Genomic DNA, 114,216 nt, shown 5'->3' with positions numbered 1-114,216 from the left:
TCTCATTCCCGGTGCAGATGACTTCCTGGCTGCCGCCGCATGAAATTGCGGCCACCGTTCCGGGCTTCACCGACGCCCTGCAGGTTATTTTTAGCGGCCACACCGCCAGCGGCAACGATATGAACGCCCTGCGGCTGGGGATCGATGGCATCAGCCAGGCTACGCCGCTGGATACGTTTAAAACGTCACTGCATGCCGGTCATGCGGTGAAGGAGATCCTGCAGTACCCGATCTACGGCGGCACGCTGGCCGGTCTTGGCTGGCAGTGGGTCAATATCGCCTATCTGGTCGGCGGTCTGTTTTTACTCTGGCAGAAGACTATTCGCTGGCATATCCCGCTGAGCTTCCTGCTTAGCCTGACCCTCTGCGCCACCCTGGGCTGGCTGTTTTCACCGCAGAGCTTCGCGGCCCCGCAGATTCATCTGCTTTCCGGCGCGACCATGCTCGGCGCATTCTTTATTTTAACGGATCCGGTTACCGCCTCCACCACCAACCGCGGCCGCCTGATATTCGGCGCCCTCGCGGGTCTGCTGGTGTGGCTCATCCGCAGCTTTGGCGGTTATCCTGACGGAGTGGCTTTTGCCGTGCTGCTGGCGAACATTACCGTTCCGTTAATCGACTACTACACGCGCCCGCGCGTCTATGGCCACCGCTGAGGACCGATGATGTTAAAAAGCATGCGCAAACACGGCATTACGCTGGCGCTCTTTGCCGCCGGCTCTACCGGGTTAACCGCGGCCATCAATGAGCTGACAAAATCGACGATTGCTGAGCAGGCGGCGACCCAGCAAAAAGCGCTGTTCAATCAGGTTTTGCCTGCGGACCGCTATAATAACGATTTGCTGCAGAGCTGCTATCTGGTCACCGCGCCACCGCTCGGTAAAGGTCAGCATAAGATCTGGATTGCCAAAAATAACGATGCTCCGGTCGGAGTGGTGATGGAAGCGACCGCCCCCGATGGTTACTCCGGTGCGATTCAGCTGCTGGTTGCCGCCGACTTCAAAGGCACCGTTCTTGGCACCCGCGTAACGGAGCATCATGAGACGCCCGGCCTTGGCGACAAAATTGAACTCCGTCTGTCGGACTGGATAACCCACTTTGCGGGCAAAGTCATTCATGGTTCCGGCGACAGCCACTTTGCCGTGAAAAAAGACGGCGGTGATTTCGATCAGTTCACCGGCGCCACTATTACCCCACGCGCGGTAGTCAACGCCGTTAAGCGTGCCGGCCTGTACGCGCAAACGCTGCCCGCACAGATTCCCGAACTCACGTCCTGTGGAGAGTAAGCCATGAGCGAAGTCAAAGACGTTATTGTTCAGGGGTTGTGGAAAAACAACTCCGCGCTGGTCCAACTGTTAGGCATGTGCCCCCTGCTCGCCGTGACCTCTACCGCCACCAATGCGTTAGGGCTGGGACTGGCGACAACCCTGGTGCTGACGCTGACCAACCTGACAATCTCCAGCCTGCGCCGCTGGACACCGGCTGAAATTCGTATACCGATTTATGTCATGATCATCGCTTCGGTCGTGAGCGTCGTACAGATGCTGATTAACGCCTATGCATTTGGTCTGTATCAGTCTCTGGGAATTTTTATTCCGCTAATTGTAACCAACTGCATCGTGGTCGGTCGTGCCGAAGCGTTCGCTGCCAAAAAAGGGCCGGCACTGTCGGCGCTGGATGGTTTCTCCATTGGTATGGGGGCGACCTGCGCGATGTTTGTGCTCGGTTCGCTGCGAGAAATCCTCGGCAACGGGACGCTGTTTGATGGGGCCGATAGCCTGCTGGGTAGCTGGGCGAAAGTGCTGCGTATCGAAGTATTCCACACCGATACGCCGTTCCTGCTGGCGATGCTGCCGCCGGGCGCCTTTATCGGTTTAGGGATGATGCTGGCGGTGAAATACCTGATTGACGAACGAACTAAGCAACGTAAAGCGAAAGCAGCTGAAGCGAATCAAGCCACGCCAGTTGATGCGCACAGGGAAAGTCTGGGATGAATAAGAGCAAACGTCTGGAAATACTGACCCGACTGCGGGATAACGACCCGCACCCCACAACGGAACTGAATTTCAGCTCCCCGTTCGAATTACTGATAGCCGTACTACTCTCGGCGCAGGCGACCGACGTCAGCGTGAATAAAGCCACGGCAAAGCTCTATCCGGTGGCCAATACGCCGGCAGCCATGCTGGCGCTGGGTGTTGATGGCGTCAAAGCGTATATCAAAACTATCGGGTTATTTAACAGCAAAGCTGAAAATGTCATTAAAACCTGCCGGATTCTGCTTGAGCAGCACAATGGCGAGGTTCCCGAGGACAGGGCGGCGCTGGAAGCCCTTCCCGGCGTGGGACGTAAAACCGCCAACGTGGTACTGAATACCGCGTTCGGCTGGCCGACGATTGCCGTGGATACGCATATTTTTCGCGTTTGCAATCGGACACAATTTGCCCCAGGGAAGAACGTTGAACAGGTGGAGGAAAAGCTGCTAAAGGTCGTTCCCGCCGAATTTAAAGTCGACTGCCACCACTGGCTTATTCTCCACGGCCGCTATACCTGTATTGCGCGCAAACCTCGCTGCGGCTCCTGCCTGATTGAAGATCTGTGCGAGTTTAAAGAAAAAGTCTACGCATAACATTCTGGCAGAACCATTACCCTGCTTGTGGTAATGGTTCTGTTCTTCCCGCCATTCCCTTAGCTTTAACGCCACTATTTCTGCGCTCTACAGGACAATTAACCGTCTATATAACGTTCATCCAGGTTAATCATTTTTTGTGGTGAAAAAATTTCTATACATTTGTGATCCAGATCATCCACGCAACTTAATGTTAAATTATTGTTGTCGCAATGATAAAGAAAGCCAGTATTTCCAATACCAGAGCACCACTCACCAGGACAATACCCCATCATTTTTTAGGATTATGGGCTATATCACTATGTTCAAGGCTTATCAGCAGAATATATCGCCATTATCCGATTCCATTCCGGTCTCGACAGATAAAAATATCACCAATGTGTAAAAGGTGAAATTTAACTCTGTATAACATTTGAATGACTGGCGTATTATAACGCTTAAGATATATGTAACAGAGTATTACAAAACGCTTGCCTGAACGGCCAGGATAGTGAACATTACTTCCCGTTTTCCCTCCAGAATAACTATAAAGGCGGCGGTCTTATCAGATTGCGCCCCGAACACCCCCCGTTAATATGGGATGTAAAAAAAGAGGTATATGTGTCAACTGCAAACAATAAACCAGCAGAAAGCGTGAGTCTGAACGCTTTCAAACAACCGAAATCGTTCTATCTGATCTTCTCGATCGAATTATGGGAGCGTTTTGGTTATTACGGCCTGCAAGGGATCATGGCCGTTTACCTGGTCAAACAGCTGGGTATGTCAGAAGCGGATTCTATTACTCTCTTCTCCTCCTTCAGCGCGCTGGTTTATGGCCTCGTGGCTATCGGCGGCTGGCTGGGCGATAAAGTGCTCGGTACTAAGCGCGTGATTATGCTGGGGACTATCGTCCTCGCTATCGGCTACGCCCTGGTGGCGTATTCCGGACATGACGCGGCTATCGTTTATATGGGTATGGCGACCATCGCCGTCGGTAACGGCCTGTTTAAGGCTAACCCGTCTTCCCTGCTCTCGACCTGCTATGAGAAAGATGACCCGCGTCTTGATGGCGCATTTACGATGTACTACATGTCCATCAACATCGGTTCCTTCTTCTCGATGCTGGCTACCCCGTGGCTGGCGGCGAAATTCGGCTGGAGCATCGCCTTCTCTCTGAGCTTCGTCGGGATGCTGATTACCCTGGTGAACTTCATGTTCTGCAAAAAATGGGTAAAAAACTACGGTTCGAAGCCTGACTTTGCCCCGGTACACTTCGGTAAACTGCTGGCGACCATCGTCGGCGTGGTCGTGCTGGTGGTGATTGCGACCTGGCTGCTGCACAACCAGGGCATTGCCCGCATGGTGCTTGGCGTGGTGGCTCTGGGTATCGTGATTATTTTTGCTAAAGAAGCGATTGCGATGAAAGGTGCTGCGCGTCGTAAGATGATTGTGGCCTTCATTCTGATGGTTCAGGCGATCGTCTTCTTCGTCCTCTACAGCCAGATGCCGACGTCACTGAACTTCTTTGCTATCCGCAACGTTGAGCACGCCATTCTGGGCATTAGCTTCCAGCCTGAACAGTTCCAGGCGCTGAACCCGTTCTGGATTATGATCGGCAGCCCGATTCTGGCCGCTATCTATAACAAGATGGGCGACCGTCTGCCGATGCCGCACAAATTTGCGATTGGCATGGTGCTCTGCTCGCTGGCCTTCCTCGTCCTGCCGCTGGGCGCCAAATTTGCAACCGACGCCGGTATCGTCTCCGTTAACTGGCTGATTCTGAGCTACGCGCTGCAGAGTATCGGTGAGCTGATGATTTCCGGTCTGGGTCTGGCGATGGTGGCACAGCTGGTACCACAGCGCCTGATGGGCTTTATCATGGGCAGCTGGTTCCTGACTACCGCAGGTGCCGCTATCATCGCCGGTAAAGTCGCCAACCTGATGGCGGTACCGGAGAACGTGACCGACCCGCTGCAGTCTCTTGCCGTCTATGGCCATGTCTTCCTGCAGATTGGTATTGCTACCGCAGTTATCGCCGTGCTGATGTTTGCTATCGCGCCGAAACTGAACCGCATGACCCAGGATGACGACTCACTGAGCAAAGCTCGCGATACGGCAACCGCTTAAGCGCTTCGGGAAAACCAATAAATTTAGGCCGCTAACGTTTTGTTAGCGGCTTTTTTTTTACCCCTGGGCTAACATACAGAAAACTGCAGCCACGAGGAGTTACTGATGAAACTGTTCTACAAACCCGGCGCCTGTTCCCTTGCATCACATATCGCCCTGCGCGAAAGCGGACTGGACTTCACCTTACAAGGCGTCGACCTGCAGAAGAAGCGCCTGGAAAACGGGGAGGATTATCTGCGGATCAACCCGAAGGGACAGGTTCCGGCGCTGCTACTTGACGACGAGATCCTGCTTACAGAAGGCGTCGCCATCATGCAATACATTGCCGATCGGGTGCCGGATCGCCAGCTGCTGGCGCCGGTGGGCACCATTGCGCGCTATCAGACACTGGAGTGGCTAAACTACGTCGCGACGGAGCTGCATAAAGGCTTTACGCCGCTATTCCGCCCGGACACGCCGGAAGATTACAAACCGATCGCGCGCGCGCAGCTGGAGAAGAAGCTGCATTACATTGATGAGTCGCTGAAGGAGAAGCAGTGGCTGAGCGGGCATCGTTTCACCATCGCTGATGGCTACCTGTTTACCGTACTGCGCTGGGCGTGGGCCGTGAAGCTGGATATGACCGGTTACAGCAATATCGAGGCCTGGATGAAACACGTGGCCGCTCGTCCATCGGTAGCCGCGGCGCTGGCGGCGGAAGGAGTTTAATCCCCTGACATCCTCTGCCCGGCTGCGAGGCCGGGCAGTTCTTCGGTTACAGCTGCGTGGCGCTGAAGTAGTGCTCCGGCTGGGCAATACGATCCTGGGCGGCCACCACCTGCAGCTCGTACTCCTGCATATTTTTCGTGGCCAGCATAATTTCATACACCGCGGCGGTCACATGTTCCAGCGCATCGCGAAGCTGGGCCCCCTGCAGCAGTTTAACCAGCAGCAGTCCGCTGGTAACATCGCCGACGCCAACCGGCTGACGCAGACCAAAGTCCACCAGCGGGCGACTGATATGCCAGGCTTCATCAGCCGTCACCAGCAGCATTTCGAACCGGTCCATACTCAGCCCGGCGCGGGCAAGATGCTTAACCAGCACAATCTGCGGGCCCTGCGCAATCAGCTCGCGCGCGGCTAAGACGGCTTGCGCAACGTTCGTCACCGGATGACCGCAGAGGATTTCCAGCTCAATCAGGTTGGGGGCAATGATGTCGCTCGCCGGCAGCGCATGGCGGACGTGAAACTCCGCCACGCCGGGTGCGACGATGCAGCCTTTTTCAGGGTGTCCCATCACCGGGTCGCAGAAATATTTCGCCGCCGGATTGGCCGCTTTGACCTGACGCACGATACCGAGAATATGCTCTCCCTGTTCGGCGGAGCCCAGATAGCCACTCAGTACCGCATCACAGCGCTGCAGCTGATTAATATCAGCAATCCCCTGAACGATCTCGGTCAGATGCGCAGGCGGCATCACGCAACCGGTCCATTTCCCGTACTGCGTATGGTTGGAGAACTGAACGGTGTTAAGGGGCCAGACGTTTGCGCCAAGGCGGCGCATCGGAAACTCTGCGGCACTGTTGCCGGCGTGACCAAATACAACGTGGGACTGGATGGCGAGGATGTTCTTCATCTTGGATACCTGACAGCAAAAAATAAGGGGCGTGGTTTCCCACGCCCCTGCCTTTACGCAATTACTTCCAGCAGACCAGACAGTAATTTTTCTTACCGCGACGCAGTAAGGTGTAGCGACCAAACAGACGATCGCCGTCATTAAATACATATTCCGGGTCAGACTGTTTTTCACCGTTGATGGTGACGGCGTTGGAGGCGATTGTCTTACGCGCCTGGCCACGCGATGGCTGCAGCTCAGAATCCACCAGCGCCTGCATCAGGTCGGCGTCTTTTTCCAGTTCAATCATCGGCACGCCATCCTGCGCCAGCTGTTCGAAGTCGGCTTCGCTCAGGTCGCTCAGATTGCCGTTAAACAGGCTTTCGGTAATGCGTTTTGCCGCCACCAGCCCTTCTTCACCATGTACCAGACGAGTGACCTGTTCGGCCAGCACGTACTGCGCGCGCGGGGCCTTACCGCTGTTTTTATCTTCCTCTTCCAGCGCATTGATCTCGGCAATGTCCATAAAGGTGAAGAACTTCAGGAAGCGATAAACGTCAGCATCCGCGGTGTTGATCCAGAACTGGTAGAATTTGTACGGGCTGGTCTTTTTCGGATCCAGCCATACCGCGCCGCCTTCGGTCTTACCAAATTTGGTGCCATCGGCTTTGGTGATCAGCGGAACGGTCAGACCAAACACCTGGTTCTGGTGCAGACGACGGGTCAGGTCGATGCCGGAGGTGATATTGCCCCACTGATCGGAACCGCCAATCTGCAGCGCCACGCCATGCAGCTTGTTCAGACACGCGAAGTCGTAACCCTGCAGCAGGTTATAGGAGAACTCGGTAAATGAGATGCCCTGATCGTCGCGGTTCAGACGCTGCTTAACCGCTTCTTTGTTGATCATCTGGTTTACGGAGAAGTGCTTGCCGATATCACGCAGGAAGGTCAGCACGTTCATGCTGCCAAACCAGTCGTAGTTATTCGCGGCAATGGCCGAGTTGTCACCGCAATCAAAGTCGAGGAACGGCGCGACCTGTTTGCGAATTTTATCGACCCACTCCTGCACGGTATCTTCGGTGTTCAGTTTACGCTCGGCGGCTTTAAAGCTCGGGTCACCAATCAGACCGGTTGCTCCCCCCACCAGCGCCACAGGCTTATGGCCTGCCTGCTGAAAGCGTTTCAGGCATAACAATGGAACAAGATGCCCCAAATGCAAGCTGTCAGCGGTTGGATCGAAGCCGCAATAGAGCGCGATCGGGCCTTGCGCCAGTCGCTCTGCTAACGCTTCCTCGTCCGTCACCTGGGCTACCAGCCCCCGCTCTTGCAATTGTTTAATCAAGTTACTGCTTGCCATCAAATTCTCCATGTATAAACGACTGCACCTTTGCCGGTACACGACTTTTCGCCAGACGCGAAAAAAAAACATCTATGCAAAATCATTCAAGCTGCCTCAAGGCGGCAAGTACGGAGACTTACGCAAGCAAACGACCGGAATAAGCCGGCACAGCCAACAAAGACGCAGCTTGAAAAATGAAGTCTATAGAATAAAGCGCCAGCCCATCCAGCACCAGCGCTTAACACAACAAATTTCAGGGATTACGGGGCCAGACGATCGATTTTCCATGCGCTGTTGTCGCGCTGGTATAAAAAACGATCGTGCAGACGGTGTTCACCGCCCTGCCAGAACTCCATCTGCTCAATATTCACGCGGAATCCGCCCCAGAAGCTCGGCAGCGGTACTTCGCCTTGCTGGAATTTCTGTTTCAGCTCCAGGAACTTACTTTCCAGGATGCCGCGGGCTGAGATGCGGGTTGACTGTTGCGAGACCCACGCGCCGATCTGGCTGTCGCGCGGGCGGCTGTGGAAATACTTCACCACTTCCAGCGTTGACAGGCGCTCCGCCTTGCCAGTCACCATCACCTGACGCTCCAGCATGTGCCACGGAAAAAGCAGACTCACGCGAGGATTGTTTTCGATCTGGTGGGCTTTGCGGCTTCCGAGGTTGGTATAAAACACCAGCCCTTTTTCGTCATAGTGCTTGAGCAGAACAATTCGCTGGTAAGGCTGACCGTTTTCGTCAACGGTCGCGACGACCATTGCCGTCGGGTCGGCCAGCCGGGCGTCGCAGGCTTGTCTGAGCCAACGCTCAAATAAAGTCAGCGGTTCAGCGGGAAGATCGCGGCGGCGAAGGCCGCCACGGGTATACTCTCGGCGCAGATGCGCGATTTGCTGCAATTCGTCGTTATCAGACATGGCAATGGAGAAAATAGTCATCGGGTGGCGTCATTGTGCGCCCCCGGGACGGAAATCTCAACGTTTGGGCGTCTGCAGCTGACAGTTTTCCAGCACAACGCGATCGCGCTTGTAAACGGTGGCGCTGTCGCCTTTCGACCAGAAGACATACACGCCGTCGGTGTAGCGCGCCCCTGATGCCGAAAGCCCCTGCGCCAGATTCAACTGCTGATTGTCATAGATAAAGCTGGCAATCTGACGGGTATTGTTGATGTGCACGGTCAGCGGTTTCTGATCGCACTGATACTCCAGGGTATCCGTCTGCATCCGCTCCACAAACTGGTTATAGTAGCTACAGCCTGCGAGCATAAAGGGTACTACCGCGATAAGGATTTTTTTCATTCGTTTGCCTTCGACTTTCCCAGTCCAGGAGGGCAAATCGCCCCCCGTTAACTTCATCCAGTTTACCGGTTAATAAAAAATAGGTGTTTCAGTTAACTCTGATTCTGCGGTCGGTTTGCGGGGAAGATGGCCCCGAGCACAGTGGCTTCACAAGCGCCGGTGACCGACGGGAGATTACCGGGGAGGCCGGACATCGTCCGCCATGCCAGCCAGGCAAACGCCAGCGCTTCCATATCATCGCCGCTGATGCCAGCCGCATCGGTTGTGGAGACCTCCGTTCCTGGCAGCAGCGCTGCCAGCCGCGCCATCAGCAGCGGATTACGCGCGCCGCCGCCGCACACCAGCAGACGTTCACAGCCGCCGCTCAGCAGCACCTGTTCCGCGATGGTCACCGCCGTCAGTTCTGCCAGCGTCGCCTGCACATCCTGCGGACGCAGCCCCTGGAAACGAGCCAGATGGCGCTCCAGCCAGCCGTAGTTGAAATATTCACGTCCGGTGCTTTTCGGCGCCGGGAGCGCAAACCACGGGTCGCTGAGCATATTTTGTAGCAGAGGTAGCAGCACCTTGCCTTCGCTGGCCCACTGCGCGTCTTTATCGTAGGGTTTACCACACTGACGCCAGATCCACGCATCCATCAGCATATTACCCGGCCCGGTATCATAGCCGCGGACCGGCACGCCCGGTGCCAACAGCGACAGGTTGGCAATCCCGCCGATATTGAGCACCATCCGCCGTTCTACGGGATGCGCCAACAGCGCATGGTGGAATGCAGGAACCAGCGGTGCTCCCTGACCGCCTAGCGCCATATCACGACGCCGAAAATCCCCTACCACCGTCACGCCGGTATGGGCCGCTATCTGGTTGTTATCCCCGATTTGCAGCGTATTCGGCGCTTCGCCAGTGGGTTCATGCCATACCGTTTGCCCATGACAACCGATAGCGACAATATCCGTCGGCTGCACATTCTCCTGACGCATAAGGGCCAGCACGGCATCGGCAAATAAGCGCCCCAGACGCGTATCCAGCTGACCGAGCTGGGATAACGTCAGCGTTTGTCCCTGGCAGATAGCCAGAATATCCTCTTTTATTGCCACCGGAATGGGGTACGACAGACTGGCCTGCTGCGCCACTACGCTTTCGTTGATTGCCGCCAGAACCACATCAATGCCATCAAGGCTGGTTCCGGACATTACGCCGATAAAGTGACCTGATTTCATACGTCTTCCTTCATTCCATGACTCTCGTATACCTCACACTCCATCATAAAGAAGAGGGCAATGCTACGGCGCACTAACGTTTATTAACACTAAAGCGCGAAAGATTGCGCATTACGTAAAGAACTTATGTTTATGTTAAGTTGAAGAGGAACGGATTATTATTTTTTGTATAGTCCATGCCGGAGGTATGCCAGCCGACGATGAAATGCCATATAATTGAACGCATGGACGTTCAACAGAACACTATTCGGTGAAGGAGATTCATAAATGATTTTACGTGTTTTGGCTGTCTCGATGATTGGTTTATCGCTTGCAGGTTGCGTGAGCAGCAGCGGCCTCTCCGGAGACGTTTACTCCGCATCGGAAGCCAAACAGGTGCAAAGCGTCACCTACGGGACCATTGTTCATACCCGTGCAGTTCAGATCCAGAGCGGTGATGACAGCAATGCTATCGGTGCTATCGGTGGTGCGGTACTGGGGGGGTTCCTCGGTAATACCATCGGCGGCGGTACTGGCCGCTCTCTGGCAACCGCAGCAGGCGCAGTCGCCGGCGGCGTAGCCGGCCAGGGCGTACAGGGTGCAATGAACAAAACTCAGGGCGTTGAGCTGGAAATCCGTAAGGATGACGGCAATACCATCCTGGTCGTGCAGAAACAGGGTACCACGCCGTTCTCTGTCGGTCAGCGCGTGGCGATTGCCGGCAGCGGCAGCCAGGTTACCGTTTCCCCACGTTAAGTTTGAACCTCTCAGTGCGGTCTTTATGGCCGCCCTGCTTTTCCCTGTTGTTAATATCAAAACCTTGTCCGCCAGCGTCTGAAAACTGCAACTCAGCAGCGCCGTGGTTAACGATAAAAATAGCGTACTCAGGCAACCTCATCTTCCCGCTCACCGTTAACGAATAACGGCTTCGTCATATTGTCCTGTCACACCTATTGCGCTGCCCTAAAAGATGGAAATTATTGTCAACGGCAATGCGTATTATTCTTCCGTCCGGCGTGCAGAAATTCAGCGCTGTTTTGATGGAGGAGATACGTTGATTCCGGGCCTTATTATGAAGACTGACGGTGGCAGAAGGGTTCCGTCTGGCGATAAACCAGCCGATGCCGCCCTGTATCAGGCGAGGAACGGCGAGGTTATCAGGTGGCTAACTGAAGCAGCGCATAACCGGAGATAAAAAAAAGGGCCTTGAATGCTCAGGGCCCTGAATAAATTAATCTTTTGCCTGAAGATCGAGGATATTTTGTTCCAGTTTACGGATTAAATTGAGCAGCGTAGCGACCTCTTCTGCCGACACACCAGACAGAATCTCATCTCGCGTCTTGCCGATCACTTCTTCCATTTCGTTGATCAGCGGCTCAGCTTTTTCCGTTAACCTGATTCGTTTCGCGCGCCGGTCGTTTGCACAAGTCTGGCGAGAAATAAGCCCTTTCTCTTCCAGCTGATCCAGCGTACGCACCAGTGAGGGTTGCTCGATACCAATAGCTTTCGCCAGTTGAATCTGCGACTGCTCAGGAGGCAGCTGATGAATATTGTGCAACGTGACCCAATGGGTCTGCGTTAACTCCAGAGGTTTCAGGCGATGGTCGATCAGCGCGCGCCAGACGCGCACTAAACGTGCCAGATCAGAACCCAGTGGCGATTCCAATTTCATCTCCTTATAATTAGCTTGCTAAGTTATTATACTGATTTTAGAATAGTGTGCAGCATTTGAATAATCAAAACAAATGAATTACCTGATACACCAAATTCAAAACAATGATTTACAATGTGTAATAGTAGCATGCTCTGAACATTCTCCCTGCAATGGCAAAGGATTTTTGCTTGTGAAACTGAGTCTTAACACTTCCGGATTGGCGCTCCAGGACCTGGTATTCGGTGCGTCAATTTACTTTCCCCCCTTGTTTAAAGCCGTATTGCTGGGATTTTTTATCTGGCTGGTTATTCACCGCCAGCTGCGAGACTGGATGTATGCCGGCGATATCTGGCATCCCTTGCTGATGGATCTGTCCCTGTTTGCACTCTCTGTGTGTCTGGCTCTGGTTTTACTGACTGCCTGGTAATGTTCACGACATGAAAAAACTCAAATACCTCTCGACCTTATTGGTCGCCGCACTCGCCATCATTGCCGCCTGGCTGGTCTGGAACTATTACACGCAATCGCCGTGGACCCGGGATGGCAAAGTCCGCGCCGAACAGGTCAGCATTACGCCGCAGGTCTCTGGCAGCATCCTCCAGCTGAACGTGCGCGATAACCAGCTGGTCAAAGCCGGCGACGTTCTGTTCAGGATCGATGACACCCCCTATCGTATTGCCGCTCTCAACGCCGAAGCGCAGCTCGCGAAAGCGCAAGCGGAAATGGCTAAAGCCAAAGCGGAGCAAACGAAAGCGGCCAGTGATGCCCGTCGTCGTCGTCATCTTTCGCAAGAGGCCATCTCCGCCGAAGATCTGGAAAGCGCCAATACCGCGCTGGACACCGCCACCACCAACCTTGAGGCCGCCAAAGCGGTGGTCGGCGTGGCGCAGGCCAGTCTGGAGCACGCGCAATGGCAGCTTGGCCAGACGGCCGTGAAATCGCCGGTAGATGGCTGGGTGACAAACTTAACGACCCGCGTGGGCGACTACGCCTCGGCAGGCCACCCGGTTTTCGCCCTTGTCGATAGCAATTCGTTTTATGTCATTGGTTATTTTGAAGAAACTAAGCTGCGCCATATTCGCTCTGGCGATAATGCGCAGATAGTGTTGTACAGCAGCAAACAAACGTTACAGGGTCACGTATCCAGTATCGGTCGCGCCATCGTCGACCAAAGCGTCGAAGGCGGGAACAGCCTGGTTGCCAATATTAAACCGAATATCCCGTGGGTTCGTCTGGCCCAGCGCGTACCGGTGCGCATCGAACTCAACAGTTTGCCTGCGGATACGACGCTGGTTTCCGGGACCACCTGCACCGTCTCAATTGGCGAACCCTGATGAAACTGCAGGTCCCGTCATGGCGTGCTCTTCCCTGGGTTAAAGCCAGCCGTCCGCAATGGCGCTATGCCCTGCGTAACGGCATTGCGATGTGTCTCGCGCTGAGTATTGCCTACTGGCTGGATCTTGATGAGCCTTACTGGGCGATGACCTCTGCCGCCGTCGTCAGCTTCCCGACGGTGGGTGGCGTGATCAGTAAGAGCTTCGGGCGTATTGCCGGAAGCCTGCTCGGCGCCTGCGCCGCGCTACTGCTCGCCGGACATACGCTAAACGACCCCTGGCTATTTTTATTCAGCATTTCGGCGTGGATTGCGCTCTGCACCTGGGCCTGCGCGATGTATACCAACAACGTAGCCTACGCCTTCCAGCTCGCCGGCTATACCTGCGCCATTATCGCCTTTCCGGTTATCAACATTACCGACGCAAACGAGCTGTGGACTATCGCGCAGTCGCGAGTGTGCGAGGTTATCGTCGGTATCCTGTGCGGCGGGCTGATGATGATGATCATGCCCAGTACCTCGGATGGCACTGCGCTGCTGACGGCATTGAAAAATATGCATGCTCGTCTGCTTGAGCACGCCAGTCTGCTGTGGGTGCCGGAAACCACCGATGCCATTCGTACCGCCCACGAAAGCGTGATCGGGCAAATCCTGACCATGAACCTGCTGCGAATTCAGGCCTTCTGGAGTCATTACCGTTTTCGCCGTCAGAATCCGCTGCTGAACTATTTACTCCACCAGCAGCTGCGGCTGACCAGCGTAATCTCCAGCCTGCGCCGGATGTTAGTGAACTGGCCGGCCGCGCCGGCGCAGACCCGCGAAGTGCTGGAAACGCTGCTTACCGCGCTGGCTAATCCACGGGCCGATTTTTACGCTGTCGCACGGATAATCGCCCCGCTGGCGCCTCCCGCCGATGCCGACTATCGCCATCTCGCGTTCTGGAAGCGCCTGCGCTATTTCTGCCGCCTGTATCTGGACAGCAGTCGCTGGCTCCGCCGCGTGGAAAACGCCTCGGTAATCGCCGAATTTAATGTTCCTTCCGCCCCGGCGTTAGCGCGTCATACCGATCAGGCCGAAGCGTTGTGGAACGGTATCAGAACCTTCTGTGCGCTGGTTGCGGTGGGTGCCTGGGGTATCAGCACCCAATGGCAGTCCTGCGCCGCCGCGCTCACCCTGGCGGCGATTTGCTGCGTGCTTTATTCAGTCTCACCTTCGCCGTTCAAATCGCTGAGCCTGCTGATGCGTACGCTGATATTGCTGTCGCTATTCAGCTTCGGGGTGAAGTTCGGTCTGATGGTGCAGATAACCGACCTGTGGCAGTTCCTGCTGTTCCTTTTCCCGCTGCTCACCACCATGCAACTGCTCAAACTGCAGATGCCAAAGCTGGCGGGTCTCTGGGGACAATTGATTGTGTTCATGGGGTCGTTTATTTCGGTGACCAACCCGCCGGTCTACGACTTTGCCTCGTTTCTCAACGACAATCTTGGAAAAATCATTGGCGTTGGCTTTGCCTGGCTTGCTTTTGCGGTGATCAGTCCCGGTTCCGATGCGCGCAAGAGCCGCCGGCACATAAAGGCGTTACGCCGTCACTTTGTCGACCAGCTGAGCCGCCGCCCTCAGCATAGCGAGCACGAGTTTGAATCGCTGGTCTACCATCACATCAGTCAGTTAAGTAACAGCCAGGATGCTCTCGCGCGCCGCTGGCTGCTGCGCTGGGGCGTGGTGCTGCTTAACTGTTCGCACGTGGTCTGGCAGCTTCGCGAGTGGGAAACCCGCTCTGACCCGCTCTCGCAGGTGCGGGATTTATGCATCAGTCTGCTCCGGGATGTCATGAGCGAGCGCGGCGTCCAGCAGCGTCCTCTGGCCTCAACCTTGCAGGAGCTACAGCGAATTTGCGATACCCTGAACCACCATCACCAGCCGGCGGCAAAAGAGCTGGCCGCCGTGATCTGGCGGCTGTATTGCGCCCTGTCTCAACTTGAGCAGGCACCTGAGGTCGGGACGATAACCGAAAGAGCTACTTAATCACCCCGCAGGCAAAACGTTCGCCGCCTCCGCCAAGGGGCTGCGGACTGTCGGACATATTGTCGCCACCAATGTGGACCATCAGGGCTTTTCCCCGTACCTCATCCAGCGTTTTAAGCCGCGGCGCCACCACCGGCCGGGTGGCTTTCCCGTCGCTGTTGACTACCAGTACCGGCAGGTCGCCCAGATGCCCGCGCCCCTCGGGCCCCTCATGTTTCCCGGTCTGTTGCGGGTCGTAATGTCCGCCGGCGGCACCGGCAGCGACGGCCTTACCCTCTTTTATCGCCGGCTGGCAGCTACCGTTAGCATGAATGTGAAAACCATGTCGACCCGGCGGTAGCGCTTTGAGATCTGGGGTAAATTCCAGCCCCTTTGCGGTCTCGCTGATTTTAACGCTGCCAATGGCCTGGCCCACGCTTTGGCGGGTAACAAGATTGAGATCCACGTTTTCGCTGGCCGCCTGCGCGCCCGCTGAGATCGCTAAAGTCAATATGGCGAGGATACATCGTTGCATAACACCTCCAGAATGGCTCTGTCCCTGATAAGTGTAAACCAGAGACGGCCATTGCGGAGGCGGTGGGAGGATTATGGTACGTCGTAGCCCAACGCGGCTTTGCGGATGCGGAACCACTGCTGACGAGACATATTTAGTTTTTCGGCCACCACGGCAGAGCGCACACGCTCAATTTTACCGGAGCCGATAATCGGCAACGGCTGCGACGGCAGACGCAGGATCCACGCATAAACCACCTGCTCAATGCTCTCAGCATTCAGCTCCTGAGCCACTTGCGCCAGCTCATCACGCAGCGGCTGGAAGCTTTCATCATTAAACAAGCGCCCGCCGCCGAGACAAGACCAGGCCATTGGCCGGATACGCAGCTGCTGCAGCTGATCCAGCGTACCATCCAGCAGCAGCGGCTGGTGTACCGGGGAGATTTCAACCTGGTTGGTGGCCAGCGTAAACGGCAGACGCGATTGCAGCAGCGTAAACTGCGCCGGCGTAAAGTTGGAGACGCCAAAGTGGCAAACTTTGCCGCTGTGATGCAGTGCGAGAAAGGCCTCCGCCACCTCATCCGCATTCATTAACGGATCCGGGCGGTGAATCAGCAGCAAATCAAGATGGTCGGTCGCCAGATTGCGCAAGGACTGCTCGGCACTTAAGACGATATGATCGCGGTCGGTGATATAGTGGCCGATGGTGTTTTCGGCGCGGGCTTTAGTGGCAATCCCACACTTGCTGACGATTTCCATGCGGCTACGCAGATGCGGAGCCTGCTTCAGCGCCTCACCAAAGGCCGCTTCGCACTGATAATCACCGTAAATATCTGCGTGATCAACCGTAGTCACGCCCAGATCCAGGTGCTGCTCAATAAAGCTGACCCGCTCGTTCACGGACATATTCCAGTCCATCAAACGCCAGTAGCCCATCACAAAACGCGAGAATTCCGGCCCCTGTGGGGCCATAGCAATACGCTGAACCATAACAACGTCCTCAACAAAAAAGTGTGTTGAGTATACGCAATTTTGCCATTAAAACAGTGAAGGCTGCTGTGGTTCTTCCTCGGCCTGCGGTTTATTCGCGCGTAATTTGCGCAACAGACGCTGCCGGCACAGGCGCAGCACGTCTTGCTTCTGGACATCACTCATTGTTTGCCAGTGAAAACGCTCTTCGCGACTACGAAAGCAACCGCGACAAAATCCACGTTCGTCCGACTGACAAATTCCCCGGCATGGACTCTGTACCGGGAAAAACTCCAGCTGCTCTGCCACTCCACGCCTCCGGCGACTTCTCTGTGTCTTTTATTGAAGACGTTTCAACTCTGCTTCGCAACTTTTGTTGTTCAGCCTCTGCCCCAGGCGACATTTTTTTGCTTGCATTAGACCAATCGGTCTATTACAGTGAGCGCCATGAACAAACATTGTGAATACGATACCCGCGAACATATTCTGCTGACCGGTGAACAGCTGTGCATGCACCGCGGTTTTACCGGAATGGGCCTGAGCGAGCTGCTGAAAATAGCGGAAGTGCCGAAAGGCTCTTTCTACCACTATTTTCGCTCTAAAGAAGCTTACGGCGTCGCGCTGCTTGAATATCACTATGCTGGCTATATCCGCCGCCTGGTTGACCATTTTGCTCACGGCGAAGGAACCTATCGCGACCGCCTGCTGGCTTACTACCAGCACACCCTGACGCAGTTTTGCCAGCAGGGTATTATCAGCGGTTGCCTGACGGTCAAGCTCTCCGCTGAAGTGTGCGATTTGTCTGAATCCATGCGTGAAGAGATGAACAAAGGCGCCAGCCAGATTATTACTTTACTGGGCGAAGCGCTGGAAAAGGGTCGCCAGGAAGGGAGCCTGACATTTGACGGCGATGCCTTTACCCTCTCCCAGGTGCTTTACTCCCTGTGGCTGGGAGCCAATTTGCAGGCCAAGATTACCCGCAGCGCAATGCCGCTGGAAAGCGCCCTTGCCCATGCCAAACAGATTATTGCAGCGCCTGGCGTTTAACAGGCGTTTTTATTTAACGAATTACAAGACGACCGGTCTACTCAGGAGTCATTATGTCCGAATCAAAACTGTTTTCTCCACTGAAAGTCGGTGCAATAACTGTACCTAACCGCGTATTTATGGCTCCGCTGACGCGTCTGCGCAGTATCGAACCCGGCGATATCCCGACGCCGTTAATGGCAGAGTACTATCGTCAACGTGCCAGCTCCGGACTGATCATCTCCGAAGCCACGCAGATTTCCGCCCAGGCGAAAGGCTACGCCGGCGCGCCTGGTCTGCACAGCCCGGAACAGATCGCGGCATGGCAGAAAATTACCGCCGGGGTTCACGCTGAACATGGCCGTATCGCCGTGCAGCTGTGGCATACCGGTCGTATTTCCCACAACTCCCTGCAGCCCGGCGGCGAAGCGCCGGTTGCGCCTTCTGCTATCAGCGCGGGCACCCGAACCTCCCTGCGCGATGAGCATGGCCACGCTATTCGCGTCGACACCTCCATGCCGCGTGCGCTGGAGCTCGATGAAATCCCGGGGATCGTCGATGATTTCCGCCAGGCGGTCGGCAATGCCCGCGATGCCGGCTTTGACCTTGTAGAGCTGCACTCTGCGCATGGCTACCTGCTACATCAGTTCCTGTCTCCTTCTTCCAACCACCGTACCGATCAATATGGCGGCAGCGTTGAAAACCGCGCGCGTCTGGTACTGGAAGTTGTCGATGCCGTCAGCAAAGAGTGGAGCGCCGATCGTATCGGGATCCGCGTGTCGCCAATCGGCAGTTTCCAGAATGTCGATAATGGCCCGAACGAAGAAGCCGATGCGCTGTATCTGATTGAAGAACTCGCCAAACGCGGCATTGCCTATCTGCACATGTCCGAGCCGGACTGGGCCGGCGGCCAGCCGTACAGCGACGCATTCCGCCAAAAAGTGCGCGATCGCTTCCCGGGTGCGATTATCGGCGCCGGCGCCTATACGGTAGAAAAAGCCAACGATCTGATCGGCAAAGGCTTAATTGATGCGGTCGCCTTCGGTCGTGACTATATTGCCAACCCCGATCTGGTCGCACGTCTGCAGCACAAGGCCGCGCTGAACCCGCAGCGCCCTGAAAGCTTCTACGGCGGCGGTGCGGAAGGCTATACCGACTACCCGACGTTATAATCCAGCCGGGTATGGCGACGTTTAGCCGCTATACTCGTATTCTGTCGCATCTGACTGCACGTCCTGGACGCACTCACGCCGTCCGCGGATGCGATAAGAAAGATCGGCGTAAGGGCCGCCTGAAATGGCGGCCTTTTTACGATATAGTGCTCAGGGGTATGAAACGCCTTGTCCGTTTTGTTACGCTATTCAGACAATTGCACATACGGTCTCTGCTAAGGGGCTGTAAACAAGGAGTATAAAAACTATGCGCTTACTTCACACCATGCTGCGCGTTGGCGACCTGCAACGTTCTATCGAGTTTTACACCAACGTGCTGGGCATGAAGCTGCTGCGCACCAGCGAAAATACCGAGTACAAATACTCGCTGGCCTTCGTCGGCTACGGCGAGGAGAGCGATACGGCGGTTATCGAGCTGACTTACAACTGGGGCGTTGACAAATACGACCTCGGCAGCGCTTACGGTCATATCGCGCTGAGCGTGGATAACGCCGCCGAAGCCTGCGAGCGTATTCGCCAGAACGGCGGCAACGTCACCCGCGAAGCCGGTCCGGTGAAAGGCGGCACCACGGTGATCGCTTTCGTTGAAGATCCGGACGGTTACAAAATCGAGCTGATTGAAGAGAAAGATGCCGGCAAAGGTCTTGGCAACTAACCTGCTCCGGGCGCTTATCGGCGCCCGCTGTTTTTCCCCTTCCTGCTGCAAGGCGCGGCAAAATTTGCCATAATGCGCGCTACTTTTTTCCAGTTAAGAGAATCAGATGTCCGAGAACGTTCAACTTAATGGTCTGTGCGACCGTTTTCGTGGTTTCTACCCCGTGGTAATTGATGTAGAAACCGCCGGGTTTAATGCTAAAACCGACGCCCTGCTTGAGATCGCCGCCATTACGTTGAAAATGGATGAGCAAGGCTGGTTAATGCCGGACGAGACATTGCATTTTCATGTTGAACCTTTCGAAGGCGCCAATCTGCAGCCTGAAGCGCTGGCCTTTAACGGCATCAATCCGAACGACCCCGAGCGCGGCGCGGTGCGCGAATACGACGCCCTGCACGCCATTTTTAAAATGGTCCGCAAGGGCATTAAGGAGCACGATTGTAATCGTGCCATCATGGTGGCGCACAACGCGACCTTCGATCTCACCTTTACGATGGCCGCCGCCGAACGCGCCGGACTCAAACGTAATCCGTTTCACCCGTTCGTGACGTTTGATACCGCGGCGCTGAGTGGACTGGCCCTCGGTCAGACGGTGCTGTCCAAAGCCTGCCTGGCCGCAGGTATGGCGTTTGATGGCACCAAGGCGCACTCTGCGCTGTACGATACCGAGCAGACGGCGCAGCTGTTTTGCGAAATCGTCAACCGCTGGAAACGTCTTGGCGGCTGGCCGTTACCGCTTGCCGGACAAGAGTAAGAGACAAAAAAAAGCGACTTCACTGGAAGTCGCTTTTTTACTGGCAGCAGACTTATTCAGCTTTCGGCTCGTCGGTCTTGTACTTTGCCGCCGTTTCTTTGATCAGCTGCTGCAGTTCGCCGCGCTGATACATTTCAATCACGATGTCGCAACCGCCAACCAGCTCGCCATCAACCCACAGCTGCGGGAAGGTCGGCCAGTTCGCATATTTCGGCAGTTCCGCGCGGATATCCGGGTTCTGCAGGATGTCAACGTAGGCAAAACGCTCGCCGCATGCAGACAGCGCCTGCACAGCCTGAGCGGAAAAACCGCAGCTTGGCAGTTTCGGAGACCCTTTCATGTACAGCAGGATCGGGTTTTCAGCGATTTGACGTTGGATTTTTTCTACAGTCGTGCTCATTGTCATGCTTCCTTAACTTCTATACGGCAGTAATTTGTCATTGTAGCGTCCTGAACGCAGGACAGATAATAACATTTTTTTCACTCATTATATTTTATCTTCTGTGGTCAGAAGTTGCCTTAAAAATATTACTTCACCAGCCAGCGCACCGTCCTGCTGCGCACTTTCCGTACAAGGCGGTCGATAACTGGCCTATTTTTTTGCAATTGTTAATCAAACGACACTTTAGATAGAAAGTTGATTAAAAAACACACTGCAATTCACACCGTTACATCACAAATCCAGTTACTATTTATCTTTATCAATCATTTAAGACCATTTTGTGACCTGCCCACAGGCCCCTCTCCATGCCGTACCTCCTGGTTACGCCTAAAATCCACCATCATCAAACAGGAGTGTCGTCCCGATACAGAGCGTTAACGGAAAAATTCACCACGTGAACGTCTCGCTTCCATCCCTCCCGCTCCTCGTTCCGGTTCGTTAAGGTTATGCGCCGGGATGGTGCTCCCTTCCCAATATCGATGCCAGGTTAAATCAGAGATCCGGACCTTTTTACAGACTCCGGATAAATTCCTCCGTTGTCTGGTTATTCAGGGATTCATGAGGCTGTTCGCTGTTGGATTCCGTCAGCCAGCGCTCTGTGATTTCCCATCCGCATCTTCAGTGGATAGCCGCGGTTTGCCACGCTCCTGTCCAGGACCTTTATTTAGATAAAAAATAAACCTTAAGCACATAACTTCTGCTAATCGTATGAAAAATAACCTTGTCCAAAAATTAATCTTGTTATAGCTTTTGGTAAATTTAACCATAATTTTAAAAGGGATACAGATATGGCCTGGACTGGTTTTGGTGGAAGTTGGTCGAATGGCGTCCACAGTGGTGGAGATGACTCAGGTAGTATTGGTGGCAGTAGCGGAGGTATGCGTGCACCTTCACCGGCAGACATTGCTTCTCAATTCAATAGCTACGGTGGAACACAAATTACAGCTTCGCAGGTTTCTAATATACAAAGTGATGGTTCCGGGGGTTATACCGCCAGTATTCAGGGTGAAAATAACACCGTATCATCTGGAACTGGTAGTCGAACATCGAACACTGTTGGCGGATTCTCAGGTGTTTTAACTTCATCAGCAAAAGGAAACAATAGCAGTAGTTCAACCAGTCCTAATGATTCCATTGCCCCCCAAGGATGGAGTATTAAGCCAGGAGAGTGGAGCAAATTGCCTGATGTATTCGATACAACAATTGATCAATTCAAATATAAAGTGAATCTTGATCAATTTGGTAAAACAGTTGCGGTTACACAAACAGCCCCCCGCCCCTACACTAAAGCTGAAAACTTAAAAGTCGCAGTTGCGAAATCACAGAATAAAAAACCAGGTGATTTATATCCAGAGCTTGATTTTTCAAAAGGAGAGTCAGAGCGGCAGGCCAGGGCAAAAAAAGAAGCTGAAACATCCTGGAAAACCCTGCCGCCAAATATTAGGCTCTTCGATATTAATGTTGAGGGCTTTAGATATGCGGTAAAATTAAACGAGCAAGGAACGGTAACCTCAATCACTAAAACATCTGATCGTCCCTACACCAAAGCTGAAAATCTTAAGGTCGCGGTAGCAAAAGCAAATAATAAGACACCAGGCGAAATGTTCCCTGAGCTTAATTTTTCAAAAACAGATCCACAGAGAAAGCAAATAGCCTCACGAAGCGCACAAGATTTGTTCAGCTCTTTTCCAACGAATGCTATAAGCATAGCTTCTGATTTTTATAAAACATTAACGGAAAAATTTGGTGATAAATTATTAAATGAGGCTAAGGTATTAGAATCAGCAGCAAAGGGTAAAAAATTACGTAATGCATCAGAAGCGATGGCTGCATTCGAAAAATATAAAGATAACCTTAACAAGAAGTTTAACAAAGTTGACAGAATCGCTATAGCAAAAGCACTTGAGTCTATCGATAAAGCTGCTATGGCTGCACAGTTGCAGAAATTCAGTAAAATGTTTGGTGTTGTTGGCGAAGCAATAGCATGGGGGGCATTTATTAACGGAGTAGTGAAAGGTTTTCGTACGGGATCCTGGAACGACGCTATCATTGGTGGTGAAAAAATAGCCGCCACCAAATTGGCATCTCTCTTAGTTGTTACTGCATATGCTGCCATAGCCACAACACCAATCGGTATTATTGGCTTTTCTGCAATTCTGGCTATAACAGCTGCATTAATTACAGATAAAGCGCTTCAAGATTTAAATAAATTCATCCTTAGCATTTAATTCAACAAGCAAGAGGCTAACTATCTCTTGCTTGTTTTATAAATAAACAAAATAATCCCCAATGGCAGCGAGAGAATTAAACACAGTGTGAGAACCCCATTATTCCAATATTTGAGAGGGACATCCCCTTTCTTAATTTCACGAAAGAAATTCGCAACAAATGGAAAAAATACGCTACTTATTATGCAATATAGAGCTAAGAGTATAGCTTCATTTGTATTGAGTTCTGAACGAGAGAAGACAATTGCACAAACAAGCGTGTAGAAGCATAGGCATAAAAACAAATCAGAGAAGTACTTGTTCATCATTATCCTCCGTTAATAACAGCATTACATGTTATACCCCGAAAATATTAACATATGTACTTTACTTGTAGCCAGACTTATCAAAAGTTGCTTGCTCAAGAAATTCTGCCTTGCCATCGGTTTCACAAAAAGCTGTAAAACTCCGACAAGGCAGAGTTTCTATTTTTCATTTCGTGTCGACGCAAAATTGCATAATGCAAAGCATCAGGACGATGTTATGCAAAGTCAGCAACACAGCCCCAAAAGGTATCTCTGATTATTCCGATCATATCGCTAAGTCGTTGCCTTCCCGAATACTGTAGACGCATGCTGTTCACCTTTGGACAGCGTATCCACCAACGGTCCAGGAGCGGGCATGTTATACCGTAGCAGACGATACAGTAGAGATGCCACTGCCAGAGCAACGTTCACATGTTTTGAAAACTGCGGCGCCGCGGTCTTTGGTTGCTTACGCCCCGGCACTTCACCTTTACTGCCGCAGCGGCATCTTGCACTTGTCATTCCCTTACTTTCGCAAGCTGCACAGACTGCCGGCGCAATCTCTGTTACTTCTGTCCACTTCTCGCGGTCAGACGGGCGAACAGTGCGGGTGGTACGGTAATGTCCGCCATCCATCGTGCCTCCGGGCTTTTGCTTTGGCAGCCATGCAGGCTTGCCAGAATCAGGCAACCGGACGTACCGGTTAAATCAGCCGATTGTATGGCGTTCGTCATGCAGGCGATGCAATGGGTATGAATCCTTATGCAGGGGCGCAGTATACGTATCTGGTAAACGGTGTGCTGGGGAACGATGCGCCAGGACGCAGAAAATCACCAAGAAAAAAAGCGGAAAAAATGGTAAATACAGCAAAATATCGTGATGACAGGGGCGGGAGTGGAACAGGATTGAGGTCGGGTAATGAATTTGGTTTGAATGATTTTGAATTGACCTTTATAATGCATTGATTAAAAAAGGAAAATTTTCATATACACTTTAGATACAAAAGAGTATTAACTTTCCGGGTTTTTATGCTTTAGAATCGTTGGGTTTTGTCATTCACCGTCAGGTATGGGTACATATCTGTCATTAATCAGGGGATTGCTCAGTGGCGCGGCTAAACAAAATCGCGATTTCGCTCTGTGCATTACTGTTTACATCTATCTCATTTACACCACTGGCGCATGCTTCAGGGCATACGCACACCTCCGCCACGCCAAAAGCGCACGCGGCGAAAGGCACAACAGAACGTAAGAAAAAAGCCACCGCTCAGAAAACGAAGTCCACAACCAAAACCGCCAGCAAGAAAGCCTCAACGGCCACCCGCACCAGACACCCCACTCGCACCACCGCATCCAGCCAGACGGCGCTGAACCGTCAGGCCGCCGGCAGCAAAAAATGCGTTTTGCGTAAAGGGTATAAAAAGCAGTGTGCGAAAACGATCGCGCCGGCCGCCGAACCGGCTCCGGTCATGGCCAGCGTGCAGAGCAAATGCGTCGTCCGTAAAGGCTATAAAAAACGTTGTAAAACAATCGCGGAAGAACCGCCGCTGACGCTGGCGGATGCGCACAAAGCCCGCGTGCAGAGAGCGCAAAGCACCGCGATGTCGAAGTTAATGGATCAGATTGGCAAACCGTATCGCTGGGGCGGAACCTCGCCGCGTACCGGTTTTGACTGCAGTGGGCTGGTCTACTACGCCTATAAGGATCTGGTAAAAATCCGCATTCCGCGCACCGCCAATGAGATGTATCACCTGCGCGATGCCCGTCCGGTCGATCGCGGCGAGCTGCAGAGCGGCGATCTGGTCTTCTTCCGCACCCGTGGGCGCGGCACCGCCGATCACGTCGGCGTTTACGTTGGCAACGGCAAGTTTATTCAGTCGCCGCGTACCGGCCGCGATATTCAGATCACCTCATTAAGCGAAGATTACTGGATTCGCCACTATGTCGGCGCACGCCGGGTGATGACCCCCAAAACCATTCGCTGAACCTGACCTGCCGCACCTGCGGCAGGTCAATTCCCCGGCTATAACGCCATGCTCATCTCATGCCAGGACATCCCGCCATGATCCGAGGCCGAAGGCCGCTCGTAGCGAAAACCAAACCGCTCATACAGGGCCACGTGTCGGTCTTTGCACATCAGGTGAATGGCGCTCTTCTGCGCCTGTGCCATCTGCCGGATAAATCGCTCCATCAGGGCGGTCGAATACCCTTTTCCCTGGTGTTCAGGCGCAATGACTACAGACATAATCACTACATTCGGCGCGCGGGGATCGTGCCCGACCAGCTCCTTGAAGGCTTCATCCGACATAACGACTTCCCACGCGCACCCTGAGTTAATAAAGCCAATAACCTCTCCTTGCCGTTCCATGCAAAGAAATCCTTCCGGGTACTGCTGGATTCGGGTGGCAATCTTTTCACGGGTAGCCGCCTCATCCCCTTCATACGCGCTCGTTTCAATTTCAAAACAGCGTTCGACGTCGGCCAGGGTCGCCTGGCGATAGACTATGTTAGACAAAACAGACCTCTGCAAAATGGATTTTTCAGTAATCACTTTATATTTCAACAGCAACAGCGATCAACCGGCTCTGCTGAAATGCGCTGCCTTGCGCTCCGGCGAAGGCTTAACCAGGTACATTTGTTAAATATACCCTTTATCATTGCAAGGCTTTTAACTCCCTTCTGCAAGTGTTAGCATTCCGATCACAATAAAAACCTGTTGCACTCGCCCCGGCGAGGGACAGTACATGCTGTTGTGGATGGTCAAACATCCTTTGAATGTGAGCTAGAAAACAAGAAGTTATAAGGAGAGTAACAATGTCGTTTGAATTACCTGCATTACCGTATGCAAAAGACGCCCTGGCGCCGCACATTTCCGCAGAAACCCTGGAATACCACTACGGCAAACATCACCAGGCCTATGTCACCAACCTCAACAACCTGATCAAAGGCACCGCGTTTGAAGGTCAATCTTTAGAAGCGATCGTCCGCTCTTCTGAAGGCGGCATCTTTAACAATGCGGCCCAGGTCTGGAACCATACTTTCTACTGGAACTGCCTCGCGCCGAATGCGGGCGGCGAGCCGGAAGGTGAGCTGGCAGCCGCCATCAATCAATCCTTCGGCAGCTTCGCAGAGTTCAAAGCGAAGTTTACCGACGCGGCAGCGAAGAACTTTGGTGCAGGCTGGACATGGCTGGTTAAAAATAGCGATGGCAGCCTGAGCATTGTCTCCACCAGCAACGCTGGCACGCCGCTGACCGGCGACGCCAAACCGCTGCTGACCGTGGATGTCTGGGAACATGCCTATTACATCGACTACCGCAACGCCCGTCCTGACTATCTGGCGCACTTCTGGGCGCTGGTAAACTGGAAGTTTGTGGCGGCCAACCTGGCGGCCTAAAACGCTAACGCAGAAGGGGAAACCCTTCTGCGAATACACCGACTACTGTCCGACCAACGCCTCTTCCGGCTGCGAACGCCCGCCGAACAGCACCAGCAGCAGCGCCACACCGGCAATTATCGCCCCCATCACCGGCACAAAGGCATAGCCCAGTCCGCCGGAAATCACCGCGCCACCGGCTGCCGCCCCCAGCGCATTGCCGAGGTTAAAGGCCCCGATATTGACCGACGAAGAGAGCCCCGGCGCTTCATGAGCCACCCGCATCACCCGCATTTGCAGCGGTGGAACCACGGCGAAGGTCGCCCCCCCCCAGACCACCATACTGATTGCAGCCCCCAGCTGCGTCTGCGCCAGCAGCGGAATCGCCAGCATGATGACCATCAGCAGCAGCAGAAACCCCTTCAGCGTCCCGGAGACGGAACGGTCGGCGAATTTACCGCCGAGGTAGTTACCCAGCGAAAAGCCGACGCCAATCAACACCAGCATGGCGGTGACGAACAGCGGCGAGGCGTGCGTAATGGTGTGCAGCACCGGTGAAATATAGGTATAGAGGGTAAACATCGCGCCGGCCCCCAGCACGGTGGTCAGCAATGCGGAGAGCACCTGCGGACGAACCAGCACGGAGAGTTCCTGCTTTACGTTCGGACGCTCGCCAGCGCTGCCTTTGGGCAACGAAAACCACAGGCTGACCATCGCCACCAGCCCCAGACCTGCCGTCGCGAGGAACGACATCCGCCAGCCGATGGTCTCGCCAAGCCATGTCGCCGCCGGAACGCCGCCAATGTTAGCGATGGTTAACCCCATGAACATGGTCGCCACCGCACTGGCCTGTTTGTGTTTTGGCACCACGCTCGCCGCCACCACCGAACCGAGGCCGAAGAAAGCGCCGTGGTTAAGGCTGGTGATAATGCGCGAAATCAACAGCGTGGTGTAATCCGGCGCCATTGAGGAGAGGACGTTACCCAGCGTAAAGATCGCCATCAGAAAAATCAGCGCATTTCTGCGCGCGCGATGAGAGAGCAGCAAAGTCATCAGCGGCGCCCCGACCATCACGCCGATCGCATAAGCGCTGATCAGCATTCCCGCCGCCGGAATTGACACGTCGACGCCTTTGGCAATTACCGGCAGCAGCCCCATCGGGGAAAACTCCGTGGTGCCAATACCAAACGCGCCTATCGCCAGCGCTAACAAGGGAAAGTTGATTTTCATTCAATGACTCCAGCAGACCGCCATCGGCGACGGTATCTCATCAGAAGTCAAAAGCATGACATCAATCACAAAAAAACAAAAGTAAACGAAATGGCAAAAGATTTTTGCGAAATTGATAATAATGGCGGGATGTCGGGGGAAAGAGGCCTCTCCCCCGGATAAATCAGTGCAGCACCGCTGTCAGGCCGGCGGCCACGATGAGACCCAGGACAATAATCGTTGTCGTCAGCGAAAACTTTAAATCTGTATCCATCAATTTTTCCCCCCAGTTATCCCCACATGAAAAGTGAGCTTGCTCATTTTTGCACAATATAGCGCAAAAATCTTCCATGTTTTAGGGTGATGCACATTTTTGCTCTTCCCCTTTGCCGCAAGATCGGACAAAATCCCACGCTAATTTGAAAGCGTATCGGCCATTGACCCCTTCCTGTCGTTCTGTGTCGTTTTCCCGACGTGATGCAATGTTGAAAATTGTATTCAGGGTGTGTATAGGCAAACGTTTACGTATCGATAATCAGACGATCAGGTCAAGGTCTGGAGTGAGAAGTAATGGCAACAATTAAAGATGTAGCGAAGCGCGCAAACGTTTCCACTACAACAGTGTCACATGTAATTAACAAAACCCGTTTCGTGGCGGAAGAAACCCGCAACGCCGTGTGGGCGGCGATCAAAGAGCTGCACTACTCCCCCAGTGCCGTTGCTCGCAGCCTGAAGGTTAATCACACCAAATCGATTGGCCTGCTGGCCACCAGCAGCGAAGCGGCCTATTTCGCTGAGATTATTGAAGCCGTAGAAAAGAGCTGTTTCCAGAAAGGCTATACCCTGATTCTGGGCAATGCGTGGAACGATCTCGAAAAACAGCAGGCCTACCTGTCGATGATGGCGCAAAAGCGCGTCGACGGCCTGCTGGTTATGTGTTCTGAATATCCGGAATCGGTGCTCAGCATGCTGGAAGAGTACCGCCATATTCCGATGGTGGTAATGGACTGGGGTGAATCCAAAGCCGACTTCACCGATTCGGTCATCGATAACGCCTTCGAAGGCGGCTATATGGCCGGTCGCTATCTGGTGGAACGCGGCCACCGTGAAATCGGCGTGATCCCGGGTCCGCTGGAGCGTAATACCGGCGCCGGCCGCCTGGCGGGCTTTATGAAAGCCATGGAAGAAGCGCAGATCGCCGTTCCGGAAAGCTGGATTGTTCAGGGCGACTTCGAGCCTGAATCCGGCTACCGCGCCATGCAGCAGATCCTCAGCCAGCAGCATCGCCCGACGGCGGTCTTCTGCGGCGGCGACATCATGGCGATGGGCGCAATCTGTGCTGCGGATGAGATGGGACTGCGCGTGCCGCAGGACATTTCGCTGATCGGGTATGATAACGTGCGTAACGCCCGCTATTTCAGCCCGGCGCTGACCACCATCCACCAGCCGAAAGATTCGCTGGGGGAAGCGGCCTTCAATATGCTGATGGATCGTATCGTCAACAAGCGTGAAGAGTCGCAATCTATTGAGGTTCACCCGCGGCTGGTAGAGCGTCGCTCCGTCGTAGACGGCCCGTTCGTCGATTATCGTCGCTGATCGCCCGTGCGGCGCCGGTTACTCCGGCGCCCGCAGCCACTCCCGGTTCAACGTTTCGCTGTCCCCCAGATAATCCAACAGCCACGACAGCGCCGGTGACGTGTCGCTCTGCTGCCAGGTCAGGCAGCACGCGGCGTCCGGGAACGGGTTTTCCAGCGCCAGCGCGGTCCATTCACCGCGGTCAATCCAGGGGCGGGCAAAATGGCTCGGCACCATTCCTACGCACAATCCCGCCGAGAGGCAGGTAGCTGATGATTCCCAGTCCGGCACCACTACCCTTTTCTGGTTGTCCAGTAGCCAGGTCGTGCGTTTCGGTAACGAACGGGAAGTGTCCTCCCGGACCAGCGACGGCCAGTTGCGCAACACATCATCGCTCAGTGGCCCGTTCATCTGCGCCAGCGGGTGATGGCTGGCCACTACGCAATGCCAGCTCAGCATCCCCATATCGCGAAAGGCGTAGCGCCCCCCGACCGGAATCGAACGCGTTGCCCCGATAGCCAGTTCCACGCGCCCGTCGGCCAGCGCGTCCCAGACGCCGTTGAAGACCTCCTGAAAAACAATCAGCTCGACATCGGGAAAGTGACGATAAAAATCGACAATCATCTGACGCATACGGGCCGGTTTAACAATGTCGTCTACGGCTATCGACAGCTGGCCGCGCCAGCCGTTGGCTATCTGCTGACACTGCTGGCGAGTGATCTGCATTTTTTTGATAACAGATCGTCCTTCCTGTAAAAACCAGAGCCCGGCGGGGGTCAATTCGACATCGCGATGGCGGCGTTCAAAAAGCGGTACTGCCAGCCACTCCTCCAGCTGACGTACGGTATAACTGACCGCCGAAGGTACGCGGTGCAGCTCCTGAGCCGCTGCGCTAAAGCTGCCGTTGCGGGCGACAGCATCAACAACTTCGAGTGAGTATTCGGACCACATATTCTGCCTGCAAAAATTTTGAATGCATGTAGCAAATATTAGCGTTTCACAAGCCAGAATGCACTCCCTACACTCTGCGGCATCATACCTGCACCTATAAGAGAATGTTATGCAACAACCCGGGAAAGGATTTTTAGTGTGGCTGGCGGGACTCAGCGTGCTGGGTTTCCTCGCCACCGACATGTATCTGCCGGCCTTTTCGGCCATCCAGCAAGATCTCAATACGTCTGCGGCGTCGGTCAGCGCCAGTCTGAGCCTGTTCCTCGCCGGCTTCGCCATCGGACAGCTGTTCTGGGGCCCGCTCTCGGACCGCTACGGACGTAAACCGATTCTGCTGACCGGGCTGGCGATCTTCGCTATCAGCTGTCTGGGAATGCTGTGGGTGCGGGATGCCACCCTGATGCTGGTGCTGCGCTTTATTCAGGCGATCGGCGTCTGCGCGGCGGCGGTGACCTGGCAGGCGATGGTCACGGATTATTATCCAGCCCAGCGCACTAACCGTATTTTCGCCACCATCATGCCGCTGGTGGGTCTATCGCCGGCTCTGGCGCCGTTGCTCGGCAGCTGGCTGCTTGCCCATCTGGAATGGCAGGCCATTTTTGCCACCCTGTTTGCCATCGCCCTGCTGCTGATGGTACCCGCCCTACGCCTGAAGCCGGTCGTCAGGCCGCAGGGTGATGTCCGCGAGAAGTTGACCTTTATGACGCTGCTGCGTTCGCGCGAATACAGCGGCAACGTGCTGATTTACGCCGCCTGCTCCGCCAGCTTTTTTGCCTGGTTGACCGGGTCGCCGTTTATTCTCCATGAGATGGGCTACAGCCCGACCGCTATCGGTCTTAGCTATGTTCCGCAGACAATCGCCTTTTTAGTCGGTGGCTATGGATGCCGCGCGGCGCTGCAGAAATGGCAGGGCCAACAGCTGCTGCCCTGGCTGCTGGTGATTTTCGCCGTCAGCGTGGCTGCAACCTGGATGGTTGGTCGGGTTGAAGATGTCTCAATCATTGCGGTGATGATTCCCTTCTGCGTGATGGCCGTTGTCAATGGCGGGATTTACCCGATTGTTGTCGCCCAGGCGCTGAAGCCGTTCCCGCAGGCGACCGGCCGTGCCGCCGCGCTGCAGAATACGCTGCAGCTTGGTCTGTGCTTCCTGACCAGTCTGCTGGTCTCCGCGCTGATTGCCACACCGCTGCTCACCACCACCAGCGTGATGCTGGTCTCGATCGTGCTGGCCGGGCTGGGTTATTTTATGCAGCGTCACAGCGCCTGCCTGACTACCGAATCGTCGCATGCATAAACGCGTTTCGGCGATGTTAAGGCTCAGTAATTAGCCTGCTAATATATTTTTATTGAAAGCCGGATTTCAGCGGCCTATACTGAACCGGCTTCACATAAATAAAATATTTTTTACGATTAACGGCAGCAGGATGCGTCCCGTTTCACCATGGAAGGCCTTTCGGCAAGGGTTATCGCCCTTCCTCTGTTCTACGTCGGATAGCAGCTTCACGGATATTCCGTGAGATTTCTCACAAAGCCAAAAAAGCGTCTACGCTGTTTTAAGGTTCTGATCACTTGGGCGTGATGGAGAAGCTATGAGTTCATCGTGTATAGAAGAAGTAAGCGTACCAAACGACGACTGGTACCGAATTGCAACCGAATTGCTCGGTCGCGCGGGCATTGAGGTCAATGGCCCCGCCCCCTCCGATCTGCGGATTAACAATCCGCTCTTTTTTAAACGCGTTTTACAGGAAGGCTCGCTGGGGTTAGGCGAAAGCTATATGGACGGCTGGTGGGATTGTGAACGGCTGGATATATTCTTCCATAAAGTACTGCGCGCCGGGCTGGAAAATCAGCTCCCGCATCATCTCAAAGATACGTTGCGCATCGCAGGTGCTCGCCTGTTTAATCTACAAAGTAAAAAGCGCTCCTGGATTGTCGGAAAAGAACATTACGACCTCGGCAACGATCTTTTCAGCCGTATGCTCGACCCCTATATGCAATATTCCTGCGCCTACTGGAAAGAGGCGCAATCGCTGGAAGAGGCGCAGGTGGCAAAATTAGATCTTATTTGTCGCAAGCTGCAGCTGGAACCGGGGATGCGGGTGCTGGACATTGGCTGCGGCTGGGGTGGTCTGGCTTACTATATGGCCAAAAATTATCACGTTAGCGTAGTCGGCGTGACCATTTCTGCCGAGCAGCAAAAAATGGCCCAGCAAAGATGCGAAGGGTTAGACGTCACCATTTTGCTGCAGGACTATCGCGATCTGCATGACCACTTTGATCGCATTGTTTCCGTCGGGATGTTTGAACACGTGGGACCTAAAAATTACGCCACCTATTTTGAAGTGGTGGATCGTAATTTGAAACCTGACGGCCGTTTTTTATTGCACACCATTGGCTCCAAAAAAACGGACCACAGCGTCGATCCGTGGATCAATAAATATATTTTCCCCAACGGTTGTCTGCCTTCGGTTCGTCATATCGCGCAAGCCAGCGAATCCCATTTTGTGATGGAAGACTGGCATAATATCGGCGCCGATTACGATACTACGCTGATGTCCTGGTACGAACGTTTCCTGGCCAGCTGGCCCGATATCGCCGATAACTATTCGGAACGGTTTAAACGTATGTTTAGTTATTATCTGAACGCCTGCGCGGGGGCTTTTCGCGCGCGCGATATTCAGCTCTGGCAGGTGGTCTTTTCTCGCGGTGTTGAAAACGGCCTTCGCGTCGCCCGCTAAAAATATCCCCCGTTAAAACGGGGGATATTCTTTTCTTTTATGCTTCATCCGGCGGCGGCACCCGATCATTCATCGCTCAGGTGTTGTGCCGCTTCTTTGGCTGCCAGCACACGTTCCACGGTATCCACTACCGCCTGCGTTTGCGGGTCGATCTCAATATTCACCCGATCGCCGAGTTTTTTAATGCCAAGCGTGGTGCGCTGCAGCGTTTCCGGGATCAAATGCACGCAAAAACGCGTCGGGGTCACTTCTCCGACCGTCAGGCTGATCCCGTCAACGCCGATGAATCCTTTATAGAGGATATATTTCATCAGCGTCGGGTCCTGAACCTTAAACCAGATCTGGCGGTTATTTTCCGAAGTCAGGATCTTGACGATTTCCGCCGTGGTCATAATATGACCGGACATCAGATGGCCGCCGATCTCATCGCTGAATTTTGCCGCTCGTTCCACGTTCACCACGTCCCCCACCTCTACCGCGCCGAGGTTGGTAATACGCAGCGTCTCTTTCATCAGGTCAAAACTGATGCGCGGACCGTCAATTTCGGTGACTGTCAGGCAGCAACCATTGTGCGCCACCGATGCCCCGGTCTCGATGCCGGCAAGCATATGCTCAGGCAGCTCCACCACATGGGTGCGAAAATTGGGTTTTTCATCGATGGACACCACTTTAGCGGTCCCCTGCACAATGCCAGTAAACATGCTTTACTCCTGTAGACTTTCGTGACGGTATCATTACCGTTATACCTGTCGGGAACAATACCAGTTGGCAAAACAGGTTGCCAGCGCGCATCGTGCCCTACCATTTTTTCACTGGCTTAATGGCGCATCATCGCTACAATAGACTGGAAAACCCCTCAGCTCTTTCTTCTTGCTGCCAATTACGGCGGCTTTTTTAGTCTCAAAATAACAACAATATAAAGGTGTTCACGTGCAGAAGTATTTTATTGAAGCGCGTCAGTTATTAGCCCTGGCCATTCCTGTGATCCTGGCACAGGTCGCCCAGACCTCTATGGGCTTTGTCGATACCGTGATGGCGGGTGGCTATAGCGCCACCGATATGGCTGCCGTCGCGATTGGGACCTCTATCTGGCTCCCCGCAATTCTCTTTGGCCACGGTCTGCTGCTGGCGCTGACGCCGGTTATCGCCCAGCTAAACGGCTCCGGCCGCCGCGACCGCATTGCCCATCAGGTTCGTCAGGGGTTCTGGCTGGCGGGATTCGTTTCGCTGCTGGTTATGGTCGTGCTGTGGAACGCCGGGTACATCATCAGCTCGATGCACAATATCGACCCGGCCCTCGCTGAAAAAGCGGTAGGCTACCTGCGCGCGCTGCTGTGGGGCGCCCCCGGCTACCTCTTCTTCCAGGTCGCTCGTAACCAGTGCGAAGGCCTGGCGAAAACCAAACCGGGGATGGTGATGGGATTTATCGGCCTGCTGGTCAATATTCCCGTTAACTATATCTTTATCTACGGCCACTTTGGCATGCCTGAGCTGGGCGGCATCGGCTGCGGCGTGGCGACGGCATCCGTTTACTGGGTGATGTTCTTCTGCATGATCTCCTGGGTACGTCGCGCCCGTTCTATGCGCGATATCCGTAGCGATGAAGGCTTCAGCGGACCGGACTTGAACGTGCTTAAACGCCTGGTGCAGTTGGGACTGCCGATTGCGCTGGCGCTGTTTTTCGAAGTCACTCTGTTTGCGGTCGTTGCGCTGCTGGTTTCTCCATTGGGCATTGTGGACGTCGCGGGCCATCAGATAGCCCTGAACTTCAGTTCGCTGATGTTCGTTTTACCCCTTTCGCTGGCGGCAGCGGTCACCATCCGCGTCGGCTTCCGTCTTGGGCAGGGTTCCACCCTCGATGCGCAGGTTTCTGCCAGAACCGGGGTTGGCGTTGGCGTCTGCATGGCCGTGATCACGGCGATTTTCACCATCCTGATGCGTAAGCAGATTGCGCTGCTGTATAACGACAATCCGGAGGTGGTCCTGCTGGCTTCCCAGCTGATGCTGCTGGCCGCGATATATCAGATCTCCGACTCCGTCCAGGTGATTGGTAGCGGGATTCTGCGCGGCTATAAAGATACGCGTTCGATCTTCTTTATTACGTTTACCGCGTACTGGGTGCTGGGACTGCCGAGCGGCTACCTGCTGGCCTTAACAGATACGCTGGTTCCGCGTATGGGTCCCGCGGGTTTCTGGTGCGGATTTATTATCGGGCTCACCTCGGCAGCGGTGATGATGATGCTGCGGATGCGTTTCCTGCAGCGTCAGCCGTCCAGCGTGATTTTGCAACGCGCGGCGCGCTAACGCCCAGCGGCATCCTGTTCCCGGGGTGCCGCTTCTCACCGTCGTACGGATTCAGCGCGGGCCCAGCGCAGCTCTTAATGCGTCAACAAAGCATTTAATTTTCGTCGTCCGCCGACGTCCGGCCGGTACCAGAATATGCATGGGCCGCGCCGGTCCTGAGAATCCGGCTAAAACCTGTACCAGGCTCCCCCGCTCCACTTCGGTTTTCAACACATCTTCCGGCCCGAGGGTAATACCGTGCCCAGCGATAGCCGCATTCATCAGCGCCTTCCAGTCATTCGCGCGAAACCGCCCGGAGGGTTTGACCTCGAACATCTCCCCCTGTTTCTCAAATCGCCACCGGCAGGCGCTGCCCGCCGACCAATGTCCATAAACCAGACACGCATGATGTTGAAGATCGGTCGGCGTCTGCGGTTCGCCGTGACGCAAAATATAGTCCGGTGACGCGCAGGCAATCAGCCGGTATGGCAGCAGAGGCCACGCCACCATCGAGCTGTCGGCCAGCTCACCGATGCGCACGATCACCTCAAACTCCTCTTCAATCGGGTCGACAATGCGGTCGCTCAACGTCAGTTCAACCTGAACGTCAGGATAGCGGGCAAGATAGTCGGTAATAAAGGCCGCGAGCGCATGCGATCCAAATGTGACCGGCGCATTCACCCGGATGATGCCTGAAGGTGTCGCTTTCATCTCCTGTGCCACCGCGTCCGCCTCAGCGATCTCCGCCAGTACCACGCGGCAGCGTTCATAATAGCTACGCCCGATATCGGTGAGCGTCTGTCGCCGCGTGGTGCGGGCGATTAATGAAGTGCCGAGGTGTGCTTCAAGCGCCGCCACGTGTCGGGCGACCATCTGCGGCGAAAGTCGCAGCTGTCCGGCAGCGGCGGCAAACGACCCCGTTTCAGCCGCCTTCACGAAAACCCTGATACTGGTGAGCTGGTCCATGATTCACTCATTTGAGTTGTTTATCATTCCACTATCTTACGATTTATCTTCTGCGGGGATGGAATTAAATTTATCAACACTCTCAGATCATTCGTAAGGAGTTGAAAATGAAGATTGGCATTATCGGCGCCGGATTCGTTGGCCGGTCTGTCGCGAAGCTGGCGCTTGCCGCCGGTCACGACGTTATGTTGAGTAACTCACGAGGGCCCCAGACGCTTTTCAGCCTGGGGCCGATGATTGGCTGTCAGGTCGGCAGCGCAGAGGAAGCTGCCGAATTTGGCGAGGTGGTGGTCATTGCCGTGCCGCTCAGCGCCATCCATTCGCTGCCGGTCAGCGGAATTCAGGATAAACATGTCATTGATGCAGTGAATTACTATCCCGAGCGTGACGGCCCGATCGAGGCGCTGGAGTCAGGAGAAACCACCACCAGCGAATTGCTCGCCCAAATCCTGCCTGCCGCTACCGTCACCAAAGCGTTTAACGCGATTCCCATGACCCAGCTGGAAAGCGATGGACTGCCCGCGGGCGCGGAAAATCGTCGGGCGCTGCCGTTGGCAGGCGATAGTGAAAAAGGAAAAGCGATCGCCGCCGCGCTGTACGAGGCATTTGGCTTTGACACCGTAGACGCCGGACCACTGTCCGAAGGATGGCGTTTTGAACGCGGCCAGCCTGCCTATTGCGTACGAATGACCCGCCCGACGCTGCTCACGACGCTGTCCGATACACCGCGTCGCTAACCCCCCCCCTCCGCTGACGCTGAATCCGTTAGCGGAGCATCCTGCTTTTCGCCCGCTCTATGCGTTGTACATTCCGTTACTCGCCGATACCAAACACTCACTGAAGCCTGAAAAAGAAAAACTTATAGTGATTTCAACAGCCCCGCAGTGGGGTTCACTGAAGAAATAATTTCGAGGATATCAGAATGAAAAAAGTATTAGCTCTGGTCGTTGCCGCTGCTATGGGTCTGTCTTCTGCTGCTTTCGCTGCTGACGCAGTAAGCACCACTCAGGCTCCGGCTGCTGCAACTCACAGCACCACTGCCAAAACCACTCATCATAAAAAACATCACAAAGCCGCTGCCAAACCGGCCGCTGAGCAGAAAGCTCAGGCCGCGAAAAAACACCACAAAGCCGCCGCCAAACCGGCCGCTGAACAGAAAGCTCAGGCCGCGAAAAAACACCACAAAGCCGCCGCCAAACCGGCCGCTGAACAGAAAGCTCAGGCCGCGAAAAAACATCACAAAGCCGCCGCCAAACCGGCCGCTGAACAGAAAGCCCAGGCCGCTAAAAAACACCACAAAGCGGCGGCTAAACCGGTAGCCCAGAAAGCTCAGGCGGCAAAAAAACATCACAAAACCACTAAGCATCAGGCCGCTAAACCGGCTGCCCAACCGGCTGCTTAATTTTTCCGCTAAGTTGAGTTAATCATAAACCGGCGCTGTTTCAGCGCCGGTTTTATTTCAGGAGGCCACTATGCTGCAGCGCTATCGTTTTGAGCTTATTCTGATCCTGTTAGTCCTCTGCGCACTTTTTACCCTTCGCCTTATTTTCAGGTAACCTCTCTTTTCCGGCCCCCGCGTCTGCGACGCCTCTTGCACCATTCGCCTGACGAATCACTCATTCTCTCCCGACAGCGTCGCCAGGCCTTACTTCGCGCCGCGTCAGGCACGACGCCGCAGCGAGACCAGGGCAACTGGATAAGAAATATCCTTTAGCATCAGTAAAATATGAGCAATATGCGTAAAACTTCCGCAATCGCGTGAGATCTGAAAGAAAAGTGACGTTTGCCTCTTGCCACAACCCCATCCGATCGCTAATATGCGTCCCCGTTGTCACCACAACATTGCGTTCATAGCTCAGTTGGTTAGAGCACCACCTTGACATGGTGGGGGTCGTTGGTTCGAGTCCAATTGAACGCACCATAATGCGTTTATAGCTCAGTTGGTTAGAGCACCACCTTGACATGGTGGGGGTCGTTGGTTCGAGTCCAATTAAACGCACCATAATGCGTCCGTAGCTCAGTTGGTTAGAGCACCACCTTGACATGGTGGGGGTCGGTGGTTCGAGTCCACTCGGACGCACCATTCTTTATTCCGCAGACATCAGCAGCCGTCTGTAGGTTATCGAACGGTGCGAATTTCGCACATTTCTCGCTGTAACACGCTCATCTCTCCTTTGCGGTTATCCAGGCCATTCCTGAAACAGGACTGGGGCCAGTTTATCCTCTCAGCAGCCCCCCTTGACGAAATATTCCCGCACGCACGCCGTATCTGTGGCGTTATTGCATATTGCACAGAGCGATGAAGAGCCGGCTTTTACCGGGTCTCTTGTGTTGACTTATGCGGCAACCCAGGGCGCAAACGGGTCGGAGTAGTGACGCCATTCGCCCGGCCCCTCCGCCATTTCTTCGTCCGTAAGCAGAGCCGAACCCAGCCTGGCGCGTAGTGCTGATTCATCCATATTCATTCCGATAAACACCAGTTCCTGCCGGGCATCGCCCACACCATCCATCCAGTTTGCCCGGATAAATTTCAGCGACTCATCATCCTGAGGCCAGCGTTCTCTGGGGACACTTGCCCACCACATTCCCCCCAGTTCCTGACGCGCCACGCCACCGGCCTGGGACCAGGCGCCGGCAAATTCCGGACGACTGGCCAACCAAAAATATCCTTTCGATCTGACCACTCCGGCCAGCTCATGTGCCATCACCTGGCAGAAACGGGCCGGATGGAAAGGCCGGCGGGCGCGAAAAACAAAGCTGCTAATCCCATACTCTTCTGTTTCCGGGGTATGTTCGCCGCGCAGTTCCTTCAGCCAGCCTGGCGCCTGTGCGGCATTATCAAAATCAAACAGCCCGGTATTCAGGACCTTATCCAGTGCTACCTGACCAAACTGCGAAACAACTATTTTTGCCCGTGGATTCAGAGAGCGCAAAATAGCCGTTAGCTTTTCTTGTTGCCCGTCATCGATCAGATCGACTTTGTTCAGGACCAGCACATCGCAGAATTCAATCTGCTCAATGAGCAGATCGACCACGCTGCGCTCATCGCCTTCGCCCAGTGATTCTCCGCGTGAGCGGAGGCTATCTGCAGAGTCATAATCACGCAAAAAATTGAAGGCATCCACGACGGTCACCATGGTATCAAGACGCGCCACGGTTGAAAGACTTTGCCCGTCATCGCCGGCAAAGGTAAAGGTTTCAGCAACCGGAAGCGGTTCAGAAATACCGGTAGACTCGATAACCAGCTGATCAAAGCGCCCTTCTTTCGCCAGGCGATTCACTTCCAGCAGGAGATCTTCCCGCAGCGTGCAGCAGATACAGCCGTTACTCATTTCAACCAGTTTTTCATCGGTACGTGAAAGTTCGGCGCCCCCTTCCCTGACCAGAGCGGCATCAATATTGACCTCCGACATATCATTGACGATAACCGCAACGCGTCTGCCCTCTCTGTTGTTCAGAATATGGTTGAGCAGGGTCGTTTTCCCGGCGCCCAGAAAACCGGACAGAACGGTCACCGGCAGACGCATGTCGCCCTGTCTTTCTACGCTGATGTCAGACATTGCCTTTTATCTCCTCGTACTTCATTTGTCATTGGTCCGCTGATTTCGGGCCACTCAGTGTGACCATCGCATTTCAATTGTTATGTTATAACATAACAATTGAAATGCCAACATCGACCTTTATGGCCACATAGAGGAGAAATGTGCAGCAGCGATACGCAATGTTGGCTTAGCTGCAGGTGGGGAGCGTCGCCATTTATCGGGAGTGTTCCGCAGCGTTATTGGACAAATTGTCATGGCCCAGTCCGCCAATAAATGGCAGACGGATACGTAGCGGCGTGAAATCCAGGCCGACGTTCAGCCCCAGCAGATTGAGTTCAAATCCCTCTTCAGCTCCCAGCGTTACGCCGGCGATACCCAGCACCGACACCTGCAGCCCGCGCCCGGATGGCGGTAGGCCAATGGGATTCAGCAGCGAGCGAAAATCTTTCCCCACCGCGTTGGCCGGCATATCCAGTTTGAGCGCGGGCACCTCGCGGCCAATATGGGCCAGAAAGGTGTTACTGTTAGGGCCCGGCCAGGCGTGGTAGGTATCCGGCCAGGGGTAGGAGGCAATTGCCGCGACAATCTGCGGGATCATGGCCTCGGCCTCTGCTCCCCGATGCTCCACCAGTAAACGAGGTTTCGCGCCGAACCAGTAGCCATCCGGCGGGTTGCTATTACGGCGCACCTTCTCCCCGCCTCCCCAGCTAATCACTTCATAGCGGTTATATTCCGTTTCCCCGGCGCGTTTATAGATAATCCAGGGATGCACCGCCACCACGCCTTTCCAGCCCCAGGTGGGCGCAGCGTAGACCTGCACAATGGCCAGGCGGGCGTTTTGCTGGGGATCAGGCGCCAGGCCAGCTGAGTCACGACGGGCGGACCACCAGCCCTCCTGCGGACGTAGCTCCCGCTGATACATCGTCTGGGCCAGGCTGGCGCCAAGGGAGAGCAGGATGATGCAAAGCAGACTCAGACAAACGATTTTTATAATCATGGCGGCCTGTATTCAGTGAGGAGACATCTCTATGGGCGATTATTGTCCTGACGGGACCGGGCAGCAATATAAAACGCGCAGATCATCGTCAATCTGCACACACCGATGAGAAATTACATTAATGCATTACAAGAACGCGATATGGCGTACGATTTCATGCCCTTACAGTTTCGGGATTGGCCAGACGCTTCAGTAGTTCCTTGCCCGGCTCCCTGCCGCAGGTCGGCAATCATTTATCGTCTACCAAAGTCACTCAGGCCGAGAGCTGCGCGCGCTCCAAAAGCAGAGCACAGGCGAAACACCGCGGTATCAGTACACACAACGCCACTTGCGGTTCGCATTCCCTTCGCCCCTGGACTATACCTTAGGCATCTTTATTCCCTGAGGAACAACCCTTATGAGCAAAAAAATTCTGATGCTGGTTGGTGATTATGCCGAAGATTACGAAACCATGGTGCCGTTTCAGGCATTGCAGATGATTGGCCATCAGGTTGACGCGGTTTGCCCGGAGAAGAGCAAAGGCGACTATATCATGACGGCGATCCATGATTTTGACGGTGCCCAGACCTATAGCGAGAAACCCGGGCACCGCTTTGTCCTCAACGCCGACTTTGCTGCCGTAAAAGAACAGGATTATGACGCCCTGCTGATCCCCGGTGGACGAGCGCCGGAGTATCTGCGCTTGAATGACGAGGTGCTCAAACTGGTTCAGGCGTTTGACGCGGCGCACAAACCCATTGCCGCCGTTTGCCACGGCCCGCAGCTTCTGGCCGCCGCCGGAATACTGAAAGGCCGCACCTGTAGCGCCTACCCGGCCTGCGCGCCGGAAGTACGGCTCAGCGGCGGGCATTATGCTGAGATCGGTATCGATCAGGCGCATGTTGACGGCAACCTGGTCACCGCCCCTGCCTGGCCCGCCCATCCGCAATGGCTGGCGAAATTTGCTGAAGTGTTGCAGCAGTAAACGTTGAATCCGCGACGAATAAAACGCCCCCGGAGGACCGTCCAGCTGACGGTCCTTACTGAGGACTGTTTTCGGGGCCGCCAGCCACAAAACCGCAATCAACTCATGACCTGCCCGGCGATTATATTTTCAACAACCCGACAAATGACTATAATAAAGCATGACAAATGTCCTTATTCAGGAGGGAAGATGAAAACCTGGGTTCCTGCAGAGCAACCTGCCGATAATGCGCTGTGGCGCTATGCCGGGCTACCGGCGAATCGGGGTATGCAGTTGATTGAGCTGCTGAGTATGGGATTACCGGTCAGCATTCTGGATAATATTCATGAGTGGACGGAAATGTCGAAAACCGACATTCTGCGCATCACCGGGATTAATGAGCGCAACGTTGCCCGGCGCAAGAGCGCGGGCGGCACGTTGACGCCAGGCGAAAGCGAACGTGTGGCGCGTTTTGTCAGGGTCCTGGATACCGCCGTCGACTATTTTGGCAGCAAGCAGGATGCCTACGACTGGCTGCAGTCGCCGGTCAGAGGACTGGGCAATGTCGCCCCCATCGATCTGATTGCTACCGAGAGCGGCGCGCTGGAAGTAACAGACCTGATTGGTCGCCTGGAACACGGCGTCTTTGCATGATTTTCTATCGTCTGGTTACCGGCCGTTACGCCAGCGAAGCCTGGACGGGAAGCGGGGCCAACCAGTACGGCGGGCGCTGGAATCACCAGGGACACCCGGCGGTCTATGTGTCCACTTCCATTGCCCTGGCGTCACTGGAGATCCTGGTTCACGTCAAAAATGAGGCAATCCTCAACCAGTATCAGCTGTATAGTATCGAGATACCGGACAGCGAAGTGGAATCCCTCGATAAACAGTGGTTACCGGATAACTGGCAAGAAAATCCGATGCCCGTTTCCACAATGGATCTGGGCACCGGCTGGCTACAGTCGGGCAGCGGTCTGGCGCTGATGCTTCCCTCCTGCATTATTCCCTATGAAAACAACGCCATTTTAAACCCGCTGCATCCCGCGTTCAGCGAGGCCCTGGCCTCCGTGCGTCAGTATCCCTTTACCTTTGATCCCCGCCTCGCACGCTCCACGCCCCTCTGAAGCCCTGGCAGCAATACCTTGCCATCAAGACTGAGGGAGGAGAAAACCCTTCGCCGCGCCTTGCCAGTTCGTGGTGATGGTTAAACCGTCGGCACGGTTCCACCATCAATGAGGTATTCTGCCCCGGTTATCGATGCCGCCCGGTCGGAGGCTAAAAACGCAATCAGATTGGCCACCTCTTCGGGTTGCGCCGGACGACCGAGTGGAATTCCGCCTAATGAGTCCATGATGATTTGTTTCCCTCGCGCATACTCAACCCCCTGCTGCTGCGCGAGCCGCTGCGCAAATCTGACCGCCGCCTCGGTTTCAATCCAGCCGGGGGCCACGCTCAGAACACGAACGCCCCTGGGGGAAACCTCTTTCGACAGGCTTTTACTGTAGGTGGAGAGCGCGGCTTTTGCCGCGGCGTAGGCCGTGGTTGACTCCGGCAGCGGCATCCTTCTTTGGATTGAAGAGACGTGGATAATCACCCCCTTCCCGCTGTTGAGCATGAGGGGAAGCAGTAGACGATCCAGCCTGAGGGCAGGGAAAAGGTTGAGATCCAGCTCCTGCTGCCACAGCTCATCGCTCAGCGCGGCAAACCCGCCTGCCGGGGAGGAAGAACCGCCCAGCATATGAACGATAATATCAACGCCGCCCAGCTGCTCCTGTACCTCCGCGGCCAGCAGAGCGCACCCGCTCGCCGTGGCGAGATCCGCCGTCACAAAGAGCGCATCAACAGGAGCGTCCGGCGGATGGCGAGCGCAGGTTAACACTCGCGCCCCCAGCTGGCGAAACAGCGCCACGGTTGCCGCCCCGGCCCCTTTGGTACCCGAGGTAATCAGAACGCGCTTTCCTTCCAGCGCCAGAAAATCACTCATCACCGATCTCCAGCTCATCGATCTGCCCTGCCGTCAGGCGAAATACATAGCTAAGGATGACCGGGCTGCCGGGAAAATTTCCGCTGACGTTGGCGCGCACCTTTACCCTGGCGCCCTGCGTTATCGTCTCAATAGGTTCGGCGACATACCGGTATTTTTGTCTGGCGGCAACCCGCCACTCGCGGATGGCCTGCCGTCCGCGATAGGTATTCCCTTCATCTTTCACCACCGCATCCGGGGTGAAGGCGCTGACAACGCGCTCCAGATCTTCAGCGGCAAAAAAGGCCTGTACTGCTGATGGCGTATCCATAGTGAATCTCCCGTGATTAAACGCTACGGCTTAACTTTAAGAATCCTTTATAATTTAAACAATCAGGACAAACCGGGATGCCATGATGAAGGAAATGGGATAATGTCGCGAATCACGCTAACGGATTTAGATGCCGTTATGGCCATCGCCCGACGAGGGACCTTTCGCGCGGCGGCGATCGAGCTGGGGGTATCAACCACCGCATTGAGCCATATCATCGCCAGATTTGAAGCCGAAATGGGCGTACGTCTATTTAACCGGACTACCCGCAGCGTGGGGCTCACCGACGCCGGTCGCCTGTTTATCGATAACATCGGTCCGTCGCTGCAGGGCGTTCATCAGGCCCTTGAGGTTGTCCGCTCCCGCAGCGAAACCCCTTCTGGCGTCCTGCGCATCAATACGCCTCCGTTTGCCGCCCGGACGCTTCTCTCCCGGGTCGTGCTGGAGTTTTTGCGCCGCTATCCGCAAATGCAGGTGGATATCGTCACCGATGGCCGGCTGATCGACATCGTTGCGGAAGGCTTCGATATGGGAGTACGGGTCGCCAGCCTGATACCGGAGGATATGATCGCACTTTCCCTCGGCAAACCTCAGCGCTATGCCGTGGTGGCTTCTGCGCAGTATCTTTCGCACCATAAGCGGCCTGAAACCCCCGCAGATCTGCTCAATCATCCCTGCATCCGGGTGCGTCTGCCCGATGGTTCCCTCTATCGCTGGCATCTTGAGAAGCAAGGAGAAACGGTACAGGTCGATGTCCGCGGGCAGCTGACGCTGGATGAGGCGTCGCTGGCGCGGATTGCGGTGCTGGAAGATGCGGGAATAGGTTTCTTTCTTGAACAGGATGTCATCGAGGATATTGAGGCCGGCCGGCTGATTCGTTTACTGGACGACTGGACGCCCCCTTTTCCCGGCCTGTGTCTGTATTATCCCGGCAGACGTCACCCCTCCGCCGGGCTGGCCGCCTTTCTGGCGCTGGTGCGGGAATTTGCCCGATCCGCCGGCCGTTGAGCCCCCCTGGCAAGCGCCGGTACAATGCTATCGCGGCGCCGGCAAATCTTCCCGCTGGCGCCAGGCCGCAAGTTCTTCATTCAGCCAGGCGATGAACAACGAGACTTCCGTTTTCTTTTCACTTTGCTGCGGGGTGACCAGCCAGTACGGCCAGGGATAAGGCGCAGAACAGGCGGTGACCTGGACCAGCTCTCCTCGATCGATCGCGCCCTGCACCAGGGAGCGCCGCTCCAGCGCAATGCCATTGCCGAGTCGCACGGCTTCCAGAACCAGATTCGAGTCGTTGATACAGAGTCCGCCGGCGACGATCTCACGCTCCAGCCCCGCCTTGAGGCACCAGGTTTTCCAGGATTCCATCGAAAATAGAATCTTACTCGCCGCCACCTCTTGCGGCGTTGCCGGCAGCGCGCCGCCGTTGTAATGCGGCGCGGCCACCACAATCAGCTCATCGGCAAACATATAGCGGCTTTCCAGCCCTTCCCAGTCGCCTTTCCCCATGCGAATGGCGATATCCACCGCCTCCTGCTGCATGTTGGTGACCGTCAGACTGGCCAGCAGCCGCAACGTGATATGGGGATAGCTGGTGCGAAAGCGATCCAGGCGCGGCAATAGCCAGTGGCAGGCAAAAGACGGTACCGTGGCCAGGGTTAACGTCGTCGTCCGCGGCTTAACGTGGACCAGACGAGTGGCATCCGCGATATGTTCCAGCGCCTCGCGGACATGCATCGCATACAGTCGCCCCTCTTCGTTAATCTGCACTCCGCGTCCGTGACGCGTAAACAATCTCACGCCGAGCATCTCTTCCAGCACTTTAATTTGCTGACTGATTGCCGAATGGGTGACATGCAGCTCTTTCGCCGCCTGCGTCACGCTCCCAAGTCGGGCAACGGCCTCAAAGCTCCGTAAACTGGCGATCGGTGGGTAATCCGACATGAAGCAGCTCCTTATATTCCGGCTCCTGGAGGTCAACGTTACCCTGGTCCAGGAGGGTAAACCTCGGGCGACAGTACCGGTCAGTCATTCTGACATCTCAGGTAAGAAATGCGTAATATTCGTTATCGCCAATCTGGCGTAATGTCTCTCTGCAGCCAGGGGCAATGCGCACGGTGATATCCTTCCTGGCGCACCTTGATTGACCCGGCATTCTCCTTTCAGAGACAGGAAAACAGGAATCATGATGAAACTCATTGGCATGTTGGACTCCCCTTACGTGAGGCGCGTCGCGGTATCTCTGGCGCTGTACGGTGTCGAATTTGAACACCTGCCGCTGTCGGTGTTTAGTGCCGTTGAACCCTTCGCAAAATTCAATCCGGTGGTCAAGGCGCCTACGCTGATTCTGGATAACGCCGTTCGGCTGATGGACTCCACGCTGATCCTTCATTACTTCGAATCTCAGGCAGATTTGCAGCGTAAATTGCTCCCCGCCGCCGGCCCTGCGCTGGCCGAAGACCTTCAGACGCTGGGATGGATTCTGGCTGCCAGCGAAAAAGCCGTACAACAGGTTTACGAACACCGCTTACGGCCGCCAGAGAAACAGTATCAACCGTGGATTGAACGCATCACCTGGCAGTTACTGTCTGCCTGCCGGGAATGGAACGCCGCGCTGGAACGCCGGGCGCTCAACACGCCGCTCGATCAGGTCTCGGTAACCAGCGCCGTGGTATGGACCTTTATTCAGGCGATGATCCCCGAGGAGGTGAAGGCCGATGACTTCCACTCAATTCGTGCCCACAGCGAAATAGCAGAAGCCCATCCGGCCTTGAAACAGTTTCCTTTTCCCTGAGCGATATAACAGCGGAAAACTTTTGCGGGGCACAGAGGCCCCTTTTTTATTGCCCGCCAGCCGACAGCCGGGAGCGACGTACAGACCGCATGCATACAGCTGGCTGGCGCCGGGGTTTTCGACCACACTTAAACCCGACTCCCGCTGCTGAACCTAAGGCGCCGATCGCTTTTCCCGGTTGACCGTCCGGCAGGCGGGAAACGGCAATGGAAGAACGTTTATCACGGGTGATGATGCATGAAGAAAATTGCGATTATCGGCGCAGGCCCCACCGGGATTTATACTCTTTTTTCCCTGTTAAAATATCCGGAGCCGCTGGCGGTGACGGTCTATGAGCAGGCGAGTCAGGCCGGCGTCGGCATGCCATACAGCGACGAAGAAAACTCGCGCATGATGCTGGCCAATATCGCCAGTATTGAAATCCCACCGATCCTCTGTCCCTATATCGACTGGCTGAAACAGCAAAGCGAGGAGCACCTTGCCCGCTATGGCGTCAGCTATGATTCGCTGCATGTTCGCCAGTTTCTTCCGCGTATCCTGCTTGGCGAATATTTTCGCGACCAGTTTATCGGCCTGACAGCCAGAGCCAGACAACAGGGTTTCTCGCTGACGGTGCATGAATCCTGTGAGGTCACCGACCTGCAGGCCACGGCAGAAGGCGTCAGATTATGGGCACAAGGTGAGTCGGCGGCGGAACGTTTCGATCTTGCGGTCATCGCCACGGGCCACGTCTGGCCCGCTGACGAGGAGTCCACCCGTACCTTTTTCCCCAGTCCGTGGTCCGGCCTGATGGATGCCGAGATCCCGGCATGCAGGGTCGGTATCATGGGTACCTCGTTGAGCGGTATTGATGCCGCGATGGCCGTGGTGGTTCAGCACGGCGAGTTTGTCGAATCCGCCGCGCGCTCGCTGCAGTTCAGGCTCAATCCGGCCAGCAAAGCGCTGAATATTGTCCTGATGTCGCGCTCCGGCATATTGCCGGAAGCGGATTTTTACTGCCCGATTCCCTATGAACCGCTTTCGGTGGTGACGCCTGACGCGCTGGAAAAGGCGATTGCCGCCGGTTCAGAGGGTTTACTTGACCGCGTTTTCCGGTTGATGGCAGAGGAGATCGAGCGCGCCGATCCGCAATGGAGTGCCGGTATCGCCCTCCCGACGCTGAACGCCGATAGCTTCAGCGACGCGTGGTTTCGTGAACGACACCAACATGACCCGTTTCACTGGGCGCAGGCCAATCTTATGGAAGTCGAGCGCAACAAGCGCGAGAAATACACCGTTCCGTGGCGCTATGTCATCCTCCGGCTGCATGAGGCCGTGCAGGAAATGGTCCCGCATCTGGATGCGCGGGATAGTCAGCGCTTTAGCGACGGGCTCGCCCGGGTGTTCATCGATAATTACGCCGCTATTCCGTCAGAGTCGATCCGCCGCCTGCTGGCGCTTCGCGAAGCCGGAGCGCTCCGCATTCTCGCCCTCGGCGAGGATTACCAGATGGCGATCGAAGAGGACAAAACGGTGATTACCACGGGGGAAAGCCGGGCCACCTATGATGTCTTTATTGATGCACGCGGGCAAAGAGCGCTAAAAACAAAAGATCTGCCCTTCCCGACGTTACGGGAGCAGCTGCAGGCCACCGGCGATGAGATCCCGGACGTGGGGAACGACTACACGTTACAGGAGCCTGCGGAGGTACGAGGCCGCGTGGCGTTCGCGGCGCTGCCGTGGTTAATGCATGATCGGCCTTTTGTGCAGGGTATTACCGCCTGTGCCGAGATGGCTGAAGCCATGGCCGGCGCCATTTCCCGTCCGGCGTCCCGTCGCCGCAGGCGTTTGCCGCAGACCGATCTGTGACGATCAATCTTAGCGCTGCCCGGGATCCGGGTGAAAAGGATCTTTCTTATGGTCCTCGCTATCATCGCGTTTACGCGGTATTTCCCCCTGTTCGCGCGGGTCGTCTTTTGCCGGGCGACTCCCGCGCTTTGCGGCGTCATTTGCCATCAATCGTCTCATGTATACCTCCGGTCGCGACGTGGATGATTGCGGTGGCTGATAAGCCGGCGCAGGAAAAAGTCCTGTGCAGGTTCCTCAACCGGCCTTATAAAGCCTGGTTGCCAGGACAAGTTTTCACCAGCGAAAAGATTTGCGCCTGCTCCTTCGCCTCAAGCCAGGTCTGGTGTTCGGATGGCGGCGACGGGGTGTGGTAGCGGCCCTTTTCGGCAATGGGCGGCGATGAGCGGCCTGTGCAAAAGGGCCTCTCATCGCGATTAACAGGCGTCATCCACGCAGGCAGGCGAGATATTTTTGTGCGGAACGCTGTACCCTTTCATGCGCGTTGTTCAGCATATTTTGCCCGGCGAAGGCTCCGTACAGTCTGGCAAACCGCACGCCGGCCAGGCGCTGCATGATGTTTTCAATGACCGACGCGGGCAGCGGCAGCATATTCGGGTAGCTCCACATAAAAGAGACCGCATCCGCACCGGGAGTCACCTGCAGGATGTCGCCCACCAGCAGCGTGCCATCGCCCTCGCGCCAGTGTAGAACGGTTCCCCCGGCGAAGTGGCCGCCCAGTCGCAACAGCTGCACCGAGGGCCATAGCTCAAACGCATCGCCTTGCCACAGACGAATCGCCGGGCTATCGCGCACGATCCACTCACTGTCGCTGGCATGCAGATAGACTGGCGCGTCAAAGGCGGCCGCCCAATCCTGCATGGTGGTGTAGTAATGAGGATGGGAAATCGCGATGGCATCAATACCGCCAAGCGCAGCTATCAACGCCATCGTGGCGGCATCGAGATTGGCAATGCAATCCCACAGAATATTGCCCTGCGGCGTTCTGAGCAGAAACGCGCGTTGGTTGATAGCGAACCGGGGAACGGTTTTAAGGCTAAACAAGGTGTTGTCATGCTGTTGCCAGGCGTTGGTATGATGGCTGATGAGATCCTCGAAGGCTACCCACGCCTGTCCGCTGACCGGGACATACTGGCGTTCATCGTCACAAATCTTGCAGCGTAAGATGGGTGTACTTCTTTCGTCATACGACGTGCCGCACGTTTTACACAGCTTAATCATTATTCCCCTCCTGCACGATGGTAAAGCAGTCATGAGTATGGCAGATGCGCGGCGACGGCCGGTGATTCCAAAGATGACAGGAAAGCCACAGAGAGGAGAACAGGAATAAGAACGGGAGGACGAGTCAAAAACGGTACGCTGAGATACAGGGCTTCCCTGCCCTGAAGAGAGAAATTACTCGAAGTAGACGGCCGGGTTCTCCGACAGCGATACAAAGGTTTTGGTGTTCTTATCCAGCGCGCCAATCGCCCCGCTTTCGATATCGTAAACCCAGCCGTGCAGGCGCAGCGCCTTATCACGCAGACCGACGGCAACCGACGGGTGAGTTTTGATGTTGTTCAGCTGTGCGATAACGTTTTCCCGCACCATCGCATTCACTTTATCGATTTCACTGTTCCAGGTGCCTTTTTCGACCACCGCTTTTGCGGCATCGGCATAGCGCAGCCAATGCGCCACTGCCGGCATCGGATCCAGACACTGGCAGGTCGCAACCGCAGTCATCGCGCCGCAGTTGGAATGGCCACAGATGACAATATCGGTGACGCCCAGGGCAACAACGGCATATTCGATAGTCGCGGACACGCCGCCCGGCTCTGGTCCGAATGAGGGCACGATATTCCCCGCGTTACGAATGACAAAGAGCTGTCCAGGTTCCTGCTGGGTCACCAGTTCCGGTACCAGGCGGCTGTCAGAACAGGAGATAAACAGCGCTTTGGGATTCTGGCTGGAGGCCAGGCTACGGAAGAGCTCTTTACGCTGCGGGAAGATCTCTTTCTGGAAGTTGAGGAAACCCTCAATGATATGTTGCATAGCAGTGTCTCTTTTCTCGGTATGAATTACGGTATGACAAAGATCACAGTTTGTCAGTGTATCACCGCAGCAGAGAATAGGAATCGTTATTCAAATGGAATCTATATGTTGCAGCCCCGATCGTTTCTGCGGGGCTGTGACAAAATACAAGGGATCTCACGCCTCAGACAGCGCAACGGTTGCGTTCAGTCGGTACGTGCACTACCTCCTGCTAGATGAAGAATTTTATTGCCTGTTGCATCGTCGTGCCTATTCCCCACAGCAGCGGTAGCCCCACAGCAAACCAGCTTAACGTTAGCAGCACAACGGAGGGACGGGCCTCCCATGTCAATTGCGCGTTGGCATTAATGGTATACATGCCCTTAGCCTGCTGCTGCTGTTCGGCGGTCATGGCATATTTTTCCGCAATCGGGCGCACAAGCTGGTTGCAGATGAAACCCATAACCAGTAATACCGTCAAAACCAGCAGCGTAATATCATAGATCCGTGCCGGGGCGATGCCCTGCGCCAGCTGATATTCTCGCAGGTAATTCACCAGCACCGGGCCGCTAATGCCGGCAGCGGACCAGGCGGTCAACAGACGACCGTGAATCGCTCCGACCATCTGAGAACCAAATACATCGGCCAGATAAGCCGGAATGGTGGCAAAGCCGCCGCCATACATCGAAATAATGACGCACAGCGCGCAGACGAAAAGCGCCACATAGCCACCGTGATTGGTCAGCGGCAACGTCCCGTATAACAACGCCCCCAGCAAAAAAATTAAGGCAAAGGTGGTCTTTCTGCCGCACAGATCCGACACCGAAGCCCAGAAGAAACGCCCCAGAATATTAAACAAACTGAGCAGGCCGGTGAATCCGGCGGCCATCGTCGCAATCCGCTTCAGCTGTTCGCCACTTAATTCATTCCAGCTCAGGTCCTGCGAGAGTAGCTTTCCGGCAAAAATCTCCTGCAGCATGGGTGATGCCATACCCAAAATGCCGATACCGGCGGTGACATTCAACCACAACACCAGCCACAGCAGCCAGAACTGGGGCGTTCGCCACGCCACGCTGACATGCACCTGTATGGTGGAATGATTACGCATCACCTTTTGCGCTTTCTCCCCCGAGGGATGCCAGCCCATCGGCGGCAAACGGTAGCCAAACGTACCGCACAACATAAACAGCGAGTAGATCCCCGCCAGCGCCAGGATACTCTGCCAGACGCCGTTTCCTTGCGGGCCGGCAAAAAAGTTCATCAGCCAGTTAGCTAACGGCGCGCCGACCAGTGCCCCGCCGCCGAAGCCCATGATCGCCATACCAGCAGCCATCCCGCGCTTGTCCGGGAACCAGCGCAGTAACGTAGAAACCGGCGATATGTAGCCCAGTCCCAGGCCAATACCACCAATCACTCCGGCTCCCAGCCAGAGTAGCCACAGTTGATGACTGTAAATGGCGAGAGCGGAGAGCAGCAACCCGCCGCACCAGCACAGCGTCGCGACGAGACTCACCAGTCGCGGACCGACTTTTTCCAGCCAGCTTCCCCAGAGTGCCGCGGCGCAGCCAAGGAAAACAAAAAACAAGGTATAGGTCCAACCCAGCAGCGAAATTTTCCAGTCACATTCTCGGGTAAATAGCTGCTGCCAGAATGACATCTCAGCCGGACACTGCAGGGGGTGTGTACCGCCAATTAACTGCGACATTGGCAACCAGAAGACGGAAAAACCGTAAGCCATGCCGATGCATAAATGCACGGCTAACGCCGCCGGTGGCACCAGCCAACGGTTAAATCCGGGGCGAGCAATGATGCGAGACTTAGCAAAAAATGGTGTTATCGGTGATACGGCTAAGGGAGGTGTATTCTCATTTAGTTGCGCCATAATCCTGTCCTTATCATGTTTGCTAACCGGCTACCTCAGCAGCCGAAGACAGGGTTACAAAGCAATAATGACGCCACCTGGTTAAAAAATAGACAAAAATGCAGACTGAAGCGAGCAAGCACTGCCTGCTGTTGGTCTCATAGCCAGAAGCGATAGCTTTACCGGCAGCAGTGAATGCGTCAAACCTCAAGCCTGAGTCAGGAAGAGATGATTTTGATAATTACCGCTCTCAGAGTGATAACCCGCCGCCGCTCCGCCATACGTTTAGCATAAGGGCTATCCTTGTCCGTTCAAGAATCAGATGCCAATCAGCTCGTACTTTTTAATTTTGCGATACAGCGTGGCAATGCCAATTCCCAGCTCATCCGCCGCCTGTTTCTTATTGCTGTAGCGAGTCAGAGCGTCGCGAATCATCTGTTTTTCCATCGCTTCCAGCGCCGTGCTCCCTTCTTCCTCTTTAACCTCCGCCATCTCGCCAGGCAGGCTGGCATCCCGCCCGGTGGTTTTACCGCTGCAGATTAAGTTTGGCGGAAGCAATGACGCATCAATCACCTCACCCGATGGCACAACGTTGACCAGGTACTCCATCAAATTGCTCAGCTCGCGGATATTGCCAGGCCAATGATAGCGCTTAAGCAAACCGATGACCTCGGGAGAGACGCCGGGATAGACCAGCTCAAGACGGCGGGTATGCAGCTGCAGGAAATGGTGAATGAGCAGCTCGATGTCATCCTGCCGCTCGCGTAGCGGCGGTAACCTTAACGGAATCACGTTAAGCCGGTAATAGAGGTCCTCACGAAATTTACCCTCGGCGATAAACTGCGCCAGGTTTTGGTTGGTGGCGGAAATAATGCGGATATCGACCGGAACCGGGTGACTGGCCCCTACCGGCTGGATCTCACGCGACTCAATTGCTCTCAGCAGCTTTGCCTGCAGCGTAAGGGGCATATCGCCAATCTCATCGAGAAACAGCGTACCGTGATTCGCCGCCTGTATCAGCCCGGGTTTACCGTTGGCCGACGCGCCGGTAAATGCCCCTTTTACGTAACCGAACAGCTCGCTCTCCAGCAGCTGTTCGGGGATAGCCGCACAGTTGATGGCAATAAACGGCTTTGCCTGTCGGTCGCTCAGCTTATGAATGGCGCGGGCGACAACCTCTTTTCCGGTCCCGCTTTCGCCAGCAACCATCACGCTGGACGGACCACGCGCTATGCGGCTTATCAGTTTTTTCAACTGACGCATCGGGCGACATTCGCCAATCAGCTGCTCAATCTGCGGCTCGTCCTGCGCCGCACTGAAATCCGTCGTGGCGTGCGATTGATGAAAAGCCATTAAGAATAGCCACTGATCCTGAACAGCATGCAGCTGCCCGATAATAAGTTCTTTCTTGTCATCAAAGGAGATCACATGCTGCATATGGCCGCGCACAAAATTATGCTCAAAGGTTAACGGACGAAAATTAATCGTTTTGCCGACCATATTTCCCTGATTTACACCAAGAATCTTTAATGCCGTCTGGTTGGCAAATTTTATCTTTTGATCGAGGCTGACCACCAGCACCCCCTGATCCATATTCTCAATCATGGTCAAAAATATTTTTTGAATATTATCGCTACTGCCCTGCCCCTCCAGCAGCCGCGAAACGAATATTGATGAGACATGGCGAACGTAATCGGAGAATTCGTGAAGATTATCTTTAATTCGCTCCTGCTGCTCGCGGGTTAACGCAATAAGGCTAATAACGCCCACACACTGTCCCTGATAAATAACAGGAGTGCCAAGAAACGCTTTTTCTTTGCAACTTTCCTTACTGGCACATCCTTTACAAAGAGGATCAAAACGAGAATGGGTAACAACTTTGTCTTTTTTTGTTTCTATTATGTAACGCAAAAGTCGCGAATCTTCATTCAACTTTTTTCCCAGCAATCTCCCGTACGCGCCTGTTCCGGCGACGCGACAGAGTGTGTTATCGACAATCTCGACCTCAAGCTGAAGCACGCTGGAGAGCATACGAGCAAACCGTTGAATTGTAGGTTGAATTTGCATCAATACGGATAAGGTGTTAGAGGAAATCATAATGAACCCTTACTCTCACTAACCGAAAACTATTTTTATTCTTTCCCGATGATACTACTCCAGGGTTGAACGGAATTGATGCAGATAAAATCCCCTTTTCACTCTTTGACGGAAATATGGAGGCGATATCACATTTTCATATCAATATGAGAATTCGCAGCGGTTTTTTATCAATTTGACGATGAAGCTGTCTCTTCTTCCCCGCTCTGCGGCCGCTGAATAAAAGAAACCGAATGGCAGCCGGCATAACGAAAATGAATCTTATTTACCTCACCCCCTCGAGCACCGATGTTTACGTGATCGTCATCGCATAATCACAGCCATTTATCTCTACGTCAGACTCTTTATCAGGAACTGGCACAGTTATTGTTAGTGAATATACAGCGCTGGCCGTCGCCACTTCACGCTCGCCGCTCCCGACCGCACAGCAATCATTAAGCTCGTCATTCACTACCAGGACCTAAAAATGAAAACTGTTAACGAACTGATTAAGGATATCAACCACCTCAACTCCAACCTTCACGATAAAGACTTCCTGCTGACGTGGGAACAGTCTCCGGATGAGCTGAAACAGGTGCTGGATGTTGCCGAAGCCTTAAAGACGCTGCGTGCAGAGAATATTGCCACCCAGGCCTTTAATAGCGGGCTGGGAATTTCCGTTTTTCGCGATAACTCAACCCGCACTCGTTTCTCCTATGCCTCAGCGCTGAATTTGTTAGGTCTCGCGCAGCAGGACCTTGATGAAGGCAAATCACAAATTGCCCACGGCGAAACCGTTCGCGAAACCGCCAACATGATCTCATTTTGTGCCGACGTTATCGGTATTCGCGACGACATGTATCTTGGCGCCGGCAATGCCTACATGCGCGAAGTCGGCGACGCGCTGGACGACGGATTCCAACAGGGCGTACTGCCGCAGCGCCCGGCCCTCATTAACCTGCAGTGCGATATCGACCACCCGACGCAGGCAATGGCCGATCTTGCCTGGCTGCGCGAACATTTTGGATCGCTGGAAAACCTGAAAGGTAAAAAAATCGCCATGACCTGGGCCTACTCGCCAAGTTACGGCAAACCTCTCTCGGTGCCTCAGGGAATTATCGGTCTGATGACCCGCTTTGGTATGGACGTCACTCTGGCACACCCGGAAGGCTACGATCTGATTCCGGACGTCATCGACGTGGCGAAAAACAACGCCGAAGCTTCTGGCGGCCGCTTCCGTCAGGTCACCGATATGGCAGAAGCGTTTAAGGATGCGGACATTGTATATCCGAAGTCCTGGGCACCTTATAAGGTGATGGAAAAACGCACCGAACTGCTGCGCGCTAACGATCATGATGGGTTAAAAGCGCTGGAGCAGGCCTGCCTGGCGCAAAACGCCAACCATAAAGACTGGCACTGTACTGAAGAGATGATGGCGCAGACTAAAAACGGCGAGGCGCTATATATGCACTGTCTGCCTGCCGACATCACCGGCGTCTCCTGCGACGAGGGGGAAGTCACCGAAGCGGTCTTCGAAAAATACCGTATCGCCACCTACAAAGAAGCCAGCTGGAAGCCATACATCATCGCCGCCATGATTTTGTGCCGCAAATACGCCAGACCTGGCCAGCTGCTGGAGCAATTGCTCAACGAAGCACAAAAACGCGTCAAGTAACCTATCAGGCTGGCCTGCAGGCCAGCATCACACTCTCCGCATGATGGATAAGGACAGAGTATGTCTGCTTTCTCACTGAAAATGGATATTGCCGAAAACCGTTTTTTTACCGGCGAAACATCCCCGCTGTTTTCGCGCCAGCAGGCGCAACAGGCACGACATTTTCATCAAAAAATCGTCGGATATAAACCGACGCCGCTGTATGCCCTCAAATCGCTGGCTGCTCTGTTCGGCGTAAGTACGATTCTGGTCAAAGACGAGTCGCAGCGTTTCGGTCTGAACGCATTCAAAATGCTGGGCGGCGCCTACGCTATCGCACAGCTGCTGTGCGAAAAATATCACCTGGATATCAACGCATTTTCCTTCGCAACCTTCAAATCCAGCATCAAAGAAAAGATGACCTTTGCCACCACCACCGACGGTAACCACGGACGCGGCGTGGCGTGGGCGGCACAGCAGCTGGGACAGAATGCCGTGATCTATATGCCCAAAGGTTCTGCCCAGGAGCGCGTTGATGCCATCCTGCGGCTTGGCGCCAGGTGTATCGTCACCGAGATGAACTATGACGATACCGTACGCTTCACGATGCAAACCGCCCGGCAAAACGGCTGGGAAGTGGTACAAGACACCGCCTGGGAAGGTTATACCAAAATCCCGACCTGGATTATGCAAGGTTACGCCACCCTCGCCGATGAAGCGGTAGAGCAGATGGCGGCAATGGGCATTGCTCGTCCGACCCACGTTTTCCTGCAGGCTGGCGTCGGCGCGATGGCCGGCGGCGTGCTCGGTTATCTGGTGGACGTCTTCGGCGCACGCGATCTGCATTCGGTTATCGTTGAGCCAGAGCTGGCGGATTGTCTCTACCGTTCAGGCGTCAAAGGTCAAATCGTCAACGTTGGCGGCAGCATGGCCACGATTATGGCTGGCCTGGCCTGCGGCGAACCCAATCCGCTGGGCTGGGACATTCTGCGCAACTGCGCCACCCAGTTTATCTCCTGTCAGGATGCCGTAGCCGCGCTCGGGATGCGCGTACTGGGTAATCCTCTCGGTACCGATCCGCGGGTGATTTCCGGAGAGTCTGGCGCTGTCGGTCTGGGCATTCTCTCCGCCGTACATTTCCATCCACAGCGCGAAGCGCTGATGAATAAGCTCGGACTGGATAGCCGCTCCGTGGTGCTGGTTATCAGTACTGAAGGCGATACCGATGTGGAGCACTACCGGGAAGTCGTCTGGGAAGGTAAATATCCGGCAGCCCAATAATTCCTCAGAACACTGACAAATTCATCCCGCTGAGCGGGAAACAAAAACTGGAGAACTGATTCATGGCTAAGCACATTCCCTTCAAACTTATTCTTGAAAAAGCAAACCACTACCAGCAGGACATGACCCGTTTTCTACGGGACATGGTGGCAATACCTAGCGAAAGCTGTGATGAAAAACGCGTTGTCCATCGCATTAAAGAAGAGATGGAAAAGGTCGGCTTCGACAAAGTGGTCATCGACCCGATGGGCAACGTTCTTGGTTATATCGGCCATGGCCCGCGTCTCGTCGCGATGGACGCACATATCGATACCGTCGGCATCGGCAACATCAAGAACTGGAATTTCGATCCCTATGAAGGCATGGAGACCGATGAGTTAATCGGCGGTCGTGGAACGTCTGACCAGGAGGGGGGAATGGCCTCAATGGTCTACGCCGGTAAAATTATCAAAGACCTCGGACTGGAAGATGAGTACACCCTGCTGGTCACCGGCACCGTTCAGGAAGAAGATTGCGATGGGCTGTGCTGGCAGTACATCATCGAGCAGTCAGGTATTCGCCCGGAGTTTGTTGTCAGCACCGAACCAACGGATTGTCAGATCTACCGCGGTCAGCGCGGGCGTATGGAAATTCGCGTTGATGTCCAGGGCATCAGTTGCCACGGTTCCGCGCCGGAACGCGGCGATAACGCGATTTTCAAAATGGGACCAATCCTCAATGAACTGCAGGAGCTCTCGCACAAACTGGGCAATGATGAGTTCCTGGGCAAAGGCACCCTGACCGTTTCCGAAATTTTCTTCACCTCGCCAAGCCGCTGCGCCGTTGCCGACAGCTGCGCCGTCTCCATCGACCGGCGCCTGACCTGGGGGGAAACCTGGGAAGGCGCTCTGGCTGAAATTCGCGCCCTGCCCGCCGTACAAAATGCCGGCGCGGTGGTGTCGATGTATAACTATGACCGTCCGTCCTGGACCGGGCTGGTCTACCCGACCGAGTGCTATTTCCCGACCTGGAAAGTGGAAGAAAACCACTTCACCGTCCGTGCGCTAAGCAATGCCTATGAAGGGCTGTTTGGTAAAGCGCCGGTCGTTGATAAATGGACCTTCTCGACCAACGGCGTCTCCATCATGGGCCGTCACGGCATTCCGGTCATCGGTTTTGGGCCAGGTAAAGAACCGGAAGCCCATGCGCCTAATGAGAAGACCTGGAAATCCCATCTGGTGACCTGTGCCGCGATGTATGCCGCCATTCCGCTTAGCTGGCTGGCCACTGAATAATCATTGACTGCAACCCCTCCCGTCGCTTCGCGACGGGAGTCTGGAGTGTTTATGCGCGTACTGATTAAAAATGGCATCGTCGTCAATGCCGACGGCCGGGCTAAACAGGATCTGCTCATTGAAAACGGTCTGGTCAGCCGCCTGGCCCCCCAGATAACGCCTGACCAACCTTGCGACACTATTGATGCCGAAGGTTGCTACGTGATGCCCGGCGGCATCGATGTTCATACCCACTTTAATATTGATACCGGACTCGCCCGCAGCTGTGATGATTTTTTTACCGGTACCCGCGCCGCCGCGTGTGGCGGTACAACAACCATCATCGATCATATGGGCTTTGGCCCTGCCGGCTGTCGGTTACGCCACCAGCTGGAGGCCTACCACGGATATGCCGCTTATAAAGCGGTGATTGACTACAGTTTTCATGGCGTTATCCAGCATATAAATCACGCGATTCTTGATGAGATCCCGATGATGGTCGAGGCGGGGATCAGTAGCTTTAAGCTCTACCTGACCTACCAGTACAAACTCAATGATGACGAGGTGCTGCAGGCGATGCGTCATCTACAGCGTGCCGGGGCATTAACGACCGTACATCCGGAAAATGATGCCGCTATCGCGCAAAAGCGCGCTGAGTTTCTTGCCGCCGGTAAGACCGCCCCGCGCTATCACGCTTTAAGTCGCCCGTTTGAGTGCGAAGCCGAAGCCATCGCGCGGATGATCAATCTGGCACAGCTTGCCGGCAACGCACCGCTATACATTGTGCATCTCTCCAATAGTCTGGGTCTGGACTATCTACGTCTCGCCCAGGCCCGCCATCAGCCGGTATGGGTAGAAACCTGCCCACAGTATCTGCTGCTCGACGAACGCTGCTATGAGCGTGAAGATGCCCTGCAGTTTCTGCTCAGTCCACCTCTGCGTAATGCCAGGCATAACGATGCCCTGTGGTGCGGCATCAGCGATGGCGCGATTGATGTTGTCGCCACCGATCACTGTGCTTTCTCCATGGCCCAACGCCAGCAGCTTTCCGGTGGCGATTTCAGCCGCTGTCCAAACGGTCTGCCGGGAGTCGAAAATCGTTTGCTGCTCCTGTTCTCCCACGGGGTGATGACCGGACGCATTTCGGCGGAACGTTTCGTGGCTCTCACCAGCGCGACGCCGGCAAAACTGTTCGGTCTGTGGCCGAAAAAAGGGCTGCTGGCACCCGGCGCCGATGGCGATGTGGCGATCATCGATCCGCGTCGGACTACCACCATTCGTCATGAAATGCTGCATGACAACGCTGACTATTCCCCGTGGGAGGGGTTTATCTGTCAGGGCGCTATTCGCCAGACCTTGTCTCACGGCAGAGTGATCTTCGATAACGGTCACTTTACCGGCACCGCAGGCCAGGGGCGTTTCCTGCGCCGCCATCCCTTTTCAATCGCTAACGCTCCCGTAAGCGGAAATGCACCCTAAAGTGAGGAATGAATGAGTAAGAAAATTGTTCTCGCCCTTGGCGGAAATGCCTTAGGGGACGACCTGGCCGGGCAAATGCAGGCCGTTAAACAAACCGCGCAGGCCATCGTTGACCTGATTGCGCAGGGACACCAGGTGGTGGTGACTCACGGAAATGGTCCGCAGGTGGGGATGATTAACCTCGCTTTTGAAGCCGCTGCTAAAACGGAAGCGCACACGCCCATGCTGCCAATGTCGGTCTGCGTCGCCCTGAGCCAGGGCTACATTGGCTACGACTTACAAAACGCACTCCGTGAAGCACTCCTTTCCCGAGGAATGACCGTGCCCGTGGCAACGCTGATTACCCAGGTCGAAGTGGACGCCAACGACCCCGCATTTAAACATCCAACCAAACCTATCGGCTCCTTTTTTAGCGAAGAAGACGCCAGGCAGCTGACCCGCCAGGGGTACACCATGAAAGAGGATGCCGGCCGCGGCTACCGCCGCGTTGTCGCATCGCCACAACCGGTGGATATCATCGAAAAAGAGACGGTGAAAGCGATGATGGAAGCGGGTCATGTGGTGATTACCGTAGGCGGCGGCGGTATCCCCGTCATTCGTGAAGGCCACCACCTACGGGGTGCCAGCGCGGTGATTGATAAAGACTGGGCCAGCGCGAAACTGGCAGCGATGATTGACGCCGATATGCTGATTATCCTGACCGCGGTGGAGAAAGTCGCCATCAACTTCGGCAAAGCGGATGAGCAGTGGCTGGACAGGCTCACGCTCAGCGATGCCGAACGCTATATTCGCGAAGGCCATTTCGCGAAAGGTTCTATGTTACCGAAAGTCGAGGCTGCCGCCTCGTTCGCGCGTTCCCGTCCCGGACGTCAAGCACTGATTACGGTTCTGAGCAAGGCTCAAGAAGGAATTGAAGGCAAAACCGGAACCGTGATAGCGGGTTAAACAAGGTCTGAGAAAACCAGTAACCCTCGATACGCCCGGTGATGTTCCGGGCGATTTTTACAGGACCAGCCCACGGGATATCAGGCTCAGGCGACCGTTAACACCGCTTCTTTCGCCTTAACGCCTCGGTGCATTAGCGTCATTAGCGCTTCAAGCACGCCACCGCCAATCGCTCTGGCCTTATCCGATACGCTGGTATAATCGGCGTCTGCGCCGCGCGGATCGATATCACCGATTTTGAAACCGCTGTTAACCACCAGGCCATCGTTTAATAACCCACGCACCATCCCGCCCAGCGGGGCCAGAATCTCCCGGTCACCGATGGTGGCGATCGTCTCCCCTTCGTTGACAATATCTCCCAGCCGCACCCGCCCCTGTAGCACGCCGGCCACCGGAGCGCGGATTACCCTCAGCGACGTGTGGCCCTGAATATTGCCCGGGATCCCGGTATTTGCCTGAGCGCAGCCGTGGTAAATCACCTGACCTAACCAGTGGCCCCGATGGGTTTCAATTACCGCGTGGCAATCTTTTCCGGCACAGAAACCGGGGCCAAGCGCGATCACCGCCGGTGCCAGCCCGCAATGAGTACCGAAGTTTCCCTTCGCCAGAATCGCATCCACCACGCAGGCGGGCCTCAGGTCGTGTAGGGAGTGGCACACTGGATCGACCAGAAGCGGGATGGCCCCATTTTCGGCGATACGAATAGCCTCATGTACCGACGCTGCGCGCCGGGCGACAACGCCCTCTACCGTCACCTCACCGTCGAATATCGCCTGGGCAAAGGCCACGCTGCGGCGGATCGCCGTCGGTTTTTCAACCTCGAGCATGATCACCTTAAATCCGGCATGCCAGAGCCGCAGCGCCACCCCGGTAGCAATATCTCCGGCACCGCGAATCACGACCCGCAGATGCTGTGAGGGATGATCCACCGCCATCATCAGGCCACCAGCGGCCTGATTTTTCACCTGCAGGATCTCCGCCAGGACGCTGATAGCAATCTCGTTTGGCGTCTCTGCGCCAATGTTATAGCCCACCGGCGCATGCAGACGCGCAATGTGTTCTTCCGCAACCCCGTTTTCACGCAGTTGACGTAAAAAAACCTGAACCTTACGGCGGCTGGCCAACAGACCAAGCCAGGCCACTGGCTGGGTAATCAGCCGATCCAGCGCTTCGCGATCTTTATTGTTGGTGGCGATGAGAACAAAGTTGTCCGGGCGAATGTCCAGCTTTTCTAACGCGGAACCAAAGGTTTCGGCATGCAGCAGCTGGGTCGACGGAGGGAAAAAATCAGGATTGAGGCTCTCCCGATAGATATCGGCAACGGCGATTTCGAACCCCACCAGCGCCGCAATTTGCGCAATTGCGCGGTTGACGTGTCCGCCGCCAATCAGCACCAGGCGCGGCCGCAGGCCATGCACGCTGATATAAACCGACATCGCGCCTCCGCAGTCAGAGCCAACGGCATCGGCCCCGTTGCGCGCCATCCTGCCGTGAAACATTCGCGACGCCTTCTCACCCAGCGCCACCAGTGCCTCATCAATCACTTTTCGCTCCACCATCCCGCCGCCTATAGTTCCCGCAATGGTCCCGTCAGCGCGGATCAACATCTGCGCCGAGTGCCTGGGCGTTGAGCCTCTGCTGTCAACAATCTGCGCCAGCGCAAACGGGCGATTCTGTTCTTCGAGTCTTGCAGCTTCTGAGAAAATATTCATAACAACCTCGATGGCTATCCCTTTTCACCCCAGAGTGGATCTCACTCTCTCACTCGTCTGCGCGTGATTGCCGGACGCGCCTGAACGGATCCCGCCCAGATGGCATCAACATCGCCATCGGTCAGCAGGTCGGCTGTCAGCAAATTATCATTTTGAGAAAGCTGATTAAGTAACCAGATGCGCCGGACACCCGTCGGCGTATCTTTAAAGGCCCCTTCAGGATGCTGAATGAAACGATGCAGCATCGGCCAGCTCAGCCTGTCACCCGGTACGGCGGCGGTTATTCGGGAAAAAAAGGGCCATCGATGAACCGTCCCAGGACCAATACATTGCCCAATCAACCCGCCTCCCGTCACGGCAATGACGCAGCGACTTGAATCAGGGATGCAAGGTTCATGCTCGTTTGGCGCTTTGAGTACAAAACCGTGAGCGCCGTCGGCTTCTACCAGCACCACGTCGACGTCAGCCTGCGCCACCAGTCCATCGAGTTGCTCGCCGGTAAAACCCTTTACTTTTCCAGCCTGCGGCAGCCATGCGGAAAAACAGGCCAGCAGCGGCTGTTGCCAGACGACTGGCGACAGCCGCCGCGGATCGCGACAGATAACAACCGGCATCTGCGCCGGTAGATACATATGCGTGGTGGTGGTCAACAGGACCCGTCGTCCGGCCCGGACAAATAATTCAGCCAGCCACAACAACGTACTGGTTTTGCCGCCAGCGCCGACGGTGGAAATAAGTAACGGGCTGGCAGACGCACCCAAATCACAAAACAAGGCGTCATCTTGCGGTATATTTTCCATTAATCAGGTTCATTTCCATTATTTAAAGAGAGCTATGAAGCCGATCGACTGCATTATTACCGCCGCCGGGTTGTCCTCCCGAATGGGGCAATGGAAAATGATGTTACCCTGGCAAGAGGGAACAATACTTGATGCAAGTATTAAAAATGCCCTGCAATTTTGCTCACGTATTATTCTGGTGACGGGTTTTCACGCGCAGGAACTGCAGACACGGTATAGCAACAATCCCAGGATAACGCTGGCCCATAATGCGGATTATCAACATGGGTTGTTCTCATCCGTGATTTGCGGGGCCCGTGCCGTGACAAGCGAATACTGCTTTATCACCCACGGCGATCTGCCTTGTATCACGGCTGATGTGTTCCGCACCATGTGGCCGTTGCGCTATAACGGTTCGCTCCTTCCGCATTATCAAGGAATACCGGGCCATCCCATCCTCGTTGCCAGCCGCTATTTGCAACAGCGGCTGAACCGATCTGACGGTTCATCTGTCCGCAAAGCTCTGCTCAGCGGTCGGCATCAACGACTGGAACTGGAATATCCGGAAATTATTTTTGATATTGATACCCCTGCCGATTTTATTCGCCTGCAGAATAGCCCGCGTTTCTCGTCGCGATGCCATCGCACCTCATGAGGCGCGCATAGCGCGATAACGTAAATTATCATTGTGATAGATAAGCGTTGATTTTGAGAAATAAACACAGCTCATTTTGGTGAGTGATTTTAATTCGCATTAGCGTAACGTGATGTATTTCATAAAGCGTCGTTAACTTTAGATCTCTCTCACAGATTCGCACCCGCTTAGCTTAATGGCTAAATAACTGGTGTGATTGTTGCTCCACCTCTCCCAATTCGTCGGAAAGATCGCTTTCCCGATAATATTCGTTCACCGATTAATCTAAGGAGAGGGTTATGGGAGATATCATGCGTCCCGTCCCGTTTGAGGCATTATTGACGCGTATCTTTGATGAATACCAAAACCATCGCTCGATATTTGGTATTCCTGAACAGCAATTTTACTCGCCGGCAAACCCAAATCGACTCACCGTGTTCGGCGAGAGTTGTGCAACCCCGGTTGGACCTGCCGCCGGACCGCATACCCAGCTGGCGCAAAATATTATCACCTCCTGGTTAACCGGCGGTCGGTTTATCGAACTGAAAACCGTGCAGATCCTCGATCGGCTTGAGCTGGAAAAACCGTGTATCGACGCCGAAGATGAATGTTTTAATACTGAATGGTCGACCGAATTTACCCTGAAAAAGGCTGCTGATGAGTACCTGAAAGCCTGGTTTATTCTGCACCTGCTGGAAGAGATTTTCCCGCTCACGCCGATGAAGGGCGGCAAATCATTTATTTTCAATATGAGCGTGGGTTATAACCTGGACGGTATCAAGCAGCCGCCGATGCAGCAGTTCATCAACTGCATGATGAACGCCAGCAAGCAACCCGAATTTTCCCGCTATCGCGATATTCTCGACCGCTGGCTGCATGACGACAAGTTCCTTCTCCGCTTCCGGTTCGATGATATCCGTCCACGGCTCGACACGCTGGCACACCGGATCCCCGCCACCCTGGTACACGGCGTGACGCTGTCGACGATGCATGGCTGTCCGCCGGACGAAATTGAAGCCATTTGTCGCTATATGCTGGAAGAGAAAAACCTCAATACCTTCGTCAAACTCAACCCGACGCTTCTCGGCTATTCGCGGGTACGCGAAATTCTTGATACCTGCGGCTTCGGCTATATCGCCCTCAATGAAGAGTCCTTTGACCACGATCTGAAAATCGATCGGGCATTAGAAATGCTGGAACGCCTGATGCAACTGGCAAAAGAGAGACATCTCGGCTTCGGTGTGAAGCTCACCAATACCCTCGGCACCGTCAACAACAAAGGTGCGCTGCCGGGAGATGAGATGTATATGTCCGGTCGCGCGCTGTTCCCGCTGTCCATCAATGTTGCCGCTCTTCTTTCCCGCGCTTTTGACGGCAAGCTGCCAATCTCCTATTCCGGAGGCGCCAGCCAGCTCAATATTCGCGAAATTTTTGCAACAGGAATACATCCAATCACCATGGCGACGGACCTGCTGAAACCGGGAGGCTACCTGCGGCTTAGCGAATGTATGCGCGAACTTGAGCAGTCTGACGGCTGGAAGATGACCCGGGTGGACGTCGCACGATTGAATGCGCTGGCAGAAAAAGCCGTCAGCATGGCGTACACCCAGAAACACTGGAAACCCGATGACCGTATTGATGTCGGCGAGAAACTGCCCCTCACCGACTGCTACGTCGCCCCCTGCGTTACCGCCTGCGCCATTAAGCAGGATATCCCGGAATATATTCGTCTGATGGGCGAACAGCGTTATGCCGACGCGCTGGAGCTGATTTACCAGCGCAATGCCCTACCGGCCATTACCGGTCATATCTGCGATCATCAGTGTCAGTACAACTGTACTCGCCTGGACTACGACAGCGCGCTTAACATTCGTGAATTGAAAAAAATCGCCCTTGAGAAAGGCTGGGATGAATACCAGCAGCGCTGGCATAAACCCGCAGGTTCCGGCACCAGACATCCGGTAGCCGTGATTGGCGCAGGTCCGGCAGGACTGGCCGCCGGGTATTTTCTCGCCCGCGCCGGGCATCCGGTGACGCTTTTTGAGCGCGAAGCCAACGCTGGTGGCGTGGTACGCAATATCATCCCACAATTCCGTATTCCCGCAGAGCTGATCGAACATGATATCGATTTCGTGACCCGGCATGGGGTGAATCTGGTTTACGGCTGCGATCCGCATCTGAGCGTTGAAAAGCTGCAGCAGGAAGGATTCCACTACGTTCTGGTGGGAACCGGTACCGATAAGAACAGCGGCGTCCCGCTACGCGGTGATAACCTTAACGTACTAAAATCACTCCAGTTTTTGCGGGAGTATAACCGCGGCGACAACCTGAAGCTGGGGAAACATGTGGCCATTATTGGTGCAGGCAATACCGCAATGGACTGCGCCCGCGCGGCCCTGCGCGTCCCCGGCGTGGAGAAGACCACCATCGTTTATCGCCGTTCACAACAGGAGATGCCGGCGTGGCGTGAGGAGTATGAAGAAGCCGTTGCTGATGGCGTTCAGTTCCGTTTTCTGAACAACCCGGAAGAGTTTAACGCCGATGGCACCTTGACGCTGCGCGTTATGACTCTCGGCGAAGCCGATGAAAAGGGCCGCCGCCGCCCGGTACAAACCGCCGAGACCTGCACGCTGCAGGTCGATACCCTGATAACCGCCATCGGCGAGCAGCAGGATCATGATGCCCTCGCGGCGATGGGTATTCCGCTCAATGAACATGGCTGGCCGGTTGTCGATCTCAATGGGGAAACCGGTAAGGCCAACGTCTTCCTGATCGGCGATGTGCAGCGCGGCCCCTCTTCCATTGTTTCCGCAATCGGCAATGCCCGCCGGGCCACGGATACGATTCTGGCCCGCGAGAATATCCTCAGTCACCATGGTGATAAACGCTGGAATAACGTCAATCCGGCGGAAGTCTACCGCCGTAAAGGAACCATTGCCGTGGCAAGGGTAAACAAAGACGATCGCGATGCATTCGTGGCCCAAGAGGCCTCCCGTTGCCTTGAGTGCAACTACATCTGCAGCAAGTGCGTGGATGTCTGTCCAAACCGCGCCAACGTCTCAATCGCCGTACCCGGGTTCCAGAATCGCTACCAGACCTTGCACCTTGACGCCTTCTGCAACGAATGCGGTAACTGCGCCCAGTTCTGCCCGTGGCAGGGCAAACCATACAAAGACAAAATCACCATCTTTAGCCTGGCCGAGGATTTCGGCAACAGCACCAACCCGGGTTTTCTTGTCGAAGCGAACCAGGTTCACGTACGACAAAACGATCGGATCTGGCTGCTGAATATCGACGAACGCGGTCAGCTTAACGACGTACCGCCACCGCTTACCGACATGTGCCGCATTATCAGCCATGTTCATCTCCACCATCGCTATCTGCTGGGAGGCGTCGAAGTATGAGTATCCTGATTCTAAAAAATGCGACTGTCGTGCAACTTTACCCGGCAAAAGTCGTGGAAAATGTCGATATCGTTATCGAAAATGAGACGATTATCGATGTTGGTGCGGACCAGTGTCGGCACTATCCGCAGGCCAGCATCAAAGAGATGCGGGGCCGCCTGGTCATGCCTGGCAACGTATGTTCCCACAACCATTTCTATTCCGGCTTATCACGCGGTATCCAGGCCAACATCGCCCCCTGTCCGGACTTTATCTCGACGCTGAAAAACCTGTGGTGGCGGCTCGACCGGGCGCTGGATGAAGAGTCGCTGTACTACAGCGGACTCATCTGCTCGCTGGAGGCCATTCGCTGCGGCTGTACCGCGGTTATCGACCACCACGCCTCTCCGGATTATATTGCCGGGTCGCTTAGTCAACTGCGTCAGGCCTTTCTGAAGGTGGGGCTACGCGGAATGACCTGCTTCGAAACCACGGATCGCAACGGTGGCGTCAAAGAGTTACGGGCTGGCGTTGAGGAAAACATTCGCTTTGCTCGCGAAATAGATAGCGCAAAGGAAAAAGGCGATACCCCGTATCTGGTGGAGGCCCATATCGGCGCTCACGCGCCGTTCACTGTCCCGGATGAAGGCCTGAGTATGCTCTCCGAGGCCCTGAAGACAACCGGCCGCGGGCTGCATATTCACGCCGCGGAAGACCGCTACGATGTCTCCCATAGCCACCATCATTATGCAAAAGACCTGCTGGTCAGGCTGGCTGATTTCGATCTGCTCGACAGCAAAACGCTGATCGCCCACGGGCTGTATCTTTCGGTCAGGGATATTGAGCTGCTGAATGCGCATGACGGGTTCCTGGTACATAATGCCCGTTCTAACATGAACAATCATGTGGGCTATAACCAGCGTCTGGCGGCGTTCCGTAACCTGGCGCTCGGGACCGACGGTATAGGTTCTGATATGTTTGAGGAGCTTAAGTTTGCCTTCTTCAAGCACCGTGATGCCGGCGGGCCGCTGTGGCCGGATAGCTTTGCCCGTGCATTGAGCAATGGTAACGAACTGCTCAGTCGTAACTTTAATGCACAGTTTGGTCGTGTTGAAGCCGGTTACAAGGCCGACCTGACCATCAGCGATTACGCCTCGCCCACGCCGTTTATCGCTGAAAATATTGCCGGCCACATTGCCTTCGGGATGGGGAGCAGCAACGTGCATAGCGTCATGGTCAACGGGGTCATGGTTTACGAGGACCGTCAGTTTACCTTTGACTGCGAACCGGTGTTTGCCGAAGCCAGAAAGGTTGCGGCGAAGATGTGGAAGCGAATGGATGCCCTGGCCTGACGCCTCTGGCAGGAAAAAGAACCCGGTCTCTGCGCCGGGTTCTTTTTTTGCAGCAAATCTACAGCGTCAACAGACTGGCGGTGGCGACGTTACGCTGTTTTTGCAACGCCGCCAGCGCCTCAGCGCTCATCACCCTGAGCGCAGCCGTCGGGCAAACATCAACGCAGGCGGGCCCCTGTTCACGCGCCACGCACAGATCGCACTTCACCACCACCGGCGGATGTGCCGCCGTGGCCACAATCGTTATTGCCCCAAAAGGACAGGCTACCACGCACCCCTGGCAGCCGATACAACGTGCGGCATCGGCTTCAACCCGCTCGGTTCCCATCGTTAACGCGCCAACCGGACAGGCAGACACGCAGGGCGCGTTTTCACATTGATGACACATCACCGGTACGCTGAGATTAGCGAGACGCATCACCTTCAGGCGCGGATGAAACTCCGCCCCTTCAGCTATATGCGACAGGGCGCAGGCGACTTCACAGGTCCGGCAGCCAATGCAGGCCTGTGGACTGGCGACGATAAAGCTGGTCATATCCCCTCCTTGTTCCTGAACAGATCCAGCATCTCGTGAGCCGCCTGGCGCCCGGCCACCATCGCTGTAACCACCAAATCGGCGCCATGCACCGCATCCCCGCCGGCAAAAATTTTGTCATTGTCGGTTTGCGTCGTGCCGCGACCTTTACCACCGGTACGAATCTGCCCCCAGCGATCGAGTTGGATCCCGTGCCCACGTAGCCAGGGCATATCATGTGCCTGGAAGCCAAACGCCATGATCAGCACATCGGCCGGGAGCTCAAACTCTGAGCCGACAATCGGCTGCGGACGACGACGCCCGTCCGCGCCGGGTTCACCCATTTCGGTGCGGATCATCCCAACCGCGCTGACCTGGCCTTTGCGGTTACGCAGAATATACTGCGGCTGAACGTTGAACTGAAACGCCACCCCTTCTTCACGAGCGTTCACCACCTCTTTTTTCGAACCCGGCATGCTCAGTTCATCCCGCCTGTAGGCGCAGGTTACGCTGGCTGCGCCGCGACGGACCGCCGTACGCAGGCAGTCCATCGCCGTATCGCCGCCCCCGAGCACCACTACGCGTTTACCTTTAATCTCGGTCAGCGGATATTCCGGACTCTCCTCAAGCCCCATCACTTCACGCGTGCTGGCAATCAAAAACGGCAGCGCCTGAATCACGCCCGCTGCGTCTTCCCCTTCCAGTCCCGCCGCCATCAGGCCGTAGGTACCCACGCCAAGAAAAACGGCGTCATAACCGGCAACCAGGTCGTTGAACGCCACATCGCGCCCCACTTCATGATTAAGGTGAAAAGTAATCCCCATCTCACTGAAGATCTCCCTTCTGACCCGCAGGATGCTTTTATCGAGCTTGAAGGGCGGTATACCAAAGGTGAGTAGGCCGCCGATTTCAGGATGCCTGTCGAACACCGCCACCTGTACCCCCGCGCGTGCCAGAATATCAGCGCAGCCCAGGCCTGCCGGACCGGCGCCAATGACCGCCACCCGCTCCTTACGCGGCACGACATGCCCCACGCTCGGTCGCCAGCCCATCGCCAGCGCGCTGTCGGTGATATAACGCTCAAGGTTGCCAATGGTGACCGAGCCGCCTTCATTTTTCAGTGTGCAGGCCCCCTCGCATAGACGATCCTGCGGACAAACCCGGCCGCAAATTTCCGGCAAAGAGCTGCTTTGATGACACAGCTCCGCCGCTTCGATGACATTGCCCTTATTGACAAGGCGAATAAAATCCGGAATGTGGTTATGCAGCGGACAGGTCCAGTTGCACCAGGCTTTCTGGGCGCAATAGAGGCAGCGTTCACTTTCGTATTCCGCATCGCAGGCCTCAAGCCCGTGGTAGATTTCGGCAAAATGGGTCTTTCGCGTTTCGGCAGCGATCTTCTTCGCCCCGACGCGCGGTAATTTATCGAGGAACGCTTCGCGTCGCGTCCTCTGACGAGGCTGCACCGCCAGCCCCTGGGCCGCACGAATCTGTCGTTCGCGGCGCAGCCGGTTGATACCGGCCTCATCCATCAGCGTCAACGCCTGGGTCGGGCAGGCTGCCACGCAGGCCTGCTGACCCGAGGCATGTTCGCTGCACAAATCGCACTTCTGCGCCAGCTGCGGCGCATCCGCTGCCACCGAGGTCATTTCGATGGCGCCAAACGGGCAGGCTATCACACAGTTTTTACAGCCGATGCACTGTGCCTGTTGGAGCTGAATACTGTCATTAGCCAAATAGAGCGCCTGCGTCGGGCATGAGGTTACGCAGGGCGCATCGTTACAGTGATGACAGGTAGCGGCACGACTCTCATTACGGTGGAAGACAATGTGGATGCGTGGAAGAAAATGACGACGCTGCTGCGGCCAGACATCCTGATGATGCGCAGTCACACAGGCTATCTCACAGGCATGGCAGCCAATGCAGCTGGCGGCATCGGCAACGATAAATCTATTCATTTGCGTCCCTTTTATTATTATGAAAATGACAAGGGTCACGATGCAATAATCAGGCGCTTTTTATGTTCTGCCGCGTAGCAGGTTCATTTTTGAGAAGCGCCTCAAAGAAACACCCTTCCCAGCGCCGACCGGGGACCTCCAGTGAAATGCCGCGCAGAATCATGTGGCGATTCATAATGATTTCATTCCTATCATTATGAGAACCTTCTCTTCCTCATCCGTTGTTTAATCCTGACCTGTCGCGGCGTAAAAGGCGCGTTCTGTGACAGTCGACTCATTTCGACAACTTTCTGCCTCAAATTCAAAAAACTGGCACTCCCTAAGCATATTCCCCTCAGGTGTATTCAATCGTTACTCATCCTTCTCCCCAGTCGCGCCTTTCAGGAAGCACTGGCGGAAAATGTCGGATAATAAGGAGAACAAAGTTATGAGCGCCATTGATTCTCAGCCACCATCGGTCTCTGGCAGCCCCCATACAACAGATGAGGTGGATCGCGTCTTGTCGCCGGGGAAGCTGGTCGTTTTGGGTTTGCAACACGTTCTGGTTATGTATGCAGGTGCCGTCGCCGTGCCTTTAATGATAGGGGACCGGCTAGGATTAAGTAAGGATACGGTGGCGCTACTGATCAGCTCCGATCTGTTTTGCTGCGGCGTCGTGACGCTACTGCAATGTATCGGTATCGGTCGTTTTATGGGGATTCGTCTCCCGGTCATTATGTCAGTGACCTTTGCCGCCGTCACGCCGATGCTGGCCATTGGTATACACCCTGACATCGGACTGCTGGGGATTTTCGGTGCGACGATCGGCGCCGGAATCATCACCACCCTGCTCGCCCCTCTCATCGGACGGCTGATGCCACTATTTCCACCGCTGGTCACCGGCGTGGTGATCACCTCTATCGGTTTGAGCATTATGCAGGTCGGGATCGACTGGGCGGCCGGCGGGAAAGGCAATCCTGACTATGGTAATCCGGTTTATCTGTGCATCTCCTTCGCCGTACTTCTGTTTATCCTGCTGGTCACACGCTTCGCCAAAGGTTTTATGTCTAATGTCGCCGTCCTGTTAGGCATCGTCTTTGGCTTTGGCCTTTCCATGATGATGAATGAAGTCAACCTCAACGGCCTGTACGACGCCAAATGGTTCGCAATTGTCACTCCGATGGCGTTAGGGACGCCGGTCTTCGATCCGGTGTCGATTATCACGATGACCGCCGTGGTCATCATCGTTTTTATTGAGTCGATGGGGATGTTCCTGGCGCTGGGTGAAATTGTGGGCCGCAAGCTGACGCCGCAGGATATCGTTCGTGGTTTGCGCGTTGACGGTATCGGCACGGTGTTTGGCGGCGTTTTCAACAGCTTCCCCCACACTTCTTTTTCGCAAAACGTCGGGCTGGTCAGCGTCACAGGCGTTCACAGCCGCTGGGTCTGCGTGGCTTCCGGCGCTATTCTGATCATATTCGGGATGGTGCCGAAAATGGCGGTGCTGGTCGCCTCAATCCCGCAGTTTGTGCTGGGCGGCGCAGGGCTGGTCATGTTCGGCATGGTACTGGCGACGGGAATTCGCATTCTGGCGCGTATTAACTACTCCTCTAATCGTTACAACCTTTATATCGTCGCCATCAGCCTTGGCGTGGGTCTGACACCAACGCTGTCGCATGATTTTTTCTCAAAATTCCCGACAGTACTGCAGCCGCTACTGCATAGCGGGATCATGCTGGCCACGTTCAGCGCCGTCACCCTCAATCTGTTCTTTAACGGTTACAACAAACACACGGGGCTGATTCCCGAGAACCCGGCGGTTAAGCGCCAGCCACGTACGATGCGCATGTGGTTACTGATGCGCAAAGTTAAACAGCAGCAACACGATGAATAACGAGAAAGACTACGGCGTCAATGCATAACTCTGACGCCGTCATCCCGCTACCGGGAGCATTCATTCCGCGAACTCAGGAGCACTTATCATGTTATTACGCCTGGTTTTCGCCACCGCGGTTCTCTGTTTGCTGAGCCTGCCAGCGGTGCAATATGCCATTAATTTGAGTTTCCATAGCCGCTTCGACTTTTGGTTATTCTTTTAATCGCGCTGTCTCCGCTTCGTTCTGACGAGGAAAATTATCATAATGAAAAAGGTGATTACCGTATGCCCGTATTGCGCAGCTGGCTGTAAGATCAGGCTGGTCGTTGAGGAGGAAAAAATCCTTCGTGCCGAAGCGGCAATGGGAAAAAACAACCAGGGAACCCTGTGCCTGAAAGGCTATTATGGCTGGGATTTCATTAACGATACCCAGATCCTCACCCCGCGCCTGAAAACCCCTATGATCCGCCGTCAGCGTGGCGGAAAACTGGAATCCGTCTCCTGGGAGGAGGCGCTCGACTACGTCGCGACCCGTCTCAGCGCCATTAAGGCGAAGTACGGTCCGGACGCCATTCAGACCACCGGTTCGTCCCGCGGGACGGGGAACGAAACTAACTATGTGATGCAAAAGTTCGCGCGCGCCGTTATTGGTACCAATAACGTCGACTGCTGCGCTCGCGTCTGACACGGCCCTTCGGTTGCAGGTCTGCACCAGTCGGTCGGTAATGGCGCCATGAGTAATGCCATCACGGAGATTGATAACACCGATCTCATCTTTATCTTCGGCTACAATCCGGCCGACTCACACCCTATTGTGGCGAATCACGTCATCAACGCCAAACGCAACGGGGCGAAGATTATCGTCTGCGATCCGCGCAAGATTGAAACCGCGCGCATTGCCGATATGCATATTGCCTTGAAAAACGGCTCCAACATCGCGCTGCTCAACGCCATCGGCCACGTCATTATCGAAGAGGATCTCTACGATAAATCCTTCGTCGCCAGCCGTTCTGAGGGCTTCGAGGAGTATCGTAAAATCGTCGAAGGCTATACGCCGGAGTCGGTGGAAGCCATCACCGGCGTCAGCGCGCAGGCGATCCGCGCCTGTGCCCGGATGTATGCCGGCGCGAAATCCGCCGCCATCCTGTGGGGCATGGGCGTGACCCAGTTCTATCAGGGCGTGGAGACCGTGCGCTCGCTGACCAGCCTGGCGATCCTCACCGGCAACCTCGGCAAGCCGAGCGTCGGCGTCAACCCGGTGCGCGGCCAGAACAACGTGCAGGGCGCCTGCGATATGGGGGCGCTGCCGGACACCTATCCGGGCTATCAATACGTGAAATTCCCGGAGAACCGCGAGAAGTTCGCCAGAGCCTGGGGCGTCGGGAGCCTGCCGGCGCATACCGGCTATCGCATCAGCGAGCTGCCGCACCGCGCGGCGCACGGTGAAGTACGGGCAGCGTACATTATGGGCGAAGATCCGCTGCAGACCGACGCCGAGCTCTCTGCCGTGCGTAAAGCGTTTGAAGAGCTGGAACTGGTGATTGTCCAGGATATTTTCATGACCAAAACCGCCGCGGCGGCCGACGTTATCCTGCCGTCCACCTCGTGGGGCGAGCACGAAGGCGTCTATACCGCAGCGGACCGCGGCTTCCAGCGCTTCTTTAAGGCGGTAGAGCCGAAGTGGGACCTGAAAACCGACTGGCAGATCATCAGCGAAATCGCCACCCGGATGGGCTATCCGATGCACTATAACAACACCCAGGAGATCTGGGACGAGTTGCGGCATCTGTGCCCGAACTTTTACGGCGCCACCTACGAGAAAATGGGCGAGCTGGGCTACGTGATGTGGCCGTGCCGCGATGAGTCCGACGCCGACCAGGGGACCTCTTATCTGTTTAAAGAGAAGTTCGCTACCCCGAACGGGCTGGCGCAGTTCTTCACCTGCGACTGGGTTGCGCCGATCGATAAGCTCACCGACGAGTATCCGATGGTGCTCTCCACCGTGCGGGAAGTAGGCCACTATTCGTGCCGTTCCATGACCGGCAACTGCGCGGCGCTGGCCACGCTGGCGGATGAGCCGGGCTATGCGCAAATCAATACCGCCGATGCCGCGCGACTGGGTATTGAGGATGAGGCGCTGGTGTGGGTGAACTCACGTAAAGGCCGCATTATCACCCGCGCGCAGGTCAGCGACCGGCCGAATAAAGGGGCGGTCTATATGACCTATCAGTGGTGGATTGGCGCCTGTAATGAGCTGGTAGCGGAGAACTTAAGCCCGATAACCAAAACGCCGGAGTACAAGTACTGTGCCGTGAACGTTGAGCGCATCGCCGACCAGCGCGCCGCCGAGCAGTATGTGATTGATGAGTACACCAGGCTGAAAGCCCGCCTGCGCGAAAGCGCAATGGGTTAACACTGTTCCCCGCTTGCGCTACGTTTATCGGGGAAAAGATCCGGCCGCTCTCGGGAGTCGTCAGGAGCGATTAGATCAGCGGGTCAGGTTATCAGACAGAAAAGAGAGCAACCCGGGCCAGGTGTCTACACCTTAGCCCGGGTTTTACGATCTATGACTTTAAAGCATGGTGAATAGAATCAAGAATCGGTTGATAGCCGGTACAGCGACAGATATTCCCCTCCAGCACATCTTTCAACTGTTCATCCGTCGGCTGTGGCACTTTAGTCAGCAGCGCCGTGGTACTCACCAGTACGCCAGGAGTACAAAAACCGCACTGCACGCCGCCTTTCTCGACAAATGCCTGCTGCAGTTTTTGCGTCAGCGGGTTATCGTTCAATCCTTCAAGCGTGGTGATTTCCGCCTCATCGCACTGCCCGGCCAGAACCAGACATGAACAGACGGCATGACCATCCATTAATACCGTACAGGCGCCGCACTCCCCGATGGAACAGCCCTCTTTAGTGGCACTCAGGTGCAAAGTGTCGCGCACCAGATCCAACAACCGCATATGACCTTCCACTTTCGCTTCCACCAGCTTGCCATTGACCTTCACTTTGATTGTGCTCATTGCGCTATCCTGTGCGGGGCGATATCACGCCCCGTTAATTAATGGTTATTTATCAAATTCTTGCTTCGCCTGCGCCATCATGTCGCGGAACATACTGATAAACACAGGCTGCTTATAGGCCGCGGACCAGCGTTTGCCGATGGCGGCATCGATCAGCTTTTCCAGAACCGCACAAGCGCTGTCAATCGATGCATGCTCTAACCGCTGGCCAATCAGGCAACGCTCGACATCAGGCAGGCGCTGCGGTTTGCTAAACAGCGCGCCATCCACCAGCCGGCAGTAGTCGACGCAGCCGTTGGTATCCAGCGCCAGCAGCGCGCTCAGACTTTGCCGGGTAATATTCAGCGCATTACGTCGCCCCAGTTGATGATAGAAACCTCTGGCCTCCGGTCTGGCTGGCGGCGGCAGGATCACCTGAGTCAGCAGCTCATCCGGCTGACGCTGGGTTTTATAGCCAGATAGCAGAAACTCACCCAGCGACATCCGCCGCGTGCCGCGCAGAGAATGCAGCACAATACTCGCATCGTAGAGGATCGCCGGTGGAATGGAGTCGCCACAGGGTGCGGCGTTAACGATATTGCCGCCAATGGTGGCGCGGTTACGAATCTGATGTGAGCCTACGGTGTGACAGGCCTGAACCAGTAGCGGATAACGCTCGCGCAGCAGCGGATGCTCGCTGATACGGTTAAAGGTCATCGCCGCGCCAATGACCATCTCATGACTATGGGGATCTTCTGTAATCCCGGTCAGTTCCTGAAGACGGGAAATATCCACCAGCTTCATTGCCCGGGTTTGCATGCGCCCTTGCACAATGACATCCGTCCCTCCCGCTATTGCGCTCACGCCTTCCTGAGCCAGCAGCGTCAGCGCCTGTTCCAGATTCTGCGGACGGGTTACCGTCACGTCGGTCAGCCGCAGCACCTGCTTTTTATTTTCAGGCTCAATCATCAACTCGCTCTGCCGGGCGGGCTTTTTCAGATTGAAACCGAGGATCACCTGCTCAAGGGTCAGCGGCAACTTATTAAAGCGTTTCCCCAGCGCGAAGCTGACCGCATTATTGATAGCTGCCGCCGCCAGTTCAGTCGCCGGCTCGCCGATTCCTTTCGCACCGTACGGTCCGGCAAGATCGGGATTCTCTACGCCGATAACCGTCATTCGTGGAATATCTTTAATGGTCGGCAGGAGGTAGCTGTCAAAGTTTTCTGACTTCACCTGGCCGTGCTCAATATTGAAATCCTCCAGCAGCGCATAGCCAAACCCCTGGGCGACGCCGCCACAGACCTGGCCTTCAAACCCCACCGGATTGAGTATCCGCCCAACATCGTGCGCAGCGGTCACATGCAGGAGTTCAGTTTTCCCTGTACTGGTGTTCACCCGAACTTCAGCCACCTGGCAGCCATACACCCAGGTAAAGTACGGACTGCCGCAGCCTTTTTCCTCATCCCAGTGAATCGGCGGTGGGACGAACCAGCCATACTCGGTGAGACTGACGCTGGCCCATTTGGTTTTATTGACGGCGCTTTTAAAATCAATACGTCGGCTTTCGTCATGGCGATTGATTATCAACCCACCTGACCAGAGGGTGTCGGCAAGCTCGCAGGTGCCAAGCGTGTCGCCGACGACGCTGAGAATGCGCCGTTTAATCTTCTCTGCCGCATCGAGAATCGCCCCGCCACCCACCATCGTTCCGCGCGTGGCCGCCGTGGATCCGCCATCGCCAATTACCGAGGTTGGCGGTTCGCTAAAATGAATGTCTTCAAGCCCAATACCAAACGCTTCGGCGGCAATGAGCGACATGGTGGTCTGTAACCCCTGACCATTTTCTGATACTGATGTCGAAAGGTTAACGCTGCCGTCTTCGTTGACCTGAATCAGCGCCGTTGAGGTATCAACCCCTTCCGCACCGATAGAACAGCCGCGATAGCTCAGCGCCAGGCCAATACCGTAGCGCCAGACGCCTCCCTGTTGATTCAACACACGATAATGCTGGCGTTTCGCCATGAATTCTGCCGACGTGCTGGCCTTATTCAACACTTCAATTGCCGAAACGGTGTGGTTATCAAACACCTGGCCGGTAATCGAAGTATCGCCTTGTCGTAGCGCGTTTTTTTCACGCAGCTTCAGCGGTGGAATATCCAGGTATTCCGCAATCTCATCCATCAATGATTCATGGGCGTAGACGACCTGCGGCGAGCCAAAGCCACGCATCGCCGAGGTATAGCTGTTGTTGGTGTAGACCGCTTTCACATCAATATGGACATTAGGAATACGATAAGGACCCGCGGCCTGTACCGAAGACCGCCAGGTCACGAAGGGCGAAGAAGCGGCATAGCCGCCGCTGTCCGCGAGAATATCGACCTTCATCGCGACAATATGCCCGACCTCATCGAGCCCCACTTTATACTTCATTTTATAGGGGTGACGTTTGCAGCTCTCGATAATCGACTGTTCGCGGGTATAGGCGAATTTCACCGGGCGACCGGTTAAGTGGGTCAGTAAGGCCGAACGGCAGGCCAGATGGTCGATCACATCATCTTTACCGCCAAACGATCCCCCCATCACCGCCCGCTTAATATTAATTAAGCTCTGCGGACAGCCCATAAATTTGGCCACGAATCCGCGAACACGATGCGGATTCTGAATCGAACCGGAAATGATCAGGCTGCCGTCGGTGGGATCCAGCCAGCTGAGCACCACTTCCGGCTCGATATACGCATGCTCCTGAAAGCCCACTTCATACTCGCGCTCCAGCACATGGCGAGCCTCGGCGAACCCCTTATTAACATCGCCTTTAATCGTATGATGATGCGCGGCAATGTTGTCGCTGCGTTGCGGATGGATCAGCCGGGCACCGGGTGCCAGCGCCTGCTCAACATCGGTGAGCGGCGCATAGGGCGTATAGCGGACGTGTATTTTGTCAGCGGCCTCGCAGGCGGCCTCATAGGTGGTCGCCGCGATCACGGCAATCACGTCGCCGTGAAAGACCACCTCATCTTTGACGATCGGCAGGTAATCTTTCACGATAACCCCCACCGCTGGCGTGCCAGGAATATCCTGCCAGGTGGCAATTTTCACCACGCCGTCGACCGCCAGCGCATCGCTCAAATCAAGGTGTTCAATTTTGCCCGCCGGGATATCCGCATAGCGGCAGACACCAAATAGCATACCTGGCAGGGTGATATCATCACCATAAATGGCCGTTCCTTTGACTTTCGCCAGGCCATCCACTCGTCCCGGCGACGCTGAACGTAAAGCGCACATAATATTCCCCTTATTATTGTCCGTTGATGGCAAACCAGACTTAGCCATTGCATGCAGTATCCGTTCACCCACGGGAAAAACCCGTCCGGGACAACAAATCCAATATCTGTGCCATAAGTCCGCCGGGATGTGGTGCAGGTTATTATTTGTGACTGGAAACGCAAAAAGAGGCACCGACGGTGAAAAATCAGCGCAGCGGAGGATGCGGAGAGCGTATCACCGCCCGAACGACGGTGATTTTATCAAAGTGAGAAGACGTAATTTATCAAATTAATAATTGCCAGCCGTCGCCCGGATGGCGCGGCTCAGCAGGAGGTCTGTCGCCGATGCGGCGGCGTTTAGCGGGGGTCAGACGGTATAAATGCGGATATCGTGCTCGCGGAACGTGTCGCGATACTCGCGACTGATGTTCTCCTCCACCACCAGCACATCGATATCGCCGCTTTGGGCGACGACAAAACGGGCCACCGCCGGAATTTTATCCGAAGTCAGGCCGACGATAATTTCACTGCACTGTTTAATCACCGCTTTTTTAAATTCGCAATCGGCATAGTCGAATCCGGTCAGACCGGATTCCGGCGCCATCGCGCAGCCGCCGATAAACCCCTGATCAAACAGCACGCCCTGCAGCTGAGCCACCGCCGAAGCGCCAACGCAGCCGCCCGACGCTCGCTGAACCTGCCCGCCAAGCATCACCACGTCATACAGCGGCTTTTTGAGTAGTTCTGCGGCTATCTCCGGCGAATTGGTCACCACCGTTAACGCCAGTTCGGCTGGTAGCGCCTCCGCCATCGCCAGATTGGTGGTACCGGTATCGATAAAGATGCAGCCGCCGGGCTTCACCAGCCTTGCGCATTTCTGCGCGATTCTGAGTTTTGTTGCTGCATTTTTGTCTTTCCGCTCGCTGTAATCCCCGGCTTCCGGCAGGTTCATTACCGCGCCGCCGTAGACCTTTTTACAGAACCCGTCTTTGCTAAGTTCATGCAGATCGCGGCGAATTGTATGCTCGGAGACGTTTAAGCGGCTGGCCAGCTCGCTACAGACCACCCGACCGTTTTCCTGGAGGATCTGACAAATCAGCGCTTGTCGTTGCTGAGGGAAAGCTGCATAATCGAGCACATTAACTCCTGAAGTTATCTTAACCGAGCATTAAGGAGCATGATCATGCATCCGCCCGGCTCTGTCAACCTACCCTGTAAAGAGGTAAAAATGAAAATTGCCCATATCGCGCTCTGGACCCGGCAGCTTGAACAACAGGCCCGTTTCTGGACCAGCTTCTTTAACGGCCAGATTAACGAAAAATATTGCAGCCGGACCAATCCCGGCTTTGAGTCTTATTTTGTGAAAATTGGCGAAGATATTGCCATTGAGCTGATGTGCAAACCGGGGCTGCAGGCGGTCACGCCGGACAATAACCACACTGGGTGGGTACATCTGGCTATCTCCGTCGGCGGCGCGCAGCAGGTCGATGCGCTGGCGAAGCGGGCAGAAACACAGGGGATTTTAGTCTCCCCGCCGCGCACGACCGGCGACGGCTATTATGAAGCGGTGATCAAAGACCCGGATGGCAATCTGATTGAAATCGTTGCATAGTCATCGCTGCAACCCATTCTGAGCAGGAACGCGCCGTGTCTACCTACCATGTCATCGATAAAGAGAGCTGGCATCGTCGAGATCATTTCGAGTTTTATCGCACTTTTGCCAACCCCAGCTTCAACCTCTGCGTGCCGGTAGAAGCACAGCGCTTGTATGAGTGCGCGAAGGATCGCCAGGTCTCCTTTTTCCAGCTGGCGCTCTACGCGCTGCTGCGGGCAGCCAACGCGGTACCTCAGCTCAAGCAGCGGATGCGAGGCGACGATATTATTGAATATGATGATATTGCGGTGATGACGCCCGTCATGACCGCCCAGGAAGGGTTTCGTCAGGTGTGGTGCAACAATGCCGCCGACTTCGCCGCCTTTAGCCGGGCGGCGACGCCGAATATTGAGGCGGCAAAAACCACCGATCCGGCGCCGCTGATTGTCGAGGGCGAGCACTTTTTTTGCGCCAGCTGTCTACCGTGGCTCCATTTTAGCGCCATCACCCAGGCCGAGTATTATACGGGCGCGGCGGTTCCGGCGCTCACCTGGGGCAAACTGAAAAACGGCGTCATTCCGGTCGCGGGTAAATTCAACCACGCTTTTGTGGATGGGCTGCACGCCAGCCGTTTTTTCGCCCAGGTTGAAGCGGGGTTTGCCGAGCCGGATACCTTATGGCTGCCGCTGGTCTGAAGCCGCCACGACCCATTCCCCGTCCTCCTTACGAAACGGCTGTTTCTGCGCCTGGGTAAGGATCTCCAGCACCACTTCCGACGGACGACAAAGGCGTGTGCCCAACGGGGTGACCACAATGGGCCGGTTAATCAGGATCGGCTGCTGCAACATGCTCTCGATCAGTCGTTCGTCGCTAAGGGTTTCATCATCGAGCCCCAGCTGCGCGTAGGGTTCGACGTTTTTACGCAGCAGCGCGCGCACCGTTATCCCCATCGCCGCAATCAGACCCACTAACTCTTCCCGCGACGGCGGTGTGTCGAGATAGTAGATAATCGTCGGCTCAATACCGCTGTTGCGGATCATGGCCAGCGTATTGCGCGACGTGCCGCAATCCGGGTTGTGATAAATGATGGTGTTGCTCATATCAGGTTCTCACGACAGAGAAAAAGAGAGACGCAAAGCGAGTGCGGCCAGCGTCACCAGCAGTACCGGTAGGGTCATGATGATCCCGGTACGGAAATAGTAGCCCCAGGAGATGGCTCTGTTCTTTTGCGCCAGAACATGCAGCCAGAGCAGCGTCGCAAGGCTGCCGATGGGGGTGATTTTTGGCCCCAGATCGCAGCCAATGACGTTGGCGTAGATCATCGCCTCTTTAATCACCCCTGTTGCCGTGCTGCCATCAATGGATAGCGCTCCGACCAGCACCGTCGGCATATTATTCATGAGCGACGAGAGCACCGCCGTCAGCACCCCGGTGCCGAGCGTGGCCACCCACAGCCCGTTTTCCGCCAGCACATTCAGCACGCCGGAGAGCGCGTCGGTTAACCCGGCATTGCGCAGACCGTAAACAACCAGATACATCCCCAGCGAAAAGATGACGATTTGCCACGGCGCGCCGCGCAGCACGTTGCCCGTATGAATGACTCGTCCCTTTTTCGCCACCGCCAGCAGCACCGCCGCGCCGGCAGCGGCAATAGCGCTGACCGGGATCCCCAGCGGTTCCAGGATGAAAAAGCCGGCCAGCAGCGCCACCAGCACCACCCAACCGGTCAGGAACGTCGGGCGATCTTTAATCGCGCTGGCCGGTTCAGGCAACAGGGCCAGATCGTAGACCGCTGGAATATCGCGACGAAAGACCAGATGCAGCATCGCCAGGGTCGCGAGGATCGCCGCGATATCGACCGGCACCATAACAGCCGCATAACTGCTGAAGCCAAGATGGAAAAAGTCGGCCGAAACAATATTGACCAGATTCGACACCACCAGCGGCAGGCTGGCGGTATCGGCAACAAAACCGGCAGCCATCACAAAGGCCAGCGTCGCGCGCTGGCTGAAACCCAGCGCCGACAGCATCGCGATAACAATGGGGGTCAGAATCAGCGCCGCGCCATCGTTAGCAAACAGCGCAGCCACGACGGCGCCCAGCAGAATTATCCAGCTAAACAGTCTCCGCCCGCGCCCGTTCCCCCAGCGGGCAACGTGCAGTGCCGCCCAGGAGAAAAAGCCCGACTCGTCCAGCAGCAGACTGATAACAATCACCGCAATAAACGCCGCCGTGGCATTCCAGACAATATTCCAGACCACCGGAATATCGCTCAGATGAATAACGCCGAACGCCAGCGCCAGCGCCGCCCCCAGGCTCGCACTCCAGCCGATACTGAGTCCCTTCGGCTGCCAGATAACCAGCAGCAGCGTCAATAAAAAAATGGTCCCTGCGAGCAGCATTCCTCACCCCATCAAATATGTAATAACAGATATATTAAGCCGCCATCAGCAGGAAGACGGCGAAGCGTCAGCGACCCGGGCACGCACCTCATCACGCAGGCATCGCCATGCGCTGTCGATGATCTCTGCCGCCCAGGCCGGCATATGCGGCGACAAACGGTAGTGCACCCATTTCCCTTCCCGGCGGTCAAGAACCAGCCCTCCCTCGCGAAGAATCGCCATATGACGGGAGATTTTGGGTTGTGATTCCGCTGTCAGCGCGCAAATATCGCAGACGCACAGTTCACCTTGCTCCCTGAGCAACATCACGATCGTCAGGCGCGTGGCGTCAGACAATATTTTAAAAACCTCTAGCGGATGCGGCATTTTCGATTCCTTAGCGTGACATTTACATATATGCTAAATCATATATATTAATTTTGAAACAACCGCTCTCAAAAAAAGGCGTTCCCCCATGGCTGATTTTCCTGCCCTGCAACATGAATTTTTTGATTTTGAACTTGCCAACAAGCTCCCGGATCGGGCGCCACCGCGCATCCTCATTCTCTACGGCTCGCTTCGCGAGCGCTCTTTCAGCCGCTTCGCCGCGGAAGAGGCCGGGCGACTGCTGACGGCCATGGGCGCCAGCGTCCAGACCTTCAATCCTTCCGGACTGCCGCTGCCCGATGATGCGCCGGAATCGCACCCTAAAGTGGTTGAACTGCGTGAACGGGTGCGCTGGTGCGACGGGATGATCTGGAGTTCACCGGAGCGACATGGCGCGATGAGCGCGGTGATGAAAGCCCAGATTGACTGGATCCCCCTGAGCGAAGGTGCTGTTCGCCCTTCTCAGGGCAAAACGCTGGCGGTGATGCAGGTGTGCGGCGGTTCCCAGTCGTTCAACGCCGTCAATCAGATGCGCATCCTCGGGCGCTGGATGCGGATGTTTACTATCCCGAATCAATCGTCTGTCCCCAAAGCCTGGCAGGAGTTTGATGAACAGGGTCGCATGAAGCCCTCGCCGTGGTACGACAGAATCGTCGACGTCAGCGAAGAGCTGTTCAAGATAACCCAGCTGCTGAAAGGCCATACCCCGCTGCTCGCCGGGCGATACAGCGAACGTAAAGAGAGCCATCAGGCCCTCTCAGCGCGAGTCAATCTGGCCAAAATCTGACGGGCAATGAGCGAGGATGCCTCCCGGCGCTGACAGGATTTCAAATCCCAATCGGTTGATAGCCTTGCCACTCGGGTTTTGCCGCCTCGCCCGCAGCGTTGGGCGTCAGGTGTAGATACCAGTCGCCCACCTTGTCCAGCAGCAGACAATCATCGACGGCCTGCAGGTTGTCCTTATGCTGCTGCCAGGCGCCGCGCAGCAGCGTCTGCAGCGCTTTCGCCTTCGCCTCCCGCGCATCACTCGCCGCAAACAGTCCGAATTCATGTAGCTCCGCCAGGGTGTCGGATCGATAGCCGCCGGCGTTAACAAAGAACAGCTTCACTCCGTCGTGAGCAGGCGTTCTGGCCAAAGTCACCTCATAACCATCGGCCCAGCGGATCCTGCTATAGCCGTCAATATGGATTTTATCCGCATCGCCAAACCAGGCCTCGCGCAGCGCAGGCCACGCCTCTTCCGGGGTTCGCGCCACCACAAACTGAATGTCATGGACTTCAATATTCGATTTACCCGCATTGCCACCGACGTAGAACATAAACAGATGCATTGCCGATCCTCTGATGATCATTTTTCGATATATATCAAACTACATAACGCTTGTTGCAGCAAGTTTCCCCGGCGCAGGCTGTCGGAAATGCAACAGCCTGCTATCACCGCAGCTGCATTTGCAGCAGCCCCTCCGGCAAATAGAAACGTAATTAATTGATTTTATTCATCTAAAAATTCTCCGCGAACTGGCACAGCCTTTGCTATTCACATATAACACATTGGAATTATAGGTTATTTAGTTATCCATTTTTTGCATATAGCCATTTAGTTAACCACGAGAAATCCGTATGTCAGAAAGTAAATCGCCTGTCAGCTACACCCGCCATTCGCCGAATGCCCATGTCATCGGCAGCGATGAAGAAGCCATCGCCATCGCCCACGAGATTGCCCAGCGGCTACAACCCGGAGCCGCAGAACGCGACCGTCACGGGACGGTGGCGCCCGAGATTGTCGATACCTTCTCCAACAGCGGCCTGTGGGGCATCACGGTGCCGCGCCAATGGGGCGGTGCCGAGGTCTCCGCCGCCACTCTGGCCCAGGTGATTGCCATCATCTCCGCCGCCGATCCGTCGCTCGGACAAATTCCGCAAAACCACTACTGCCTGCTCGAGGACATTCGTTTGCAGGGCAGCGCAGAGCAGCAGGCCTTCTTTTTTAGTCTGGTGCTACAGGGGTATCGTTTTGCCAACGCGCTCTCCGAGACCGGCGGCAAAACGGTGCTCGATATCCGCACCCGCCTGGAAACCCGCGGTGAAACGCTGTACATCAACGGACGTAAGGGCTATTGCACCGGATCGCTCTACGCCCACTGGATAGGTATTCTGGCGCTGGACGCCGACGATCGCGCGCAGCTGGCCTTCGTACCGCGCGACAGCGCTGGCTTGACGGTGCTCGATGACTGGGACTGCCTTGGACAGCGGAATACCGCCAGCGGCACGGTCCTGGCGGAGAATCTGGCGGTCGCGCCGTTCCATCTTTTCCCGACGTGGAAATCTTATGCCACGCCGACGCTCGCCGGCCCCTTCGCGCAGCTCACCACCGCCGCGATTGATGCCGGGATCGCCCGCGCGGCCCTCAACGACACGGTCACCTTTGTTCGCCAGTTCGCCCGACCGTGGATTGATGCCGGCGTCGAACGGGCCAGCGACGATCCGCTCACCATCTACCATATCGGACAGATTGATAGCCGACTGGCCGCCGCTGAGGCGCTGCTGGAGCAGGCAGGCAAGGTTCTCGACCGGTTTAAACATGATCTCAGCGAAGAGCATGTGGCGCAGGCTTCCATCGCCGTTGCCCGCGCCAAAGTGTTCACCACCGAGGTCGCCCTTGACGCCGCCAGCCGCCTGTTTGAACTCAGCGGCACCCGGGCGACCGGCAACTTTCACAACTTCGATCGCCACTGGCGCAATGCGCGCGTTCACACCCTGCACGACCCGGTACGCTGGAAATATCAGCTGCTCGGCAACTGGGTATTAAACGGCATTCGCCCACAGCGTCACGACTGGAACTAAGGTGGCCCCCGTGCTGGAGTTTTTTGCCGATATCGACTGGAGCGATGTGACCCAGGCGGGCATCGACACGTTAATCATGCTGGGCTGGTCGCTGGGCTTTACCGTACTGTTCGGCCTGCCGTTGGGGATTGTCCTCTACCTCACCGGCCAGCCGCAGCTGCTGCACGCCCCGCGGCTGTATCGCCTGCTGTCGCTTTGCGTCAACGTCCTGCGTTCGCTGCCGTTCATTATTTTGCTGATCGTCATGATCCCGGTCACCACCTTAATTACCGGCACCTCCCTGGGCGTACAGGGCACCATTCCGCCGCTGGTGGCGGGCTGCGCGCCTTTCTTCGCCCGGCTGGTGGAAAGCGCTTTGCGCGAGGTGGATCACGGTCTGGTGGAGGCCAGCTGGTCAATGGGCGGCAATACCGCGCAGCTGATCTGGCACACCCTGCTGCCCGAATCACGCGGCGGACTGCTTGCCGCCGTCACCGTTACCGCGATTTTGCTGGTGGATTACACCTCTATGGCCGGGGTTATCGGCGGCGGCGGGCTCGGCGATCTGGCGATTCGTTTTGGCTACCAGCGCTTTCAGACCGACGTGATGGTGGTCACCGTCCTGCTGCTGATTGCCCTGGTGCAGATTTTACAGATGAGCGGCGACCGCCTCGTGCGGTACATGAGCCGTAAATAACACATTCACGCTACTTTTCCAGGAAAAAACCATGAACAACATCGTGAAAAAAAACCTTATCGCTGCCGGGCTGCTGACCCTCTTCTCCGCCTCTGTCGCCGCCAACGAGACGCTGACCGTCGGCGCCACGCCGGTACCGCACGCGGAAATCCTTGAGTTTGTAAAGCCGGAGCTGGCCAAACAGGGCGTTGATTTGAAAATCAAAGTCTTTAACGACTTTATTCAGCCCAACCAACAGCTGGCGGAGAAAAACCTCGACGCCAACTACTATCAGTACCGTCCGTTCCTCGAGAACTACAACCAGACGCGACATACCCATCTGGTGCCGGTGGTAGGCGTCCATATTGAACCGTTTGGCGCCTACTCCAGCAAATACCACGACATCAAAGCGCTCCCGGATGGCGCAACCATCGCGGTGCCGAATGATCCGGTCAACACCGGGCGGGCGCTGGTCATGTTAAGCGATGCCGGCCTGCTGACCCTGAAAAATCCGAAGGATCCGCAATCGGCGACCCGGGATATTGTCGCCAACCCGCACCATTTTAAAATTCGCGAGCTGGAAGGCGCCATGCTGGCACGGGCGGTGAATCAGGTCGATCTGGCGTTTATTTTCGCCAACTATGCGCTGGAAGCAGGGATCGACACCGATAAAGCCCTGCTGGTGGAAAAAGGCAGCGATCTGTACGTCGAGTATCTGGTGGCCCGTCCCGATAACCTCAACGATCCGGGGATCCAGAAGCTGGCGAAAGCGCTGCACTCCGACGCGGTGCGCAATTTTATCCTGACCCGCTACAAAGGCAAAATCGTCCCGGGCTTCTGATCGCCGGAGCGTATCCGGCAGCGCTGATGCTGCCGGTTTTTCAAGGTTGATGGAGCAAACTACCGTGACTCACGATCCTCATGCCGTACCGCATATCCAGTTAAGCGGAATAAGCAAAGCCTACCCTAACGGCGTTCAGGCGCTGCAGAATATTGACCTGACGCTCTATCAGGGCGAGATTTTTGGCATTATCGGCCGCAGCGGCGCCGGGAAATCGACGCTGCTGCGCCTGTTTAATCGCCTGGAAAACGCCGACAGCGGCGAAATCACCATTCACGGTGAACAGACATTGCGTTATTCACGCAGTCAGATGCGCGACCTGCGCCGCCGGGTGGCGATGATCTTTCAACACTTCAACCTGATGTCGACCAAAACGGTGGCGCAAAACGTCGAGCTGCCGCTCAAGATGGCCGGCGTCCCGCGGGCCGAAAGACAGCGTCGGGTCGATGAGATGCTGGAACTGGTCGGCCTCGGCGCCCTGCGCGATAGCTGGCCGGCAAAGCTCTCCGGCGGGCAAAAGCAGCGCACCGGGATCGCTCGTGCGCTGGTGACCCAGCCGGAAATTCTGCTTTGCGACGAGGCAACCTCGGCGCTCGATCCGGAAAACACCCTCTCTGTGCTTAAGCTGTTGAAAGAGATTAACCAGCGCCTGGGTCTGACGATTATCCTCATTACCCATGAAATGGAGGTTATCCGCACGCTCTGCGATCGGGTGGCGGTGCTGGAGCGCGGGCACATTATCGAACAGGGCGAGGTGTGGCGAGTGTTTGGCAACCCGCAACACGAGGTGACGCGCAGCATGACCAGTACGCTGCATCACGGTCGTCCCGGCGAGAACCTGTCGTCGGTGGACGGCTCGCAGCTGGTGACCCTGCACTTCGACGGCAGCAGCGGCGGTGAACCGGATTTACACCATATCGCTGCTTTGCTCGGCGACGGGGCACGCCTGCTGTACGGCAACTGCGAGCAGATTCAGGGGCGGGTCATCGGGCAACTGCGCATCCGGCTGCCCCGGCCGCTGGATGAGCGCGCGCTGGGTCAGCACGGCTGGGTCGCGGACCGTCTGACTCTCGCTACGGACCTGTCGGTGGAAAATTCTACGTCTTAATCAAAATCTGGCATTTTATTGCCAGATTATTGCTAATGCTGATTCGCTATAAATCATATTTTTTCGTTGTTAGACAGGCCGTGGTGCGCCTCTTATCTTTCGTCATGAATTGTAAATTTCAGCGCAATCATTTGATGAGGGAGCACTTTTGTCCAGATTACTGCACGGATTAAAAACTAAACGGACGCGATTTTCACACGCTCTTGGAATCGCGTTAATCGGCGGCACGCTGGCATTTTCTTCTGTGGCCAGCGCGGACGATATTTTGCAGGAAGGCATCACGCCGGCCACCGATGCCAGCCAGATCCCGGCGGCAGCCAAACTGCGTAAAGACACCGTCGTCGCCGGGATTTCCGAGCCGCAGGGGATCTTTAACCCCTACTTCTTCGTTAACGGCTGGGACGAAAACGTCACCAACGTCATCTTTTCACGCCTGATTGACTGGGACAGCCACGGCAACCTGGTCCCTGGCCTGGCCGAAAGCTGGCAAGTGAGCGCCGACAACAAAGTGTATACCATCAAGCTGCGGCCGAATCTGACCTTCAGCGACGGCTCGCCGCTCACCGCGGAAGATGTCGCCTTTACTCTGACCGTGCTGCTGGATCCAAAGTATGACGGCGATACCGATATTACCCTCGCCAACATTGCCGGCGGCGCCGAGTATAAAGCCGGGAAAGCCGACAGCGTCAGCGGCCTGAAGGTCATCGACCCGCTGACCCTGCAGGTCACGACGACGCAGCCCGGGGCCACCACCCTTTCGCGGATCGGAGGGCCGGTGCTGTCGAAAGCCTGGTACGGCAAAGAGTATCAGCGCGGCAACCTCGACTATCTCCGCACCCTGCACGGAAAACCGCTGGGCAACGGTCCTTACGTCTATGACAAATATATTCCGGGCCAGGAGATTCGTTTCCACGCTAACAGCCACTTCTACCGCGGCACACCGCCGACGCCGCGCTTTATCTACCGCGTCACCAACCCGTCGACCAACTTCCAGCTGTTCCAGACCGGCGAAACCGACTACGACGCCTTTACCTCGCGCCCGGACGATATCGAACAGCTGAGAATGCTCGGCTTCGCCAATATCAACCTCTACGGCTCCAGCGATTACAGCCAGGTGGAGTTTAACGTCCGTCGTCCGGCGCTGAAGGATGTCAAAGTTCGTCAGGCGCTGATTTACGGCCTCGACCGCCAGAAGCTGATCGATGTGGTGTACCAGGGCTATGGCAAGGTGGCCGTTGAACCGATCGCCCCTATCTCCTGGGCCTACAATCCGCAGGGGGTTAACCCGTATCACTACGATCCGGCGCAGGCGAAAAAACTGCTCGATGAAGCGGGCTGGAAACCGGGTCCGGACGGCATCCGCGTGAAAGACGGCCAGCGTCTGGAGCTGACGCTGCTGGTCAGTAAGAAGGTGCTCAACGATGCGCTGATCCCGATTGCCAAAGAGAACTGGCAGCAGATCGGCGTCGTGCTCAAGCCGCAGGTGGTCGACTTCAACGCCCTGATGGCCCAGCGTAAAGCGGGCAACTATGACCTGGCCTCCTTTAGCACCAGCACGCTCAACGACCCGCACGATGGCGTATGGGATTTCTACAGCACTGAAGCCAAAGAGTCAGGCTATAACAATCCACAGGTCGATAAGCTGATTAACGCGGGCAACGCCGTGCTCGACGTCGAAAAACGTAAGCCGATTTACCACCAGCTGTATCAGGTGCTGGCGGAAGACCCGCCGGTCATTCTTCTCGGCTACCGCCAGATTCTCTCGGCCAGCAGCGCCAGGGTATCCGGTTTTAAACCGGATATTTATAACGGCCTGACCGGCAGCCTGCCGGATGTGAAAATCGCCAGGTAACCATCACAGCCGCCGGAATAACCCGGCGGCTGATGTGAGAATGTTATGAGAAATTTTATCCTGAGACGGCTGCTGCAAACGCTGCCGATGCTGCTACTGGCCTCATTGATTATTTTTATGCTGTTTGCCAAAACGCCCGGTGACTTTATCGACGGTAATATTACCCTCACTGCCGCTCGCGCCGCCGAACTCAAAGCCATCTATGGCCTCGACCAACCGCTGTTGACCCGCTATCTGCACTGGCTCGGCCAGCTGCTGCGAGGCGATCTCGGTTTCTCGCTGCAGTACCAGATTCCGGTCAGCCAGCTGCTAAACCAGTACATCTGGAACTCGTTCCTGCTGGCAAGCATTGCGCTGGTTTTTTACTGGGGCATCGGCCTGACGGTGGGTATCGTCTCCGCCATGAAGCCAAACTCGCTGTTTGACCACCTGGTGAGCGTGGCGGTCTTTGCCGCGATGTCCTTTCCAACCTTTTTCCTCTGTCTGCTGCTGATTAAGTGGTTCGCCGTGGATCTGCACTGGCTGCCGGTTGGCGGAATGACCAACACCGGCAGCGATGACCGCGGCTGGGGCTATATCCTGCAGGTGGCCGCGCACCTGGTGCTGCCGGTTCTGGCGCTGGTGATGCTGCAGGCCGGCAGCCTGACGCGCTACTTCCGCGCCAGTATGCTTGACGTGGTCAGAATGGATTTTATTCGTACCGCCCGCGCCAAAGGGCTGCATGAACGGACGGTGATCTTCAAACACGCGCTGCGCAATGCGCTGCTGCCCATTATCACGCTGCTCGGCTTCGAGTTACCGGGACTGTTTTCCGGCGCCATCATCACGGAAAAGGTCTTTAACTGGCCTGGGGCCGGGCATATTCATATCGACTCACTGGCCGCCCGCGATTATCCGGTACTGATGGGATTTACCCTGTTTCTGGCGGTGCTCACCATTCTGGGCAACCTGATAGCCGATGTTCTCTACGCGTGGGCCGACCCGCGAATTCGGCTGAGGTCATAATCATGTTTAGCACTCTGTTTTCAACGCCACGTCGCCTGCGCAAGGCGGAGATTCCGGCGCTCGCTATGATCACCCCGTCACCGTGGCGCCAGGCCTGGCGGTCGCTTAAACGCAACCGGCTGGCCATGTTTTGCCTGCTGCTGCTGGCGGTGATGGCCGCCTGGTGCGTGCTGGGGCCGCTGTGGTCGCCGTGGAAAGATGATGCCACCGATGTCCTGATGATTAACAAGCCGCCCGGCGCTGAGCACTGGCTGGGCACCGACTTTCTCGGCCGCGATGTCTACACCCGCCTGCTGATGGCCGGACGTATTTCGTTGATTATTGGCCTGCTCACCATGCTGCTGTCGGTGGCGCTGGGCTACCTGCTCGGCGCCGTCTCCGGCTATGCCGGCGGCCTGACCGATAAGCTGATCATGCGCATGGCGGACCTGGTCATGACGATTCCCGGCCTGCCGCTGCTGATCGTCGCTGGCGCGATGTTATCCGAGCTCGATTTTTCCCCGGATGCCCGGATCTACATGGTCGTGGTGATGCTCAGCCTGCTGGAGTGGCCAAAGCTGGCGCGGTTGGTGCGGGGTCAATGCCTGTCGCTGCGCGAACGTGATTTCATGCTGGCAACCCGGGTGCTGGGCCTCTCCGCGCGCCGTCGCCTGTTTGGCCATCTGCTGCCCAATACCATTCCGATTCTGGTGGTTATGGCCACCATGGCGGTGGCAAATGCCATTCTGAGCGAATCGGCGCTCAGCTACCTTGGACTGGGGGTGGTTCCCCCCACGCCCTCCTGGGGCAATATGATGGACGCCGCCAACAGCCTGATCGATTTCCAGCGTCGTCCGTGGCTATGGATGCCGCCGGGTATCGCCATTTTTATCACCGTCATTGCCATTAACGTGCTGGGCGACGGCCTGCGCGATGCGATGGATCCGAAAATGAAACAGAGGCTGAAATGAGCGCCCCGTTAATCACATTCCGACAACTCTCGGTCTCCTTCGCCGCTGAAAAACAGCGTGTGCGGGCGGTACAGGAGGTGTCGTTCGCTATTCATGCCGGCCAGACCGTTGGGATCGTCGGCGAATCCGGCTGCGGAAAAAGCGTCACCGCCATGGCCTTAATGGGCCTGCTGCCGCCCCAGGCCGCGCGTATTGATAGCGGAGAAATCCTCTTTGACGGGCAGGACCTGCTGCGTCTGAAAGCCAACCCTATGGCCGACCTGCGCGGCAACCAGCTGGCGATGATCTTTCAGGAACCGATGACCGCGCTGAACCCGGTGCTGACCATCGGCGAGCAGCTGTGCGAGCCGCTCATTCGCCACCGTGGCGAAACGCCCAAAGCCGCCTGGCTCCACGCCACCCGTTTGATAAGCGAAGTGGGGCTGGCGCGCGCGGATAGCCTGATGAACAGCTACCCGCACCAGCTCTCCGGCGGGATGCTACAGCGCGTGATGATTGCCATGGCGCTGAGCTGCCAACCGAAGCTGCTGATCGCCGATGAACCCACCACCGCGCTGGATGTCACCGTTCAGGCGCAAATCCTGCGCCTGCTGCGCGATCGGGCGCAGTCCAGGCGGATGGCGATGCTGCTGATCACCCACGATTTGGGCGTGATTGCGCAAATGGCGGAACAGGTGGTGGTGATGTACGCCGGCCGGGTGGTCGAGTCTGGCCCGACGGCCGAGATCTTACGCCACCCGCAGCATCCCTATACTCAGGGGCTGATCGCCTCGCGTCCGGTGCCCGGCGAACGACGCCGTCGCCTGTACTCAATTCCCGGCCAGGTGCCGGATCTGGCCGCCCTGCCGGCCGGCTGCGCCTTTGCCGACCGCTGCCAGCGGGCCAGCGCAGTCTGCCGCCAGAGTCTCCCTCCGTTATTGGGAACAACGCGGCAGGCCGCCTGCTTTCACACCCTATCCGCGGGGCCGGTTGCATGAACACTGAAAGCCATGAATATGTCATTGAAGTCGAAGGATTAAAAAAGCACTTTCCGCTGCGCGAGGGGCTGTTTGGCCAGCAAACCGGGCAGCTACGGGCGGTGGACGGCGTCAGCTTTCGCATCCGCCAGGGGACCATTTTCGGCCTGGTGGGCGAATCCGGCAGCGGGAAAACGACCGTGGGGCGCACGCTACTGGGGCTATACGAGAAGAGCGCCGGTAGCGTGAAATACCGGGGCCGGGAGCTCTCCGCCCTCTCCTCGCAGGAGATGCAGGCGCTACGCCCTAAAATCCAGCTGGTGTTTCAGGATCCCTACAGTTCACTGAACCCGCGGATTCGCGTTGGCGAGGCGATTGGCGAAGCCATGCTGCAGCATAAACTGTGCAGCCGGGCGGAACTCTATGACAAGGTGATTGCGGTCATGCAGATCTGCGGCCTCGCGCCCCACCACTACAATCGCTTTCCACATGAGTTCTCGGGCGGTCAGCGCCAGCGTATCGGGATTGCCCGGGCGCTGATTCTCAACCCGGACTTTATCATTGCCGACGAGCCGATCTCGGCGCTGGATGTCTCTATCCAGGCGCAGATCATCAACCTGTTTTCCGATCTGCGCGACGATTTCGGCGTTACCTTTCTGTTTATCTCCCATGACCTTGGCGTGGTGGAGCATCTCTGCGATGACGTGGCGGTGATGTATCTCGGACAATTGGTGGAGACCGCCAGTCGCGATGCGCTGTTTGCCCAACCGCGCCACCCTTACACCCAGGCGCTGCTGGCGGCGGTACCGACGCTCGAGCCGCACGCCGAACCCGTCGCGGTTGTACAAGGCGAGATCCCCGATCCCGCGAATCCGCCGCCCGGCTGTCGTTTTTCTTCACGCTGCCCGAGCGCTAACGACCGCTGTCGCCGCGAAATCCCCGCGCTGCGTGAGATAGCCGCCGGCCACTTTGTGGCCTGCCATGAGGTGGTCGCCTCCTGCTAAAGCGCGAGGCCCTGCGACTGTCGGTCAACGTGGCCGGCACCTGAGCTGAGGCAAAAAAAAACCAGTCAGCAATGACGCTGGCTGGTTTTAACCTGGCGGAGCGGCGAACTCAATACGCCGCCTTCAGGGCGCTACTCTTCCAGCGCATAGGCAATAATATCATCGCCCACATCCGGGGAGTGGCTGGCGCCGCCGGCGGAGATCACCACATACTCCTTGCCCGTTTTCGGCGATTTGTAGATCAGCGGCGCGGCCACTGCGCCTACCGGCAGACGCGCGCGCCACAGCTCTTTACCGGTTGCGGAATCCAGCGCCCGCAGGTAGTTATCCTGGGTCCCGGCAAAGAAGATCAGCCCGGAAGCGGTCGAGGTCGGGCCGCCCAGCGTCGGCATACCCAGCGGGATATGCATATGGGTTTTCAGACCCAGCGGACCGGTATCCTCGACGGAGCCCATCGGAACCTGCCACATCAGCTGACGAGTATTGAGATCGATGGCGCTCATCGTGCCGAACGGCGGCGTATTACACGGAATCCCCAGCGCGGATTGCAGAATATCGATCCGCACGCCGCCATATGGCCCGGCGATCTGCGGACGGACGGTGCCCATAAAGCCCGGGACTTCGTCGGTGGAGACCTTGTATTTCGCCATATCTTCCTGACGCACCAGAGACATTCTCAGCGGCATACGCATGTCGTTAACAAACAGCGTCCCGGTGCGTTCATCGATGGTGATGCCGCCCCAGTTCATGCCGCCCAACAGGCTCGGCCATTCGATATACGGCTTCTCTGACGGCGGCGTATACATCCCAAGGTAGGTGGACTCCTTGAAGTCAATGCGGCACATCAGCTGGTCAAACGGCGTCACGCCCCACATGGATTTCTCGGTTAACGGCTCAACGCCGAGCTGCGGCATCCCGGTCGAGAACGGCTGCGTGGTAGAAAGACGTTCGCCTTCTGCGCCTTCGTGCGCTACCGGCCGTTCCTCAACGCGCGTCACCGGTTTGCCCGTGCGACGATCGAGAACATAGATCTGACCGGTTTTGGTGGTCTGAATCAGGACCGGAACCTCTTCGCCCTGGTCATTTTTCATATGGAACAGCACCGGCTGAGACGGCAAATCATAGTCCCAGACATCATGGTGAACGGTCTGGAAGACCCATTTTGTTTCACCGGTGCTGGCATCCACCGCCACCACCGAAGAGCCGTACTTCTCTTTGGCCTCATTACGATCGCCGCCCCAGTAATCCGGCGGACCGTTGCCGGTCGGCAGATAAACCAGGTTCAGCTCTTTATCAAAGCCCGGAACCGTCCACACGTTCGGCGTTTCGAGTGTGTACACCCGCCCTTTTTGCGGATCGGTCACATTTTCCGGTTGCCCCACATCCCAGGCCCAAACCACGTTGCCGCTGCGCACATCGAAGGCGCGGACCACGCCGGAAGGTTCGCCGTGAATAATATCGCGAACCCAGCCGCCCAGTATCGCAATATGCCCCATGATCACCGGCGTCGAAGTCGGATGGTAGCGCTTGCTGTTTTCGGTGTTGTCCATCCCCTGCTTGAGATCGACGCTACCGTGGCGGCCGAAGTTATCGCACAGCTCGCCGGTTTTGGCGTTCAGCGCCAGCAGGCGCGCATCGACGGTAGAGACCAGAATCCGCTGCGGACACTGCTGCAGGTCCGGGCTGGCTTTCTCCTGCGCCGTCAGCGTCGTATCGTTTTGCACATCATAGTAGCCGACGCCGCGGCAGGTAACGTGCTCTGCGGTCTGCGCGTGTGGGTCAAAGCGCCAGCGCGCTTTCCCGGTATCCGCATCCAGGGCGGTGACCACGTTCAGCGGCGTACAGGAGTAGAGCGTATCGCCAATTTGCAGCGGCGTATTCTCATCCACCCCGATCCCCGGGCCGCTTACCCGGCGGCCGGTGTGGTAGGTCCACGCCACCTTCAGGTTTTTCACGTTCTCCGGGGTAATGTCATCGTATGGAGCAAAACGGGTACCTGAGGCATCGCGGGCGAAAAACTCCCAGTTGTCGCTTTGGGAAGCGAGGGTTGGCTTACTATCGGCGGCGGCTTTCACCACGCCATGATGAATGCCACCGTGGGGAGAAAACGCCGAGACCAGCGTCGCCAGCAGCGCGATGAAAATCGCCGAGGCGCTCCAGTTCGCATAGCGGACCGCGGTGCGTTTGACCGGCAGCGTTGTGGCCAGCCACAGGCCCAGCATCAGCAGCAGAGCCGGAACCACCAGACGAGGAATCAGTCCCCAGTAGCTGAGCTGCACTTCATAAAGCGCCCAGACAAGGGTCAGTAAGAAGGTCACGATGGTGAAAGGGAGGACGTATTGACTGCGGATAAGGTATCCGATGGCGATAAGCAGATAGGCCACTCCAGCCAACAGGTACCAGGCGCTACCGCCCAGAGTCAGGAGCTTACCGCCCCAGAAAGTGAAAAAGAGTCCAGTACAAAAACTGAGTAATACAAATATAACCCGGTAGACGGTGAAGAAGATCCTCCTGCCGCTACCTCGCTGTTCGTCCATATCTCATCCCATACGACTTTAGTCGTTATAACCAATATATTTATTTTTAACAGCATCCGATCCAAACAAATCGGATGCAGACCGCATAACATCCTGGTTGGACGCTCATGAGCCGAGCGAAGAACGTAATAAAGTATATGGATTTGTAAAAGTTATGTAAAACAAACCAGCATTAAATGTTTAAAATTTTTTAATATATAAACGGAAGTTGCATCAGAAACGGTGATAAAGCGCGTGATAAATCACCAGAGGAGGATAAACGGGCGGGAGATGGCTGGCCAACAGCCCCCTGTGGGCCAGCACACCGGTAGGTGCAAATTAGTTTACGGGCCGGGACCCACTGATTTGCCGCAGAGCTGCCTTCATTTCCAGCTGCGCCAGCTCCTTCAAACCTTCGCGTTTGATAAACTGACTGCGATGTTTGCTTTTGACCTCTTCTATACTTTTTTTGATCTCCTGCGGCGGTAATTTATACCAGCCGCGACGATGTTTTTCGCCCCCGACTTCCAGCCACAGCGCAGCATAACTGGTTTGTACTTTCTCGCTTTTGACGTGAAAATCGGAGTCGATGGCATAGATCTCTTTAATATCGCTATGCTGTAAAAAACCATATAGCAGAGAGATAATTAAATTTTTCGGTCGGGTGCCGTGCAGCTCTTTAGTCAGCACTTTAATTTCATCATTGGCAATATCCTTCCCTCCCTGAATGCCGCCGATATAAGCCCGGCCATCCTCGGTGCAGGAAAAACAGATGCTGTAAATGCGTTTTCCATCCTGAAGCATTAATAGCATCAGTTCGCCCTCTTCCTGAAAAGGCGAAGCCAGCAATTTCACCGCAATGTGGCTACCGTTTTTCAGCGGAATTTCCGCCACGGTCAGCCCATACTCCACCACGTTATACAGCTGTGGCAGCGCGGCTGCGCTAAAGGTTTTCTCGATAAAAATCAAGGAGCCATAGGCAATATCCAGCTTGGCTCTTCTTGACATTTTTTTATTTAAATAGGCTTTGAACGGCTTATCCTGAAAACTGACCAGCCCCTGCGTTGCACCGGTTAATCTGGCGCAAACATATTTATCACAAAGCGCTTGATATTCCTTATACTTTCCCCCTGCGAGAGGTATTTCTCTGCATTTTCGTAAGACCTTTTTATATTTGAGTTTAATTTGACAAATCAATTTATTATTTTTTCGCCATTCTTTGATGGCAACTGTTGCTGTTTGAGCCATTGATCAAGATCCATAGAATCAACCATAATCGCGGCCATAATATCATAAATAGTTCAAGTCAACGCTTGATTAGTGAGTCGTTGTCCTTTCATTTAATAAATAGGTAGATAATCATTCTCACGCCTATAATTAAAGGCCGGGGGATGTCAACTCTTATTATTGGCAGTCTCTTCTGGCGTCAGATGAAAATATCACGCGGCGCCACGCTATTACCGCTCTGTGCGGTAACGGGGCGCCGAGGGTTCATCCTGGCATGGTTTTGCTCTATAATCTGACCTCAGTCAAAAGTGAACTAAAGTGGGTAACTCATGGAAATTGATCTCGACAATCTGGTCTTCAGCGGTCTGGAAGAAGCGCAAGAGCGCAATGCCGAACGCCTTGAAGACGCTGACAAAAAAGCCGAAGCGATCGTTGCCGATGATGATTGTGGCGACGCCTGCAAAATCTGATTCCTGAACCGGCTAACCACGCCGGTTTTTTTTATCCTCGCCCGTCAGTCAAGCCGTAAATGCCCCCTTCAGCGTGCCCAGCAACGCCTGCGCCGCTTTCGACAGCTGCAGATGACCGGCATGGATCACCCCGACACACTTCTCAATCGGCGGGTTATCCAGCGGCAGACATACGGCGCCCAGCGCCTGCATCTGCGACTGGCAGAGCGCCGGGACGGCGCTGCCGCCGAGGCCGCTGGCCACCATTCTGCCGACCGTCACTAGCTGGTGACTCTCAAGCGCAACATCCAGTTGACGACCGCTGCGCGCCAGCTCCTCTTCAAGCATCAGGCGGACCGCCGAAGGCCGCTGCAGCGTAATAAAATCCAGCGTCAACAGCTCGCGCCAGGAGAGACGATGTTTACCGGCCAGGGGCGATGATTTCGGCACAATCGCGATAAAACGGTCAACGCCCAGCGGCGTAAACAGCAGATTATTGGTTGGCGCCGGCTCAAAGGCGATCCCCATCTCCACCCGCCCTTCACGAACCATTTCTATCACCTGCTCGTTAATCACATCGTGAACGGTCACGTTAATTCCGGCATAGCGATCGCGAAAGGCTTTCAACACCTCGGGCAGGACGTTTGCCGCAAACGAGGGCATGGCCGCGATCGAGATTTTGCCACGCTGCAGGGTAAAGCTCTGGCGCATCGCCTCTTCGGCGTTATCCCAGTCGGCCAGCAGCTGACGAGCCATCGGTAAAAAGATCTCCCCCTCCTGAGTCAGCGTCACCCGGCGGGTGCTGCGTTGCAGCAATGCGCCGCCGAGCCCCTCCTCCAGTCCTTTGATGGTCAGACTGAGGGCCGGCTGCGAAATATTCAGCCGTTCGCTGGCGTGGGCAAAATTCAGAGTGTGAGCTACCGCTAAAAACGCGCGTAACTGTTTGACACTCATTCTCATTTTTCATCCCGTTAACTAATTGAAAAAATTTAGTTAACAACAAATTAATAAGAAAACCCAATGAGTAGGTCACAAATTCAAAATTAACAAATCAGTCTGCGCCGCCAATGATAGCCCCATCGCAAGCCAGCAGAGGTGAAACATGGCAGGACTGGATAAGCGCGTCGCCAGCTACGAAGCGGCGCTGGAAGGGTTAACGGATGGTATGACCGTGCTGGCCGGCGGTTTTGGCCTGTGCGGCATTCCCGAAAATTTGATTGCCGAAGTCAAACGCCGGAACGTACAGGGGCTGACGGTGGTATCGAATAACTGCGGCGTCGACGGTTTCGGTCTTGGCATCCTGCTGGAGACGCGCCAGGTACGCAAAGTGGTGGCCTCGTATGTCGGCGAAAACGCCCTCTTTGCGCAGCAGGCGCTCAGCGGCGAACTGCAGGTGGAGCTGACCCCACAAGGCACGCTGGCGGAAAAAGTTCGCGCCGGCGGCGCAGGCATCCCCGGTTTTTACACCGCCACCGGCTACGGTACGCCGGTGGCGGAAGGAAAAGAGGTGCGCCAGTTTGCCGGTAAGCACTACATCCTCGAAGAGGCCATCACCGGCGACTTCGCTCTCATCAAAGGCTGGAAGGCGGACTGGTACGGCAACGTTATCTATCGCCATACGGCGCAAAACTTTAATCCGCTGATGGCCGCCGCCGGGCGCATTACGGTGGTCGAGGTTGAAGAGATCGTCCCGCCGGGGGAACTTCCGCCCTCTTCAATCCACACCCCCGGCATCTACGTCGACCGGCTGATCGTCGGCCAGTTCGAGAAACGCATTGAACAGCGCACGCTGCGCGCAGGGAGCCTCTGATTATGCTGACTCGCGAACAAATGGCTATCCGCGTTGCCCGGGAGCTGCGCGATGGCGACTACGTCAATCTCGGGATCGGCATCCCGACGCTGGTGGCCAACTACATCCCGGCAGGCGTTGACGTCATGCTGCAATCCGAAAACGGCCTGCTCGGTATGGGCGGTTTTCCGCACGAGGCGGAGCTCGACGCCGACATGATCAACGCCGGGAAACAGACGGTCACCGCCCGGACCGGCGCGGCGATCTTCGACTCCGCGCAGTCCTTCGCCATGATCCGCGGCGGTCATGTCGATCTGACCGTTCTCGGCGCCTTTGAAGTTGACGTTGAGGGCAATATCGCCTCGTGGATGATCCCGGGAAAAATGGTGAAAGGCATGGGCGGCGCAATGGATCTGGTGGCCGGGGCACAAAACATCATCGTGGTGATGACCCACGCCTCGAAAAGCGGCGAATCCAAACTCCTGCCGCGCTGTACCTTGCCGCTGACCGGCGTCGGCTGTATTCGGCGGGTACTGACCGACCTCGCCCTGCTGGAGATACGCGACGGGGCCTTCGTCCTGCGCGAACACGCGCCGGGCGTCACCCTCGACGACATCAGGCGCAAAACCGCCGGACGCCTGATTGTCCCGGACGACGTCTGTGAAATGCGTTTCAACTGAGGAGGCAACATGAAAGAAGTGGTGATTGTCAGTGCGGTCAGAACGCCCATCGGCAGCTTTCGTGGCGTATTCTCAGCGCTTTCCGCCGTTGACCTCGGCGCCGAAGTCGTGCGCAGCCTGCTGGCCCGCTGCTCGCTGTCGGTAACGGAAGTCGACGAGCTTATTTTCGGCCAGGTTTTAACCGCCGGCTGCGGGCAGAATCCGGCGCGCCAGACGGCCTTACGCGCCGGTCTGCCGATCGACTGTCCGGCAGTGACGGTGAATCTGGTTTGCGGTTCCGGGCTGAAAGCCGTGCAGCAAGCGGTGCAGGCGATCCGCAGCGGCGACGCCCAGGTGGTCATCGCCGGGGGGCAGGAGAGCATGAGCAATGCCCCCTATCTGATTGACGGCGCCCGTGCCGGGCTACGCATCGGCCATTGCAGCATGCGGGACAGCATGATTCAGGACGGCCTGTGGGATGCTTTCAACGACTATCACATGGGCGTAACGGCAGAAAATCTCGCCGACCGCTATGCCATCGATCGCCAACAGCAGGACGCCTTTGCCGCCGGTTCACAGCAGAAAGCGGCGGCGGCGATCGACGCGGGCCGCTTTGAACAAGAGATCGTGCCGGTCGTCGTCAGACAGGGGAAGCAACCGCCGCAGACCATTACCCGCGACGAGCAGCCCCGCCCGGCCACCACTCCAGAGCAGCTGGCGCAGCTGCGCCCTGCGTTCCGCGTGGAAAACGGCACCGTCACCGCCGGGAACGCCTCTTCGCTTAACGACGGCGCGGCGGCGGTACTCCTGATGAGCGCTGACAAAGCCCGGGAGCGGGGACTGCCGGTACTGGGACGCATTGTCAGCAGCGCCGTGGCAGGCGTCGATCCGGCGATCATGGGCATTGGTCCCGTCAGCGCCTGCGAGATGGCGCTGGCCCGGGCCGGATGGCAGCTGGATGAGGTGGATTTAATTGAGGCTAACGAGGCGTTTGCCGTTCAGGCGCTGGCGGTTGGCCAGTCCCTGGGCTGGGAGAGCAGCAAGGTCAACGTCAACGGCGGCGCCATTGCCCTCGGCCACCCTATCGGCGCCTCCGGCTGCCGGATCCTCGTCACCCTGCTGCATGAAATGCAGCGCCGGAGCGTCAGTAAAGGGCTTGCCACCCTCTGCGTGGGCGGCGGACAGGGTATCGCCATGACGATCGCACGTTAACAGGAGTCACTATGTATAAACCAACGCTGGCGGTGCTCGGCGCCGGACTGATGGGTATCGGTATCGCCTGCCACTTTGCTCGCCACGGCCACCGGGTACGGCTTTACGACACCGACCCGACGCGTCTGGCGGAAGTCCCTGCCGTTGCCGCCGCTATTTTGCATGAACTGCAGGAGAGCGGACAATTTGACGCCGCCCACCAGCAGGCGGTTCTGGCGCGCTTAACCGGGACCACCAGCCTCAGCGATCTGGCGGAATCGACGCTGCTGATTGAGGCGATTCCCGAACGTTTGCCGCTCAAACATGCGCTGTACGCTCAGCTGGAAACGCTGATTGCCGACGATGCGATCATTGCCAGCAACACCAGCGGCCTGCCGCCGGATAGCCTCGCGGCGGGTATGATCCACCCGCAGCGGCTGTTAATCGCCCACTTCTGGCACCCGCCGCACTTTATTCCGCTTGTGGAAGTGGTGCCCGGCAGCGCCACGCGCCCGGACCTCCCCGCGCTGGTGAGCGACTTTTTCGCCACCGCGGCGCTGGAAGCGGTGGTGCTTCAACGTGCGGCGCCGGGGTTCGTTGGCAATCGCCTGCAGTTCGCTTTGCTGCGCGAGGCGCTGCATATCGTCCATAGCGGTATCGCCTCGCCGGAAGTGGTAGATCGGGTCATGCGCGCCTCCCTCGGCCGCCGCTACGCGATGGTCGGTCCGCTGGAGGCGGCCGATATGACCGGGCTGGCGACGGTGCAGGATATTTGTCAGCACCTGCTGCCGGAGCTGGCCGGCGGCGCACAAATGATGGAACTGGTGGCGGAAAAGGTCGCCAGGGGCGAGACCGGTGCGCGCAGCGGGCAAGGATTTTATCGCTGGGATAATGCCCGAATGGCGCGTATCCAGTCGCGTCGGGAGCACCTCCTGCGCTATGCCCTGAAACCGTAGCGTCTCGAACTGTAGCCCACAATAACAATGAGAGTGAGGTGTCGTGATGAGTGTTTTGATTGCCCTGGCCGCGCTGGCATTACTGATGCTGGCGGCCTATCGAGGATATAGCGTTATCCTCTTTGCCCCTATCGCCGCCCTCGGCGCAGTACTGCTCACCGACCCTGGCGCAGTAGGACCGACCTTTACCGGTCTGTTTATGGAAAAAATGGTCGGGTTTGTAAAACTCTACTTCCCGGTGTTTCTGCTGGGCGCGGTGTTCGGCAAGCTTATTGAGCTGTCGGGCTTCTCGCGCGCCATCGTCGCCGCCGCCATTCAGATCCTCGGCCGACGTCACGCCATCCCGGTCATCGTCCTGGTTTGCGCCCTGTTAACCTATGGCGGCGTCTCGCTGTTTGTGGTGGCCTTCGCGGTCTACCCGTTTGCCGCCGAGCTGTTCCGCCAGAGCGCTATCCCCAAACGGCTGATTCCGGCCACCGTTGCGCTGGGGGCGTTTTCATTCACCATGGATGCCCTGCCCGGGACGCCGCAGATCCAGAACATTATTCCCACCAGTTTCTTTGGCACCAACGCCTGGGCAGCCCCCTGGCTTGGAACGATCGGATCGCTGTTTATCATCATCTTCGGTCTGCTCTGGCTGGAACGTCAACGCCGTAAAGCCCAGCACGCGGGAGAAGGTTACGGCACGGATTTACAAAACGAGCCGGACACGCCGGACAACATCAACCTTCCCCATCCGCTGATAGCCATTGCCCCGCTGCTGCTGGTTGGGATCCTGAACCTGCTGTTTACCCGCTGGATCCCGCGGTGGTACGGTACCACTCACGAGCTGGTTTTACCGGGACTGGCGAAGCCGATCGTCACCGAAGTGGGCAAAATCACCGCGATCTGGGCCGTTGAAGCAGCGCTGCTGGCTGGCATTGTCGTGGTGCTGGTGTTCGGCTTTCGCAATATCCGCGGGCGTCTGGCGGAAGGCAGCCGCACCGCCGTTAGCGGCGCTATTCTCGCGGCGATGAATACGGCTTCGGAATATGGCTTTGGCGCCGTCATTGCCGCGCTGCCCGGTTTCCTGGTTTTGTCAAAAGCGCTGACGGCCATTCCCAACCCGCTGCTGAATGAAGCCATCAGCGTGACGGTGCTGGCGGGGATTACCGGTTCCGCATCGGGCGGGATGAGTATCGCCCTCGCGGCGATGTCGGAGACCTTTATCGCTGCCGCCCACGCCGCCGATATTCCGCTGGAGGTGCTGCATCGCGTGGCCTCGATGGCCAGCGGCGGTATGGATACGCTGCCGCATAATGGCGCGGTAATCACCCTGCTGGCGATTACCGGCCTCAGCCATCGTCAGGCCTACGGCGGCATTTTTGCCATTACCCTGATTAAAAGTCTGGCGGTTCTGTTTGTCATTGCCGTCTTCTATTTAACCGGCATTGTCTGATGCGACAATATTTTACCGGCATCATGAAGGAAAATAGCATGAATCTGAACGGAAAGGTGGCGCTGGTCACCGGCTCAACAAGCGGTATCGGTTTAGGGATCGCGAAGGTACTGGCAAAATCCGGCGCGCAGCTGATCCTCAACGGCTTTGGCGATAGCGCATCCGCGCGCGCGGAAGTGGCGCAAATCGGCAAAACCCCGGGATATCACGATGCCGACCTGCGCGATGTGCAGCAAATTGAGGCGATGATGGCCTACGCCGAGGCACAATTTGGCGGCGTGGATATTGTGATTAATAACGCCGGGATCCAGCACGTGGCGCCGGTGGAGCATTTTGCCGTAGAGAAGTGGAACGATATTATAGCTATCAACCTCTCCAGCGTTTTTCACACCAGTCGTCTGGCGCTCCCCGGGATGCGGGCGCGTAACTGGGGGCGCATTATCAATATTGCCTCGGTTCACGGCCTGGTGGCCTCGAAGGATAAGTCGGCCTACGTCGCGGCCAAACACGGCGTGATCGGCCTGAGCAAAACGCTGGCGCTGGAGACAGCCAGAACCGGCGTGACCTGCAATGCGATTTGTCCCGGCTGGGTGCTAACCCCGCTGGTACAGCAGCAGATCGATAAACGCATCGCTGAAGGTAGCGACCCTGAGCAGGCCCGCGAACAGCTGCTGGCGGAAAAGCAGCCCTCCGGCGAGTTTGTCACCCCGGAACAGCTGGGTGAACTGGCGCTGTTTCTCTGTAGCGAAGGCGCCGCCCAGGTGCGCGGCGCGGCATGGAACATGGACGGCGGCTGGGTCGCGCAATAACCGACAACCTGCTCAGGAGGCGCCCGTTCCTGCTGAGCAGGCGCCTCATTTTTCCGGCGGGATATTTTCCTGCCGTCGGTTTATTTTCGGCAAAAGACAATGAGTTCGGGCTATTTATTTAATAATGATGTATGGTTTCAGGCCATTAAATCAGGAAGGAAATCATATGTCAGATCGAAAAGATGCCAAAAGCCGCCGTAATTATCTTGTAAAATGCACCTGCCCTAATTGCTCCCAGGATTCAGAACACAGCTTCAGCCGAGTACAAAAAGGCGCCCAGCTCATTTGCCCCTACTGCCACAAACTCTTCCAGACAACAGCAAAAAATGCTGCTTAATCTCTAGATGCCAGACGCTGATTGTTCCACGAAATCCAACACTGATTAGATTATTCTTATCACCTTGAATGAATGGCACAATCGGTTGTTATTTTTTTGGCAAATAGAAAACCCGCACTCTGGCGGGTTTTAAATAAATCTATTCTGTCTGTTCCACGGGTAAATCTGTCTACTCAGGCTGCTGCCGTCTTCGTTATCGCAGACCCGCCCATGTTCAGCATACTTAGCCTACGATGGAAACGTTTGTCGCCGCCGGGCCTTTCGCGCCGCTGCCGACCACAAACTCAACCTTCTGCCCTTCAAACAGGGTGCGGAAGTCTTCGCTTTGAATCGCAGAAAAGTGGACGAAGATGTCCTTGCTGCCGTCGGCCGGCGTAATGAAGCCGAAGCCTTTATCTGCGTTAAACCATTTGACTAAACCAGTCATTTTATTCGACATTCGATATTCCTTTTTATGAGCCCTTAATCGGCAAACTGGTTTGCGCTACAGAATCAACTTAACACTTAATGGAGGGACTCAAGGAAGGAGGTATCAGCGATAACGCCTGGAAATGAGGACTGCTTTAGTGAACTGCTTTCTGTCTTACAAACCGACCTGGCTATTAAGGCACAGGGTATATTTATTAGCAAGATTTATTTTAGCCATCCGGAAGCCTGCTCCGGTAAAAAATTAAATCGATAGCTTTATTGTTCGATTAATGTATAGTTCGCCGGTACTTATTTTTACAAGGATTTTATTTGTTCCAAAAAATGACAGGCATTGTCAAAGCGTTTGATAATAAAACCGGCAAAGGCCTTATAATTCCCTCCGATGGTCGTAAAGACGTTCAGGTCCATATTTCTGCATTATCCCCTGGTGAATCAGAAACCATAATTCCAGGTATTCGCGTTGAATTTCGCCGGGTCAACGGCCTGCGCGGTCCGACGGCGGCTAACGTCTACCTCTCATAGCCACAACCCGACCGCTGATACGGCTCCGATAGCCCACCGGAGCGGCTAAAACATCTCCAGAAAACGTTTTACCGTTCGCGATCGTTCGAATCGCCGCCACGCAATCGCAACATCGGTCGTCACCGGCGTCCCCGATAACGGGCGATAGATGACTTCGGGATGGTGGATACAGGTCATCGACTGTGGCACCAGCGCGAAACCAAATCCGGCAGCCACCATGCTTAAGGAGGAGGAGAGTTGCGAAGATTGACTCGCCTGCTGCATATCGATACCGGCGCGCAAACAGCTATTAAAGACCTGCTCATACAGTCCCGGGGCCACCTCACGCGGAAACAGAATCGGCGCGGTCTCCTGCAGTTGTACCAGCGATAGCGCGTTCTCACCGGCAAGCGGGTGGTCACGGTGCAGGGCGATAACCATCGGCTCCACATCGATAATGCGCAGGTTAAACGCTTTGCTGCTTTCGCACGGCAGGCGCACAAAGGCGATATCCAGCTCCCCTTCCCCCAGCGCGCTCATCAGCGCCGCCATATTGCCTTCGACCTGGCGCAGGGCGACCGCCGGATAGCGGCGCTGAAACTGGCGCAGCAGCGCGAAAATCTGCGGATGAAAAGCATTAGAACTGGTGATACCTAACGCCAGCCTGCCGTTCATCCCGCGGGCGATACCTTTGGTCTTTTCCAGCGCCGCGTCGCTCAGAGCAAGGATCTGGCAGGCATCTTCATAAAACGATTCTCCCGCTTCCGTCAGCTCAATTCCCCGCGTCAGACGGCGCAGCAATGGCGTACCAATCTCCCTCTCAAGCCTCTGAATTTGCTGACTTAATGGCGGTTGAGAGATGCCAAGCTCCCTGGCGGCGCGGGTGAAATTTCGCGCCTCGGCCACGGCGACAAAATAGCGTAGATAACGAAGTTCCATATCAAAAACGTCTCAAACCAGCATGCTTTGTATATTGGAACTGAGAGCTGAATCGGGTCAACAATTATTTAATCTTTCTTATATTTGTTGAACGAGGAAGTCTCTGATGACCCATTCTTCTGCATGCACCTGCCAGCAAAGCCTGTGCGAAACCGTACGCGGTTTTTCTGCCCAGCAGCCTGATAACGTGCTCTATCAGACCTCTTTGATGAGCGCGCTCCTGAGCGGCGTCTATGAGGGCAATACCACCATCGCCGACCTGCTCACCCACGGCGATTTCGGTCTCGGAACCTTTAACGAACTCGATGGCGAACTGATCGCCTTCAGCAGCGAGGTCTACCAGCTGCGCGCCGACGGCAGCGCGCGCAAAGCCCGCGGGGACCAAAAAACACCGTTCGCGGTGATGACCTGGTTTCGACCGCAGCACCGCGTCAGCTTCGACCACCCGGTAAACCGCCAGCAGTTGCATGAGATCATCGACCGACAGATCCCCTCCGACAATCTGTTCTGCGCCCTGCATATCGACGGCCATTTTCGCCACGCCCATACCCGGACCGTACCCCGCCAGACTCCCCCCTACCGGGCGATGACCGATGTTCTGGACGACCAGCCGGTGTTCCGCTTCAACCAGCGCAAAGGGATACTGGTCGGTTTTCGCACCCCGCAGCATATGCAGGGGATTAACGTCGCCGGGTATCACGAACACTTCATCACCGACGATCGTCAGGGCGGCGGCCATCTGCTGGATTACCAGCTCGATAGCGGCGTGCTGACTTTCGGCGAGATCCACAAACTGCTGATTGACCTCCCGGCCGACAGCGCTTTTCTCCAGGCCGATTTGCATCCTGACAATCTCGACGCCGCCATTCGCGCGGTAGAAAACTAAGGAGCTTCATATGGACAATCAACGTCACGAACGCCAGTGGGCGCACGGCGCGGATATGATAGTCAGTCAGCTTGAGGCCCAGGGCGTCCGCCAGGTCTTCGGCATCCCCGGCGCGAAAATAGATAAAGTCTTCGATTCGCTGCTGGACTCCACCATCCGGATTATTCCCGTGCGCCACGAAGCTAATGCCGCCTTTATGGCCGCGGCAGTCGGTCGCCTGACCGGTAAAGCGGGCGTCGCGCTGGTCACCTCCGGCCCAGGCTGTTCGAATCTGATTACCGGGATGGCTACCGCGAACAGCGAGGGCGATCCGGTGGTGGCGCTGGGTGGCGCGGTTAAGCGGGCGGATAAGGCAAAACTGGTCCATCAAAGCATGGATACCGTGGCGATGTTCAGTCCGGTGACCAAATATGCCGTTGAAGTGACCGCCGCCGACGCGCTGGCGGAAGTTGTCTCCAACGCTTTCCGCGCCGCTGAGCAGGGGCGCCCCGGTAGCGCCTTTATCAGCCTGCCGCAGGATGTTGTCGATCAACCCACCCACGGCGCGATTCTCCCGGTCGGCAACGCCCCGCAAATGGGCGCGGCCCCTGACGAGGCGATCGAGAAGGTCGCGCAGATGATCGCCGCCGCCAGGAACCCGGTTTTCCTGCTCGGGCTGATGGCCAGCCAGCCGGAAAACAGCCGCGCCCTGCACCAGCTGCTGGAACAGAGTCATATTCCGGTCACCAGCACCTACCAGGCCGCCGGGGCGGTCAATCAGCAGCACTTTGCGCGCTTCGCCGGCCGGGTCGGACTGTTTAACAACCAGGCCGGCGACCGCCTGCTCCACCTCGCCGACCTGATCATCTGCATCGGCTACAGCCCGGTCGAATATGAACCGGCGATGTGGAACCGCGGTAACGCGACGCTGGTACATATCGACGTGCTGCCGGCCTATGAAGAGCGTAACTACACCCCCGATATGGAGCTGGTGGGTGATATCGCCGCGACGCTGAACAAACTGACCCGACGCATCAGCCATAAGCTGGTGTTAACCCCGCAGGCGGCGGAGATCCTCACCGATCGCCAGCATCAGCGCGAGCTGCTCGACCGCCGCGGCGCGCAGCTGAATCAATTTGCCCTTCATCCGCTGCGCATCGTGCGGGCGATGCAGGATATCGTCAACAGCGATGTCACCCTCACCGTCGACATGGGCAGCTTCCATATCTGGATCGCCCGCTATCTGTACAGCTTCCGCGCCCGCCAGGTGATGATTTCCAACGGTCAGCAGACGATGGGCGTCGCGCTGCCGTGGGCAATCGGCGCCTGGCTGGTCAATCCGCAGCGCAAAGTGGTCTCGGTCTCCGGCGACGGCGGGTTCCTGCAATCCAGCATGGAGCTGGAGACCGCCGTCCGGCTGCAGGCCAATATCCTGCATATCATCTGGGTCGACAACGGTTACAACATGGTGGCGATTCAGGAACAGAAAAAATACCAGCGCCTCTCCGGCGTAGAGTTCGGTCCGGTTGATTTCAAAGCCTACGCCGAATCTTTCGGGGCCAAAGGCTTTTCGGTGGAGAGCGCCGACGCGCTGGAGCCGACATTACGTGCCGCCATGGACGTCGATGGCCCGGCGGTGGTCGCTATTCCGGTCGACTACCGCGATAACCCTCTGCTGATGGGGCAACTCCATCTCAGCCAAATACTGTGAGTCACTACAAAAAGGAAAGAAATATGCAAAAAGTCGCCCTTATCACCGGCGCCGCTCAGGGCATCGGTAAAGCTATCGCGCTGCGCCTGGTTAAAGACGGATTTGCCGTGGCCATTGCCGATTACAACGATACCGCGGCGAAAGCCGTGGCCGCCGAGATCAACCAGCACGGCGGCCGGGCGCTGGCGCTTAAGGTAGACGTCGCGCGCCGTGAACAGGTTTTCGCCGCCGTCGAACAGGCGTGTACAGCGCTGGGCGGTTTCGACGTTATCGTCAACAATGCCGGCATCGCCCCGTCGACGCCGATCGAAGCGATCGTCGAGGAGACCGTCGATAAGGTCTATAACATCAACGTCAAAGGCGTCATCTGGGGCATTCAGGCGGCCGTCGACGCCTTTAAAAAAGAGGGCCACGGCGGGAAAATCATCAACGCCTGTTCCCAGGCCGGGCACGTCGGCAATCCGGAGCTGGCGGTCTACAGTTCGAGTAAATTCGCCGTGCGCGGCCTGACCCAGACCGCCGCCCGCGACCTGGCGCCGCTGGGGATCACCGTTAACGGCTACTGTCCGGGGATCGTCAAAACCCCAATGTGGGCAGAGATCGATCGTCAGGTTTCGGAAGCGGCGGGTAAACCGCTGGGCTACGGTACGGCCGAGTTCGCGAAACGCATCACCCTGGGACGTTTATCCGAACCGGAAGACGTCGCGGCCTGCGTGTCGTATCTGGCGAGCCCGGACTCCGACTATATGACCGGCCAGTCGCTACTGATCGACGGCGGTATGGTTTTTAACTAATTCCATGATGCTCTGACATGGTTTGCCCCTGCCGCGAAACAGGGGCTTTTTTTATGTGCTGGTCGCTCGGGCGATAAACGCCCCCCGCGGCCCGGCGGGCAATGATTATCCCGGCCGATTAACGCGCGCTCGCCTGCGCCAGCTGGCGTTCAATGGCCTGACGTCGCGCATCGTTCGCCGGCAATATATCCAGCAGTTGTTGCAATGCCGCAACCGCCTGCGGGTAATCTTCGCTACGCAGCGCGCTCAGCGCCAGCAGTTCCAGCACCGGCAGATTGTGCGGCTGCCGCTGATGCAGTTCGCGCAGCAGCAGTTCTGCCATCCGCAGCTGGCCGCTATCGCCGGCCCGCACCAGTACGCTGGCGTAATCGAATGCGGCCAGCGGATCGCCCGCCGCCAGCTGATGGGCGCGGGCAAAGGCGCCGATCGCCGTCTCGCCATCGTTGAGCAACAGGGCAATACGTCCCAGCAGCTGCCAGCCAGCAAGATCGTCAGGCCGATCCTGTAACTGGCTGCGCAGCCCGAGCCTGAGCTGAGCCAGCTGATCCATCCGCAGCGGCGCCGCCGTTGGGTCTTGCACCTGCTGGAGCAGCGCAGGAGTCTGACGTTCCGCCTGCTGCCAGAGCAACACCTGGCCAATATCGCTGGTTTTAAGGAAGATCCCGCTACTCAACAGTACCAGCGCCGCCGCGCCGGGCAGCAGCACCCAACGGCTGAGCGGGCGGACTTTAGCCGGCGTGACGTCGGGAATATCGGCCAGCAGCGTACGCTGCAGTTCAACCACCATCGCTTCCCGGTCGGCAACGTTGTCCTCCTGCGCCAGCTCGTCGAGCCGCGTCTGGTACAGCGTCCGGTTCAGACTATCGCGATCCGCCGCCGCCTTCCCCTGCCACGGAAAATAGAGCAGCGCCAGCGCCCCGGCCAACATCAGGAGCGCCGGCAATAAAAACAGGGTCATCAATCCTCTCCTTTGTTCAGTAACGCCGCCAGCCGCTGACGCTCTTGTTCACTCAGTGCAGCGCTTGCGCCACCGCGACGTCGGGTTCGCGCCACCAGCAGCGCGACACCGGCGATAACAAACAGCCCCGGAACCAGCCACAACAGTAAGGTCCCGGCGGTCAACGGCGGTTCATAGCTGACGAAATGGCCGTAGCGCGCCACCATATAGGCGATGATTTGATCTTTGCTTTGTCCCTGCTGCATCAGCTCATAAACCTTCAGCCGCATATCGGCGGCGATCATCGCATTCGAGTCCGCAATACTGTTGTTCTGGCACTTCGGGCAGCGCAGCTGCGAAGTGATCTCGCGAAACGCCTGCTCCTGCGCTTCGTTTTTGAACTGCCAGGTATCGATGGCGGCCAGCGCCTGGCCGGCGAGCAGCAGCGCCATCAGCGCCAGTATCCAGCGCCTCATGCTGCCGGCTCCTGGGTATATTTCAGCCATAGCGGCTGGAGCTGTTCGCGCCACACCCGGGCGTTCAGATCGCCGGCGTGACGCCAGCGAATAATGCCCTGGCCATCAATCAGAAAGGTTTCCGGCGCGCCATATACGCCCAGATCAAGCCCCAGCATGCCGCTGCCGTCGAACAGACTCAGCGCATAGGGGTTGCCGAGACTGTCGAGCCAGTTCACCGCCTTCTGCCGGTCATCTTTGTAGTTCAGCCCGACGACGCGAACCCCCTGCCCGGACAGCGCATTCAGGAACTGATGTTCGGCGCGACAGGTCGGGCACCAGGTGGCCCAGACATTCAGCAGCAGCGGTTTCCCGTCGATCAGCGCCGCACGGCTGTAGGTTTTTCCCGGCGCCGTCAACGCCTCAAGGCGAAACTCAGGCAGCGGTTTGCCGATCAGCGCAGATTCGAGCATCGTCGGATCGTCGCCCTCGGCGTTACGCATCAATTGCCAGAACAGCGCCATCGCCAGCAGCAGAAACAGCGCCAGCGGAATAAAAAGCAGCCTGCGCTTCATTGTGCCTCCTGCCGTTGTTTACGCATCCGGTAGCGCGGGTCGAGCATGCAGCACAGGCCGCCAAGGGCCATCAGGCCGCCGCCGAACCAAATCCAGCGCACGAACGGTTTGTAGTACAGACGCACCGCCCAGCTGCCATCGTCCAGCTCTTCCCCCAACGCGGCATACAGATCGCGCGTCAAACCGCCGCCGATCGCCGCTTCGGTCATCATCATACGGCTGGCGCTGTAGTAACGTTTTTCCGCATACAGCGTTGCCTCCGGGCGACCGTTGCGCGTCACCGTAATCACCCCTTCACCGCCGGTCCAGTTCGGGCCGACGATGTTGCGCACCCCGTCGAACACGAAATG

110 protein-coding genes, 3 tRNA genes and 2 pseudogenes (2 of these 115 cut by a window edge) are annotated in these 114,216 nt (G+C 56.1%); 68 read left to right on the top strand and 47 right to left on the bottom strand.

The genetic code is table 11. The features are described 5' to 3' along the window. From rsxD to gstA, 6 genes are all read left to right on the top strand, one after another. Window positions 1-656, top strand: the 3' portion of a protein-coding gene (gene rsxD / locus AC236I_RS11290) for an electron transport complex subunit RsxD (protein WP_004862657.1). The gene continues 397 nt to the left of window position 1, outside the view; 656 of the gene's 1,053 nt are visible here — the last part of the coding sequence; its start codon lies beyond the left edge, outside the window; its stop codon occupies window positions 654-656. A 9-nt stretch (window positions 657-665) separates the two neighbouring features. Next, window positions 666-1,286, top strand: coding sequence for an electron transport complex subunit RsxG (gene rsxG / locus AC236I_RS11285; RefSeq protein WP_015584205.1), 621 nt, complete (start codon window positions 666-668; stop codon window positions 1,284-1,286). 3 nt (window positions 1,287-1,289) lie between these two features. Next, window positions 1,290-1,994, top strand: coding sequence for an electron transport complex subunit E (locus AC236I_RS11280; RefSeq protein WP_048025228.1), 705 nt, complete (start codon window positions 1,290-1,292; stop codon window positions 1,992-1,994). Beyond that, window positions 1,991-2,626, top strand: a complete 636-nt coding sequence (gene nth, locus AC236I_RS11275; RefSeq protein ID WP_004862665.1) for an endonuclease III — start codon at window positions 1,991-1,993, stop codon at window positions 2,624-2,626. Before AC236I_RS11280 ends, nth begins: the two co-directional genes overlap by 4 nt. A gap of 600 nt (window positions 2,627-3,226) precedes the next feature. Then, window positions 3,227-4,732 carry a dipeptide/tripeptide permease DtpA gene (dtpA, locus tag AC236I_RS11270; protein WP_015584203.1) on the top strand — a complete coding sequence of 502 codons (1,506 nt, stop codon included), beginning with the start codon at window positions 3,227-3,229 and terminating at the stop codon, window positions 4,730-4,732. 105 nt (window positions 4,733-4,837) lie between these two features. Continuing rightward, window positions 4,838-5,440 carry a glutathione transferase GstA gene (gene gstA, locus AC236I_RS11265; protein ID WP_015584202.1) on the top strand — a complete coding sequence of 201 codons (603 nt, stop codon included), beginning with the start codon at window positions 4,838-4,840 and terminating at the stop codon, window positions 5,438-5,440. 46 nt (window positions 5,441-5,486) lie between these two features. On the opposite strand, the gene pdxY is transcribed toward gstA, so the two are convergent. From pdxY to anmK, 5 genes are all read right to left on the bottom strand, one after another. Next, window positions 5,487-6,347, bottom strand: a complete 861-nt coding sequence (gene pdxY, locus AC236I_RS11260; RefSeq protein ID WP_487608802.1) for a pyridoxal kinase PdxY — start codon at window positions 6,345-6,347, stop codon at window positions 5,487-5,489. Window positions 6,348-6,408: 61 nt separating this feature from the next. After that, a complete protein-coding gene (gene tyrS / locus AC236I_RS11255; protein WP_004862674.1) occupies window positions 6,409-7,683 on the bottom strand; it encodes a tyrosine--tRNA ligase in 1,275 nt (424 codons plus the stop codon). A 242-nt stretch (window positions 7,684-7,925) separates the two neighbouring features. Then, complete coding sequence (gene pdxH, locus AC236I_RS11250) at window positions 7,926-8,582, bottom strand: pyridoxamine 5'-phosphate oxidase (protein ID WP_015584201.1); 657 nt, start codon at window positions 8,580-8,582, stop codon at window positions 7,926-7,928. Between the two features lie 57 nt (window positions 8,583-8,639). Further along, window positions 8,640-8,963 carry a C-type lysozyme inhibitor gene (mliC, locus tag AC236I_RS11245; protein ID WP_015584200.1) on the bottom strand — a complete coding sequence of 108 codons (324 nt, stop codon included), beginning with the start codon at window positions 8,961-8,963 and terminating at the stop codon, window positions 8,640-8,642. 92 nt (window positions 8,964-9,055) lie between these two features. Then, on the bottom strand, window positions 9,056-10,180 hold the full coding sequence (gene anmK / locus AC236I_RS11240; protein WP_032687401.1) for an anhydro-N-acetylmuramic acid kinase: 1,125 nt from the start codon (window positions 10,178-10,180) through the stop codon (window positions 9,056-9,058). A gap of 267 nt (window positions 10,181-10,447) precedes the next feature. Between anmK and slyB the strand changes: the two genes are divergently transcribed. After that, window positions 10,448-10,915, top strand: coding sequence for an outer membrane lipoprotein SlyB (gene slyB / locus AC236I_RS11235; RefSeq protein ID WP_004862684.1), 468 nt, complete (start codon window positions 10,448-10,450; stop codon window positions 10,913-10,915). A 475-nt stretch (window positions 10,916-11,390) separates the two neighbouring features. On the opposite strand, the gene slyA is transcribed toward slyB, so the two are convergent. Next, window positions 11,391-11,831, bottom strand: coding sequence for a transcriptional regulator SlyA (slyA, locus tag AC236I_RS11230; protein WP_032687399.1), 441 nt, complete (start codon window positions 11,829-11,831; stop codon window positions 11,391-11,393). Between the two features lie 172 nt (window positions 11,832-12,003). On the opposite strand from slyA, the gene AC236I_RS11225 reads away from it, so the two are divergent. Genes AC236I_RS11225 through AC236I_RS11215 form a run of 3 tightly spaced genes read left to right on the top strand, consistent with a single transcriptional unit; the run spans window position 12,004 to window position 15,171 of the window. Then, window positions 12,004-12,240 (top strand): DUF1656 domain-containing protein, encoded by a 237-nt coding sequence (locus AC236I_RS11225; RefSeq protein ID WP_004862692.1) that lies wholly within the window; start codon window positions 12,004-12,006, stop codon window positions 12,238-12,240. A 10-nt stretch (window positions 12,241-12,250) separates the two neighbouring features. Next, window positions 12,251-13,147, top strand: a complete 897-nt coding sequence (locus tag AC236I_RS11220) for an efflux RND transporter periplasmic adaptor subunit (RefSeq protein WP_004862695.1) — start codon at window positions 12,251-12,253, stop codon at window positions 13,145-13,147. Continuing rightward, window positions 13,147-15,171: an FUSC family protein gene (locus AC236I_RS11215; protein ID WP_004862698.1), complete on the top strand. Its 2,025-nt coding sequence runs from the start codon at window positions 13,147-13,149 to the stop codon at window positions 15,169-15,171. Before AC236I_RS11220 ends, AC236I_RS11215 begins: the two co-directional genes overlap by 1 nt. On the opposite strand, the gene sodC is transcribed toward AC236I_RS11215, so the two are convergent. From sodC to AC236I_RS11200, 3 genes are all read right to left on the bottom strand, one after another. After that, the gene (gene sodC, locus AC236I_RS11210; protein WP_015584197.1) at window positions 15,164-15,685 is read right to left on the bottom strand and encodes a superoxide dismutase [Cu-Zn] SodC; all 522 of its coding nucleotides are present in this window, start codon (window positions 15,683-15,685) and stop codon (window positions 15,164-15,166) included. The genes AC236I_RS11215 and sodC overlap by 8 nt on opposite strands. Window positions 15,686-15,756: 71 nt before the next feature. Then, entirely contained in the window at window positions 15,757-16,653 is an 897-nt protein-coding gene (locus AC236I_RS11205) for an aldo/keto reductase (RefSeq protein ID WP_487608801.1), read from the bottom strand. 48 nt (window positions 16,654-16,701) lie between these two features. Beyond that, a complete protein-coding gene (locus tag AC236I_RS11200; protein ID WP_004862706.1) occupies window positions 16,702-16,941 on the bottom strand; it encodes a DUF1289 domain-containing protein in 240 nt (79 codons plus the stop codon). 138 nt (window positions 16,942-17,079) lie between these two features. On the opposite strand from AC236I_RS11200, the gene AC236I_RS11195 reads away from it, so the two are divergent. From AC236I_RS11195 to rnt, 4 genes are all read left to right on the top strand, one after another. Beyond that, the gene (locus AC236I_RS11195) at window positions 17,080-17,679 is read left to right on the top strand and encodes a TetR/AcrR family transcriptional regulator (protein WP_004862709.1); all 600 of its coding nucleotides are present in this window, start codon (window positions 17,080-17,082) and stop codon (window positions 17,677-17,679) included. Window positions 17,680-17,732: 53 nt separating this feature from the next. After that, on the top strand, window positions 17,733-18,830 hold the full coding sequence (nemA, locus tag AC236I_RS11190; protein WP_004862710.1) for an alkene reductase: 1,098 nt from the start codon (window positions 17,733-17,735) through the stop codon (window positions 18,828-18,830). Window positions 18,831-19,077: 247 nt separating this feature from the next. After that, window positions 19,078-19,485, top strand: a complete 408-nt coding sequence (gene gloA, locus AC236I_RS11185) for a lactoylglutathione lyase (protein ID WP_004862713.1) — start codon at window positions 19,078-19,080, stop codon at window positions 19,483-19,485. A 106-nt stretch (window positions 19,486-19,591) separates the two neighbouring features. Further along, complete coding sequence (gene rnt, locus AC236I_RS11180) at window positions 19,592-20,239, top strand: ribonuclease T (RefSeq protein ID WP_004862716.1); 648 nt, start codon at window positions 19,592-19,594, stop codon at window positions 20,237-20,239. 52 nt (window positions 20,240-20,291) lie between these two features. Here the strand turns inward: rnt and grxD are convergent, their stop codons facing one another. Further along, window positions 20,292-20,639 carry a monothiol glutaredoxin 4 gene (gene grxD / locus AC236I_RS11175; RefSeq protein WP_004862717.1) on the bottom strand — a complete coding sequence of 116 codons (348 nt, stop codon included), beginning with the start codon at window positions 20,637-20,639 and terminating at the stop codon, window positions 20,292-20,294. A gap of 830 nt (window positions 20,640-21,469) precedes the next feature. Between grxD and AC236I_RS11170 the strand changes: the two genes are divergently transcribed. Further along, the gene (locus tag AC236I_RS11170) at window positions 21,470-22,909 is read left to right on the top strand and encodes a colicin-like pore-forming protein (RefSeq protein ID WP_134936421.1); all 1,440 of its coding nucleotides are present in this window, start codon (window positions 21,470-21,472) and stop codon (window positions 22,907-22,909) included. Window positions 22,910-23,487: 578 nt separating this feature from the next. Here the strand turns inward: AC236I_RS11170 and AC236I_RS11165 are convergent. Continuing rightward, a pseudogene (locus AC236I_RS11165) lies at window positions 23,488-23,805 on the bottom strand (antitermination protein Q); the annotation flags it as partial. Window positions 23,806-23,898: 93 nt separating this feature from the next. On the opposite strand from AC236I_RS11165, the pseudogene AC236I_RS11160 reads away from it, so the two are divergent. Continuing rightward, a pseudogene (locus AC236I_RS11160) lies at window positions 23,899-24,061 on the top strand (recombinase RecT); the annotation flags it as partial. A gap of 237 nt (window positions 24,062-24,298) precedes the next feature. Further along, window positions 24,299-25,177, top strand: coding sequence for a C40 family peptidase (locus AC236I_RS11155; RefSeq protein WP_004862720.1), 879 nt, complete (start codon window positions 24,299-24,301; stop codon window positions 25,175-25,177). Window positions 25,178-25,215: 38 nt separating this feature from the next. Here the strand turns inward: AC236I_RS11155 and AC236I_RS11150 are convergent, their stop codons facing one another. Beyond that, window positions 25,216-25,707: a GNAT family N-acetyltransferase gene (locus tag AC236I_RS11150; protein WP_004862725.1), complete on the bottom strand. Its 492-nt coding sequence runs from the start codon at window positions 25,705-25,707 to the stop codon at window positions 25,216-25,218. 299 nt (window positions 25,708-26,006) lie between these two features. On the opposite strand from AC236I_RS11150, the gene sodB reads away from it, so the two are divergent. Then, window positions 26,007-26,588: a superoxide dismutase [Fe] gene (sodB, locus tag AC236I_RS11145; RefSeq protein WP_004862730.1), complete on the top strand. Its 582-nt coding sequence runs from the start codon at window positions 26,007-26,009 to the stop codon at window positions 26,586-26,588. 42 nt (window positions 26,589-26,630) lie between these two features. On the opposite strand, the gene AC236I_RS11140 is transcribed toward sodB, so the two are convergent. Next, the gene (locus AC236I_RS11140) at window positions 26,631-27,797 is read right to left on the bottom strand and encodes an MFS transporter (protein WP_487608800.1); all 1,167 of its coding nucleotides are present in this window, start codon (window positions 27,795-27,797) and stop codon (window positions 26,631-26,633) included. 163 nt (window positions 27,798-27,960) lie between these two features. Continuing rightward, entirely contained in the window at window positions 27,961-28,050 is a 90-nt protein-coding gene (gene cydH / locus AC236I_RS11135; RefSeq protein ID WP_004862736.1) for a cytochrome bd-I oxidase subunit CydH, read from the bottom strand. Window positions 28,051-28,346: 296 nt separating this feature from the next. Here cydH and purR point away from each other — a divergent pair, with 296 nt between their 5' ends. Next, window positions 28,347-29,372, top strand: coding sequence for an HTH-type transcriptional repressor PurR (gene purR / locus AC236I_RS11130; RefSeq protein WP_004862740.1), 1,026 nt, complete (start codon window positions 28,347-28,349; stop codon window positions 29,370-29,372). 18 nt (window positions 29,373-29,390) lie between these two features. Here the strand turns inward: purR and punR are convergent, their stop codons facing one another. After that, window positions 29,391-30,302 carry a DNA-binding transcriptional activator PunR gene (punR, locus tag AC236I_RS11125; protein WP_004862743.1) on the bottom strand — a complete coding sequence of 304 codons (912 nt, stop codon included), beginning with the start codon at window positions 30,300-30,302 and terminating at the stop codon, window positions 29,391-29,393. A 109-nt stretch (window positions 30,303-30,411) separates the two neighbouring features. On the opposite strand from punR, the gene punC reads away from it, so the two are divergent. Then, on the top strand, window positions 30,412-31,596 hold the full coding sequence (punC, locus tag AC236I_RS11120) for a purine nucleoside transporter PunC (protein ID WP_004862745.1): 1,185 nt from the start codon (window positions 30,412-30,414) through the stop codon (window positions 31,594-31,596). A gap of 295 nt (window positions 31,597-31,891) precedes the next feature. Beyond that, the gene (gene cfa, locus AC236I_RS11115; protein WP_487608799.1) at window positions 31,892-33,040 is read left to right on the top strand and encodes a cyclopropane fatty acyl phospholipid synthase; all 1,149 of its coding nucleotides are present in this window, start codon (window positions 31,892-31,894) and stop codon (window positions 33,038-33,040) included. A gap of 65 nt (window positions 33,041-33,105) precedes the next feature. Here cfa and AC236I_RS11110 read toward each other — a convergent pair whose 3' ends face one another. After that, window positions 33,106-33,741 carry a riboflavin synthase gene (locus AC236I_RS11110; RefSeq protein WP_004862750.1) on the bottom strand — a complete coding sequence of 212 codons (636 nt, stop codon included), beginning with the start codon at window positions 33,739-33,741 and terminating at the stop codon, window positions 33,106-33,108. Between the two features lie 229 nt (window positions 33,742-33,970). Between AC236I_RS11110 and mdtK the strand changes: the two genes are divergently transcribed. Next, on the top strand, window positions 33,971-35,344 hold the full coding sequence (gene mdtK / locus AC236I_RS11105) for an MdtK family multidrug efflux MATE transporter (RefSeq protein WP_004862752.1): 1,374 nt from the start codon (window positions 33,971-33,973) through the stop codon (window positions 35,342-35,344). A 51-nt stretch (window positions 35,345-35,395) separates the two neighbouring features. On the opposite strand, the gene AC236I_RS11100 is transcribed toward mdtK, so the two are convergent. Next, entirely contained in the window at window positions 35,396-36,289 is an 894-nt protein-coding gene (locus AC236I_RS11100) for a LysR family transcriptional regulator (protein ID WP_015584194.1), read from the bottom strand. Between the two features lie 107 nt (window positions 36,290-36,396). Here AC236I_RS11100 and AC236I_RS11095 point away from each other — a divergent pair, with 107 nt between their 5' ends. From AC236I_RS11095 to AC236I_RS11070, 6 genes are all read left to right on the top strand, one after another. Beyond that, complete coding sequence (locus AC236I_RS11095) at window positions 36,397-37,026, top strand: NADPH-dependent F420 reductase (RefSeq protein WP_048025243.1); 630 nt, start codon at window positions 36,397-36,399, stop codon at window positions 37,024-37,026. Window positions 37,027-37,211: 185 nt separating this feature from the next. Then, complete coding sequence (gene asr / locus AC236I_RS11090) at window positions 37,212-37,691, top strand: acid resistance repetitive basic protein Asr (RefSeq protein WP_113991048.1); 480 nt, start codon at window positions 37,212-37,214, stop codon at window positions 37,689-37,691. A 70-nt stretch (window positions 37,692-37,761) separates the two neighbouring features. Then, on the top strand, window positions 37,762-37,845 hold the full coding sequence (gene ydgU, locus AC236I_RS11085; RefSeq protein ID WP_099130681.1) for a small membrane protein YdgU: 84 nt from the start codon (window positions 37,762-37,764) through the stop codon (window positions 37,843-37,845). Window positions 37,846-38,133: 288 nt separating this feature from the next. Then, a tRNA-Val gene (locus tag AC236I_RS11080) sits at window positions 38,134-38,210 on the top strand. Window positions 38,211-38,214: 4 nt separating this feature from the next. Further along, window positions 38,215-38,291: transfer RNA gene (locus AC236I_RS11075), tRNA-Val, on the top strand. A gap of 4 nt (window positions 38,292-38,295) precedes the next feature. Further along, window positions 38,296-38,372: transfer RNA gene (locus AC236I_RS11070), tRNA-Val, on the top strand. Between the two features lie 253 nt (window positions 38,373-38,625). Here the strand turns inward: AC236I_RS11070 and zigA are convergent. Both zigA and AC236I_RS11060 read right to left on the bottom strand, forming a co-directional pair. After that, window positions 38,626-39,849, bottom strand: a complete 1,224-nt coding sequence (gene zigA, locus AC236I_RS11065; protein WP_004862767.1) for a zinc metallochaperone GTPase ZigA — start codon at window positions 39,847-39,849, stop codon at window positions 38,626-38,628. 196 nt (window positions 39,850-40,045) lie between these two features. Continuing rightward, on the bottom strand, window positions 40,046-40,828 hold the full coding sequence (locus tag AC236I_RS11060) for a DUF3750 domain-containing protein (RefSeq protein WP_032717546.1): 783 nt from the start codon (window positions 40,826-40,828) through the stop codon (window positions 40,046-40,048). Window positions 40,829-41,225: 397 nt separating this feature from the next. Between AC236I_RS11060 and AC236I_RS11055 the strand changes: the two genes are divergently transcribed. From AC236I_RS11055 to AC236I_RS11045, 3 genes are all read left to right on the top strand, one after another. Continuing rightward, entirely contained in the window at window positions 41,226-41,792 is a 567-nt protein-coding gene (locus AC236I_RS11055; protein WP_004862773.1) for a DJ-1/PfpI family protein, read from the top strand. Window positions 41,793-41,981: 189 nt separating this feature from the next. Next, window positions 41,982-42,425 (top strand): type II RES/Xre toxin-antitoxin system antitoxin, encoded by a 444-nt coding sequence (parS, locus tag AC236I_RS11050; RefSeq protein WP_004862777.1) that lies wholly within the window; start codon window positions 41,982-41,984, stop codon window positions 42,423-42,425. Continuing rightward, window positions 42,422-42,895, top strand: coding sequence for an RES family NAD+ phosphorylase (locus AC236I_RS11045; RefSeq protein ID WP_015584188.1), 474 nt, complete (start codon window positions 42,422-42,424; stop codon window positions 42,893-42,895). Before parS ends, AC236I_RS11045 begins: the two co-directional genes overlap by 4 nt. Before the next feature lie 80 nt (window positions 42,896-42,975). Here the strand turns inward: AC236I_RS11045 and AC236I_RS11040 are convergent, their stop codons facing one another. Continuing rightward, complete coding sequence (locus AC236I_RS11040; RefSeq protein WP_004862782.1) at window positions 42,976-43,755, bottom strand: SDR family oxidoreductase; 780 nt, start codon at window positions 43,753-43,755, stop codon at window positions 42,976-42,978. Beyond that, complete coding sequence (locus AC236I_RS11035; RefSeq protein ID WP_004862785.1) at window positions 43,748-44,065, bottom strand: nuclear transport factor 2 family protein; 318 nt, start codon at window positions 44,063-44,065, stop codon at window positions 43,748-43,750. The genes AC236I_RS11040 and AC236I_RS11035 overlap by 8 nt, the downstream gene beginning before the upstream one ends. A gap of 102 nt (window positions 44,066-44,167) precedes the next feature. Between AC236I_RS11035 and AC236I_RS11030 the strand changes: the two genes are divergently transcribed. Then, window positions 44,168-45,073: a LysR family transcriptional regulator gene (locus AC236I_RS11030; protein ID WP_004862787.1), complete on the top strand. Its 906-nt coding sequence runs from the start codon at window positions 44,168-44,170 to the stop codon at window positions 45,071-45,073. A gap of 27 nt (window positions 45,074-45,100) precedes the next feature. Here AC236I_RS11030 and gcvA read toward each other — a convergent pair whose 3' ends face one another. After that, window positions 45,101-46,006: a transcriptional regulator GcvA gene (gcvA, locus tag AC236I_RS11025; RefSeq protein WP_032716408.1), complete on the bottom strand. Its 906-nt coding sequence runs from the start codon at window positions 46,004-46,006 to the stop codon at window positions 45,101-45,103. A 241-nt stretch (window positions 46,007-46,247) separates the two neighbouring features. On the opposite strand from gcvA, the gene AC236I_RS11020 reads away from it, so the two are divergent. Together AC236I_RS11020 and AC236I_RS11015 are read left to right on the top strand one after the other, a co-directional pair. Continuing rightward, entirely contained in the window at window positions 46,248-46,856 is a 609-nt protein-coding gene (locus tag AC236I_RS11020) for a glutathione S-transferase family protein (protein WP_032716409.1), read from the top strand. Window positions 46,857-47,093: 237 nt separating this feature from the next. After that, window positions 47,094-48,704 carry an FAD-NAD(P)-binding protein gene (locus tag AC236I_RS11015; protein WP_163980704.1) on the top strand — a complete coding sequence of 537 codons (1,611 nt, stop codon included), beginning with the start codon at window positions 47,094-47,096 and terminating at the stop codon, window positions 48,702-48,704. A 9-nt stretch (window positions 48,705-48,713) separates the two neighbouring features. Here AC236I_RS11015 and AC236I_RS11010 read toward each other — a convergent pair whose 3' ends face one another. The 5 genes from AC236I_RS11010 to AC236I_RS10990 form a co-directional block, all read right to left on the bottom strand. Beyond that, on the bottom strand, window positions 48,714-48,863 hold the full coding sequence (locus AC236I_RS11010) for a hypothetical protein (protein WP_004862804.1): 150 nt from the start codon (window positions 48,861-48,863) through the stop codon (window positions 48,714-48,716). Between the two features lie 264 nt (window positions 48,864-49,127). Then, window positions 49,128-49,922, bottom strand: a complete 795-nt coding sequence (locus tag AC236I_RS11005) for an MBL fold metallo-hydrolase (protein ID WP_004862807.1) — start codon at window positions 49,920-49,922, stop codon at window positions 49,128-49,130. A gap of 174 nt (window positions 49,923-50,096) precedes the next feature. Continuing rightward, the gene (locus AC236I_RS11000; RefSeq protein WP_004862810.1) at window positions 50,097-50,732 is read right to left on the bottom strand and encodes a carbonic anhydrase; all 636 of its coding nucleotides are present in this window, start codon (window positions 50,730-50,732) and stop codon (window positions 50,097-50,099) included. A gap of 211 nt (window positions 50,733-50,943) precedes the next feature. Further along, complete coding sequence (locus AC236I_RS10995) at window positions 50,944-52,593, bottom strand: OFA family MFS transporter (RefSeq protein ID WP_032716412.1); 1,650 nt, start codon at window positions 52,591-52,593, stop codon at window positions 50,944-50,946. Between the two features lie 297 nt (window positions 52,594-52,890). After that, window positions 52,891-54,669, bottom strand: coding sequence for a sigma-54 interaction domain-containing protein (locus tag AC236I_RS10990; protein ID WP_015584180.1), 1,779 nt, complete (start codon window positions 54,667-54,669; stop codon window positions 52,891-52,893). A gap of 466 nt (window positions 54,670-55,135) precedes the next feature. On the opposite strand from AC236I_RS10990, the gene ygeW reads away from it, so the two are divergent. The 5 genes from ygeW (at window position 55,136) to arcC (ending at window position 61,260) form a co-directional block, all read left to right on the top strand. Continuing rightward, complete coding sequence (gene ygeW / locus AC236I_RS10985; RefSeq protein WP_004862818.1) at window positions 55,136-56,323, top strand: knotted carbamoyltransferase YgeW; 1,188 nt, start codon at window positions 55,136-55,138, stop codon at window positions 56,321-56,323. 60 nt (window positions 56,324-56,383) lie between these two features. Beyond that, complete coding sequence (dpaL, locus tag AC236I_RS10980) at window positions 56,384-57,583, top strand: diaminopropionate ammonia-lyase (protein WP_004862823.1); 1,200 nt, start codon at window positions 56,384-56,386, stop codon at window positions 57,581-57,583. Between the two features lie 62 nt (window positions 57,584-57,645). Beyond that, on the top strand, window positions 57,646-58,857 hold the full coding sequence (locus AC236I_RS10975; protein WP_004862825.1) for a YgeY family selenium metabolism-linked hydrolase: 1,212 nt from the start codon (window positions 57,646-57,648) through the stop codon (window positions 58,855-58,857). Between the two features lie 51 nt (window positions 58,858-58,908). Beyond that, on the top strand, window positions 58,909-60,315 hold the full coding sequence (hydA, locus tag AC236I_RS10970) for a dihydropyrimidinase (RefSeq protein ID WP_004862828.1): 1,407 nt from the start codon (window positions 58,909-58,911) through the stop codon (window positions 60,313-60,315). A 12-nt stretch (window positions 60,316-60,327) separates the two neighbouring features. Continuing rightward, the gene (gene arcC / locus AC236I_RS10965; protein WP_004862832.1) at window positions 60,328-61,260 is read left to right on the top strand and encodes a carbamate kinase; all 933 of its coding nucleotides are present in this window, start codon (window positions 60,328-60,330) and stop codon (window positions 61,258-61,260) included. Between the two features lie 86 nt (window positions 61,261-61,346). On the opposite strand, the gene yqeB is transcribed toward arcC, so the two are convergent. After that, on the bottom strand, window positions 61,347-62,972 hold the full coding sequence (yqeB, locus tag AC236I_RS10960) for a selenium-dependent molybdenum cofactor biosynthesis protein YqeB (protein ID WP_200382700.1): 1,626 nt from the start codon (window positions 62,970-62,972) through the stop codon (window positions 61,347-61,349). Between the two features lie 41 nt (window positions 62,973-63,013). Beyond that, window positions 63,014-63,772 (bottom strand): selenium cofactor biosynthesis protein YqeC, encoded by a 759-nt coding sequence (gene yqeC, locus AC236I_RS10955; protein ID WP_487608798.1) that lies wholly within the window; start codon window positions 63,770-63,772, stop codon window positions 63,014-63,016. A 34-nt stretch (window positions 63,773-63,806) separates the two neighbouring features. Between yqeC and AC236I_RS10950 the strand changes: the two genes are divergently transcribed. The 3 genes from AC236I_RS10950 (at window position 63,807) to ssnA (ending at window position 69,120) form a co-directional block, all read left to right on the top strand. Further along, window positions 63,807-64,406 (top strand): NTP transferase domain-containing protein, encoded by a 600-nt coding sequence (locus tag AC236I_RS10950; protein WP_004862839.1) that lies wholly within the window; start codon window positions 63,807-63,809, stop codon window positions 64,404-64,406. A 278-nt stretch (window positions 64,407-64,684) separates the two neighbouring features. Next, window positions 64,685-67,789 (top strand): putative selenate reductase subunit YgfK, encoded by a 3,105-nt coding sequence (ygfK, locus tag AC236I_RS10945; protein WP_487608797.1) that lies wholly within the window; start codon window positions 64,685-64,687, stop codon window positions 67,787-67,789. Then, window positions 67,786-69,120 carry a putative aminohydrolase SsnA gene (gene ssnA, locus AC236I_RS10940; protein WP_487608796.1) on the top strand — a complete coding sequence of 445 codons (1,335 nt, stop codon included), beginning with the start codon at window positions 67,786-67,788 and terminating at the stop codon, window positions 69,118-69,120. Before ygfK ends, ssnA begins: the two co-directional genes overlap by 4 nt. A 58-nt stretch (window positions 69,121-69,178) precedes the next feature. Here the strand turns inward: ssnA and AC236I_RS10935 are convergent, their stop codons facing one another. Further along, a complete protein-coding gene (locus tag AC236I_RS10935; RefSeq protein WP_048025211.1) occupies window positions 69,179-69,655 on the bottom strand; it encodes a 4Fe-4S dicluster domain-containing protein in 477 nt (158 codons plus the stop codon). Then, window positions 69,652-71,592: a formate-dependent uric acid utilization protein YgfT gene (gene ygfT / locus AC236I_RS10930; RefSeq protein WP_487608795.1), complete on the bottom strand. Its 1,941-nt coding sequence runs from the start codon at window positions 71,590-71,592 to the stop codon at window positions 69,652-69,654. Before ygfT ends, AC236I_RS10935 begins: the two co-directional genes overlap by 4 nt. Window positions 71,593-72,019: 427 nt before the next feature. Here ygfT and AC236I_RS10925 point away from each other — a divergent pair, with 427 nt between their 5' ends. Both AC236I_RS10925 and fdhF read left to right on the top strand, forming a co-directional pair. Next, window positions 72,020-73,465 carry a nucleobase:cation symporter-2 family protein gene (locus AC236I_RS10925; protein WP_004862857.1) on the top strand — a complete coding sequence of 482 codons (1,446 nt, stop codon included), beginning with the start codon at window positions 72,020-72,022 and terminating at the stop codon, window positions 73,463-73,465. 247 nt (window positions 73,466-73,712) lie between these two features. Then, window positions 73,713-75,860: a formate dehydrogenase subunit alpha gene (gene fdhF, locus AC236I_RS10920; RefSeq protein WP_143722578.1), complete on the top strand. Its 2,148-nt coding sequence runs from the start codon at window positions 73,713-73,715 to the stop codon at window positions 75,858-75,860. Between the two features lie 151 nt (window positions 75,861-76,011). Here fdhF and AC236I_RS10915 read toward each other — a convergent pair whose 3' ends face one another. From AC236I_RS10915 to AC236I_RS10905, 3 genes are all read right to left on the bottom strand, one after another. Further along, window positions 76,012-76,470 (bottom strand): (2Fe-2S)-binding protein, encoded by a 459-nt coding sequence (locus AC236I_RS10915; protein WP_004862868.1) that lies wholly within the window; start codon window positions 76,468-76,470, stop codon window positions 76,012-76,014. A gap of 45 nt (window positions 76,471-76,515) precedes the next feature. Then, window positions 76,516-79,731: a molybdopterin cofactor-binding domain-containing protein gene (locus tag AC236I_RS10910; RefSeq protein WP_015584172.1), complete on the bottom strand. Its 3,216-nt coding sequence runs from the start codon at window positions 79,729-79,731 to the stop codon at window positions 76,516-76,518. Window positions 79,732-80,079: 348 nt separating this feature from the next. Further along, on the bottom strand, window positions 80,080-80,850 hold the full coding sequence (locus AC236I_RS10905; RefSeq protein ID WP_004862872.1) for a DeoR/GlpR family DNA-binding transcription regulator: 771 nt from the start codon (window positions 80,848-80,850) through the stop codon (window positions 80,080-80,082). Between the two features lie 90 nt (window positions 80,851-80,940). Here AC236I_RS10905 and AC236I_RS10900 point away from each other — a divergent pair, with 90 nt between their 5' ends. Together AC236I_RS10900 and AC236I_RS10895 are read left to right on the top strand one after the other, a co-directional pair. Continuing rightward, the gene (locus AC236I_RS10900; RefSeq protein WP_015584171.1) at window positions 80,941-81,324 is read left to right on the top strand and encodes a VOC family protein; all 384 of its coding nucleotides are present in this window, start codon (window positions 80,941-80,943) and stop codon (window positions 81,322-81,324) included. A 35-nt stretch (window positions 81,325-81,359) separates the two neighbouring features. Further along, window positions 81,360-82,001 carry a CatA-like O-acetyltransferase, family 1 gene (locus tag AC236I_RS10895; RefSeq protein ID WP_048024870.1) on the top strand — a complete coding sequence of 214 codons (642 nt, stop codon included), beginning with the start codon at window positions 81,360-81,362 and terminating at the stop codon, window positions 81,999-82,001. Here AC236I_RS10895 and arsC read toward each other — a convergent pair. Genes arsC through AC236I_RS10880 form a run of 3 tightly spaced genes read right to left on the bottom strand, consistent with a single transcriptional unit; the run spans window position 81,981 to window position 84,074 of the window. Next, window positions 81,981-82,406 carry a glutaredoxin-dependent arsenate reductase gene (gene arsC / locus AC236I_RS10890; RefSeq protein ID WP_015584169.1) on the bottom strand — a complete coding sequence of 142 codons (426 nt, stop codon included), beginning with the start codon at window positions 82,404-82,406 and terminating at the stop codon, window positions 81,981-81,983. The genes AC236I_RS10895 and arsC overlap by 21 nt on opposite strands. A 9-nt stretch (window positions 82,407-82,415) precedes the next feature. Then, complete coding sequence (locus AC236I_RS10885; RefSeq protein WP_015584168.1) at window positions 82,416-83,708, bottom strand: arsenic transporter; 1,293 nt, start codon at window positions 83,706-83,708, stop codon at window positions 82,416-82,418. Between the two features lie 45 nt (window positions 83,709-83,753). Next, complete coding sequence (locus AC236I_RS10880) at window positions 83,754-84,074, bottom strand: metalloregulator ArsR/SmtB family transcription factor (protein ID WP_004862888.1); 321 nt, start codon at window positions 84,072-84,074, stop codon at window positions 83,754-83,756. Window positions 84,075-84,162: 88 nt separating this feature from the next. Here AC236I_RS10880 and arsH point away from each other — a divergent pair, with 88 nt between their 5' ends. Beyond that, window positions 84,163-84,861: an arsenical resistance protein ArsH gene (gene arsH, locus AC236I_RS10875; RefSeq protein WP_128319179.1), complete on the top strand. Its 699-nt coding sequence runs from the start codon at window positions 84,163-84,165 to the stop codon at window positions 84,859-84,861. A gap of 40 nt (window positions 84,862-84,901) precedes the next feature. Here arsH and AC236I_RS10870 read toward each other — a convergent pair whose 3' ends face one another. Further along, window positions 84,902-85,405 carry a DUF1543 domain-containing protein gene (locus AC236I_RS10870; protein ID WP_015584166.1) on the bottom strand — a complete coding sequence of 168 codons (504 nt, stop codon included), beginning with the start codon at window positions 85,403-85,405 and terminating at the stop codon, window positions 84,902-84,904. Window positions 85,406-85,694: 289 nt separating this feature from the next. On the opposite strand from AC236I_RS10870, the gene AC236I_RS10865 reads away from it, so the two are divergent. From AC236I_RS10865 to AC236I_RS10825, 9 genes are all read left to right on the top strand, one after another. Then, complete coding sequence (locus AC236I_RS10865; protein WP_316936010.1) at window positions 85,695-86,918, top strand: SfnB family sulfur acquisition oxidoreductase; 1,224 nt, start codon at window positions 85,695-85,697, stop codon at window positions 86,916-86,918. Window positions 86,919-86,928: 10 nt separating this feature from the next. Beyond that, entirely contained in the window at window positions 86,929-87,594 is a 666-nt protein-coding gene (locus AC236I_RS10860) for a methionine ABC transporter permease (RefSeq protein ID WP_015584164.1), read from the top strand. Between the two features lie 43 nt (window positions 87,595-87,637). Continuing rightward, a complete protein-coding gene (locus AC236I_RS10855) occupies window positions 87,638-88,414 on the top strand; it encodes a MetQ/NlpA family ABC transporter substrate-binding protein (protein WP_064359814.1) in 777 nt (258 codons plus the stop codon). Between the two features lie 49 nt (window positions 88,415-88,463). Beyond that, window positions 88,464-89,522, top strand: a complete 1,059-nt coding sequence (locus tag AC236I_RS10850; RefSeq protein WP_015584162.1) for a methionine ABC transporter ATP-binding protein — start codon at window positions 88,464-88,466, stop codon at window positions 89,520-89,522. Window positions 89,523-89,670: 148 nt separating this feature from the next. Next, entirely contained in the window at window positions 89,671-91,374 is a 1,704-nt protein-coding gene (locus AC236I_RS10845) for an ABC transporter substrate-binding protein (protein ID WP_015584161.1), read from the top strand. Between the two features lie 45 nt (window positions 91,375-91,419). After that, window positions 91,420-92,379: an ABC transporter permease gene (locus tag AC236I_RS10840; RefSeq protein WP_015584160.1), complete on the top strand. Its 960-nt coding sequence runs from the start codon at window positions 91,420-91,422 to the stop codon at window positions 92,377-92,379. Window positions 92,380-92,381: 2 nt separating this feature from the next. Next, on the top strand, window positions 92,382-93,329 hold the full coding sequence (gene opp4C / locus AC236I_RS10835) for an oligopeptide ABC transporter permease (protein ID WP_054829409.1): 948 nt from the start codon (window positions 92,382-92,384) through the stop codon (window positions 93,327-93,329). Beyond that, window positions 93,326-94,306 carry an ABC transporter ATP-binding protein gene (locus tag AC236I_RS10830; protein WP_015584159.1) on the top strand — a complete coding sequence of 327 codons (981 nt, stop codon included), beginning with the start codon at window positions 93,326-93,328 and terminating at the stop codon, window positions 94,304-94,306. The genes opp4C and AC236I_RS10830 overlap by 4 nt, the downstream gene beginning before the upstream one ends. Further along, window positions 94,303-95,289 (top strand): ABC transporter ATP-binding protein, encoded by a 987-nt coding sequence (locus AC236I_RS10825; RefSeq protein WP_004862923.1) that lies wholly within the window; start codon window positions 94,303-94,305, stop codon window positions 95,287-95,289. The genes AC236I_RS10830 and AC236I_RS10825 overlap by 4 nt, the downstream gene beginning before the upstream one ends. Window positions 95,290-95,420: 131 nt before the next feature. Here the strand turns inward: AC236I_RS10825 and AC236I_RS10820 are convergent, their stop codons facing one another. Together AC236I_RS10820 and AC236I_RS10815 are read right to left on the bottom strand one after the other, a co-directional pair. After that, on the bottom strand, window positions 95,421-97,826 hold the full coding sequence (locus AC236I_RS10820; protein WP_004862928.1) for a membrane-bound PQQ-dependent dehydrogenase, glucose/quinate/shikimate family: 2,406 nt from the start codon (window positions 97,824-97,826) through the stop codon (window positions 95,421-95,423). A 318-nt stretch (window positions 97,827-98,144) separates the two neighbouring features. After that, window positions 98,145-99,053, bottom strand: a complete 909-nt coding sequence (locus AC236I_RS10815; protein ID WP_004862932.1) for a DUF535 family protein — start codon at window positions 99,051-99,053, stop codon at window positions 98,145-98,147. 308 nt (window positions 99,054-99,361) lie between these two features. Here AC236I_RS10815 and AC236I_RS10810 point away from each other — a divergent pair, with 308 nt between their 5' ends. Further along, window positions 99,362-99,502: a hypothetical protein gene (locus AC236I_RS10810; protein WP_004862935.1), complete on the top strand. Its 141-nt coding sequence runs from the start codon at window positions 99,362-99,364 to the stop codon at window positions 99,500-99,502. Window positions 99,503-99,550: 48 nt separating this feature from the next. Here AC236I_RS10810 and AC236I_RS10805 read toward each other — a convergent pair whose 3' ends face one another. Then, on the bottom strand, window positions 99,551-100,441 hold the full coding sequence (locus tag AC236I_RS10805) for a LysR family transcriptional regulator (RefSeq protein WP_004862938.1): 891 nt from the start codon (window positions 100,439-100,441) through the stop codon (window positions 99,551-99,553). Window positions 100,442-100,583: 142 nt separating this feature from the next. Here AC236I_RS10805 and AC236I_RS10800 point away from each other — a divergent pair, with 142 nt between their 5' ends. The 7 genes from AC236I_RS10800 (at window position 100,584) to AC236I_RS10770 (ending at window position 106,660) form a co-directional block, all read left to right on the top strand. Beyond that, window positions 100,584-101,291 (top strand): CoA transferase subunit A, encoded by a 708-nt coding sequence (locus AC236I_RS10800; RefSeq protein WP_004862943.1) that lies wholly within the window; start codon window positions 100,584-100,586, stop codon window positions 101,289-101,291. 2 nt (window positions 101,292-101,293) lie between these two features. Continuing rightward, on the top strand, window positions 101,294-101,950 hold the full coding sequence (locus AC236I_RS10795) for a CoA transferase subunit B (protein WP_004862947.1): 657 nt from the start codon (window positions 101,294-101,296) through the stop codon (window positions 101,948-101,950). 9 nt (window positions 101,951-101,959) lie between these two features. Beyond that, on the top strand, window positions 101,960-103,141 hold the full coding sequence (locus tag AC236I_RS10790) for an acetyl-CoA C-acetyltransferase (RefSeq protein WP_431684853.1): 1,182 nt from the start codon (window positions 101,960-101,962) through the stop codon (window positions 103,139-103,141). 11 nt (window positions 103,142-103,152) lie between these two features. Continuing rightward, window positions 103,153-104,076, top strand: a complete 924-nt coding sequence (locus AC236I_RS10785; RefSeq protein ID WP_015584154.1) for a 3-hydroxyacyl-CoA dehydrogenase family protein — start codon at window positions 103,153-103,155, stop codon at window positions 104,074-104,076. 43 nt (window positions 104,077-104,119) lie between these two features. Further along, the gene (locus AC236I_RS10780; protein ID WP_196772927.1) at window positions 104,120-105,514 is read left to right on the top strand and encodes a GntP family permease; all 1,395 of its coding nucleotides are present in this window, start codon (window positions 104,120-104,122) and stop codon (window positions 105,512-105,514) included. A 38-nt stretch (window positions 105,515-105,552) separates the two neighbouring features. Then, window positions 105,553-106,323, top strand: coding sequence for a 3-hydroxybutyrate dehydrogenase (locus AC236I_RS10775; RefSeq protein WP_015584153.1), 771 nt, complete (start codon window positions 105,553-105,555; stop codon window positions 106,321-106,323). Between the two features lie 166 nt (window positions 106,324-106,489). Further along, the gene (locus AC236I_RS10770) at window positions 106,490-106,660 is read left to right on the top strand and encodes a YnfU family zinc-binding protein (RefSeq protein ID WP_213084092.1); all 171 of its coding nucleotides are present in this window, start codon (window positions 106,490-106,492) and stop codon (window positions 106,658-106,660) included. A 223-nt stretch (window positions 106,661-106,883) separates the two neighbouring features. On the opposite strand, the gene cspE is transcribed toward AC236I_RS10770, so the two are convergent. Next, window positions 106,884-107,099, bottom strand: coding sequence for a transcription antiterminator/RNA stability regulator CspE (gene cspE, locus AC236I_RS10765; RefSeq protein WP_004862963.1), 216 nt, complete (start codon window positions 107,097-107,099; stop codon window positions 106,884-106,886). 299 nt (window positions 107,100-107,398) lie between these two features. Here cspE and cspF point away from each other — a divergent pair, with 299 nt between their 5' ends. After that, on the top strand, window positions 107,399-107,611 hold the full coding sequence (gene cspF, locus AC236I_RS10760) for a cold shock-like protein CspF (RefSeq protein ID WP_004862967.1): 213 nt from the start codon (window positions 107,399-107,401) through the stop codon (window positions 107,609-107,611). A gap of 45 nt (window positions 107,612-107,656) precedes the next feature. Here the strand turns inward: cspF and AC236I_RS10755 are convergent, their stop codons facing one another. Continuing rightward, window positions 107,657-108,529 (bottom strand): LysR family transcriptional regulator, encoded by an 873-nt coding sequence (locus AC236I_RS10755; protein WP_487608794.1) that lies wholly within the window; start codon window positions 108,527-108,529, stop codon window positions 107,657-107,659. Between the two features lie 106 nt (window positions 108,530-108,635). On the opposite strand from AC236I_RS10755, the gene budA reads away from it, so the two are divergent. From budA to AC236I_RS10740, 3 genes are read left to right on the top strand one after another with little or no spacing between them, the layout of a single operon-like run. Further along, window positions 108,636-109,415 carry an acetolactate decarboxylase gene (gene budA / locus AC236I_RS10750; RefSeq protein WP_004862971.1) on the top strand — a complete coding sequence of 260 codons (780 nt, stop codon included), beginning with the start codon at window positions 108,636-108,638 and terminating at the stop codon, window positions 109,413-109,415. A 10-nt stretch (window positions 109,416-109,425) separates the two neighbouring features. Continuing rightward, entirely contained in the window at window positions 109,426-111,105 is a 1,680-nt protein-coding gene (gene alsS, locus AC236I_RS10745) for an acetolactate synthase AlsS (protein ID WP_015584151.1), read from the top strand. Window positions 111,106-111,128: 23 nt separating this feature from the next. Next, a complete protein-coding gene (locus AC236I_RS10740; RefSeq protein WP_487608793.1) occupies window positions 111,129-111,899 on the top strand; it encodes a (S)-acetoin forming diacetyl reductase in 771 nt (256 codons plus the stop codon). Window positions 111,900-112,017: 118 nt separating this feature from the next. Here AC236I_RS10740 and ccmI read toward each other — a convergent pair whose 3' ends face one another. The 4 genes in view from ccmI to AC236I_RS10720 are tightly spaced (at most 8 nt apart) and all read right to left on the bottom strand, a layout consistent with a single transcriptional unit that may run on beyond the window. Further along, window positions 112,018-112,857: a c-type cytochrome biogenesis protein CcmI gene (gene ccmI, locus AC236I_RS10735; protein ID WP_487608792.1), complete on the bottom strand. Its 840-nt coding sequence runs from the start codon at window positions 112,855-112,857 to the stop codon at window positions 112,018-112,020. Next, window positions 112,857-113,300: a cytochrome c-type biogenesis protein gene (locus tag AC236I_RS10730; RefSeq protein WP_160873517.1), complete on the bottom strand. Its 444-nt coding sequence runs from the start codon at window positions 113,298-113,300 to the stop codon at window positions 112,857-112,859. Before AC236I_RS10730 ends, ccmI begins: the two co-directional genes overlap by 1 nt. An 8-nt stretch (window positions 113,301-113,308) precedes the next feature. Beyond that, on the bottom strand, window positions 113,309-113,866 hold the full coding sequence (locus tag AC236I_RS10725; protein WP_004862986.1) for a DsbE family thiol:disulfide interchange protein: 558 nt from the start codon (window positions 113,864-113,866) through the stop codon (window positions 113,309-113,311). Then, window positions 113,863-114,216 carry the 3' portion of a heme lyase CcmF/NrfE family subunit gene (locus AC236I_RS10720; RefSeq protein ID WP_104896377.1) on the bottom strand. Its footprint extends 1,599 nt past the window's final position, so the window shows 354 of its 1,953 coding nt (coding positions 1,600-1,953); its start codon lies off the right edge, out of view; the stop codon is at window positions 113,863-113,865. Before AC236I_RS10720 ends, AC236I_RS10725 begins: the two co-directional genes overlap by 4 nt.

This window comes from Klebsiella sp. Sb-30 (assembly GCF_057652795.1).
This window is presented reverse-complemented; position numbering and strand designations above follow the sequence as displayed.

Bases quoted from the DNA above. Each gene is read 5' to 3' on its own strand.
- rsxG (WP_015584205.1), top strand. From the start codon at position 666: ATGTTAAAAAGCATGCGCAAACACGGCATTACGCTGGCGCTCTTTGCC.
- AC236I_RS11280 (WP_048025228.1), top strand. From the start codon at position 1,290: ATGAGCGAAGTCAAAGACGTTATTGTTCAGGGGTTGTGGAAAAACAAC.
- nth (WP_004862665.1), top strand. From the start codon at position 1,991: ATGAATAAGAGCAAACGTCTGGAAATACTGACCCGACTGCGGGATAAC.
- gstA (WP_015584202.1), top strand. From the start codon at position 4,838: ATGAAACTGTTCTACAAACCCGGCGCCTGTTCCCTTGCATCACATATC.
- pdxY (WP_487608802.1), bottom strand. From the start codon at position 6,347: ATGAAGAACATCCTCGCCATCCAGTCCCACGTTGTATTTGGTCACGCC.
- tyrS (WP_004862674.1), bottom strand. From the start codon at position 7,683: ATGGCAAGCAGTAACTTGATTAAACAATTGCAAGAGCGGGGGCTGGTA.
- pdxH (WP_015584201.1), bottom strand. From the start codon at position 8,582: ATGTCTGATAACGACGAATTGCAGCAAATCGCGCATCTGCGCCGAGAG.
- mliC (WP_015584200.1), bottom strand. From the start codon at position 8,963: ATGAAAAAAATCCTTATCGCGGTAGTACCCTTTATGCTCGCAGGCTGT.
- anmK (WP_032687401.1), bottom strand. From the start codon at position 10,180: ATGAAATCAGGTCACTTTATCGGCGTAATGTCCGGAACCAGCCTTGAT.
- slyB (WP_004862684.1), top strand. From the start codon at position 10,448: ATGATTTTACGTGTTTTGGCTGTCTCGATGATTGGTTTATCGCTTGCA.
- slyA (WP_032687399.1), bottom strand. From the start codon at position 11,831: ATGAAATTGGAATCGCCACTGGGTTCTGATCTGGCACGTTTAGTGCGC.
- AC236I_RS11220 (WP_004862695.1), top strand. From the start codon at position 12,251: ATGAAAAAACTCAAATACCTCTCGACCTTATTGGTCGCCGCACTCGCC.
- AC236I_RS11215 (WP_004862698.1), top strand. From the start codon at position 13,147: ATGAAACTGCAGGTCCCGTCATGGCGTGCTCTTCCCTGGGTTAAAGCC.
- sodC (WP_015584197.1), bottom strand. From the start codon at position 15,685: ATGCAACGATGTATCCTCGCCATATTGACTTTAGCGATCTCAGCGGGC.
- AC236I_RS11205 (WP_487608801.1), bottom strand. From the start codon at position 16,653: ATGGTTCAGCGTATTGCTATGGCCCCACAGGGGCCGGAATTCTCGCGT.
- AC236I_RS11195 (WP_004862709.1), top strand. From the start codon at position 17,080: ATGAACAAACATTGTGAATACGATACCCGCGAACATATTCTGCTGACC.
- nemA (WP_004862710.1), top strand. From the start codon at position 17,733: ATGTCCGAATCAAAACTGTTTTCTCCACTGAAAGTCGGTGCAATAACT.
- gloA (WP_004862713.1), top strand. From the start codon at position 19,078: ATGCGCTTACTTCACACCATGCTGCGCGTTGGCGACCTGCAACGTTCT.
- rnt (WP_004862716.1), top strand. From the start codon at position 19,592: ATGTCCGAGAACGTTCAACTTAATGGTCTGTGCGACCGTTTTCGTGGT.
- grxD (WP_004862717.1), bottom strand. From the start codon at position 20,639: ATGAGCACGACTGTAGAAAAAATCCAACGTCAAATCGCTGAAAACCCG.
- AC236I_RS11170 (WP_134936421.1), top strand. From the start codon at position 21,470: ATGGCCTGGACTGGTTTTGGTGGAAGTTGGTCGAATGGCGTCCACAGT.
- sodB (WP_004862730.1), top strand. From the start codon at position 26,007: ATGTCGTTTGAATTACCTGCATTACCGTATGCAAAAGACGCCCTGGCG.
- AC236I_RS11140 (WP_487608800.1), bottom strand. From the start codon at position 27,797: ATGAAAATCAACTTTCCCTTGTTAGCGCTGGCGATAGGCGCGTTTGGT.
- cydH (WP_004862736.1), bottom strand. From the start codon at position 28,050: ATGGATACAGATTTAAAGTTTTCGCTGACGACAACGATTATTGTCCTG.
- purR (WP_004862740.1), top strand. From the start codon at position 28,347: ATGGCAACAATTAAAGATGTAGCGAAGCGCGCAAACGTTTCCACTACA.
- punR (WP_004862743.1), bottom strand. From the start codon at position 30,302: ATGTGGTCCGAATACTCACTCGAAGTTGTTGATGCTGTCGCCCGCAAC.
- punC (WP_004862745.1), top strand. From the start codon at position 30,412: ATGCAACAACCCGGGAAAGGATTTTTAGTGTGGCTGGCGGGACTCAGC.
- cfa (WP_487608799.1), top strand. From the start codon at position 31,892: ATGAGTTCATCGTGTATAGAAGAAGTAAGCGTACCAAACGACGACTGG.
- AC236I_RS11110 (WP_004862750.1), bottom strand. From the start codon at position 33,741: ATGTTTACTGGCATTGTGCAGGGGACCGCTAAAGTGGTGTCCATCGAT.
- AC236I_RS11100 (WP_015584194.1), bottom strand. From the start codon at position 36,289: ATGGACCAGCTCACCAGTATCAGGGTTTTCGTGAAGGCGGCTGAAACG.
- AC236I_RS11095 (WP_048025243.1), top strand. From the start codon at position 36,397: ATGAAGATTGGCATTATCGGCGCCGGATTCGTTGGCCGGTCTGTCGCG.
- asr (WP_113991048.1), top strand. From the start codon at position 37,212: ATGAAAAAAGTATTAGCTCTGGTCGTTGCCGCTGCTATGGGTCTGTCT.
- ydgU (WP_099130681.1), top strand. From the start codon at position 37,762: ATGCTGCAGCGCTATCGTTTTGAGCTTATTCTGATCCTGTTAGTCCTC.
- zigA (WP_004862767.1), bottom strand. From the start codon at position 39,849: ATGTCTGACATCAGCGTAGAAAGACAGGGCGACATGCGTCTGCCGGTG.
- AC236I_RS11060 (WP_032717546.1), bottom strand. From the start codon at position 40,828: ATGATTATAAAAATCGTTTGTCTGAGTCTGCTTTGCATCATCCTGCTC.
- AC236I_RS11055 (WP_004862773.1), top strand. From the start codon at position 41,226: ATGAGCAAAAAAATTCTGATGCTGGTTGGTGATTATGCCGAAGATTAC.
- parS (WP_004862777.1), top strand. From the start codon at position 41,982: ATGAAAACCTGGGTTCCTGCAGAGCAACCTGCCGATAATGCGCTGTGG.
- AC236I_RS11045 (WP_015584188.1), top strand. From the start codon at position 42,422: ATGATTTTCTATCGTCTGGTTACCGGCCGTTACGCCAGCGAAGCCTGG.
- AC236I_RS11040 (WP_004862782.1), bottom strand. From the start codon at position 43,755: ATGAGTGATTTTCTGGCGCTGGAAGGAAAGCGCGTTCTGATTACCTCG.
- AC236I_RS11035 (WP_004862785.1), bottom strand. From the start codon at position 44,065: ATGGATACGCCATCAGCAGTACAGGCCTTTTTTGCCGCTGAAGATCTG.
- AC236I_RS11030 (WP_004862787.1), top strand. From the start codon at position 44,168: ATGTCGCGAATCACGCTAACGGATTTAGATGCCGTTATGGCCATCGCC.
- gcvA (WP_032716408.1), bottom strand. From the start codon at position 46,006: ATGTCGGATTACCCACCGATCGCCAGTTTACGGAGCTTTGAGGCCGTT.
- AC236I_RS11020 (WP_032716409.1), top strand. From the start codon at position 46,248: ATGATGAAACTCATTGGCATGTTGGACTCCCCTTACGTGAGGCGCGTC.
- AC236I_RS11015 (WP_163980704.1), top strand. From the start codon at position 47,094: ATGAAGAAAATTGCGATTATCGGCGCAGGCCCCACCGGGATTTATACT.
- AC236I_RS11010 (WP_004862804.1), bottom strand. From the start codon at position 48,863: ATGAGACGATTGATGGCAAATGACGCCGCAAAGCGCGGGAGTCGCCCG.
- AC236I_RS11005 (WP_004862807.1), bottom strand. From the start codon at position 49,922: ATGATTAAGCTGTGTAAAACGTGCGGCACGTCGTATGACGAAAGAAGT.
- AC236I_RS11000 (WP_004862810.1), bottom strand. From the start codon at position 50,732: ATGCAACATATCATTGAGGGTTTCCTCAACTTCCAGAAAGAGATCTTC.
- AC236I_RS10995 (WP_032716412.1), bottom strand. From the start codon at position 52,593: ATGGCGCAACTAAATGAGAATACACCTCCCTTAGCCGTATCACCGATA.
- AC236I_RS10990 (WP_015584180.1), bottom strand. From the start codon at position 54,669: ATGATTTCCTCTAACACCTTATCCGTATTGATGCAAATTCAACCTACA.
- ygeW (WP_004862818.1), top strand. From the start codon at position 55,136: ATGAAAACTGTTAACGAACTGATTAAGGATATCAACCACCTCAACTCC.
- dpaL (WP_004862823.1), top strand. From the start codon at position 56,384: ATGTCTGCTTTCTCACTGAAAATGGATATTGCCGAAAACCGTTTTTTT.
- AC236I_RS10975 (WP_004862825.1), top strand. From the start codon at position 57,646: ATGGCTAAGCACATTCCCTTCAAACTTATTCTTGAAAAAGCAAACCAC.
- hydA (WP_004862828.1), top strand. From the start codon at position 58,909: ATGCGCGTACTGATTAAAAATGGCATCGTCGTCAATGCCGACGGCCGG.
- arcC (WP_004862832.1), top strand. From the start codon at position 60,328: ATGAGTAAGAAAATTGTTCTCGCCCTTGGCGGAAATGCCTTAGGGGAC.
- yqeB (WP_200382700.1), bottom strand. From the start codon at position 62,972: ATGAATATTTTCTCAGAAGCTGCAAGACTCGAAGAACAGAATCGCCCG.
- yqeC (WP_487608798.1), bottom strand. From the start codon at position 63,772: ATGGAAAATATACCGCAAGATGACGCCTTGTTTTGTGATTTGGGTGCG.
- AC236I_RS10950 (WP_004862839.1), top strand. From the start codon at position 63,807: ATGAAGCCGATCGACTGCATTATTACCGCCGCCGGGTTGTCCTCCCGA.
- ygfK (WP_487608797.1), top strand. From the start codon at position 64,685: ATGGGAGATATCATGCGTCCCGTCCCGTTTGAGGCATTATTGACGCGT.
- ssnA (WP_487608796.1), top strand. From the start codon at position 67,786: ATGAGTATCCTGATTCTAAAAAATGCGACTGTCGTGCAACTTTACCCG.
- AC236I_RS10935 (WP_048025211.1), bottom strand. From the start codon at position 69,655: ATGACCAGCTTTATCGTCGCCAGTCCACAGGCCTGCATTGGCTGCCGG.
- ygfT (WP_487608795.1), bottom strand. From the start codon at position 71,592: ATGAATAGATTTATCGTTGCCGATGCCGCCAGCTGCATTGGCTGCCAT.
- AC236I_RS10925 (WP_004862857.1), top strand. From the start codon at position 72,020: ATGAGCGCCATTGATTCTCAGCCACCATCGGTCTCTGGCAGCCCCCAT.
- AC236I_RS10915 (WP_004862868.1), bottom strand. From the start codon at position 76,470: ATGAGCACAATCAAAGTGAAGGTCAATGGCAAGCTGGTGGAAGCGAAA.
- AC236I_RS10910 (WP_015584172.1), bottom strand. From the start codon at position 79,731: ATGTGCGCTTTACGTTCAGCGTCGCCGGGACGAGTGGATGGCCTGGCG.
- AC236I_RS10900 (WP_015584171.1), top strand. From the start codon at position 80,941: ATGAAAATTGCCCATATCGCGCTCTGGACCCGGCAGCTTGAACAACAG.
- arsC (WP_015584169.1), bottom strand. From the start codon at position 82,406: ATGAGCAACACCATCATTTATCACAACCCGGATTGCGGCACGTCGCGC.
- AC236I_RS10885 (WP_015584168.1), bottom strand. From the start codon at position 83,708: ATGCTGCTCGCAGGGACCATTTTTTTATTGACGCTGCTGCTGGTTATC.
- AC236I_RS10880 (WP_004862888.1), bottom strand. From the start codon at position 84,074: ATGCCGCATCCGCTAGAGGTTTTTAAAATATTGTCTGACGCCACGCGC.
- arsH (WP_128319179.1), top strand. From the start codon at position 84,163: ATGGCTGATTTTCCTGCCCTGCAACATGAATTTTTTGATTTTGAACTT.
- AC236I_RS10870 (WP_015584166.1), bottom strand. From the start codon at position 85,405: ATGCATCTGTTTATGTTCTACGTCGGTGGCAATGCGGGTAAATCGAAT.
- AC236I_RS10865 (WP_316936010.1), top strand. From the start codon at position 85,695: ATGTCAGAAAGTAAATCGCCTGTCAGCTACACCCGCCATTCGCCGAAT.
- AC236I_RS10850 (WP_015584162.1), top strand. From the start codon at position 88,464: ATGGAGCAAACTACCGTGACTCACGATCCTCATGCCGTACCGCATATC.
- AC236I_RS10840 (WP_015584160.1), top strand. From the start codon at position 91,420: ATGAGAAATTTTATCCTGAGACGGCTGCTGCAAACGCTGCCGATGCTG.
- opp4C (WP_054829409.1), top strand. From the start codon at position 92,382: ATGTTTAGCACTCTGTTTTCAACGCCACGTCGCCTGCGCAAGGCGGAG.
- AC236I_RS10830 (WP_015584159.1), top strand. From the start codon at position 93,326: ATGAGCGCCCCGTTAATCACATTCCGACAACTCTCGGTCTCCTTCGCC.
- AC236I_RS10825 (WP_004862923.1), top strand. From the start codon at position 94,303: ATGAACACTGAAAGCCATGAATATGTCATTGAAGTCGAAGGATTAAAA.
- AC236I_RS10820 (WP_004862928.1), bottom strand. From the start codon at position 97,826: ATGGACGAACAGCGAGGTAGCGGCAGGAGGATCTTCTTCACCGTCTAC.
- AC236I_RS10815 (WP_004862932.1), bottom strand. From the start codon at position 99,053: ATGGCTCAAACAGCAACAGTTGCCATCAAAGAATGGCGAAAAAATAAT.
- AC236I_RS10810 (WP_004862935.1), top strand. From the start codon at position 99,362: ATGGAAATTGATCTCGACAATCTGGTCTTCAGCGGTCTGGAAGAAGCG.
- AC236I_RS10805 (WP_004862938.1), bottom strand. From the start codon at position 100,441: ATGAGAATGAGTGTCAAACAGTTACGCGCGTTTTTAGCGGTAGCTCAC.
- AC236I_RS10800 (WP_004862943.1), top strand. From the start codon at position 100,584: ATGGCAGGACTGGATAAGCGCGTCGCCAGCTACGAAGCGGCGCTGGAA.
- AC236I_RS10795 (WP_004862947.1), top strand. From the start codon at position 101,294: ATGCTGACTCGCGAACAAATGGCTATCCGCGTTGCCCGGGAGCTGCGC.
- AC236I_RS10790 (WP_431684853.1), top strand. From the start codon at position 101,960: ATGAAAGAAGTGGTGATTGTCAGTGCGGTCAGAACGCCCATCGGCAGC.
- AC236I_RS10785 (WP_015584154.1), top strand. From the start codon at position 103,153: ATGTATAAACCAACGCTGGCGGTGCTCGGCGCCGGACTGATGGGTATC.
- AC236I_RS10775 (WP_015584153.1), top strand. From the start codon at position 105,553: ATGAATCTGAACGGAAAGGTGGCGCTGGTCACCGGCTCAACAAGCGGT.
- AC236I_RS10770 (WP_213084092.1), top strand. From the start codon at position 106,490: ATGTCAGATCGAAAAGATGCCAAAAGCCGCCGTAATTATCTTGTAAAA.
- cspE (WP_004862963.1), bottom strand. From the start codon at position 107,099: ATGTCGAATAAAATGACTGGTTTAGTCAAATGGTTTAACGCAGATAAA.
- AC236I_RS10755 (WP_487608794.1), bottom strand. From the start codon at position 108,529: ATGGAACTTCGTTATCTACGCTATTTTGTCGCCGTGGCCGAGGCGCGA.
- budA (WP_004862971.1), top strand. From the start codon at position 108,636: ATGACCCATTCTTCTGCATGCACCTGCCAGCAAAGCCTGTGCGAAACC.
- alsS (WP_015584151.1), top strand. From the start codon at position 109,426: ATGGACAATCAACGTCACGAACGCCAGTGGGCGCACGGCGCGGATATG.
- AC236I_RS10740 (WP_487608793.1), top strand. From the start codon at position 111,129: ATGCAAAAAGTCGCCCTTATCACCGGCGCCGCTCAGGGCATCGGTAAA.
- ccmI (WP_487608792.1), bottom strand. From the start codon at position 112,857: ATGACCCTGTTTTTATTGCCGGCGCTCCTGATGTTGGCCGGGGCGCTG.
- AC236I_RS10725 (WP_004862986.1), bottom strand. From the start codon at position 113,866: ATGAAGCGCAGGCTGCTTTTTATTCCGCTGGCGCTGTTTCTGCTGCTG.